At 68.1% G+C, this 111,825-nt stretch carries 108 protein-coding genes and 1 tRNA gene (2 of these 109 only partly in view); 56 read left to right on the forward strand and 53 right to left on the reverse strand.

Annotated features, from left to right (window positions below; translation table 11 throughout):
- The 4 genes in view from OH146_RS10585 to OH146_RS10600 are tightly spaced (at most 28 nt apart) and all read right to left on the reverse strand, a layout consistent with a single transcriptional unit that may run on beyond the window.
- Window positions 1-371: the 5' portion of a histidine phosphatase family protein gene (locus tag OH146_RS10585; RefSeq protein ID WP_265160259.1), read on the reverse strand. The gene continues 304 nt to the left of window position 1, outside the view; 371 of the gene's 675 nt are visible here — the first part of the coding sequence; the start codon lies at window positions 369-371; the stop codon falls past the left edge of the window.
- 25 nt (window positions 372-396) lie between these two features.
- Window positions 397-747, reverse strand: a complete 351-nt coding sequence (locus OH146_RS10590; protein WP_265160261.1) for a tryptophan synthase subunit alpha — start codon at window positions 745-747, stop codon at window positions 397-399.
- Between the two features lie 28 nt (window positions 748-775).
- Entirely contained in the window at window positions 776-1,060 is a 285-nt protein-coding gene (locus OH146_RS10595; protein WP_265160263.1) for a GNAT family N-acetyltransferase, read from the reverse strand.
- A 9-nt stretch (window positions 1,061-1,069) separates the two neighbouring features.
- The gene (locus OH146_RS10600) at window positions 1,070-1,555 is read right to left on the reverse strand and encodes a glutathione peroxidase (RefSeq protein ID WP_265160266.1); all 486 of its coding nucleotides are present in this window, start codon (window positions 1,553-1,555) and stop codon (window positions 1,070-1,072) included.
- A 121-nt stretch (window positions 1,556-1,676) separates the two neighbouring features.
- Between OH146_RS10600 and OH146_RS10605 the strand changes: the two genes are divergently transcribed.
- Both OH146_RS10605 and OH146_RS10610 read left to right on the forward strand, forming a co-directional pair.
- Window positions 1,677-2,852 carry an acyl-CoA dehydrogenase family protein gene (locus OH146_RS10605; protein ID WP_265160268.1) on the forward strand — a complete coding sequence of 392 codons (1,176 nt, stop codon included), beginning with the start codon at window positions 1,677-1,679 and terminating at the stop codon, window positions 2,850-2,852.
- Between the two features lie 12 nt (window positions 2,853-2,864).
- On the forward strand, window positions 2,865-4,076 hold the full coding sequence (locus OH146_RS10610) for a thiolase family protein (RefSeq protein ID WP_265160270.1): 1,212 nt from the start codon (window positions 2,865-2,867) through the stop codon (window positions 4,074-4,076).
- Between the two features lie 47 nt (window positions 4,077-4,123).
- Here the strand turns inward: OH146_RS10610 and OH146_RS10615 are convergent, their stop codons facing one another.
- The 3 genes from OH146_RS10615 to OH146_RS10625 are packed head-to-tail and all read right to left on the reverse strand — an operon-like array spanning window position 4,124 to window position 7,238.
- Window positions 4,124-5,017 carry a LysR family transcriptional regulator gene (locus OH146_RS10615; protein WP_265160273.1) on the reverse strand — a complete coding sequence of 298 codons (894 nt, stop codon included), beginning with the start codon at window positions 5,015-5,017 and terminating at the stop codon, window positions 4,124-4,126.
- 58 nt (window positions 5,018-5,075) lie between these two features.
- Window positions 5,076-6,608, reverse strand: a complete 1,533-nt coding sequence (locus tag OH146_RS10620; protein ID WP_265160275.1) for a carboxylesterase/lipase family protein — start codon at window positions 6,606-6,608, stop codon at window positions 5,076-5,078.
- 33 nt (window positions 6,609-6,641) lie between these two features.
- Window positions 6,642-7,238, reverse strand: coding sequence for a TetR/AcrR family transcriptional regulator (locus OH146_RS10625; RefSeq protein WP_265160277.1), 597 nt, complete (start codon window positions 7,236-7,238; stop codon window positions 6,642-6,644).
- 122 nt (window positions 7,239-7,360) lie between these two features.
- On the opposite strand from OH146_RS10625, the gene OH146_RS10630 reads away from it, so the two are divergent.
- From OH146_RS10630 to OH146_RS10650, 5 genes are all read left to right on the forward strand, one after another.
- Entirely contained in the window at window positions 7,361-9,547 is a 2,187-nt protein-coding gene (locus OH146_RS10630; RefSeq protein WP_265160279.1) for a family 1 glycosylhydrolase, read from the forward strand.
- 174 nt (window positions 9,548-9,721) lie between these two features.
- Complete coding sequence (locus tag OH146_RS10635; RefSeq protein WP_265160281.1) at window positions 9,722-11,251, forward strand: ABC transporter substrate-binding protein; 1,530 nt, start codon at window positions 9,722-9,724, stop codon at window positions 11,249-11,251.
- A 71-nt stretch (window positions 11,252-11,322) separates the two neighbouring features.
- Window positions 11,323-12,264, forward strand: coding sequence for an ABC transporter permease (locus tag OH146_RS10640; RefSeq protein WP_265160283.1), 942 nt, complete (start codon window positions 11,323-11,325; stop codon window positions 12,262-12,264).
- Complete coding sequence (locus OH146_RS10645) at window positions 12,261-14,315, forward strand: dipeptide/oligopeptide/nickel ABC transporter permease/ATP-binding protein (protein WP_265160285.1); 2,055 nt, start codon at window positions 12,261-12,263, stop codon at window positions 14,313-14,315. Before OH146_RS10640 ends, OH146_RS10645 begins: the two co-directional genes overlap by 4 nt.
- A complete protein-coding gene (locus OH146_RS10650) occupies window positions 14,312-15,352 on the forward strand; it encodes an oligopeptide/dipeptide ABC transporter ATP-binding protein (protein WP_265160287.1) in 1,041 nt (346 codons plus the stop codon). Before OH146_RS10645 ends, OH146_RS10650 begins: the two co-directional genes overlap by 4 nt.
- A 78-nt stretch (window positions 15,353-15,430) precedes the next feature.
- Here OH146_RS10650 and OH146_RS10655 read toward each other — a convergent pair whose 3' ends face one another.
- The gene (locus tag OH146_RS10655) at window positions 15,431-16,354 is read right to left on the reverse strand and encodes a LysR family transcriptional regulator (protein ID WP_265160289.1); all 924 of its coding nucleotides are present in this window, start codon (window positions 16,352-16,354) and stop codon (window positions 15,431-15,433) included.
- Window positions 16,355-16,459: 105 nt separating this feature from the next.
- Between OH146_RS10655 and OH146_RS10660 the strand changes: the two genes are divergently transcribed.
- Together OH146_RS10660 and OH146_RS10665 are read left to right on the forward strand one after the other, a co-directional pair.
- On the forward strand, window positions 16,460-17,014 hold the full coding sequence (locus tag OH146_RS10660) for a quercetin 2,3-dioxygenase (protein WP_265160291.1): 555 nt from the start codon (window positions 16,460-16,462) through the stop codon (window positions 17,012-17,014).
- Window positions 17,015-17,017: 3 nt separating this feature from the next.
- On the forward strand, window positions 17,018-17,797 hold the full coding sequence (locus tag OH146_RS10665) for an alpha/beta hydrolase (protein WP_265160294.1): 780 nt from the start codon (window positions 17,018-17,020) through the stop codon (window positions 17,795-17,797).
- 125 nt (window positions 17,798-17,922) lie between these two features.
- Here the strand turns inward: OH146_RS10665 and OH146_RS10670 are convergent, their stop codons facing one another.
- Genes OH146_RS10670 through OH146_RS10690 form a run of 5 tightly spaced genes read right to left on the reverse strand, consistent with a single transcriptional unit; the run spans window position 17,923 to window position 22,147 of the window.
- Window positions 17,923-18,843: a glycoside hydrolase family 43 protein gene (locus tag OH146_RS10670; protein ID WP_265160296.1), complete on the reverse strand. Its 921-nt coding sequence runs from the start codon at window positions 18,841-18,843 to the stop codon at window positions 17,923-17,925.
- Window positions 18,840-19,676, reverse strand: a complete 837-nt coding sequence (locus tag OH146_RS10675) for a fumarylacetoacetate hydrolase family protein (protein WP_265160298.1) — start codon at window positions 19,674-19,676, stop codon at window positions 18,840-18,842. The genes OH146_RS10670 and OH146_RS10675 overlap by 4 nt, the downstream gene beginning before the upstream one ends.
- Window positions 19,673-20,548: a fumarylacetoacetate hydrolase family protein gene (locus OH146_RS10680; RefSeq protein WP_265160299.1), complete on the reverse strand. Its 876-nt coding sequence runs from the start codon at window positions 20,546-20,548 to the stop codon at window positions 19,673-19,675. Before OH146_RS10680 ends, OH146_RS10675 begins: the two co-directional genes overlap by 4 nt.
- Window positions 20,549-20,572: 24 nt before the next feature.
- Window positions 20,573-21,358 (reverse strand): SDR family NAD(P)-dependent oxidoreductase, encoded by a 786-nt coding sequence (locus OH146_RS10685; protein ID WP_265160301.1) that lies wholly within the window; start codon window positions 21,356-21,358, stop codon window positions 20,573-20,575.
- A gap of 21 nt (window positions 21,359-21,379) precedes the next feature.
- Window positions 21,380-22,147, reverse strand: a complete 768-nt coding sequence (locus OH146_RS10690; RefSeq protein ID WP_265160303.1) for an SDR family NAD(P)-dependent oxidoreductase — start codon at window positions 22,145-22,147, stop codon at window positions 21,380-21,382.
- Between the two features lie 89 nt (window positions 22,148-22,236).
- Here OH146_RS10690 and OH146_RS10695 point away from each other — a divergent pair, with 89 nt between their 5' ends.
- Genes OH146_RS10695 through OH146_RS10710 form a run of 4 tightly spaced genes read left to right on the forward strand, consistent with a single transcriptional unit; the run spans window position 22,237 to window position 28,734 of the window.
- Window positions 22,237-23,013 carry an IclR family transcriptional regulator gene (locus tag OH146_RS10695; protein WP_265160306.1) on the forward strand — a complete coding sequence of 259 codons (777 nt, stop codon included), beginning with the start codon at window positions 22,237-22,239 and terminating at the stop codon, window positions 23,011-23,013.
- A complete protein-coding gene (locus OH146_RS10700) occupies window positions 23,010-23,567 on the forward strand; it encodes a carboxymuconolactone decarboxylase family protein (protein ID WP_265160308.1) in 558 nt (185 codons plus the stop codon). The genes OH146_RS10695 and OH146_RS10700 overlap by 4 nt, the downstream gene beginning before the upstream one ends.
- 1 nt (window position 23,568) lies before the next feature.
- Window positions 23,569-25,854, forward strand: a complete 2,286-nt coding sequence (locus OH146_RS10705; protein WP_265160311.1) for a glycoside hydrolase family 78 protein — start codon at window positions 23,569-23,571, stop codon at window positions 25,852-25,854.
- A gap of 57 nt (window positions 25,855-25,911) precedes the next feature.
- Window positions 25,912-28,734: an alpha-L-rhamnosidase gene (locus OH146_RS10710; protein WP_265160314.1), complete on the forward strand. Its 2,823-nt coding sequence runs from the start codon at window positions 25,912-25,914 to the stop codon at window positions 28,732-28,734.
- A 125-nt stretch (window positions 28,735-28,859) separates the two neighbouring features.
- Here the strand turns inward: OH146_RS10710 and OH146_RS10715 are convergent, their stop codons facing one another.
- Window positions 28,860-30,965, reverse strand: coding sequence for a RecQ family ATP-dependent DNA helicase (locus tag OH146_RS10715; protein ID WP_265160318.1), 2,106 nt, complete (start codon window positions 30,963-30,965; stop codon window positions 28,860-28,862).
- Window positions 30,966-31,229: 264 nt separating this feature from the next.
- Here OH146_RS10715 and OH146_RS13995 point away from each other — a divergent pair, with 264 nt between their 5' ends.
- The 4 genes from OH146_RS13995 (at window position 31,230) to OH146_RS10735 (ending at window position 37,053) form a co-directional block, all read left to right on the forward strand.
- The gene (locus OH146_RS13995; protein WP_265160322.1) at window positions 31,230-33,242 is read left to right on the forward strand and encodes a diguanylate cyclase domain-containing protein; all 2,013 of its coding nucleotides are present in this window, start codon (window positions 31,230-31,232) and stop codon (window positions 33,240-33,242) included.
- Between the two features lie 139 nt (window positions 33,243-33,381).
- Window positions 33,382-34,977: a sensor domain-containing diguanylate cyclase gene (locus OH146_RS10725; RefSeq protein ID WP_265160326.1), complete on the forward strand. Its 1,596-nt coding sequence runs from the start codon at window positions 33,382-33,384 to the stop codon at window positions 34,975-34,977.
- 76 nt (window positions 34,978-35,053) lie between these two features.
- A complete protein-coding gene (gene rraA / locus OH146_RS10730) occupies window positions 35,054-35,548 on the forward strand; it encodes a ribonuclease E activity regulator RraA (protein WP_265160328.1) in 495 nt (164 codons plus the stop codon).
- 134 nt (window positions 35,549-35,682) lie between these two features.
- Complete coding sequence (locus tag OH146_RS10735) at window positions 35,683-37,053, forward strand: FAD-binding oxidoreductase (RefSeq protein WP_265160330.1); 1,371 nt, start codon at window positions 35,683-35,685, stop codon at window positions 37,051-37,053.
- On the opposite strand, the gene OH146_RS10740 is transcribed toward OH146_RS10735, so the two are convergent.
- A complete protein-coding gene (locus tag OH146_RS10740) occupies window positions 37,054-37,488 on the reverse strand; it encodes a DUF1330 domain-containing protein (protein WP_265160332.1) in 435 nt (144 codons plus the stop codon). It abuts the gene before it with no gap.
- A gap of 114 nt (window positions 37,489-37,602) precedes the next feature.
- Here OH146_RS10740 and OH146_RS10745 point away from each other — a divergent pair, with 114 nt between their 5' ends.
- Complete coding sequence (locus OH146_RS10745; protein ID WP_265160335.1) at window positions 37,603-38,871, forward strand: M18 family aminopeptidase; 1,269 nt, start codon at window positions 37,603-37,605, stop codon at window positions 38,869-38,871.
- 114 nt (window positions 38,872-38,985) lie between these two features.
- On the opposite strand, the gene OH146_RS10750 is transcribed toward OH146_RS10745, so the two are convergent.
- The 3 genes from OH146_RS10750 to OH146_RS10760 form a co-directional block, all read right to left on the reverse strand.
- A complete protein-coding gene (locus OH146_RS10750) occupies window positions 38,986-39,912 on the reverse strand; it encodes an aldo/keto reductase (RefSeq protein ID WP_308214956.1) in 927 nt (308 codons plus the stop codon).
- Between the two features lie 104 nt (window positions 39,913-40,016).
- Window positions 40,017-40,898: an HNH endonuclease gene (locus OH146_RS14000; RefSeq protein ID WP_265160342.1), complete on the reverse strand. Its 882-nt coding sequence runs from the start codon at window positions 40,896-40,898 to the stop codon at window positions 40,017-40,019.
- Window positions 40,899-41,002: 104 nt separating this feature from the next.
- Window positions 41,003-41,188: a hypothetical protein gene (locus tag OH146_RS10760; protein ID WP_265160344.1), complete on the reverse strand. Its 186-nt coding sequence runs from the start codon at window positions 41,186-41,188 to the stop codon at window positions 41,003-41,005.
- 97 nt (window positions 41,189-41,285) lie between these two features.
- Here OH146_RS10760 and OH146_RS10765 point away from each other — a divergent pair, with 97 nt between their 5' ends.
- Together OH146_RS10765 and OH146_RS10770 are read left to right on the forward strand one after the other, a co-directional pair.
- Window positions 41,286-41,705, forward strand: a complete 420-nt coding sequence (locus tag OH146_RS10765; protein ID WP_265160347.1) for a DUF1761 domain-containing protein — start codon at window positions 41,286-41,288, stop codon at window positions 41,703-41,705.
- Window positions 41,702-41,848 carry a hypothetical protein gene (locus OH146_RS10770; RefSeq protein WP_265160349.1) on the forward strand — a complete coding sequence of 49 codons (147 nt, stop codon included), beginning with the start codon at window positions 41,702-41,704 and terminating at the stop codon, window positions 41,846-41,848. Before OH146_RS10765 ends, OH146_RS10770 begins: the two co-directional genes overlap by 4 nt.
- 119 nt (window positions 41,849-41,967) lie before the next feature.
- On the opposite strand, the gene OH146_RS10775 is transcribed toward OH146_RS10770, so the two are convergent.
- From OH146_RS10775 to OH146_RS10790, 4 genes are all read right to left on the reverse strand, one after another.
- A complete protein-coding gene (locus OH146_RS10775; protein WP_265160352.1) occupies window positions 41,968-42,402 on the reverse strand; it encodes a hypothetical protein in 435 nt (144 codons plus the stop codon).
- 79 nt (window positions 42,403-42,481) lie between these two features.
- Entirely contained in the window at window positions 42,482-43,177 is a 696-nt protein-coding gene (locus tag OH146_RS10780; RefSeq protein ID WP_265160354.1) for a hypothetical protein, read from the reverse strand.
- The gene (locus OH146_RS10785) at window positions 43,174-43,875 is read right to left on the reverse strand and encodes a hypothetical protein (protein ID WP_265160356.1); all 702 of its coding nucleotides are present in this window, start codon (window positions 43,873-43,875) and stop codon (window positions 43,174-43,176) included. The genes OH146_RS10780 and OH146_RS10785 overlap by 4 nt, the downstream gene beginning before the upstream one ends.
- 99 nt (window positions 43,876-43,974) lie before the next feature.
- Entirely contained in the window at window positions 43,975-44,820 is an 846-nt protein-coding gene (locus OH146_RS10790; RefSeq protein ID WP_265160358.1) for an SDR family oxidoreductase, read from the reverse strand.
- A gap of 92 nt (window positions 44,821-44,912) precedes the next feature.
- Between OH146_RS10790 and OH146_RS10795 the strand changes: the two genes are divergently transcribed.
- Window positions 44,913-45,311, forward strand: coding sequence for a four-helix bundle copper-binding protein (locus tag OH146_RS10795; RefSeq protein ID WP_265160361.1), 399 nt, complete (start codon window positions 44,913-44,915; stop codon window positions 45,309-45,311).
- A gap of 49 nt (window positions 45,312-45,360) precedes the next feature.
- A complete protein-coding gene (locus OH146_RS10800; RefSeq protein ID WP_265160364.1) occupies window positions 45,361-46,185 on the forward strand; it encodes a CPBP family glutamic-type intramembrane protease in 825 nt (274 codons plus the stop codon).
- A 33-nt stretch (window positions 46,186-46,218) separates the two neighbouring features.
- Here the strand turns inward: OH146_RS10800 and OH146_RS10805 are convergent, their stop codons facing one another.
- The 5 genes from OH146_RS10805 to OH146_RS10825 all read right to left on the reverse strand — a co-directional run bounded on the left by OH146_RS10805 (window position 46,219) and on the right by OH146_RS10825 (window position 52,368).
- Window positions 46,219-46,392 (reverse strand): hypothetical protein, encoded by a 174-nt coding sequence (locus tag OH146_RS10805; RefSeq protein ID WP_265160366.1) that lies wholly within the window; start codon window positions 46,390-46,392, stop codon window positions 46,219-46,221.
- A gap of 12 nt (window positions 46,393-46,404) precedes the next feature.
- On the reverse strand, window positions 46,405-46,884 hold the full coding sequence (locus OH146_RS10810) for a hypothetical protein (protein ID WP_265160369.1): 480 nt from the start codon (window positions 46,882-46,884) through the stop codon (window positions 46,405-46,407).
- A gap of 79 nt (window positions 46,885-46,963) precedes the next feature.
- Complete coding sequence (locus OH146_RS10815; protein ID WP_265160371.1) at window positions 46,964-48,556, reverse strand: DUF2510 domain-containing protein; 1,593 nt, start codon at window positions 48,554-48,556, stop codon at window positions 46,964-46,966.
- 320 nt (window positions 48,557-48,876) lie between these two features.
- Window positions 48,877-50,868, reverse strand: a complete 1,992-nt coding sequence (locus tag OH146_RS10820) for a right-handed parallel beta-helix repeat-containing protein (protein WP_265160374.1) — start codon at window positions 50,866-50,868, stop codon at window positions 48,877-48,879.
- A 189-nt stretch (window positions 50,869-51,057) separates the two neighbouring features.
- Entirely contained in the window at window positions 51,058-52,368 is a 1,311-nt protein-coding gene (locus OH146_RS10825; protein ID WP_265160377.1) for a coiled-coil domain-containing protein, read from the reverse strand.
- Window positions 52,369-52,541: 173 nt separating this feature from the next.
- On the opposite strand from OH146_RS10825, the gene OH146_RS10830 reads away from it, so the two are divergent.
- Together OH146_RS10830 and OH146_RS10835 are read left to right on the forward strand one after the other, a co-directional pair.
- Window positions 52,542-56,267: a DEAD/DEAH box helicase gene (locus tag OH146_RS10830; RefSeq protein ID WP_265160380.1), complete on the forward strand. Its 3,726-nt coding sequence runs from the start codon at window positions 52,542-52,544 to the stop codon at window positions 56,265-56,267.
- Window positions 56,264-56,566: a hypothetical protein gene (locus OH146_RS10835; RefSeq protein WP_265160383.1), complete on the forward strand. Its 303-nt coding sequence runs from the start codon at window positions 56,264-56,266 to the stop codon at window positions 56,564-56,566. Before OH146_RS10830 ends, OH146_RS10835 begins: the two co-directional genes overlap by 4 nt.
- 272 nt (window positions 56,567-56,838) lie before the next feature.
- Here the strand turns inward: OH146_RS10835 and mscL are convergent, their stop codons facing one another.
- Genes mscL through OH146_RS10850 form a run of 3 tightly spaced genes read right to left on the reverse strand, consistent with a single transcriptional unit; the run spans window position 56,839 to window position 58,220 of the window.
- Window positions 56,839-57,285, reverse strand: coding sequence for a large conductance mechanosensitive channel protein MscL (gene mscL, locus OH146_RS10840; protein WP_265160385.1), 447 nt, complete (start codon window positions 57,283-57,285; stop codon window positions 56,839-56,841).
- Between the two features lie 31 nt (window positions 57,286-57,316).
- On the reverse strand, window positions 57,317-57,610 hold the full coding sequence (locus OH146_RS10845; protein ID WP_265160388.1) for an FmdB family zinc ribbon protein: 294 nt from the start codon (window positions 57,608-57,610) through the stop codon (window positions 57,317-57,319).
- A gap of 19 nt (window positions 57,611-57,629) precedes the next feature.
- Window positions 57,630-58,220: a 5-formyltetrahydrofolate cyclo-ligase gene (locus tag OH146_RS10850; RefSeq protein WP_265160391.1), complete on the reverse strand. Its 591-nt coding sequence runs from the start codon at window positions 58,218-58,220 to the stop codon at window positions 57,630-57,632.
- Window positions 58,221-58,254: 34 nt separating this feature from the next.
- Here OH146_RS10850 and galU point away from each other — a divergent pair, with 34 nt between their 5' ends.
- Both galU and OH146_RS10860 read left to right on the forward strand, forming a co-directional pair.
- On the forward strand, window positions 58,255-59,148 hold the full coding sequence (gene galU / locus OH146_RS10855) for a UTP--glucose-1-phosphate uridylyltransferase GalU (protein ID WP_265160393.1): 894 nt from the start codon (window positions 58,255-58,257) through the stop codon (window positions 59,146-59,148).
- A 3-nt stretch (window positions 59,149-59,151) separates the two neighbouring features.
- Window positions 59,152-59,802: a GNAT family N-acetyltransferase gene (locus OH146_RS10860; RefSeq protein WP_265160395.1), complete on the forward strand. Its 651-nt coding sequence runs from the start codon at window positions 59,152-59,154 to the stop codon at window positions 59,800-59,802.
- 120 nt (window positions 59,803-59,922) lie between these two features.
- On the opposite strand, the gene OH146_RS10865 is transcribed toward OH146_RS10860, so the two are convergent.
- Window positions 59,923-60,654, reverse strand: a complete 732-nt coding sequence (locus OH146_RS10865) for a hypothetical protein (protein ID WP_265160397.1) — start codon at window positions 60,652-60,654, stop codon at window positions 59,923-59,925.
- Window positions 60,655-60,819: 165 nt separating this feature from the next.
- Here OH146_RS10865 and OH146_RS10870 point away from each other — a divergent pair, with 165 nt between their 5' ends.
- On the forward strand, window positions 60,820-61,827 hold the full coding sequence (locus tag OH146_RS10870; protein WP_265160399.1) for a SepX/GlpR family protein: 1,008 nt from the start codon (window positions 60,820-60,822) through the stop codon (window positions 61,825-61,827).
- Between the two features lie 38 nt (window positions 61,828-61,865).
- A tRNA-Ala gene (locus OH146_RS10875) sits at window positions 61,866-61,941 on the forward strand.
- Between the two features lie 50 nt (window positions 61,942-61,991).
- Here the strand turns inward: OH146_RS10875 and sigJ are convergent.
- Window positions 61,992-62,915, reverse strand: a complete 924-nt coding sequence (sigJ, locus tag OH146_RS10880; protein WP_265160402.1) for an RNA polymerase sigma factor SigJ — start codon at window positions 62,913-62,915, stop codon at window positions 61,992-61,994.
- Window positions 62,916-63,041: 126 nt separating this feature from the next.
- On the opposite strand from sigJ, the gene OH146_RS10885 reads away from it, so the two are divergent.
- Window positions 63,042-63,794, forward strand: coding sequence for an SDR family oxidoreductase (locus OH146_RS10885; RefSeq protein ID WP_265160404.1), 753 nt, complete (start codon window positions 63,042-63,044; stop codon window positions 63,792-63,794).
- A 4-nt stretch (window positions 63,795-63,798) separates the two neighbouring features.
- Here OH146_RS10885 and OH146_RS10890 read toward each other — a convergent pair whose 3' ends face one another.
- Window positions 63,799-64,482, reverse strand: a complete 684-nt coding sequence (locus tag OH146_RS10890) for a DNA alkylation repair protein (RefSeq protein WP_265160406.1) — start codon at window positions 64,480-64,482, stop codon at window positions 63,799-63,801.
- A gap of 72 nt (window positions 64,483-64,554) precedes the next feature.
- A complete protein-coding gene (locus OH146_RS10895) occupies window positions 64,555-65,532 on the reverse strand; it encodes a helix-turn-helix transcriptional regulator (RefSeq protein WP_265160407.1) in 978 nt (325 codons plus the stop codon).
- Between the two features lie 61 nt (window positions 65,533-65,593).
- On the opposite strand from OH146_RS10895, the gene OH146_RS10900 reads away from it, so the two are divergent.
- Both OH146_RS10900 and OH146_RS10905 read left to right on the forward strand, forming a co-directional pair.
- Window positions 65,594-66,643: an ABC transporter ATP-binding protein gene (locus tag OH146_RS10900; RefSeq protein ID WP_265160409.1), complete on the forward strand. Its 1,050-nt coding sequence runs from the start codon at window positions 65,594-65,596 to the stop codon at window positions 66,641-66,643.
- Window positions 66,640-67,431 carry an ABC transporter permease gene (locus tag OH146_RS10905; protein ID WP_265160412.1) on the forward strand — a complete coding sequence of 264 codons (792 nt, stop codon included), beginning with the start codon at window positions 66,640-66,642 and terminating at the stop codon, window positions 67,429-67,431. Before OH146_RS10900 ends, OH146_RS10905 begins: the two co-directional genes overlap by 4 nt.
- 97 nt (window positions 67,432-67,528) lie before the next feature.
- Here the strand turns inward: OH146_RS10905 and OH146_RS10910 are convergent, their stop codons facing one another.
- Window positions 67,529-68,764, reverse strand: a complete 1,236-nt coding sequence (locus OH146_RS10910; protein ID WP_265160414.1) for a DUF2254 domain-containing protein — start codon at window positions 68,762-68,764, stop codon at window positions 67,529-67,531.
- 106 nt (window positions 68,765-68,870) lie between these two features.
- A complete protein-coding gene (locus OH146_RS10915; RefSeq protein WP_265160417.1) occupies window positions 68,871-69,704 on the reverse strand; it encodes a formate/nitrite transporter family protein in 834 nt (277 codons plus the stop codon).
- Between the two features lie 277 nt (window positions 69,705-69,981).
- On the opposite strand from OH146_RS10915, the gene OH146_RS10920 reads away from it, so the two are divergent.
- A complete protein-coding gene (locus tag OH146_RS10920; protein ID WP_265160420.1) occupies window positions 69,982-71,097 on the forward strand; it encodes an acyl-CoA dehydrogenase family protein in 1,116 nt (371 codons plus the stop codon).
- Window positions 71,098-71,099: 2 nt separating this feature from the next.
- On the forward strand, window positions 71,100-72,197 hold the full coding sequence (locus tag OH146_RS14005) for an acyl-CoA dehydrogenase family protein (protein WP_265160423.1): 1,098 nt from the start codon (window positions 71,100-71,102) through the stop codon (window positions 72,195-72,197).
- A 56-nt stretch (window positions 72,198-72,253) separates the two neighbouring features.
- Here the strand turns inward: OH146_RS14005 and OH146_RS10930 are convergent, their stop codons facing one another.
- Complete coding sequence (locus tag OH146_RS10930; RefSeq protein ID WP_265160426.1) at window positions 72,254-74,224, reverse strand: sensor domain-containing diguanylate cyclase; 1,971 nt, start codon at window positions 74,222-74,224, stop codon at window positions 72,254-72,256.
- Between the two features lie 135 nt (window positions 74,225-74,359).
- On the opposite strand from OH146_RS10930, the gene OH146_RS10935 reads away from it, so the two are divergent.
- The 5 genes from OH146_RS10935 to OH146_RS10955 all read left to right on the forward strand — a co-directional run bounded on the left by OH146_RS10935 (window position 74,360) and on the right by OH146_RS10955 (window position 78,468).
- Complete coding sequence (locus OH146_RS10935) at window positions 74,360-75,031, forward strand: EAL domain-containing protein (protein ID WP_265160428.1); 672 nt, start codon at window positions 74,360-74,362, stop codon at window positions 75,029-75,031.
- A 36-nt stretch (window positions 75,032-75,067) separates the two neighbouring features.
- Window positions 75,068-75,733, forward strand: coding sequence for a TetR/AcrR family transcriptional regulator (locus tag OH146_RS10940; RefSeq protein ID WP_265160430.1), 666 nt, complete (start codon window positions 75,068-75,070; stop codon window positions 75,731-75,733).
- 28 nt (window positions 75,734-75,761) lie between these two features.
- The gene (locus OH146_RS10945) at window positions 75,762-77,447 is read left to right on the forward strand and encodes an MDR family MFS transporter (protein ID WP_265160432.1); all 1,686 of its coding nucleotides are present in this window, start codon (window positions 75,762-75,764) and stop codon (window positions 77,445-77,447) included.
- Window positions 77,448-77,552: 105 nt separating this feature from the next.
- Window positions 77,553-78,008, forward strand: coding sequence for a DUF4383 domain-containing protein (locus OH146_RS10950; RefSeq protein WP_265160434.1), 456 nt, complete (start codon window positions 77,553-77,555; stop codon window positions 78,006-78,008).
- A 76-nt stretch (window positions 78,009-78,084) separates the two neighbouring features.
- Window positions 78,085-78,468 (forward strand): YchJ family protein, encoded by a 384-nt coding sequence (locus OH146_RS10955; protein WP_265160436.1) that lies wholly within the window; start codon window positions 78,085-78,087, stop codon window positions 78,466-78,468.
- Between the two features lie 4 nt (window positions 78,469-78,472).
- Here the strand turns inward: OH146_RS10955 and OH146_RS10960 are convergent, their stop codons facing one another.
- Window positions 78,473-79,285, reverse strand: coding sequence for a DUF1206 domain-containing protein (locus OH146_RS10960; protein ID WP_265160437.1), 813 nt, complete (start codon window positions 79,283-79,285; stop codon window positions 78,473-78,475).
- Between the two features lie 85 nt (window positions 79,286-79,370).
- On the opposite strand from OH146_RS10960, the gene OH146_RS10965 reads away from it, so the two are divergent.
- From OH146_RS10965 to OH146_RS10975, 3 genes are all read left to right on the forward strand, one after another.
- Entirely contained in the window at window positions 79,371-79,589 is a 219-nt protein-coding gene (locus tag OH146_RS10965; protein WP_265160439.1) for a DUF2188 domain-containing protein, read from the forward strand.
- A gap of 108 nt (window positions 79,590-79,697) precedes the next feature.
- Window positions 79,698-79,865, forward strand: coding sequence for a CsbD family protein (locus OH146_RS10970; RefSeq protein ID WP_265160441.1), 168 nt, complete (start codon window positions 79,698-79,700; stop codon window positions 79,863-79,865).
- Window positions 79,866-79,960: 95 nt separating this feature from the next.
- Window positions 79,961-80,680, forward strand: a complete 720-nt coding sequence (locus OH146_RS10975; RefSeq protein ID WP_265160442.1) for a Pr6Pr family membrane protein — start codon at window positions 79,961-79,963, stop codon at window positions 80,678-80,680.
- Window positions 80,681-80,725: 45 nt separating this feature from the next.
- Here OH146_RS10975 and OH146_RS10980 read toward each other — a convergent pair whose 3' ends face one another.
- Window positions 80,726-81,019 carry an acylphosphatase gene (locus OH146_RS10980; RefSeq protein ID WP_265160444.1) on the reverse strand — a complete coding sequence of 98 codons (294 nt, stop codon included), beginning with the start codon at window positions 81,017-81,019 and terminating at the stop codon, window positions 80,726-80,728.
- 227 nt (window positions 81,020-81,246) lie between these two features.
- Here OH146_RS10980 and OH146_RS10985 point away from each other — a divergent pair, with 227 nt between their 5' ends.
- Together OH146_RS10985 and OH146_RS10990 are read left to right on the forward strand one after the other, a co-directional pair.
- On the forward strand, window positions 81,247-83,937 hold the full coding sequence (locus OH146_RS10985; protein WP_265160446.1) for a lamin tail domain-containing protein: 2,691 nt from the start codon (window positions 81,247-81,249) through the stop codon (window positions 83,935-83,937).
- Window positions 83,938-84,148: 211 nt separating this feature from the next.
- Window positions 84,149-84,649 (forward strand): ASCH domain-containing protein, encoded by a 501-nt coding sequence (locus OH146_RS10990; protein WP_265160448.1) that lies wholly within the window; start codon window positions 84,149-84,151, stop codon window positions 84,647-84,649.
- A 36-nt stretch (window positions 84,650-84,685) separates the two neighbouring features.
- On the opposite strand, the gene aztA is transcribed toward OH146_RS10990, so the two are convergent.
- Entirely contained in the window at window positions 84,686-85,348 is a 663-nt protein-coding gene (gene aztA, locus OH146_RS10995; protein ID WP_265160450.1) for a zinc ABC transporter ATP-binding protein AztA, read from the reverse strand.
- A gap of 55 nt (window positions 85,349-85,403) precedes the next feature.
- Between aztA and aztB the strand changes: the two genes are divergently transcribed.
- The 4 genes from aztB to aztD are packed head-to-tail and all read left to right on the forward strand — an operon-like array spanning window position 85,404 to window position 89,570.
- Entirely contained in the window at window positions 85,404-86,267 is an 864-nt protein-coding gene (gene aztB, locus OH146_RS11000; protein ID WP_265160453.1) for a zinc ABC transporter permease AztB, read from the forward strand.
- Window positions 86,264-87,472 carry an ABC transporter gene (locus tag OH146_RS11005; protein WP_265160457.1) on the forward strand — a complete coding sequence of 403 codons (1,209 nt, stop codon included), beginning with the start codon at window positions 86,264-86,266 and terminating at the stop codon, window positions 87,470-87,472. The genes aztB and OH146_RS11005 overlap by 4 nt, the downstream gene beginning before the upstream one ends.
- Window positions 87,469-88,356 (forward strand): zinc ABC transporter substrate-binding protein AztC, encoded by an 888-nt coding sequence (gene aztC, locus OH146_RS11010; RefSeq protein WP_265160459.1) that lies wholly within the window; start codon window positions 87,469-87,471, stop codon window positions 88,354-88,356. Before OH146_RS11005 ends, aztC begins: the two co-directional genes overlap by 4 nt.
- 26 nt (window positions 88,357-88,382) lie before the next feature.
- Window positions 88,383-89,570 carry a zinc metallochaperone AztD gene (gene aztD / locus OH146_RS11015; RefSeq protein WP_265160462.1) on the forward strand — a complete coding sequence of 396 codons (1,188 nt, stop codon included), beginning with the start codon at window positions 88,383-88,385 and terminating at the stop codon, window positions 89,568-89,570.
- Window positions 89,571-89,649: 79 nt separating this feature from the next.
- Here the strand turns inward: aztD and OH146_RS11020 are convergent, their stop codons facing one another.
- From OH146_RS11020 to OH146_RS11030, 3 genes are all read right to left on the reverse strand, one after another.
- Window positions 89,650-90,210, reverse strand: a complete 561-nt coding sequence (locus OH146_RS11020) for a hypothetical protein (RefSeq protein ID WP_265160464.1) — start codon at window positions 90,208-90,210, stop codon at window positions 89,650-89,652.
- Window positions 90,211-90,321: 111 nt separating this feature from the next.
- Complete coding sequence (locus tag OH146_RS11025) at window positions 90,322-91,176, reverse strand: PKD domain-containing protein (protein WP_265160467.1); 855 nt, start codon at window positions 91,174-91,176, stop codon at window positions 90,322-90,324.
- 29 nt (window positions 91,177-91,205) lie between these two features.
- Window positions 91,206-91,769: a hypothetical protein gene (locus OH146_RS11030; protein ID WP_265160470.1), complete on the reverse strand. Its 564-nt coding sequence runs from the start codon at window positions 91,767-91,769 to the stop codon at window positions 91,206-91,208.
- 97 nt (window positions 91,770-91,866) lie between these two features.
- Between OH146_RS11030 and OH146_RS11035 the strand changes: the two genes are divergently transcribed.
- Window positions 91,867-92,280 (forward strand): hypothetical protein, encoded by a 414-nt coding sequence (locus OH146_RS11035; protein ID WP_265160473.1) that lies wholly within the window; start codon window positions 91,867-91,869, stop codon window positions 92,278-92,280.
- Window positions 92,273-92,689: a cytotoxic translational repressor of toxin-antitoxin stability system gene (locus tag OH146_RS11040; RefSeq protein ID WP_265160475.1), complete on the forward strand. Its 417-nt coding sequence runs from the start codon at window positions 92,273-92,275 to the stop codon at window positions 92,687-92,689. The genes OH146_RS11035 and OH146_RS11040 overlap by 8 nt, the downstream gene beginning before the upstream one ends.
- A 12-nt stretch (window positions 92,690-92,701) precedes the next feature.
- On the opposite strand, the gene OH146_RS11045 is transcribed toward OH146_RS11040, so the two are convergent.
- The 5 genes from OH146_RS11045 to OH146_RS11065 form a co-directional block, all read right to left on the reverse strand.
- Window positions 92,702-92,977, reverse strand: coding sequence for a hypothetical protein (locus OH146_RS11045; RefSeq protein ID WP_265160478.1), 276 nt, complete (start codon window positions 92,975-92,977; stop codon window positions 92,702-92,704).
- Window positions 92,978-93,573: 596 nt separating this feature from the next.
- Window positions 93,574-94,128, reverse strand: a complete 555-nt coding sequence (locus OH146_RS11050) for a hypothetical protein (RefSeq protein ID WP_265160481.1) — start codon at window positions 94,126-94,128, stop codon at window positions 93,574-93,576.
- A 61-nt stretch (window positions 94,129-94,189) separates the two neighbouring features.
- Entirely contained in the window at window positions 94,190-94,894 is a 705-nt protein-coding gene (locus OH146_RS11055; protein ID WP_265160484.1) for a M50 family metallopeptidase, read from the reverse strand.
- Between the two features lie 24 nt (window positions 94,895-94,918).
- Entirely contained in the window at window positions 94,919-95,242 is a 324-nt protein-coding gene (locus OH146_RS11060) for a cupin domain-containing protein (RefSeq protein WP_265160487.1), read from the reverse strand.
- Window positions 95,243-95,277: 35 nt separating this feature from the next.
- Complete coding sequence (locus OH146_RS11065; protein ID WP_265160489.1) at window positions 95,278-97,164, reverse strand: putative Ig domain-containing protein; 1,887 nt, start codon at window positions 97,162-97,164, stop codon at window positions 95,278-95,280.
- 174 nt (window positions 97,165-97,338) lie between these two features.
- On the opposite strand from OH146_RS11065, the gene OH146_RS11070 reads away from it, so the two are divergent.
- Window positions 97,339-98,742, forward strand: a complete 1,404-nt coding sequence (locus tag OH146_RS11070; protein ID WP_265160491.1) for a DUF2130 domain-containing protein — start codon at window positions 97,339-97,341, stop codon at window positions 98,740-98,742.
- A gap of 17 nt (window positions 98,743-98,759) precedes the next feature.
- Here the strand turns inward: OH146_RS11070 and OH146_RS11075 are convergent, their stop codons facing one another.
- The 5 genes from OH146_RS11075 to OH146_RS11095 form a co-directional block, all read right to left on the reverse strand.
- A complete protein-coding gene (locus OH146_RS11075; RefSeq protein ID WP_265160494.1) occupies window positions 98,760-99,146 on the reverse strand; it encodes a type II toxin-antitoxin system VapC family toxin in 387 nt (128 codons plus the stop codon).
- On the reverse strand, window positions 99,143-99,400 hold the full coding sequence (locus OH146_RS11080) for a hypothetical protein (protein WP_265160496.1): 258 nt from the start codon (window positions 99,398-99,400) through the stop codon (window positions 99,143-99,145). Before OH146_RS11080 ends, OH146_RS11075 begins: the two co-directional genes overlap by 4 nt.
- A gap of 40 nt (window positions 99,401-99,440) precedes the next feature.
- Window positions 99,441-99,989 (reverse strand): hypothetical protein, encoded by a 549-nt coding sequence (locus OH146_RS11085; RefSeq protein ID WP_265160499.1) that lies wholly within the window; start codon window positions 99,987-99,989, stop codon window positions 99,441-99,443.
- A 499-nt stretch (window positions 99,990-100,488) separates the two neighbouring features.
- The gene (locus OH146_RS11090) at window positions 100,489-101,106 is read right to left on the reverse strand and encodes a hypothetical protein (protein ID WP_265160501.1); all 618 of its coding nucleotides are present in this window, start codon (window positions 101,104-101,106) and stop codon (window positions 100,489-100,491) included.
- A gap of 233 nt (window positions 101,107-101,339) precedes the next feature.
- Window positions 101,340-103,421, reverse strand: a complete 2,082-nt coding sequence (locus OH146_RS11095; RefSeq protein WP_265160503.1) for a nuclease-related domain-containing DEAD/DEAH box helicase — start codon at window positions 103,419-103,421, stop codon at window positions 101,340-101,342.
- Window positions 103,422-103,659: 238 nt separating this feature from the next.
- Here OH146_RS11095 and zorA point away from each other — a divergent pair, with 238 nt between their 5' ends.
- The 6 genes from zorA to OH146_RS11125 form a co-directional block, all read left to right on the forward strand.
- The gene (gene zorA, locus OH146_RS11100) at window positions 103,660-105,402 is read left to right on the forward strand and encodes an anti-phage ZorAB system protein ZorA (protein WP_265160505.1); all 1,743 of its coding nucleotides are present in this window, start codon (window positions 103,660-103,662) and stop codon (window positions 105,400-105,402) included.
- Between the two features lie 53 nt (window positions 105,403-105,455).
- The gene (locus OH146_RS11105; protein ID WP_265160507.1) at window positions 105,456-106,190 is read left to right on the forward strand and encodes an OmpA/MotB family protein; all 735 of its coding nucleotides are present in this window, start codon (window positions 105,456-105,458) and stop codon (window positions 106,188-106,190) included.
- Window positions 106,187-107,686 (forward strand): EH signature domain-containing protein, encoded by a 1,500-nt coding sequence (locus OH146_RS11110; protein ID WP_265160509.1) that lies wholly within the window; start codon window positions 106,187-106,189, stop codon window positions 107,684-107,686. The genes OH146_RS11105 and OH146_RS11110 overlap by 4 nt, the downstream gene beginning before the upstream one ends.
- A 201-nt stretch (window positions 107,687-107,887) precedes the next feature.
- A complete protein-coding gene (locus OH146_RS11115; protein WP_265160510.1) occupies window positions 107,888-110,710 on the forward strand; it encodes a DEAD/DEAH box helicase in 2,823 nt (940 codons plus the stop codon).
- Window positions 110,711-110,720: 10 nt separating this feature from the next.
- On the forward strand, window positions 110,721-111,668 hold the full coding sequence (locus OH146_RS11120) for a GIY-YIG nuclease family protein (RefSeq protein WP_265160512.1): 948 nt from the start codon (window positions 110,721-110,723) through the stop codon (window positions 111,666-111,668).
- Window positions 111,665-111,825: the 5' end (the start) of a type I restriction-modification system subunit M gene (locus OH146_RS11125; protein ID WP_265160515.1), read on the forward strand. It continues 1,399 nt past the right edge of the window; 161 of the gene's 1,560 nt are visible here — the first part of the coding sequence; it begins with the start codon at window positions 111,665-111,667; its stop codon lies off the right edge, out of view. The genes OH146_RS11120 and OH146_RS11125 overlap by 4 nt, the downstream gene beginning before the upstream one ends.

A 111,825-nucleotide genomic window follows, 5' to 3' on the forward strand; every position in this document is an offset into this window, starting at 1 on the left:
TCGTGCCCCGTCGGCCCGCCCGGCATGCGCGCGTCGAGCTCGCCCACGCCCCACGCGAAGGTCGTCTTGAGGAAGGTGACGATCGAATCCCGGTCGCCGCGCCCCTCCAGATCGCCCGCCTCCACCTCGTGCACCCCGTCGAGCACGGGCACAGCGAGGCCGCGCGCCTCCGCGAGCGGGGCGGCCGTCAGCTGCGTGCGCACCAGGCGCGAGGCATAGAGGGCGTCGAGGGATGCTTCGCCGAGCGCCTGCGGGATGCGCGCCGCCTGCGCGTGCCCCAGCTCCGTCAGGCCGGGGCCGGGGTGAGCCGTGTCGAGGATGCCCAGCACATTGGACGGGGTCTGGCCGTGCCGTATGAGGTGCAGTCGCATGGTGCCGCCAGCCTAGCGATGGCGCCTACGCTGCGCCGCGAGCCTTGAGGGTGCCGTCGGCCTCGAGCATCCGCCACACCGTGCGGGTCAGCCCGGGGTGTTCGAGGGCGATCTGCCGCATGACGCGGTACTCGCGCACGGCCGACGGGGAGCGGCCCTCGTCGGCGTTGATCGCGTCGGCGCGCAGCAGGTAGACGACCATCTCGTCGGTGCTCGGCAGCTCCTCCATGAACACCCACGGGTCCTCGCCCGCGAGCAGGCGCTCCTCGACGACCGTGTCGATCTCCTGCTGGGCCTCCGCGCGCAGGACCTCGAGGCTCGTGCGTCCCCGAGGCATGCGCTCGGGGTGCGCGTGCTCCGGATGCGTGCTGCTCATCGCTTAAGCGTACGCGCGGGCGGTGCGGCTAGCCTGCGAGCAGCCCGGCGCGGTCCGGATGCTCGTCGAACCACTGCGCGACGAACCAGCACATCGGCACGATGCGCTTGCCGCCCTGCCTCTCCACCTCGTCGACCGCGTACTCCGTGACTCGCGCGGCGTATCCCTGCCCTCGGCGGGCCGGGTTGGTGTAGGTGCGGGTGAACGACACGCGTTCGCCGTTCTCGGCGTAGTCGAGCACGCTCACGAGTTCGCCGTCGATGCGAAGCGTGTAGCGGTGAGCATCCGCTTCGTGCGTGAATTTCTCGGACATGGCTCCTCCTCAAGCGGGCAGGTTGGCTTCGATCAGCTCGATGATGGCCGGGTCGTCGGGTTTGGTCGTGGGCCGAAAGCGGTGCACCTCGCCGCTCGGCAGCACGAGGAATTTCTCGAAGTTCCAGATGATCGGCCCCGCGAGCCCGGAGGAGTCCTTGGCCTTGTGCAGTTCGGCGTAGAGCGGATGCTTCTTGCCCCCGTTGACCTTGGTCTTCTCCATCATGGGGAAGGTGACGCCCCACGTCGTCGAGCAGTATTCGGCGATGTCGTCGCCCGACTTGAGCTCCTGCGCGAACTGGTTGCTCGGGAAGCCCAGCACGGTGAAGCCCCGCTCGCCGTAGGTGCGCTGCAACTCCTCGAGCTGCTCGTACTGGGGCGCGAGCCCGCAGCGGGATGCGACGTTGACGACGAGCACGACCTTGTCGGCGTAGGCGGCAAAGGTCTCGGCGCTGCCGTCGAGGCGCGTGAGGGGGATGTCGCTCAGGGTCGCCATGTGCCGAGCATAGGCCCCGCGAGCCGGCGACGTCAGTGCATGCTTTGTGTGCGCATCCGTCTGAATGCGAGCCGAAATGAGTATTGGACTTTACCGAGTCGCCTTGGAAGGCTGGAGACTGATGACGAACGCCGACTACTACCTCTTCGACGACCTGCTCACCGACAGGGCGCGCGAGGTGCGTTCGCGGGTGCGGGCCTTCGTCGACGCCGAGCTGCTGCCCATCATCAACGAGCACTGGGAGCGGGCTTCGTTCCCATTCGAGCTCGTGCCCAAGATCGCCGAGCTGGGCGTGATCGGCACAACCGTGCAGGGCTACGGATGCCCGGGGTTCACGCCCCTCGAGGCCGGCATGGTCGCCATGGAGATGTCGCGTGGCGACGGCAGCATCAACACCTTCCTGGCCGTGCAGTCGGGCCTCGCGATGGGCAGCATCAACATGCTCGGCAGCGAGGAGCAGAAGGAACGCTGGCTGCCCCGGATGTCACGGCTCGAGCTTGTGGGAGCCTTCGGCCTCACCGAGCCGGAGCACGGCTCCGACTCTGTCGCCCTCGAGACGACCGCGCGCCGCGACGGCGACACCTACGTGCTCAACGGTCGCAAGCGCTGGATCGGCAACGCCTCCTTCGCCGACCTGGTGATCCTGTGGGCGCGCGACGAGGCGGACGGCAAGGTCAAGGGTTTCGTCATGGAGAAGGAGGAGGGCGAGCATCCGGCCGGCTACGACGCTACCGTCATCACGGGCAAGATCGGCAAGCGCGCCGTCTGGCAGCCCGACATCGTGCTCACCGACGTGCGCATCCCCGCCGCGAACCTGCTCGCGCACTCGCAGTCGTTCAGCGACGTCACCCGCGTGCTCAACTCGACGCGGGGCGGGGCATCCTGGGAGGCGCTCGGCCACGCGACCGCCGCCTACGAGATCGCGGTCGAGTATGCGGCCGAGCGCGTGCAGTTCGGCAAGCCCATCGCGAGCTTCCAGCTCGTGCAGAACACGCTCGCCAACATGCTCTCCGAGCTCACCGCCATGCAGCTCATGTGCGTGCGGATGGCGCAGCTGCAGGAGCAAGGGCGGCTCACCGGCCCCATGGCTTCCCTCGCCAAGATGCACACCGCCAAGAAGGGGCGGTGGATCTGCCAGGCCGCGCGCGACCTGCTCGGCGGCAACGGGCTCCTCCTCGAGAACCACGTCGCCCGCCATCTCACCGACATGGAGGTCGTGCACACTTATGAGGGCACCGACTCGATCCAGTCGCTCATCGTCGGACGTGACATCACCGGCATCTCCGCATTCAAGTAAGGAACCACTCTCATGACTGAAGCTTTTCTCGTCGGCGGCGCCCGCACTCCCGTCGGACGCTACGGCGGCGCCCTCTCCTCGGTGCGGCCCGATGACCTCGCGGCCCTCGTCGTCAAGGAGGCGGTGACGCGCGCCGGCATCGACCCGGCCGAGGTCGACGAGGTCATCCTCGGCAACGCCAACGGCGCGGGCGAGGAGAACCGCAACGTCGCGCGGATGTCGTGGCTGCTCGCGGGCTTCCCCGACCACGTGCCCGGCATCACGGTCAACCGCCTCTGCGCCTCGGGCCTCAGCGCGATCATCCTCGCCTCCCAGATGATCAAGGCGGGCGACGCCGACATCGTCGTGGCCGGTGGCGTCGAGTCGATGAGCCGTGCGCCCTGGGTCATGGCGAAGCCCGACAAGGCCTTCGCCAAGCCCGGCGACACCTTCGACACCTCGATCGGGTGGCGTTTCGTCAACGAGCGCTTCGCGAAGGGTGACCTTTCGCGCGACGGCAAGATGACGCTCTCGATGCCCGAGACGGCCGAGGAGGTCGCCGAGGTCTACAACGTGAGCCGTGAGGATGCCGACGCCTTCGCCGTCCGCTCGCACGAGCGTGCACTCGCCGCGATCGAGGCGGGCCACTTCGCCGACGAGATCGTGCCCGTCACGATCAAGGGGCGCAAGGGCGACACGGTCGTGGACACGGATGAGGGACCCCGCCCGGGCACGACCGCCGAGGTGCTCGCGGGCCTCCGCCCCGTCGTCAAGCAGGGCGGTGTCGTGACCGCCGGCAACTCGAGCTCGCTCAACGACGGCGCATCCGCCATCATCGTCGCCTCTGAGGCCGCCGTGAAGAAGTACGGCCTCACCCCTCGGGCGCGCATCGTCGCTGGCACCTCGGCGGGGGTCGCGCCATCCGTCATGGGCATCGGCCCGATTCCGGCGACCGAGAAGGTGCTCGCGCGGGCGGGCATGTCGATCGACCAGATCGGCGCCGTCGAGCTCAACGAGGCCTTCGCCACCCAGTCGCTCGCCGTCATGCGCGGTCTCGGCCTCGACGAGTCGATCGTCAACGCGGATGGCGGCGCCATCGCCCTCGGCCACGCACTCGGTTCGAGCGGCTCGCGCCTCGTCGTCACCCTGCTCGGCCGCATGGAACGCGGCGACGTGCAGCACGGGCTCGCCACCATGTGCGTCGGTGTGGGCCAGGGCACCTCGATGATCATCGAGCGGGTGTAGCGCTCCCGCGGGTTGAGTAGGCCCGCCAGGGCCGTATCGACACCTCGCTACACCGGCGTCGGCAGCACCCGCTCCGCCACCTCGAGCACCGCGCGCAGCGCCGCCGAGGGGTTGTCGGGCCGCCAGGCGAGGGCGGCCTGCAGTCGCACCGGATGATCCGAGATGCGCCTGTAGACGACACCCGTCTGCTGCACGTGCTGGCAGGTTGTGAGAGTGAGCGTCACCCCGACTCCCGATGCGACCAGGGCGAGGATCGTGTAGGTGTCCGGCGCCTCCTGGGCGACCCGCGGATGGAAGCCGGCCAGCCCGCAGGCGCGCACCATCGCGTCGTGCAGGCTCGACCCGGAGTTGGCGGGGAACGTCACGAACGGGGCATCCGACAGGTCTGACAGGGCCACCGCGTCGTGACCGGCCAGAGGGTGATCGGCGGGGAGGGCGACGATGAGCTCCTCGGTCATGATGGCGCGCGTGGCGACGCCCGGCTGGTCGGCGGGCAGCCGCACGAAACCGAGGTCGAGGGTGCCGTCGGCGACGCGGCCCAGTGCGACGTTCGCGTAGGTCTGGCCCTCCATGTCGAGACGGATGCCCGGATGTTCGCGCCGCACCGCCTCCGTGATGAGGGGCAGCGACTCGTGGCTCGACGCCCCCGCGAAGCCGATGCGCACGCGCCCTACCTCACCGCGCCCGGCCGCCCGGGCCGCCTCCGTCGCATCGTCGAGGGCATCGAGCACGCGCTGCGCCGGCACCAGGAACGACTCGCCCGCGCTCGTCAGGCGCACCGAGCGGGTGCTCCTCTCGAACAGCTGCACGCCCAGTTCCCGCTCGAGTTGGCGGATCTGCTGGCTCAGCGCCGGCTGCGCCATGTGCAGCCGTTGCGCGGCGCGCCCGAAGTGCAGCTCTTCGGCGACGGCGATGAACGCGGTCAGGTGGCGCAACTCCATGCGACATGTCTACCGGATGCCTCGCGCTCGGGCCCGCCGGAAGTGAACATGCGGCGGCTCAGAGGAAGCCGCGGAAGTCTCCCCACGCCCGCCGGCGCTCGCCGCGCGGATCCGACTCGAGGCGGTCCTCCCTGTCGATGATCCGGGTGACGCGTCGCTCGGCGTCGTACTGGGGCCAGTCGCGGCCGGGACTGCCGGTGCGGGCGAGCGAGGCGACGGCAGCGAGCATCCGGTCTCCGACGGCGGCGTAGGCCCGTCGCCCGCCCAGCAGCGTCATGATGCGCCCCATGCCGGAGCCGAGGTTGCCGAAGAAGGCGGGCATGTCCATGCCGTGGGTCGCGCCCAGGCCGAGCAGTCTCATCATGGGTGTTGCGAAGTCGAGCCGGTACATCCACGTGGGGGAGTGCTCGGAGTGGGCCTCGGCCGACTGCACGCTGGGGAGCCAGAAGACCACGTCGCCGCCGACCTCGATCGCCGCTTTCTTCTTGGGGTAGCTCGGGTAGGCGGCGAGCACACGGTCGCGGGCATCCGCTCCGGTCAGGGAGAACATCGTCTCGATGCGGCTCGGTGTTGTGGGCAGCACGTCGAGGATCCGGTCGAAGAAGGCACCCTCGTTCGCCATCGTGCCGATCACGAGGGGAACCCGCGCCGCCGTGCCGTCGCGGAATGCGTCGATCGCGTGGGTGGGCAGAAAGTCCCCGTCGACGACGGGGGATGATGCGAGCGTGCTGGGATGCGTCGAGGGGGTGATCTTCGTGGTCAGTGTCTCGGTGGCGGCGACGAGATCCTCCCACGGCCGGGTGGCGAGGGCTTCTGCGGCGGCCTCGCGGCTGACACCGAGCGCTTCGACGAGTTCGCCCGCCCAGGTGGCGTGCAACGTGGGCTCGTACATCGACGACGGCGCCGGGCTCATCGCGAATGCCTTGTGGAAGAGGCCGTGTGCCGCCGGAATACACATGAGGGCGATGACGGACATGCCGCCCGCCGATTCGCCGAAGATGGTCACGTTGCCGGGATCGCCACCGAATGCGGCGATGTTGTCACGTACCCATTCGAGGCCGGCCACCTGATCGCGCAGGCCGACATTGCTGTCGAACGGATGCTCGGGGCTGGCGAAGCTCGTGAAGTCGATGAAGCCGAGCGCCCCCACGCGGTAGTTGATCGTGACGAAGATGGCGCCCGTGCGGCGGGTGACGTGGCCGTTGGTGTATCCGGATGCGGAGGCCGCTCCCTGCGTGAACGCACCACCGTAGAACCAGACGAGAACGGGTACGGGTTCTTCGCTGGGGGTCTCGGGGGCCCACACGTTGAGGGTGAGGCAGTCCTCGCTGATGGGGGTGTGCTTGCCTGCCCCCACCTCTTCGATGCCGCGCCGCTGTGGCGGGACGGGGCCGAATGCCGTCGCGTCGCGCACGCCCTGCCAGGGTTCGGCGGGCTGTGGTGCTCGTAGCCGGAGGGGGCCGACGGGTGGCGCGGCGAAGGGGATGCTGCGCCAGGTGCGCACCCCGTTCTCGGCGTCGCCGCGCACTGCGCCACTCCGGGTCGTGATGAGCAGGGGGTCGCCTGCGGTGTGTGTCGTGTCTGGGGTCATTGCGGTACTCCTCCTTGAGTGACGCAGGGGTTGTCAGGGGGTGGATGTCTGCGGGTGGGGCAGCAGGATGCCGGAGGCGAGCAGGTCGAGCACGGTGTCGATGCGGTCGGCGAGTTGCTCTGGGGTGCTGTCGTCGTCGGGATCGAGCACCCAGGAGTTGATGATGGTGCCGGCTCCGCCGGTGACGAAGGCGCCCAGGTCGCGGGCGGGTGCCGTCTCGAGGGCTTTGACGTTCTCGGGCGCGGAGGGGTGAAGCAGTTGCAGGATGCGAAGGTGCAGGGCGTAGGCGCTGCGGCCCGAGAGCATGGCGCGGTAGAAGTCGCGGTGCCGCGCGAAGTGTTCGGTCATGCGCAGGGTGGCGGCGCGGGGGTTCTCGCCGGGTGTGGGCGGCCCGACCTCTGATCGGAGGAGTTCGATGGCGGCGTCGAGCAGCAGCTCTCCGAGGTCGCGGTAGCGCAGGTAGGCCGCTTGGCGGCTGACTCCGGCCGCCTTGGCGATCTCGGTGAGTGAGAGGTCGCTGGTGCCCTGTTCCTGCACGACGTCGACGGCGGCGTGCAGGAGTGCGGCGCGTGTGCGCTCGGCGCGGGGGTCGTCTGTTCGGGCGATCTTTGCATCGCTGCCGCTTCTCATGGCCCCAATAATAGTCACTTGTCAATTAGATGACAATTGTCAATAATCAATGCAACGTATCCACCGGTTTTGCTCCATGAAAGTCACTTTCATTAGGTCGAACCTTTGTGCAGAATGAGCCCATGATCTTCAACGAAGAAGCACGAGAGTTTCCCCAGGGGTTCCTTTGGGGAGCCGCCACGGCCGCCCACCAGAACGAGGGCAACAACGTCCTCAGCTCCGAATGGCATGACGAGAACCGGCCCGGTGCCCCGGTCGAGCTCCGCAGCGGCGACGCGACCGACATGTTCCACCGCTGGCCCGACGACCTCGACCTTCTCGTCTCCCTCGGGCTCGACACCTTTCGATTCAGCCTCGAGTGGTCGCGCATCGAGCCGGCCGAGGGCCACATCTCCCGAGCATCCCTGGCGCACTATCGGGCCATGATCGACGGATGCTTCGCCCGGGGCATCACGCCCGTCGTCACGGTGCTGCACTTCTCCACACCCCAGTGGTTCGCGGAGAAGGGCGGGTGGCTCGCGTCGAGCGCGATCGAGGATTTCGAGCGCTACGTACAGGCGGTCGCGCCCCTGCTGCGCGACGTGCCCTGGGTTGTCACGATCAATGAGCCGAACCTGATGGCATGCATTCCGGTGTTCGGCGAGATGGCGGCGCGCGGCGAGCCGATCAACGGGCTGCCACATCCGGATTCTCGCTATGCCACGGTCGCGATCGCCGCGCACCGCGCCGCCGTCGACATCCTTCGCGCCCACGGCGTCGCCCGCGTGGGCCTGAGCCTCTCGATGCACGAGTTCATCGCCGATGAGGCGGGGGAGCAGCGGATGCTCGAGCACCGCGCCGCGCTCGAAGACCAGTTCCTCGACGCGACGGCGGGTGACGACTTCGTCGGTGTGCAGGCCTACACCTGCATGCGCTTCGGTGCTGAGGGGCTCCTGCCCGTGCCGGCCGATGCGGAGCAGACGAAGATGGGCTGGGAGTTCTGGCCGGGAGCGGTCGTGGCTGCCGTGCGTCATGCGTCCGAGCGCACGGGGCTTGCCGTGCTGGTGACCGAGAACGGCATCGCGACCGACGACGATGGGGCGCGCATCCGGTATCTGGAGGGTGCCCTCTCGGGGCTGCGCTCCCTGCTGGTGGAGGGGGTAGACCTGCGCGGTTACGTGCACTGGACCTTCACCGACAACTTCGAGTGGATGGGCGCGTTCGCGCCGACCTTCGGGTTGGTGGCGGTGGATCGCGAGACCTTCCGCCGTGCGCCGAAGCCGAGCGCGCATCGCCTGGGCGCCATCGCGCGCACGGGTCGTGTGGGGGCCATGCCGGGGGAGGGGGCGCCGCCGCCCTTCCCGCCGCCCGCATTCATGCCGCCGAAGCCCGGCGGGCATCGTGTGCGCCCGCTCGGCGCCACCGTGTGGGAGGGAGTGGACTACTCGCTGCCCGAGGGTTATCGCACGCTCACGATGGATGTGTACGTGCCGGCACCCCGTGCGGAGCCGGTCGCGTGTGTCGTCTGGATCCACGGCGGTGCCTGGCTCTCCGGCGATCGCCGGTACCCGCCTGTCGCCTGGCCGGAGGGCGCGCTCTTCCAGAAGATCGTGGATGCGGGGATGGCGGTCGCGACGATCGACTACCGGCACTCCCGCGAGGCCGCTTTCCCGGCACAGCTGCACGACGCGAAGGCGGCCGTGCGCTACCTTCGCGGCTTCGCGCAGCGCTTCGGGATCGACCCTGAGCGCATCGGGGTGTGGGGTGAGTCGGCGGGCGGCCACCTCGCCTCCCTGCTCGCCCTCGTCGACGACCCTGCGCTGGAGGGTGGCGAGGGACTGACGGGCCCCTCGTCGCATCTCAGTGCGGCAGTGAGCTGGTATGGCGTCGCTGACGTCACGACCATGCCCAAGATGGCCGATTCGCCGCCGTCGTTGCCTCCCGGGGTCGAGTTGCCTCCCGGCGTCGACCTCTCCGAGCCGTTCAGTGCGGAACCCATCGACGTGCTCCTTGCCGATTCACCCCTGCCGGAGGCCGACCGAAGGCGCCTGGTGTCTCCCGTCGCGCATGTGCGCCGTGATGCGCCGCCCTTCCTGCTCGTGCATGGGCAGGCCGACGGCCTGGTGCCCGCGGAGCAGTCGCAGCAGTTGGCGGATGCCCTGCGCGCGGCAGGCGCGGAGGCGGAGCTGACGTTCGTGCCGGGTGCCGACCATGTCTTCATGGGCGCGGATCCTCTGCCCCTCATGGACGAGGCGATCGCCTTTCTCACCGCCCGACTCGCCGCGGCGCCCGCCGGCCCCGATCATGAGGCCGAGCCTAATGACAGGTAGGGACTTCGAACTGGCTTCCGCCACGCGGAGTCACCCACACTGGCAGCACGAAGCTCACAACGGTGTCAGCGTTCTCGAAGTGGTTCCCGCAGGAACCCTCCGGTACCGGCCCGTGGGCAGTCGATGCAGCACCCCGACCACACGCACCATCCACGCAAGTACCAGGAGGCAATCATGAAACGTGTCCGTTCCCGGGCCGGCCGCATCGTCGCGGCCGCCACGGCCGCGACAGTGGCACTCACCCTCGCCGGATGCTCCGGCGACAGCGCCAGCGGAGGCGACCCGTCGAAGCTGACCATCGCAATGGATTCCGACCCTGCGGCGTTCGGCTACGACCCGCTCGAGTACAGCACCCGCCAGCAGGTGTTCTTCGAGGGCTTCTACGAGAGCCTGGCGAAGACGAACCCTGATGGTTCGGTCGCTCCCGGCCTCGCCACCGAGTTCATCTACAACGAAGAGGGGACCGTGCTGACGATGCCTCTCGCCGAGGGCATCGAGTTCGCTGACGGCAGCACCCTCGACGCCGAGCTCGTCAAGGCCAACCTCGATCGTCGCGATGACCCGGAGCTTCCCGCCTACGCGGCCTTCGCCCCGGGCGAGCCGACCGAGATCGTCTCGGTGGATGTCGTCGACGACATGACGGTGTCGCTCACCTTCGGCTCGCCGCAGCAGGGCTTCGAGGCCAACCTCGCCTCGATCGCCGGCATGATCGTCGGAAGCGAGGGCATCGAAGACCCGTCGACACTCGCGCAGGCGCCCGACGGCTCCGGCCCCTTCTCGCTCGCCGACGGCACCGTGAAGGGCAGCGAGTACGTGCTCGAGAAGAAGGAGGAGCACCCCTCGGGCGATGACTACGCCTTCGAGACGATCGTGTTCAAGCCGATCGCCGACCCGCAGGCGCGCACCAACGCGGTGATCTCCGGTCAGGCCGACACGGCGTTCATCCACAACTCCACGGTCGAGCTCGCCCGCAGCAAGGGTCTCGGCATCTCGCAGATCGGCGGCACCGTCGTCTCGCTGCTCGTCTTCGACAAGACGGGGGCGACCAACCAGGCCTTCGCCGACGAGCGGGTGCGGCTGGCGCTGTCACACGCGATCGACCGCGACTCCTTCGTCGAGGCCGTGCACCCCGGTGAGATCCCGGCGGTCAACGCGCTGCCGCAGGAGAACCCCGGCTTCGACGAGTCCATCGACGAGGAGTTCGGTTACGACCCGGAGAAGGCCAAGCAGCTGCTCGCCGACGCGGGTTACGAAGACGGGCTCACGATCCAGATCGTCACCGACCCCAACTCGGTCACCGACTGGGAGGCGCTGCAGCAGTACTTCTCGGCCGTCGGCGTCACGCTCGACGTGAAGGTGGGCTCCTCGAGCGAGGAGATCTTCGGCGCGGTCCGCACGACACCGCTCGGCATGCTCCCGCTGAACTGGGGCAACGCGCCGGGCACCATGTTCGGGGTCATCCTCGGATTCGCCAACCCGCACGGGGCGCAGAACCCCGAGCTGCTGGCCGCCACGCAGGCCGTCGCCGGCAACCCCACGCCGGAGACGCTCGGCGCCCTCAACCGGGAGCTGGTCTCCTCGGGCTGGCTCATCCCCGTCTACGAGCAGGTCACCACCTGGGCGTCGAACGACCACATCGCCTGGGTGACCTTCCCCGGCCAGTTCGACGTGCCACTGCTCTCGTCGTTCAAGCCGGCGACATAGCAGTTCTGCCCGCGCCGGTGCCGGTGGGCCTCGCCCACCGGCATCGGCCGTGAACCACTGAAAGAGCCAGCATGATCCTCTTCGTCATCAAACGCTTCGCCCTCGCCGTCACCACCGTATTCGTGGTGTCGGTGCTCGTGTTTCTCCTCGTGCATGCGGGCGACACCACCCCCGGGGTGGTGGCTGTCGGCATCGGGGGCACCCAGGAGCAGATCGAGGCCTACAACGAGCAGATCGGCTGGTATGACCCGCTCATCGTGCAATACCTCGCCTGGCTCGGCAGTGCCCTGACGGGCGACCTCGGCACCTCCCTCACCAACGGCAGCGACGTGCTCGATGAGATCCTCCGCCGGTTCCCGGTCACCGCCTCACTGGCATTCGGGGCGACCGTCGTGAGTTCTGTGCTCGGGGTCGTGCTCGGCGTCACCGCCGCCGTGCGCAGGGGGCTCGCCGATCGGCTGGTGAGCGTCTTCGCCGGCATGGGGGCGGCCGTTCCCGCCTTCTGGCTCGGCATCGTTCTCGTCTTCGTCTTCGCGGTGCAGTCGTCGCTTCTGCCGGCGACCGGTTATGTGCGCTTCGAGGATTCCCCCTCGGGCTGGTTCAGCTCACTCGTGTTGCCCGTGCTGACACTCGCGATCGGAGGTGCCGCCTTCATCGCCCGCCAGACCCGCGCATCCATGCTCGAGGCGCTCGGGCAGGAGTACATCCGCACCCTGAGGGCCACGGCGATGCCGACCTGGCGCATCCTCTATGTGCACGCCCTGCGTTCCGCCAGCCTGCCCATCGTGGCGTCGATCGCCCTGCAGTTCATCGCCCTCTTCGGCGGCTCCATCATCGTCGAGGTGCTCTTCGCCCTCCCCGGCCTGGGGGTTGCCGTGCAGGGCGCCGTCGGGCAGGCCGACGCTCCCGCCGTGCAGGGCATCGTCGTGGTCGCGACCCTCGTCGTCGTCGTCGTCAACCTGCTTCTCGAACTCACCAACTCGTTCCTCGACCCGAAACTCCGCACCTCATGAGCGACACCGCCGCCTTTCCCACCCGCAGCTCGCAGCGTGCCAGTAGACGACCGCTGCAGGCACCGCAGGCGCTCCGCACGCTCCTCCGGTCACCCCTCGGCATGCTCGGCCTCGCCTGGCTCGTCGTCATCGTCGTCGCATCCCTCACCGCGCCGCTCTGGCTGCCGTACCCGATCGAATACCAGGACTTCTCCGCCGTGCTCGCGGGGCCGTCGGCGGCGCACCTGCTCGGCACCGACGAGCTGGGGCGCGACGTGCTCAGCCGCATCTTCGCGGCGGGTGCCGGGTCGCTCATCACGACCTTCCTCGCCGCCGTCGTGGCGATCGGCGTGGCCCTGCCGCTGGCACTCATCGCCGCAGCATCCAGTGCCCGCATCGAGACGATCATCAACCGGGTGACCGAGATCGCGATGTCGATTCCCGCACTCGTCATCATCATCGCGGTGATCGGCGCCGTCGGCACCAACCTCTATCTGGTCATGACCTGCCTCGGCCTGCTGATCGCCGGCGGCATCTACCGCGTCTTCGTGGGGCAGGCGAAGTCGCTGCAGTCACAGCTCTACGTCGACGCGGCCGAAGTCGACGGCTTGCGGCCTGCCATGGTCAGTATCCGCCACATCCTGCCCAACATGGCGACGACCATCTTCGTGCAGTTCGTGCTGGTCTTCGCGATCGGCCTCATGCTCCAGGCGGGCCTCGCGTTCATCGGCTTCGGCCCCCAGCCACCTGAGCCGAGCTGGGGCGGGCTCATCCAGTCGGCGTCGAAGCAGATCTACGTGCACCCGTGGCTCATGGTGCCGACCGGCCTCGTGCTGGTCTTCACCGTGCTGGGGGCCAACGCGGTCGCCGACACCCTCGCGGGCGGGCAGGGCGCCCCGCCGTCGCAGGTGGCGCTCGGGCCCGAAGCACGCCGCCGTCGGCGGGAGCTCAAGGCGGCTGCCCCGGTCGCGGTCGAGTCGGCACCCGAGGGCATGCTCATCGTCAAGGGCCTCACGATCGGTGTCGACGACGGGCCGGAACTCGTCAGCAGTGTCTCCTTCGAGGTGGCCCCCGGCACGGTGCTGGGGGTGGTCGGAGAATCCGGATGCGGCAAGACCCTCACCGCGCTCTCCCTCGTCGGCCTGCTGCCGCCCGGCGTCAACCCGCGTGAGGGCAGCATCCGCTGGGGTGCGCGCGACCTCGCACGGCTCGACGAGTCCGGTCTCGCCGCGATCCGCGGGCGAGAGATCGGCTTCGTCGGGCAGGAGCCGATGCGGGCCCTCGACCCCATGTTCACGATCGGCTACCAGCTGGCAGGCGCGGTGCGCAGACTTCGCGGTGTCGGCAAGGCGGATGCCCGCGCCGAGGCGGCATCGCTGCTCGGCAAGGTCGGAATCGTCGATGCCGAGCGGGTGCTGCGCTCCTACCCTCACCAGATCTCGGGTGGCATGGCGCAGCGCGTGGCCATCGCCCTCGCCCTCGCGGGCCGGCCGAAGCTGCTCATCGCCGACGAACCGACCACCGCCCTCGACGTGACGGTGCAGGCCGAGATCCTCAGCCTCCTTCGGGGACTTGTCGCCGAGACGGGAATGTCGATGGTCATGGTCACCCACGACTTCGGGGTGGTCGCCGACATCTGCGACGAGGTCGTCGTCATGTATGCGGGCCAGGTCATCGAGTCGGGAACCGTGCACGACGTGCTCGGGGCGGCCGAGCATCCGTACACCACCGCGCTGCTTGCCGCCGACCCGCACGCGGGCCTCGGCGTGGTCGGCCAGGAGCGCCTGGCCTCCATCCCCGGGCAGGTGCCCCAGCCCCGCGACTGGCCCACGGGCTGCCGCTTCGCCGACCGCTGCGCCTTCGCGCAGCCGCAGTGTGTGGTTCCGGTGCCGCTCATCGCGCGAGACAGGGGTGACGGCGGCGTGCGCTGCGTGCGCGTTCACGAACTGCAGCTGGGCCGACTTGATGACCCCGTGCCCCTGGATGCCGCCACGCCCGTCGACGGCGGAGCCGACCCGACGGCGCCCACGACCGCGGCCGCGCCCGCACGCAACGGAAAGGTGCGCTCATGACCGCCGAGACCCTCAACGCCGCCGACGTCTATGCCGGTATCGGAGATGCGCCGCCCCCCGTGCTCGAGATCGAAGACCTCGTCGTGCGCTACGGACGCGGGCGCGCCGCCCTCGCGGCCCCGCCCGCCGTCGACCGCGTCAGCCTGAGCATCCAGCCCGGTGAGACGGTCGGCCTGGTGGGCGAGTCAGGCTCGGGCAAGACCACGATCGGCCGGGCCGTGCTCGGGCTGGAGCGCGTGACATCCGGTTCGATCCGCTTCAACGGGCGCGACGTGACCAACCTGTCGGCCAAGGAACGCCGAGCGCTCGGCGGCGACCTTCGGGCCGTCTTCCAAGACCCCTACTCCTCGCTGAACCCGCGCCTCACGATCGGTTCGTCGCTCGCAGAGCCCCTGCGCATCGCGGGAGTGACGGCAGCGGATGCCGCGGCTCGCGCCGGCGCCATGCTCGAGTCGGTGGGGCTGCCCGCCGACGCCGCAGCTCGCTACCCGCGCCAGTTCTCGGGCGGACAACGTCAGCGCATCGCTGTGGCCCGCGCCCTCATCACGAACCCTTCGCTCGTGATCTGCGACGAACCGGTGAGCGCCCTCGACCTGTCGACGCAGGCGCAGGTGCTCAACCTGCTCGCCGACCTGCGGGCCGAGCGCAAGCTCAGCTACCTGTTCATCGCCCACGACATCGGGGTGGTCGGGTTCCTGGCGCAGCGGGTCGTCGTGCTCTATCGCGGCCAGGTGATGGAATCGGGGCCGGCGGCGAACGTCACGACGGCACCCGTGCATCCGTTCACTCAGGCGTTGACGGCGGCGTCACCCGTGCCGAGACCGGCCGAGCAGGCCGCGCGTCGGGCCGCGCGCGAGGCCTCAGGCGTCAAGACGGCGGGCAACGCCGACTTCGCCGGGGTGGGGTGCCCCTTCGCCGCGCGCTGCCCGCTCGCGACCGAGCTGTGCCGCACCGAGCGCCCCCCGCTGCGCGCCGTCGGTGGTTCCCTCGCCGCGTGTCACTACGCGGAGGAGGCCGCGGCCAGACCCATCGCCTGATGGGCGGCCGCAACGCCTGAGCTCGGCCGGGGGGTCCGGGCTCAGGCGCAACACTCCTGTCGCCGGTTCTCGAGATGCTCAGCGAGAGGGCTCATCCATGGGGTTCGGGTGCTGCTCCACGATCTCCGCGACGATCTCCTCGAACACGTGCACGGCCGCGTTGGCAGGCTCCTCCAGTGAGCACAGCATGACCGTCGTCGGGTCGATGTCCGTGATGGGGATGTATCGCACCGTCTCGCGACGGTAGTGCTTGGCGGCTGAGGCGGCGGCGATGTTCACGCCGACGCCCGCGGAGACCAGCTCCAGGATGCCCTCGAAACTGTCGGCGACGGGACCGCGGCGGGGGTGGGAGCCATCGGGGCGCGGATCGACGAGCCACCAGTCGAGGGTCATGGCGTCGCTGCCCGAGACCCCGATGAAGATCTCCTCGGCCGTCTCGCCGATCGTCACGGAACTCCGCTCGGCGAGCCGGTGCCCGACGGGCACCACGAGCATCCGGCGCTCCGACCACAGGGGCTGAAAGTGCACGCGGTCGTCGTGCGCGATCGGCGCGGGGGCGAAGACGACATCGACCGTGCCGGCGACGAGTTCGTCGCGTGTGTCGAGAAAGCCGAGGCGACGCATCTCGAGACGGATGCCCGGCATCCTCTGCACGGCTGTCGCGAGGATGACGCTCGTGAGGTCGCCTGCACCGGCGGCGACCATGCCGATGCGCAGGATGCTGTCACCGGCCGCCGCCTGCCTGGCGCGCGCCCAGTGCACGATCGCGGTGTGGTTGTCGACGACCCGCCGGGCGAGCGGCACGAGCTCGGAACCGGCTGTCGTGAGGCTTACGCTGCGTGAGGTGCGGTCGAACAGTTCGGCACCGAGGATGCTCTCGAGGCGGCGGATCTGCTGGCTCAGCGACGGGGGCGAGATCGAGAGGCGCGCGGCGGCGTTGCCGAAGTGGAGGGTCTCGGCGAGCACCGAGAAATAGCGCAGGGAATGGAAGGGAATGTCCATACCTCATCTTAGGCCACGACTAACGATGGATAGGAAGGTCGAACTGGCCTCCGCGTGGGTGCAGCCGCGAAGATCAAAGGGTAAAGCTCACAAGGAGGTCAGCTCATGTCCCAGCCCATCGCCGTCTCTGGCGATAGCCAGTCCCTACCGTTCGAGGGCATCCTCCCCGGTCGCCCGACACCGTTCTTCTTGGAGAAGGGCGAGGGCGAGAAGTCGGTCGTCTTCGACACGCTCTTCACGGTCATGCTCACGGGAGACGAGACCGAGAACCACTTCGGCGTCTTCACCTGCGACGGCCCCAAGGGCGACCGCATCCCTCCCCACATCCACCCCGTCACCCACGAGATCTTCTACATCGCCGACGGCGCCGTCACCCTGTGGGTCGACGACCAGAAGGGCTTCGCCGAGAAGCGCCTGCTGCGCGAGGGTGACTTCGGCTTCGTGCCGCGCGGCACCGTGCACGCCTTCCGCATGGATGCGCCGTCGAAGATCTTCGGCGTCGGCTCGGGCGGCTTCGAGCGCTTCTTCCACGGCATCGGCACGCCGACCGACAAGCCGGGCATCCCCGAGGTGCCGTTCATTCCCGCGTTCCCGCAGATGGCGGCGGCGGGGGAGAAGTACGGCACCGTCTTCATGCCGGACTTCCCGCTTCCGGACTGATCCGTGACGTCACACCGTGTGCTCCGCGACCTCGTGTTCGCGGAGCACACCGGTTTTCGGCCGCTCGCGCTCGACCTGCACCTGCCGGAGAGGGAGGGCCGGCATCCCGTCGTCGTCCATCTCCACGGGGGCGGCTGGCGGGTGGGCAGTCGACGTCGGTTCACACCGCTCGTCACGGTGGAGGAGTCGTTCGGCCGCATTGCGCGGGCGGGGTTCGCCGTCGCATCCGTCGACTACCGCCTGAGTGGTGAGGCGCACTTTCCGGCCCAGGTGACGGATGTCGCGGCCGCCCTCGACTGGATCGTCGCCGAGGGCGCGGCCCACGGTCTCGACGCTGAGCGCATTGTGCTCTGGGGAGGCTCTGCGGGCGGCACACTGGCGGCCCTGGCAGCCTTCGAGTCGCGGCATCCGGTTCGTGGCGTCGTCGACTGGTATGGACCCGCCGACCTCATAGCGATGGCGCGGCAGAAGCCTGCCCTGCCGGGGGAGTCCCGCGAGGACCAGTGGCTGGGCCGCCCTGTCGTCGATGACCTCGAGCTGGCGCACGAGGCGAGCCCCGTGCACCGCGTCGCGTCGGCCGCGCCGCCCTTCCATATCGCTCACGGTGCGGAAGACACGGATGTTCCGCCGGAGCAGAGCGGGCTCCTCGCCGAGGCGCTGCGTTGCGCCGGCATCCCGGTCGAGCTGCACTTCGAGCACGGCGCCGGCCACTTCTGGAAGGGTGCGGATGCCGCGCCGCTCTTCGATCGCGCGATCGACTTCGTGCGCCGCGTCACCTTCTGAACGCGCCGCCATCTGCAGGTTCCGGCGGGTGTTTCTCGTTCCGGCGGGTGTAGCTTCACCCGCTTCAGTGAGAAACACCCGCCGAGCGGATGCCGCGGCTCCCACTGTGACGTGGGCGTGAGGCCTCAGACGCGGTACGCGTCGCCGTCTGTGCTGACCGGCACCAGCACAGCACGCTCATGCGGGCTGTCGTTCGGCGCGTGGAACACCAGGTAGTCGCTGCCGTCAGAGGTGTGCAGGATCATGCCGTGGCCGCCGTTGCGCGACCAGAGAGGCTCGGGGGTCTGCGTCCAAGGGCCCCGGATGCCGCCGCTCTCCGACCTGGCCACGCCCATGGCGTAGCCCTCCTCGCCGAAACTCGACCAGAGCATGAGCAGGGTTTCAGAGGGCGTGCGCGTCAGAAAGGGTCCGTCAGTGAAGAGCGGGTCTGTGGCGAGGCGCAGCTCGGCGGGCGGTTCGCCGCCGCCGGGCAACCTCATGGGGCGGGCCCACGGGGCGGCTGACGCCCGGAACAGCAGCTCGGGTTCGCCGACCGCTGCGGTGAGGTCCTCCGAGAGGCGCAGGGCGTACATCTCGCCGTCGGCGATCGCGGGCTCGCCCGCCGCGGTGCCCTCGGCCCCCCGACTGTAGATGAGCCAGGGGGAGTCGTCGTCAACGAAGAAGGTTCCATCCAGGCACGGCACGCCGACGGGGGTGACCGGCCCGTCACTCCACGGGAGAAAGGGGCCGGTCGCAGCATCCGCGACCAGCACCGCGACGCCGCGCACCCGGGTCGTCGAGTCGAGGAAGGTCGCGAACATGAAGAAACGGCCCGCGTGCGCATGCACCTCGGGCGCCCAGAACTGAGAGGTGGACCAGAAACCCTCCGGCGGGCGGAAGGCCGCGATCGGCCCCTCCCACGACTCGAGGTCGCTGCTGGTGTAGCAGTCGAAGCCGGTGGCGGGCCCGCCCCACACGTTCGCATCCGTCGTGCCGAACAGCACGAATCGGCCCGGCTCGGGCTCGATGACGTATGGGTCACGGATGCGAACGTCGGAGAGCCTCATCGGGAGGTGAACTGCGTCGTGAGGGTGCCGATGCCTTCGATCTCGCTCACGAGCACGTCGTCGGCGCGGATGAACCGTTGTGGTGACATCCGGTTGCCGACGCCGCCCGGGGTGCCGGTGAAGATGAGGTCTCCCGGCAGCAGCGGGCACACGGCGGAGAGCCGCGCGATGAGCTCGGGCACGTCGTAGATCATGAGGCTCGTGCGGGATCCTTGCATCTGCTGGCCGCTGAGCGCGCAACCGATCGCGAGGTCGTCGCGGTCGGCGAGGTCATCGGATGTCACGAGCCAGGGTCCCGTCGGACCGAACCCCGGGAACGACTTGCCGAGGCTGAACTGCGGCGAGGTTCCCTGCATCTGCACGAGACGCTCCGACAGGTCCTGCCCGATGGTCACGCCCGCGATGTGGTTCCACGCATCGTCGCGCGAGACCCGGTGGGCCTCCGCGCCGATCGCGACGACCAGCTCAACCTCCCAGTCGACGTTGCCCTCGGGCAGCTCGACCACGTGGTTCGGCCCGACGATGCTCGAGGGGAACTTCGTGAACGTCACGGGCACGGACTCGGGCGGGTAGCCCGCCTCCTCCGCGTGGGCCGTGTAGTTGATGCCGATCGCGAATACCTGGCGCGGCGCGGGGACGGGTGCCCCCAGTTGAGCCTCGTCGAAGGGCTCGCCCGTGGCATCCGTGGTGCGCGCCCATGTCTCGAAGGCGGCCCAATCGGCGAACAGCGACTGTGGATCCGCGTTGAAACGACCCTCGGATGCACGCTCCACATCGACCGCGCGGTCACCCCGGAGGATGACCGCGCGGCCGTTCAGGTTGGCGATTCTCACCAGTCGACCCGCTCGGGCGCGGGCTGGCCCCACGCCTCTTCCCACGACACGACCTTGTTGCGCAGCGTGCCGATGCCGGCGATCTCGGCCTCGACGACGTCGCCCGGCTTCAGGTAGAAGTCAAAGGGGTTCTTCTGGATCGCGGCGACGCCCGAGATGGTGCCGGTCGTGATGATGTCACCGGCCGAGTAGACCTGCGGCGAGTGGTAGGCCACGAGGTGGTTGAAGTGCACGCGCGTCTGGTTGGTGTTGCCCTTCTGGCGCACCTCGCCGTTGACGCGGAGCTCCATCGCGAGGTTGTGCATGTCGGGCACCTCGTCGGCCGTCACGATGTAGGGGCCGATGGGGCAGAAGGTGTCGATGCCCTTGCTGAACGAGAAGACGCCAGACTCCATCTCCTTGCGCTGGATGTCGCGGGCCGTGATGTCGTTGAAGACGGTGAAGCCTGCGATGTAGTCGTTCGCCTCATCGGGGCCGAAGAACTTGCCCGACTTGCCGATGATGATGCCCAGCTCGAGCTCGTAGTCGAGCTCCTTGGTGAGGTGCTCCGGGTAGACGATGTTGTCGTCCGGGCCGATGATGGCGTCGAGGTTCTGGAAGAACACGATGCCCTTGTGTACGGGGTGCGACCAGTCGACGGCCTGCAGCTCGTTGTGGTGGTCGGCGAAGTTGCCCGCTGTGTGGAAGAACTTCTTGGGCTGGATGGGCGCCCGCAGGCGCACATCGCCGAGGGCGAGCCGCTCGCCGGTCTCCTGCACGTCGCCGCCGCGCTCGAAGTACTCGCGGGTCGAGGGCACGTCGAGTTCGATGACGAGCTCCTCTTCGAGCTCGAGGCGTCCGACGCGTCCGTCGTCGAAGGTGATGAGTTTCATTGCATTTCTCCTATCGGGGTGCGCCTAGGCGCCGATCATGTTGAAGCCGCCATCGGCAAGCAGGTAGCCGCCCGTGAGGTGGTTCGCCTCGTCGGTCGCGAGCCACAGCGCCGTGCCGGCGACGAGCTCGGGTGCGGGGATGTTGGCCATGGGGGTCTGGGAGATGAGCTTCTCGCGGCGCCCGCCCTTCCAGTCCTCGCGGTTCTTGAGGGTCTCGGTCTCCATGAAGCCGGGTGCGAAGGTGTTGACGCGCACGGTCGGGGCGAAGGCGTGGGCGTAGGACTTGGTGAGCCCGACGATCGCCGACTTGGCCGCGGCATACTGCGGCGCCCGCGCGCTACCCCGCACGATCACAGTGGAGCCGATCTGGATGATGTTGCCGTGGCCCTGCTCGAGCATCCGGCCACCGAACTCGTGCGTCATGAGCAGCGTGCCCTTGACGTCGACGTCGATCACACGGTCGAGGCTCTCCTGCGTGAGTTCACGCCACGACATCTGCTGGTCGGCGACATCGCCCACGTTGTTGACGAGCACGTCGAGGGTGCCGAACTCGGCGAAGACAGCATCGGCAAGGCCCTTGATGGCCTCCCAGGTGCCGATGTTGGCCTGCACGATGAATGCCTCGCCGCCGATCGAGCGGATGCGCGAGGCCGTGCGCTCGGCGCCCGCCTTCGAGCTGTTGTAGTGCACGGCGACACGGGCACCCTCTTGGGCGGCGCGGAAGGCGATCTCGGCGCCGAAGCCCGTGCCGGCGCCCGTGACGAGCACGGACTTGCCCGCGAAGCGGGGGAAGATCTGGGGTTCTGACATGCGTTTCTCCTTGGGGTGGGCTTAGACGAGGGTGCGGCCGCCGTCGACGTAGAGCACGTGGCCCGTCACGAACGACGACTGCTGAGACGAGAGGAACAGGGCGGGGCCGACGATGTCGCCTGGCACGCCGAGGCGACCGGCGGGCACGAGGCTCTCGAGGTTGGCGCGCACGCCCGGCTTCTCGAGGTAGGCGCTCGTGAGGCCCGTCTCGATATAGCCGGGGGCGATCGTGTTGACGGTCACGCCGCTCTGCGCCCATTCGGCGGCCATGACACGGGCCATCTGGTTGATGCCGCCCTTCGATGCCGCGTAGGGCGCGTGCAGCTTGTGGGCGAGCAATCCGGAGACGGAGGAGAGCATGACGACACGACCGTAGCCTGCCGCTGTCATGTGTCGACCCGCGGCCTGAGCCACCTTGAAGGCGGTCGTGAGGTTGATGTCGATGACTCTCTGCCATTCATCCTCAGTGAAGTCGACGATGGGCCGGCGGTCGTTGATGCCGATGCAGTGGAGCGTGACGTCGAGGCCGCCGAGTTGAGCGACGGCGTGGTCGACGACGCGACGGCCGGCGCCGGGTTCGAGCAGGTCGGCCTGCAGCGTGCGCACGGGAGCGGCGAGCCCTGCGCCGCCGTCGAGGTGGTCGAGGGCGGCGTGGTCGCGGTCGACCACCAGCACCTGCGCGCCCGCGTCGACGTAGCCGCGGATGCACTCGAGGCCGATGCCGCCGGCGCCGATCACGAGCACCCTGGCTCCCTTGAGGCCGAGCCAGTCGGTGGTGTCTGTTGTCACGTGCGCTCCTTTGCCGCTATGCTTTCACTCTATAAAAGCTTGTTTCGTAGAATGAATCCTAACCCGACGAGGAATGGAGGGTCAACGCGATGACTTCAGAGGCGACCAGATATCGCATCGAGTCGCTCGCCAAGGGCCTCACGGTGCTGAGGCTCTTCGACGAGCGGACGCAGGCACTCAAGCTTCGCGAGATCTGCGACCGCACGGGCATCCCCATGCCGACGGCGTTCCGCATCGTCGCGACCCTCGAGGAGGAGGGATTCATCGAGCGGATGCCCGACGGCTCGGTGCGCCCCGGGGTCGCCGTGCTCACACTCGGCTCGGCCGCGTTGCGCGGTTCAGGCCTCGTGCAGGCCAGCGAGCTGACGCTGCGCGAACTGGCGGATGCCACGGGCGAGACGGTCAACCTCGGCGTGCTGCGCGGTGATGAGGTGCTTTACCTCGTGCGGCTACGCAACTCCGACCTCGTGACCGCGAACGTGCAGGTGGGCACGACGCTGCCTGCTGTGCACACCTCGATGGGCAAGGTGCTGCTGTCGGGGCTCGGCAGGGCCGAGCTGGGGCGGCTGCTCGACGGTGTCGACCTGAGTGAGGGCGGCGGGCCGAACGCCCTGCGCTCCCGCGAGTCCCTGGAGCAGCAGCTGCTGAAGATTCGCAGGCTCGGCTACGCCGTGCAGGATCAAGAGCTGGCAGCCGGGCTGCGCTCGGTCTCCGTGCCCGTGGTCGACGCATCGGGGGCTGTCGTCGCCGCCATCAACATCGCCGTCGCGTCGACCCGACACAGCGTTGCAGACCTGGAGAAGGTGCTCCTGCCGCAGGTGCAGCAGGCGGCGGCCCAGATCAGCAGGAGGATCCAGACACAGTGAGCCGCATCCATCGCTTCACTCCCGACGAACTCGAGGGTGACCGCCGGGCCGCCTACGACTCCATCACCGGCGGACCACGTGCACGTGGGCCGCAGCACTTCGCTCTCACGGCCGCAGACGGCTCGCTCAACGGACCCTTCAACGCCATGCTGCTTTCCCCCCGGCTCGGCCTCGCCCTCCAGTCGTTGGGCGCCGCCGTGCGCTACGAGACGGCGCTGAGTCCCCGCGTGCGCGAGATGGCGATCCTGATCGTCGCGGCCCACTGGGACAGCGCCTTCGAGCGGATGGCGCACGAGGCCGTCGGGGCGGCGGCGGGGCTGAGCGAATCAGAGATGTCGGCCATCCGCTCAGGAGGAGCGCCGGATCTCGGCGACGCGGTCGAGCGGGCGAGCGTCGACTTCGCGCGAGCCATCGTGCGCGGAGACGCCAGCGATGCCCAGTGGGATGCTGCGCGGCGAGTGCTCGACGAGGTTGCCCTCTTCGAGCTTGCGACGCTGGTGGGCTACTACGCCGCGCTCGCGCTGCAGCTGCGGGTGTTCCGGGTCGGGGCCTGACATGGGCGAGTGGCGCGCGGAGTGGATCACGCACGACACCGGACCGGCCGGGCCGGGGCGGCGCCCCGTCGTGCACTTTCGGCGACAGTTCGCGGTGAGCCGCGACATCCGCGCAACCCTGCGCATCACGGCGCACGGCATCTATCAGGGGTTCCTCGACGGCGTGCGCATCGGCGACCACGAGCTCGCGCCCGGCTACACGGAGTACGGCTCGCGCCTGCAGGTGCAGGAGTTCGCACTCGACCTCCACGCGGGCGAGCACTGTCTTGCCGTGGAGCTGTCGGATGGCTGGTATCGCGGGCAGGTGGGCCTCTACCGCCACGCTGACCAATGGGGCACCCAGACCGCGTTGCTCGCGCAGCTCGACGGCGACGGGGTCGACGTCGCCACCGACAAGGCCTGGCAGGCCCGCGCTGCCGACCACACCGCCGATCTCATCGCGGGCGAATGCATCGACCTGCGCAGTCTCGACGGCTGGCAGCATCCCGGCTACGACGATTCCGGCTGGGAGCCCGTCGCGGTGGAGCAGCGGGGTTACGAGACCCTTGTGCCACAGGAGGCGCCGCCGGTGCGGCGCATCGAGGAACTCGCACCCCGCAGCATCCGTCGGCTGGGTGACCGGCAGATCATCGACTTCGGCCAGAACGTGGCGGGCTGGACCCGACTGGCGCGGCTCGGCCCACGGGGCACCGAACTCACCCTCACCCATGCGGAGGCGCTCACGCCGGAGGGCGACGTCACGCAGGTGAACCTCGCCCCCGACATCCCGGCGCTCGGCGTGAAGCTGCCCGCCGGCCAGGTCGACACGGTGATCTCGGCAGGGCCCGGCTCCAGCTTCGAGCCCCGTCACAGCACCCGTGGCTTTCGCTACCTCGCGGTCGACGGGCTCGACGACGACCTCGAAGCGCAGGATGTCACGGCCGTCGTCGTGCACAGCGACCTGCCGCGCACCGGCTGGTTCACCTGCAGCGACCCCTCGCTCAACGCGCTGCACGAGGCTGCGGTGTGGAGCTTTCGCGGTAACGCGATCGACATCCCCACCGATTGCCCGGTGCGCGAGCGCGCGGGGTGGACGGGTGACTGGCAGATCTTCGTGCCGACCGCCGCCTACCTCTACGACGTCGCCGACTTCTCCGCCAAGTGGCTGCGTGACCTCGCCGCGGGGCAGTGGCCCGACGGCACGATCGGCAATTTCGCCCCCATGCCGCGGGGTGAGGGGCGGGAGAGCCCGGGTGCGTTCATGAACGGCTCGGCGGGGTGGGGCGATGCCGCCATCATCGTGCCGTGGGAGCTCTATCGCGCCTACGGTGACCCTGCCGTGTTGGAGGAGTCGTGGCCCATGATGCTGCGCTGGATCGGCAGGGTGCGCGAGCTCGCCGAGACGGGCCGCCATGCGAGCCGCACGGGGCCGGTGCAGCCGCACGAGAGGTACCTCTGGGACAGCGGCTTCCATTTCGGCGAGTGGCTCGTGCCCGAGCCGAGCGGCGACTTCGACTTCGGCGAGCTCATGGCCGCAGACAAGGGCGACACTGCCACCGCCTACTACCGGCACTCGACGCGTCTGCTGTCGCAGATCGCGGCGGTGCTGGGGCGGGAGGAGCAGGCGGCGGCCTTCGCGGAGCTCGCGCAGCGCATCCGCTCGGCCTGGCAGCGGGAGTACCTGGTCGACGGCCGCGTGCAGCCCGCGACCCAGGCGAACTGCGTGCGCGCCCTCGCCTTCGACCTGGTGGATGATCCCGCCCCTGTCGTGCAGCAACTCGTCGAGCTGATCGAGGCGGCGGGCGACCACCTCGCGACGGGCTTTCTCGCGACGCCGTACCTGCTGCCCGTTCTCGCGGAGCATGGGCGGGCGGATGTGGCGTTCCGTCTGTTGCAGCAGCGCAGCTGGCCATCGTGGCTCGGCATGATCGAGCAGGGTGCCACGACGATGTGGGAGCGCTGGGAGGGCTACGACGCTTCAGGCATGCCGTTCGAGTCGCACAACCACTACTCCAAGGGGGCCGTGATCTCCTTCCTTCATCGCCATGTTGCGGGTATCCGCCCGGTAGAGCCGGGGTATCGGCGGTTCTCGGTGCAGCCCGTCATGGGCGGTGGCCTCGGGCACGCGGAGGGTCGACTCGTGACGCCTCTGGGTGAGATCGTGTCGGTGTGGGAGCTCAGTGAGAGTCGATTCGAGCTGTCGGTGACCGTGCCCGCGGGGGCGACGGCGGAGGTCGTGCTGCCCGATGGTGGACGGCACGAGGTCGCCGAGGGCCGACACTTCTTCACCGCGAGTCGACAGAACTGAAAACCTTCAATACTCTAGGTTTTCGCGTGAGAACCCTGAACTGAAAGACGAGCAACGATGCCCCAGCCCACCCCGACCCCCCAGTGCGTCGACCTCCGGGCCGAATACGGGCACTCGACGTGTGTCGCCGTCGCCACCCCCCGCCTGAGTTGGAAGACCGTCACCGACGCGCGGGACTGGGTGCAGGCATCCGCCGAGATCGAGATCGAGCAGCAGGCGAGCGCCGCCCGCATCACAGGCCTGAGCGTGACGGTCGACGGTGCCGAATCGGTGTTCGTGGAGTGGCCCTTCGAGCCGCTGACCGCGGGGGAGACGGCGACCCTGCGGGTGCGCACGACCGGCGCCGACGGGGTGGCTTCGACGTGGAGCGAGCCGCTCACCATCACCTCCGGCCTCGTCGACGACTGGGCCGCCCACATGATCGGTGCCGCCGCCGACACCCCCGCACAGCCCGCGCGCCTCCGCCGCGAGTTCGAGGTCAGGGGCGAGGTCGCGCGCGCCACCCTCCACGCGACCGCGCACGGCGCCTATCAGGTCGAGATCGGCGGCGTACCTGTCGACGATCACCTGCTCAAACCCGGCTGGACCGCCTACCAGGAGCGGCTCGTCCTCGAGACGACGGATGTCACCTCCCTCGTCGCCCGAGGCAGCACCGCCATCGGGGTCGAACTGGCGGGTGCGTGGTACACCGAGGAGTACGGCTTCGGGCCGGGCGCCCAGCGGCTGTACGGCGAGCAGCCGGCCGCCGCGGTGCAGCTCGTCATCGAGTATGTCGACGGGGCCTCGGAGACGATCGTGTCGGATGCCTCGTGGCGGGCCAGCACTGCAGGCCCCCTCGTCGCGAGCGGACTCTATGCCGGCGAGACCTACGACGCCCGCCGGGAGCAGCCCGGCTGGTCGTCCGCGGGCTTCGGCGACTCCGACTGGGCGGCAGTGCGCGTCGACGGCGCGTTCCCCACCCCCGAACCGCGCAGCGCCCCGCCCGTGCGGGTCATCCAGGAGCTGCCTGTCGCCGAGGTCATCACCACACCCTCCGGCGCGACCGTGCTCGACTTCGGCCAGAACCTGGTGGGCGGCATCCGCCTGCGTCTCACCGGCACGCCCGGTGACACGGTCACCCTGACGCACGCCGAGGTGCTCGAACACGGCGAGCTCGGCACCCGGCCGCTGCGCCGGGCCGCCCAGCGCGACGAGATCACCCTCGGCGAGGGGGAGCTCGTCTGGCAACCCCGGTTCACCTTCCACGGCTTCCGCTACGTGCAGGTCGATGGGCTCGCGGTCGACCCGGCGGATGTCACGGCCCTCGTCATCCACTCCGACATGCCGCGCACCGGCTGGTTCGAGAGCTCCGACGAGCTCGTCAACCGGCTTCACGAGAACGTGGTGTGGGGAATGCGCGGCAACTTCCTCTCACTGCCGACCGACTGCCCGCAGCGCGACGAGCGGATGGGCTGGACGGGCGACGTGCAGGTCTTCGCGCCCACTGCGAGCTTTCTCTACGACTGCGACGGGTTCCTCGCCTCCTGGTTGCGCGACCTCGAGATCGAGCAGCGGGCCGCCGACGGCGCCGTCACCATGGTGGTGCCCAACGCCCTGCCCTTCTTCAGCGGTGGTGCGGCGGCGTGGGGCGACGCCGCGACGGTAGTGCCCGACACCCTCTTCGCGCGTTTCGGCGACAGGGGCGTGCTGGAGGTGCAGTACGAGAGCATGAAGGCCTGGGTCGACTTCGAGCTGGGGGTCTCGAGCGATCGCCACCTCTGGGAGGGGCAGTTCCAGTTCGGCGACTGGCTCGACCCGGATGCCCCGGCCGATTCCCCGGCGAAGGCGAAGGTCGACTCCGACATCGTCGCGAGCGCGTACCTGTTCCACAGCCTCGGCATCGTCGCGCGCGCGGCATCCGTGCTCGGACGTGGCGATGACGCTGAGCGCTACGCCCGCGAGGCCGCCCTGGTGCGCGCTGCATTCCGCGCGGAGTATGTGACCCCCGCCGGGCGCCTGATGTCTGACGCGCAGACCGCCTACGCGCTTGCGATCATGTTCGGCCTCGCCGACGAGCACGAGCTGCCCGCGATGGGGGCACGCCTCGCGACACTCGTGAGGGAGGCCGGGTACCGCATCGGTACGGGCTTCGTGGGCACACCCCTCGTCGCGCCCGCCCTCACCCTGACGGGGCATGCGGATGCGGCATCCCGACTGCTGCTGCAGACCGAGGACCCCTCGTGGCTCTACCCCGTCACCATGGGGGCGACCACCGTGTGGGAGCGCTGGGACAGCATGCTGCCCGACGGCACCATCAACCCGGGCGAGATGACCTCGTTCAACCACTACGCGCTCGGCTCGGTCGCCGACTGGCTGCACACGGCCATCGCAGGCCTGGCGCCCGCCGCCCCCGGCTATCGGATGCTGCGGCTCGCGCCCACCGTGCTGCCCGGCCTCGATCATGCTCGCGCCGAGCATGAGACACCGTACGGACGCGCTGCCGCGGGGTGGGCTCGCGTCGATGGCTCGATCGAGGTCACCGCCGTCGTGCCGCCGAACACGCGCGCCCAGGTGCTGCTGCCAGGCGGCTCGAGCCACGAGGTCGGTTCGGGCGCGCACTCGTGGACGGTGCCCGCCCCCGCCCCCACTGCAGCGCCCGGCCCCGTGCACCTCGGCACCCCGCTCGCCGACATCGTCGACGACCGCGAGGCCTATGCGGCCGTGGTCGAGGCCATCCGCAGTGTGGCACCGGATGCCGTGCGCGGCTTCACCCACAAGACCGTGTGGGGTGCAGGGCGACCGATCGGCGCAGGGCTCTTTGCGGTGCCGTTCGAGGCGCACGCACCGATCGCTGCGGCGCTCGACGCGGTGACGGCGGCGCGCATCTCGCCGGTCGAGTAGGCCGCGAGGGCGGTAGCGACACCGCGGGTGGGGTTTCGATACGCTCGCTGGCGCTCGCTACTCAACCGGCCGGTGCGCTGGTTGAGTAGGCCCGCCAGGGCCGTATCGAAACCGGCCGGGTGGGGTCACCCGCGCAGCGCGAGCACGAACGGCAGCACCGCGGATGCCCCGGCTCGCCGCAATTCGCGGGCGGCGACCGTGAGAGTCCAGCGGCTGTCGGCGAGGTCGTCGATCAGCAGCACGGGGCGGCCCAGCCCGGCGAGGTCTTGAGCCAGCTGTGGGCCGACCTCGAAGCGGTTCCACACGCCGGCGAGCCGGTAGGCACTGTTGCCGCCGGGTTCGCCGGAGGGGCCGCCGCCGGCGAGAGACAGTGAGCCGAGGTGCGGCAGGCGTCCCGCTGCAGACAGCCCGTCCGCGACCGACGACACCAGCAGCGGCCGGGAGCGCGACGGCACGGTGACAATGGCGGCCGGCCTCTCCTCCCAGCCCCAGTCGGCGAGCACGCGCACACACGCGTCGATGAGGGCGGGGGAGGCCGCGGCATCCGGAGCTCCCGCTGCGAAGATCGCGCGCAGGGTGTTGCCCCAGCCGAGGTCGGTGAGGCGGGCGAGGGCGCGGCCCTCCGACATCCGCTCATCGGGGGCGATGCGTCCCTTGACGGGCAGGCCGAGTCGGTCTGCGCCGGTCGGCCACTGGGCGCGGGGCTCCACAGGAACACCGACGCGGTCGAGGGATGTCGCGGCGCTCGCGGCGGCATCGGCTGCGACCTCCGTGGGGTACCAGGCGCCGGCACAGTTGTCGCAGCGTCCGCACGGCTGGGCGGTGTCGTCGTCGAGGGAGCGCTGTAGGTATTCCATGCGGCAGGTGCCGGTCTGCTCATAGTCGAGCATGTGCTGCTGTTCGGCGACGCGTTCGGCGGCGATGCGCTCGTAGCGCTCGGCGTCGTAGCTCCACGGGGTGCCGGTCGCCACCCAGCCGCCCTGCACACGGCGCACGGCTCCGTCGACGTCGAGCACCTTGAGCAGCAGCTCGAGCGGGGTGCGCCGGATGTTCACCCGCGCCTCGAGCGCGGGAGTGGACGTCGGTGAGTCGGTGGAGAGTGCGGCGATCACCGTCTCGGCGCGCTCCTGCGACGGCATCGATGCGGTGGCGAAGTACTGCCAGATGTCGGGATCTTCTCGGCCGGGAAGCAGCAGCACGTCGGCGTTGTCGGTGGCACGCCCGGCGCGGCCGACCTGCTGGTAGTAGGCGACGGGGGAGGAGGGCGCGCCGAGGTGAAGCACAAAGCCGAGGTCTGGCTTGTCGAAGCCCATGCCGAGGGCGCTGGTGGCCACGAGGGCTTTGACGCCGTTGTTCTTGAGTCGACCCTCGAGTTGCTCGCGCTCGCCCGGGTCGGTCTGGCCGGTGTAGGCGCGCACGTCGTGGCCGGCGTCGCGCAGGAGTCGGGCGGTGTCTTCGGCGGCGGAGACGGTGAGCGCGTAGATGATGCCGGAGCCGGGCAGTGAGCCGAGGTGTGTGAGCAGCCAGGCCAGGCGTGCCTTCGAATCGGGCAGGCGCAGCACGCCGAGTCGGAGGGATGCGCGGGCGAGCGGGCCGCGGATGGTGGCGACCTCCTCGCCCGAGGAGAGCTGCTCCTCCACGTCGGCGACGACGCGGCTGTTGGCGGTCGCCGTTGTCGCCAGCACCGGCACCCCCGGGGGCATCTGGGCGATGAGGTCACGCAGACGGCGGTAGTCGGGCCTGAAGTCGTGGCCCCAATCGCTGATGCAGTGGGCCTCGTCGACCACGAGCATCCCGAGTCGGCGCACCAGGGCGGGCAGCTGTTGTTCGCGGAATGAGGGGTTGTTGAGGCGCTCGGGTGAGACGAGCAGCACGTCGACCTCGTCGCGGTCGAGGGCGGCGAGCACGTCGCCCCACTCGTGCGCGTTGGTGGAGTTCATGGCGACGGCACGCACGCCGGCTCGCTCGGCGGCGGCGATCTGGTCGCGCATGAGGGCGAGCAGCGGTGAGACGAGCACGGTCGGGCCCGCGCCCCGCTGTCGCAGGAGGAGCGTGGCGACGAAGTAGACGGCCGACTTGCCCCACCCGGTGCGTTGCACGACGAGTGCCCGTCGGCGCCCCTCGACGAGGGTGGAGATCGCCTCGTACTGGCCTTCGTGGAACTCCGCGTCGGGGCGGCCGACGAGAGTCCGCAGCACGGTGAGGGCGGAATCGAGGGTCTTGTCGGTCATCACCCCAGCCTGTCATCCACCACTGACGACCGTCGACGTTGTACCCCTACCCCCAATTGGGGAGACAAGTGCGTCTGTCCTCTTTTTGGAGGACTATGCTCGAGACTGCGCCACACGCGCATCCCACCCGTTCCCCCCAATCACGGGCGTGGGAACGCGTGTGGCGTTCCGTGTTCGTGCTGCCCCTGGCGGCGGCCATGGCGCTTGCCCCCAATAGGGGAGACAAAGCGGTCTGTCGTCATTTCGGAGGACTACGCTGCGAACGTGACCCTCCCCCTCCGCACCCGAATGGCACGCGTGCTCCGTGTCGTCGGACCGGTGGCGATCGCGTGTCTTGTCGTGGCATCCGTGTTCAGCGCGGTCGTGTTCGCAGCGCTCGCCGTGGCGACCGAGCGCGAGACAGCGGCCCTCGCGCTCGAACTCGAGACAAGCGCGCAGAGCGCCGTGGAGGTGATGGAGGGGCGACTCGACGGGGCCGTGTCCGACGTGCTGTTCATCGCCCAGGCCCCGGCGACGGTCTCGCTCGGAACCGAGATGACCGCCGAGGCGAAGAGTTCGGCAGCCGAGACCTTTGCCGCCCTCGCCGCAAACGAGAGTGTCTTCGAAGACGTGCGCTACATCGGGCTCGACGACCGTGAAATCGTGCGGGTGGTCTCCGACGACGGCCAGATCAGGCGCATCCCCGAACACGCACTCGACGACCTCTCCGCCTACGACGTCTCGGGTTTCGCCGCCGAGATCGAACCGGGTGAGGTGTTCGTCTCCCCGTTCGAACTCACCAAGGATGACGGGGCGATCGTGCGCCCGCTGCATCCGATCGTTCGCATCGCCACACCCGCGTTCGACGCTCACGGCGACAGGGCGGGCACGGTGATCGTCACCGTCGACGGTGCGATGCTGATCGACCGGTTGCGGCGGTACTTCGACCACGGCCAGCACGTCTACCTGGTCGACGGTGCCGGGCAATGGCTCGTCGGTGAAGGCCCTGACACCTCCTGGACGGCCATCCTCGGCGGGGACGGGCTCGCAGACCAGCACCCCCGGTCGTGGCAGGAGATCAGTGCGACAAGCAGTGGCCGACACCGCGGCGACGAGGGGCTCTACGGGTTCGCGGCGGTGCACCCCGGCCTGGCGATGGAACGACTGGAGGCGGAGCGCCGCGGAGTGAAGGAGCCCCTGGGCGCCGAGAGTGACCGGGTCGAAGCGTGGACGGCGATCGGGTTCGTGCCACAATCCGCGCTCCCGTCGGCCAGCATCACGCGGCATCCGGAGCTCCTTGCCGCCTATCTCGCCGGGCTCGTCATACTGCTCGGAGTGACCGCCCTCATCACCCAGCTGCTGGTCGGACGCCGCGGGCTCCGCCGCTCCGTGCGGCAGGCGGCGACACGACTGGCGGCCATCCGCGACACCCTCGGCGACGGACTCATCGTGGTCGACAGGCAGGGGCGCATCACCGATGCCAACCCGGAGAGTGAGCGGCTGCTCGGGTGGGGTCGCGACGAGATGCTCGGCCGGGGATCACACGAGCTCTTCCACAGCCATCCGGAGCACGCCCTCGCGGCAGAAGACTGCCCCATGCTCGCCGTCGCCACTGCGGGCGCGACCTTCCGCAGTGACGACGAGATCTTCGAGCGCAGGGACGGCAGCGCGCTGCACGTGGGGGTCAGCGCCGCCCCGCTCATCGTCGACGGACAGGCGGAGGGCGCCGTCATCGTCTTCCGCGACATCACCGAGATCCGTGAATACCAGGAGGAGATCCGTCGCCTGGCCTACCGCGACGAACTCACCGGACTGCCCAACCGGCGGGTCTTCGCCGATCGTCTCGACCTGGCGATCGGATCGGCCGACCGCCGCTCGGCGGCCATCGCCGTCATGTTCCTCGACCTCGACGGCTTCAAGGGAGTGAACGACGACTACGGCCATGTGGTCGGCGACGAGTTCCTCAAGCAGATCGCCCGACGCATCAGGGAGAGCCTGCGCGCGAGTGACACCCTCGCTCGTCACGGTGGTGACGAGTTCGTCGTGCTGCTCTCGGAGATCGAGGGCCGCGACGAGGCGGAGGCCGTCGCGCGTCGCATCATCGATGGGCTGCAGGATCCCTTTGTCATCGACGGTTTCACGCTTCGCGCCGCCACCAGCATCGGTGTCGCCATGCGGCTCGACGGCGAATGCGCCGACACCCTCGTGGCCAATGCCGACGCCGCGATGTATGAGGCCAAGGAGATGGGCCCCAACCACTACTGCGTGAGCGGGCGCGCGCCCGTCGGGATGGGCTGATGGGATTCCCACCACTGCTTGGCGCCCCATCGGGCTGCGGGCACCGGTCGGTGGCTGACCTCGTGCGCAGGGTCGCCTCACCTGAGACCCCCGAACTGGGAGACAGATTTGTCTGTCCTCCTCGCTTAGGATCCAATATATGAAGCGCGACACGGTGGACACCGTCGTACCCCGGCCGACCCTCCGTGAGCACGCTTGGCCCTTCCTTCGCACGTGGCTGGCGCTGGGCGTGGCGTTCACGGTTGCGTTCATGGTGGTGCTCACCGGCCAGGCCAGTCGGGCGCAACTTGAACTCGAATCGAGCCGATCCGCCTCCACCACCCTGACGAAGCGCGCCGCCGAGTCGACTCTCGACTTCGCGGCGACCGACCTGCTCGTGCTCGCGGTAGACCTGAACGTCGACAGTCTTGCTGGTGGCACCAGCAACGAGGCGGAGCGACTCAGACTCGCAACGCTGTTCTCTGCCTTTCTGGAGAAGAAGCCAGGCCTTCAGCGCATCGGGGTCGTCACCGCGACCGGGCAGGACATACTGGGAGTCACCGCGGCGGGCGAGGCATCCGGAGCGAACTGGGGCGAGCATCCGAGCTTCGCTGGCACGCGTGATCTCGCTACGGGTGAAGTCTCCGTGACTGTGCTGGGCGCCGAAACCGACGGCAGGGACGGCTCGGCCGTCGTGCGAATCGCGACGCAGGTCGCCAGCGATTCGGAGCAGCCTCCGGGTTACGTCTACATGGACATTGCGGCTATCGCGCTCGCGGGGGGATTTCTCTCCAACATCGGCGACCAACAGCTGGCCTATCTGATCGACGAAAACGGCGACGTGCTTCTGGGAGCACATGCGAGTGAGCGGTGGGGCACATACTTCGGCGCTCCGCAGTCATTCGCTGACGAGCAGCCGCACAGGTGGCGGACTGTCGCGGCGGGGTCGGGCGGTCGTGAGTTCGACAGCGACGGCATGTACGCGTATTCGACCGTGTTTCCCGACCGGATCGCTGAACGGCTGGCCGGCGAGACAGACGACACGCTCGCCTACGAAGAAGAGTCGAAGCAGTGGAAGATCGTGTCGGTCGTGCCCCGGGAGGAGCTGCCCTCAGCGTCACTCCTGCGAGACGCGCCGACCTTCCTGACCTTCGTCAGCGGGCTCCTCGCCATGGCCTCCATCGCTGCCCTCATCGCACACGCCACCGCGGTGCGGCGCGCGCTCCAGCGAAGCATCCGCGAGTTGGCTGAGACTGATTCGCTCACGGGGCTGCCCAACCGGCGTGTGCTCGCCGATCGCCTGGCGCAGGCTCTGACGCTCGCCGATCGCAATGGCAGTCACGCGGCCGTCATGTTCCTCGACCTCGACCGGTTCAAGGATGTCAACGACAGGTACGGGCACGACATCGGAGATCGATTCCTACAGGGAGTCGCGGCACGCCTGGTCGCCTCAGTGCGCAAGGGAGACACCGTCGCTCGCCAGGGCGGCGACGAATTCATCGTCCTGCTGCCCCAGCTCGACGGGGTCGAGGAGGCCGAGAGGGTGGCGCAACGCATCCTCGACGGGCTCGCGGAGCCGATCGATCTCGGCGAGCATCAGCTGAGGGCGGGCACGAGCATCGGAGTCGCCGTGAGAGTCAAGGGCGAGGGTGCCGATGACCTCATTGCCAAGGCGGACGCCGCGATGTACGAGGCGAAGCAGGGCGGACGCAACCAATACCGGCTGAGCGTCGGCGTGAAGAATCCGGTTTCTTAGGAGTCGCCGAAGAAGACGGTGTCGGATGCCGCGGCTCTCGCCCCGCAGGATCCGGCCTCGCACTACCGTGGGCGGCATGACCGAGATCCACGCTGAGGGCTTCACCACCGCCGACCTGTATGACCAGCGGGGGGACGAGCTGCAATCCGTCTCGCTGCAGCTGCTCGACCTGGGAGGGCGGGCGCGTTTCAGTGGCCCCATCCGCACGGTGCGCTGTCACCGCGACAACGGGCTGGTGAAGCAGCTGCTGAACTCGCCGGGCGAAGGCGCCGTGTTGGTGGTCGACGGCGGCGGTTCGCTCGAGTCGGCGCTGATGGGCGACCTGATCGCGTCGGCCGCGGTCGAGAACGGCTGGGCCGGTGTGGTCATCAATGGGGCGATCCGCGATCGCGCGGTCGTGGCCACGCTCGACCTGGGGGTGAAGGCGCTCGGAAGCAACCCGCGCAAGAGCGCCAAGGACGGCGAGGGCGAGGTGGATGCTCCGGTCGAGTTCGGTGGGGTGGAATTCGTGCCGGGCCGCACACTGTGGAGCGACGAAGACGGGATCCTCGTCGAGCATCCCGCTGGGTGAGTAGACCCGCCAGGACTCCGCTGGTTGAGTAGGCCCGCCAGGACTCCGCTGGTTGAGTAGGCCCGCCAGGGCCGTATCGAAACCCGGGCACCCCTACGCTCGCTACTCACCCTGCCCTGCGCGAGGATGGTCAGATGGCTTCTCTCCTCGATGACCTCGCCGAGATCCTCCCCGCCGATCAGCTCCGCACGGGTGATGCGGCTCTCGCCTACGATCGCGATCTCTCCGACGGCACGGGCCATGGTGCGCCCCTCGCGGTCGCGCTGCCGACCTCGACCGAGCAGGTGGCGGCGCTGGTGAAGGCAGCGGGGCGGCACGGAGCGCCGATCGTGCCTCAGGGTGCACGCACCGGTCTCGCGGGCGGCGCCAACGCGGTCGACGGATGCCTCGTGCTCAGCCTCGAGCGCATGACCCGCATCGTCGAGGTCGATGTCGCCGACCAGGTCGCGACCGTCGAGGCGGGGGTGCTGACCTTCGACCTCGCAACGGCGGCCGAGAAGGTCGGACTCTTCTATCCGCCCGACCCCGGATCGTGGCAGACCTCCACCATCGGCGGCAATGTCGCCACCAACGCGGGCGGCATGCGCTGCGTCAAGTACGGCGTCACGCGTGACTTCGTGCGTGGGCTCACCGTCGTGCTGGCCAGCGGCGACGTCGTGCGCACGGGCCGCCGCACCGTCAAGGGCGTCGCGGGCCTCGACCTCACGTCGCTCATCGTCGGCTCGGAGGGCACGCTCGGCATCGTCACCGAGGTGACGGTGGCGCTGCGCCCGCGGCCGGCCGAACCCGTCGGCGTGCTCGCGGCGTTCAGCACCCGCAAGGCGGCGCTCGCCGCGGCCGACCTGATGGTGGCGTCGGAGCGGCGGCCGAGCATCCTCGAGTTCCTCGACCGGGACAGCGTCGCCGCGATCAGCGCCTTCGACCCGAGCGCAGTCCTGCCGGCGGATGCCGAGGCGGTGCTGCTCGTGCAGTCCGACGAGCCGGGCCGCACGACGGGCGACGCCAACGAATACGCGGCCATCTCGACGTTCTGCGGCGCCACGACGGTCGAGATCGGGCGCGACCGGGCCGGCGTCGACGCGCTCATGCAGGCGCGCCGCTCGCTGCACGGTGCCATGCGGGCCGTCTCCGGGGCGAGTCTCAACGAAGACGTCTCGGTGCCGCGCTCCCGCCTCGCCGAGCTTCTCGACGGCATCGACGAGATCGCCGAGCGGATGCGCATGCCGATCGCGACCGCCGGGCACATCGGCGACGGCAATCTGCACCCCATCGTGGCGTTCGACCCGGCGGATGCGACATCCGTCGGTCTGGCCAATGAGACCTACCAGCTCGTGATCGGCCTGGCCGTGTCGCTCGGCGGCACCAGCTCGGGGGAGCACGGCATCGGCACGCTCAAGCGGGCGCACCTTGAGGCGGAACTCGGGCCGGAGCTTCGCGCACTCCAGCGCGCGGTCAAGCACGCCTTCGACCCGGAGGGCCTCCTCAACCCGGGCAAGAAACTGTGACTACGCCACCACGGGGATGAGCCGCGAGTCCTCGAGCGCGGCCTCGCGGTGCACGGCGATCCGTGCATACTCGGGGTCGTTCGCCATCGCCACGAACGCGGCGATCGACGGGTAGCGCACGAACATCACCGTGTGCCAGTCCTCCTCCGCCGGCCCGATGACGGTGCCGTGCGCCGCCCCCATGACGACCACCTCCGCACCGATCCGGGTTAGATACTCGCGCGCATGCTTTCCGTAGAGCGCATACGCCTCCCGCCCGCTCAGCTCGCTCGACTCCGCGTCGTAGTGCGCCTTCTCGCGGAACCTCAGCAGGTTCAGCATGAGGAACGGGGTGTCGTCGGGGATGCTCTCCAGCGCCGATCTGAGCACGTCGGGTCGGATCTCGAGGTGGGCCATGCGGGTCTCCTGCTCGTCGTCGAGTGTGGGTTCGCCCACGCTAGGGGGTGGCGGGTGCGGCATCCGCAAGTCTGTCGTCGCTGCTGCAGTCGACCGCCGCTGGGTGTGAATACGTTGGAGGGATGACCAGCGCCGCCGTGCTTGGATGGAACCATGACGGATGCTGACCGCTACATCGAAGATCTCGCCCGTTTCATCGCGGCCTCGCCGTCGAGCTATCACGCTGCTGCGGAGGCGGGCCGTCTGTTGGAGGCGGCCGGTTTCACCCGGCTCGACGAGTCGGCGGCGTGGCCGAGCAAGGCGGGCAAGCGCTTTGTGATCCGCGACGGTGCGATCGTGGCGTGGGTTCAGCCGGCGGGGGCGACGGCGACGACGCCGTTCCGCATCCTGGGGGCGCACACCGATTCGCCCGGGTTCAAGCTGAAGCCGAACGGCGGCAGCTCCAACCAGGGCTGGAAGCAGGCCTCGGTCGAGGTCTACGGAGGGCCGCTGCTCAACTCGTGGCTCGACCGTGAACTCGAGTTCGCGGGCCGCTTGGTCACCCGCGACGGCCGCGAGCATCTCACCCGCACTGGACCGTTTGCCCGCATCCCGCAGCTGGCGATCCACCTCGACCGCGGCGTCAACGACGGCCTCAAGCTCGACAAGCAGCAGCACGTGCAACCCGTCTACGGCGTCGACACCGACGGCGGCGACATCCTGCAGGTGCTGGCGGATGCCGCGGGCGTGAAGCTCGCCCAGGTGGCCGGTTTCGACATCCTCACGGCCGACAGCAACCCGCCCGCCCGTTTCGGGGCGGGGGAGCGGCTCTTCGCTGCCGGCCGCCTCGACAACCTCAGCTCGGTGTTCGCGGGGCTGCACGCGCTCATCAACGCCAAGCCGGTGAAGGGCCACGTGAGCATGCTCGCGGCGTTCGACCATGAGGAGTTGGGCTCCAACTCGCGATCGGGCGCGTCGGGGCCCATGCTCAACGACATCCTCGCGCGGATCGGCAGCGGGCTGAAGGGCGGGGCGGAGGACCGCCGCCGCGCCTACGCCGAGTCGTGGTGCGTCTCGGCGGATGCGGGCCACGCCGTTCACCCCAACTACGCCGAGCGGCACGACCCCAACAACCGCCCCGTGGCGGGCGGCGGCACGCTCCTCAAGCTGAACGCCAACCAGAAGTACGCCTCGGATGCCCACGGTTCCGCCCTCTGGTCGAGGCTGTCGGATGCCGCGGGCGCAAGTGTGCAGCCGTTCGTGTCGAACAACACGATGCCCTGCGGTTCGACGATCGGCCCGCTCACGGCGACGCGGCTCGGCATCCGCGTGGTCGATGTGGGTGTGCCTCTCCTGTCGATGCACTCGGCGCGCGAGCTGGCGCATGTGGACGACCTGTGGGCGCTGGCACGCACGACGGGCGCGTTCTTCGCGGGACGGTAGCAGCGGCGGGCAGGCCACGCCGACGTTGCGGTGCTTTCTGCACGTTGCGGCTGCAGCGGCGCCAGCAACGCGCAGAAAACACCGCATCGCCGGCGAGCGGCGGGCGAGTGGTGCCTACGCCGACACCTCGTCGAGCCGCGCCACCTGCTCTGCGGTGAGCTCGAGTCGAGCCCCCGCGACGAGGGCGTCCAGTTGCTCGACGGTGCGCGCGCTGGCGATGGGGGCGACCACGGTCGGCTTGCTCCGCACCCACGCGAGTGCGACGGACGCGGGCGCCACGTCGACCTCGGCCGCGACATCCGCCAGCTCGTCGACGATGCGGAACGCCTGCTCGCTGGAGTATCCGCCGAGCGTGTGCGAGCGGTCGACACCATCGAAGTCGGCCGGCTTGCGGTATTTGCCGGTGAGCATGCCGGCGGCGAGCGAGAAGTAGGTGAAGACGCCGAGGCCGTGCTGGGCGGCGAGCGGCGCGAGTTCGCTCTCGAAGGGCTCGCGGGTGAGCAGGTTGTAGTGCGGCTGCAGGGCGATGGGGGCGGCGAGGTTGTTCTTCTCTGCGGTCTCCATCCACTCGGTGATGCGTGCGGCGCTCAGGTTGGAGACGCCGATGGCGAGCACCTTGCCGCTCGTCACGAGCGCGTCGAAGGCGGCCGCGATCTCCTCCATGGGCCGCTCGGACTCGTCGTAGTGCGCGTAGTAGAGGTCGATGTGGTCGGTGCCGAGCCGCTCGAGGGACGCCTCCGCGGCGGCGGTGATGTTGGCGGGGGAGAGACCCTTGTACTCCGGATGCGTCGACACCTTCGTCGCCACCGTCACACTGTCGCGGTTGCCCCGCCGCGCCAACCAGCTGCCGATGATCTGCTCCGACTCCCCGCCGCTGTGCCCGGGAACCCACGCGGAGTACCCGTCGGCCGTGTCGATGTGGTTGCCCCCGGATGCCACGAACGCATCCATCACGGCGTGCGACGTCTCCTCGTCGCTCGTCCACCCGAAGGTGTTGCCGCCGAGGGCGAGGGGGAAGGTGTCAGAGAAGGGATTGCTCATGCCTTCCATTGTGTCGCGGGCACCTCAGCGCGGGTTGAGTGGGCCCGCGCAGGCGGCTGAAGTCAGACTTGCATGAGTGCTTGACGCCGTAGGGCGGCGCAGATTCAGGCGGCGAACTGTTCGAATCGAATGGCGAGGGCGTCAGCCGATGGCAACTCGGACTTCCGGTGCGGCAAGTTGAGTGCCCGTCCGTGCATGTCCTGGAGTCCGTGGCGAAGCATTGGCCCGTCTACTTCATCGAGCAAGTCATTGTCGATGTGTACCCGGTAGTCGGGGGAAATCCCGAGTAAGTTGCGGTCGTACGCGGCGTGATGAATTTTACAGAGCGCCAGCCCATTCGTGACGCTCGCGAAGCCCGTAGCTTCATGATCAGCAATGATGTGCGCAGCATCTAGCAGTTCAAGGTGGCGCAGAGAACAGATCGCACAAGCGTCGCTGTAGGCGTGCATCACTTTGGCTCGAAAAGCGGGCTGGTGAAGTCGGGCCTTGACAGTTCGTTCTGCGTATCGGCGCTGGTCGACCGACATCGTCGCAGGGTCACCGAAGAAGCGCAGCGCCTCGTCCATTGCGATGGTGAAGACTTCTGCAGTTGGATCGTCGGCGACCACGTACACCGGATAGTGGGCCGCATACACTCCTCGGCGGAGTGCTTCGAAGTAAATGAGTGGATCCTGTCCGAAGAGCGCTGCTTTTAACTTGAGATTGTCTGAGGAGCCGTTGCTGCGGTAGTCATACTTGACGAAGGTACTGGTGTCCAAGACATCGTTGTAGGGGCTTTTCAGGCTCGTCATGATGCTCAGCGTCGCGGAGAATGTGGCCGGATTTCGGATGCCGCGGCCCCGGTCGAGCAGCGGCAGTCGGATGCCGTCGTACTCGTAGCTCGACAGCTCTTCGCGCGTGTATTCATACTGCCCGCGGTCCAACTTCTGATCGAGCCATCGGAAGATGTCGTGACGGATTGTGAGCTGCTTCTCTCGGCTATACACGATGCAGTTCTATCAGCAAGCAGCGTCCAGAGCGCTAGCCCCGTTGAGCGAGGCGGTTCTGTCGGACGCCGCGAAGAAGCGAGGCGAGCGGAAAAGCCGATGGTTCAGAACTTGTCGACCGACGACAGCAGGTCATCTGGCCGGTTCTTCTCCATCCAGAGTTGATGATCCCGAAGCGCCCGGGCCACGCCGATGCGAATCACGCCGTACAGCAGGAGCAGCGTCAGTGCCGGCACGACCACCCACACGACGATTGCATAGCTACCCAACATTTCGGCGAACATGTCCATCCTGCAATCGTGGCAGTAGCGCTTGGGCTGCGAAGCCCCCATTTCGCGCGAGGGCGCAACGGAGTAGCATCCGACCCAACCCGAAGAGGAGCACCGCATGGTCCCCGAAATCAACTGGCTCGCCGTCATCGTCGCCACCGTCGCGACGATGATCATCGGCTCCGTCTGGTACATGCCGCAGACGTTCGGCACCTGGTGGGAGAAGGCGGCCCGCGTCGAGCGGAACCGCAACGGGTTCATCGCCATTGCCGTGGGCATCGTGGCGGGGTTCATCACGTCGTGGGTGCTCGCCGGAGCGGCTGCGATCGCGCACGAGTTCTACGGCGGCAGCTTCCTCCAGAATTCGGTCGTGACTGCGATCATCCTGTGGTTCGGCCTCACCGCCGTGCGCCTCGCGACCCACGACGCGTTCGAGAACCGCCCGGCCAAGCTGACCCTCCTCAACGTCGCCCACGAGCTCGTCGTGTTCCTCGCGATTTCGCTGATCATCGGCCTGTTCGGCATCAGCGCAGCATGAGCGACGTGACAGACCCGAACCCGTACAAGCGGATGCCGCAGGCCGGCGATTCCCTCGGGGGCACGCCGGAGCACACCGCCGAGGTGGGAGTCGCCGACGACGGGGTCGTCGACTGGGGCGTCGACGGCGGCGACGGGGACTGACGGGCCCCTCCGCAGTCACAACAGCGCGGTGTTTTCTGCTCAGCGCGCGGATCCAAGGCGCCGCGTTGTGCAGAAAACACCGCAGTGTTGTGGTGGAGGGGTGGGGGGACAGCCTCAGCTCAGCGGCGCGAGAGCCCGCCGTCCGGGTCGGGCTCGCCCTCCGTGGCGACCGTGTCGCCGGCGCCCTCGACGGCCTCGAAGTCGACCTGGTTCTCGTCGTCACTGAAACCCGCGTTCGGCTCGATCAGCCCCGGGCCCTCCTCGCCCGCCGGCGAACCCTCGACCGTCTCACCTGCGACGGCGTCGTTCGTCACCGTCTCCTTCGACTCGCGGGCCGCGTCGATCGGATCGTTCGGCTGCGGGTCGGATGCCGCAGGCTCAACCTCATCCGGAGACCCCTCCTGGCGGCCCCCGTCGACGTTGGGCGTCTCGACGGTTCCCGCCCCTGTAGGGTCGCCCGTTCCCTGCTCGAAGGGGTTGGCGTCGGCGCCGAGATCCGACGGCTCGCCGCCGACGTTGCCTGTGCTGTCGATGTTGGCGTCGTTGCTAGTCATGCCGCACACGTTAGGACGCAGCATCCGCGGCTGCCCAAATGTGGAGCAAAGGCACAGCGTGATCTAGAGGCACAGCCGCTCAGGCCCGGTGCTTCGGCCCGCTCCGCGGAGGCGTCTCGTCGCCGGAGGCGGGAGCGGGTGTCTCGTCAGCGGGACCGGCCGAGGAGACGTCGCCCTGCTCGTCGACGACAGGGTCGCCGAAGCCGGGGTCCATCGCGGGCACGTCTGAGTCGCCGGGCGTGACGGTGTTCTCGACAGGGCGGCCCTCCGCGGAGCCGCTATCCCCGGAGCCGGCAGCGTCGGATGCCTCGTACCGCCGCATCCGCGACTCGCGCGCGTAATCGGCGCCGGCCGTCTCCGCATCCCGGTCGGGGTGGCGTTCGGGGCTGGCGGCGGATGTCTCCGCGGGCTCGGACCCACTGCCGGGCGCTCCCGCATCCTTGGAATCAACCGAGGGGATGTCGGGCGTGATGCCGTAGTAGCGATACAGCTCGGCCTCAGCGTCGGGGCTCAGCGCCTCGTCGGTGTCGATTCTCGGGGCATCCTTGATCGTGTCCTTGTCGTAGGGCAGGTGCAGCACCTCCCGGTCGAAGGTGGCGCGATCGAGCGGCACGAAGGTCTCGTGACGCCCGAAGAGGCCCGTGTGCACGGTCGCCCAGTTTGGCGCGCCCGTGTGCGGTTCGACGAAGACCTGGCCCACGGTGCCGATCTTCTCGTCGTCGGGCCCCACGGCGGGGGCGCCCATGATGCTGCCGACGAGGGTGTTCTCGATCATCGGCCGAGTCCTTCCCGGTCCACGCGGCGGTGGAAGCGCATGCCGGCGATGCCGCCGAGCACCGCGCCGCCGAGCATGGCGAGCGCGAGGATGATGGCGGTGACGATGCTGGCGACCGTGACATCCGCCTCACCGAGCGGCAGGCTCGGAACCGACTGGATGCCCGACAGCAGGTTGAAGGCATCGCCCGTGACGGCGGCGATGATGGCGACGACGACCGCAATGATGAGTGCCCACACGAAGACCATGAGGCCCTGCTTGGCGCCGTCGAAGCGCGCCATGCGCCCGGCGACGTAGCCGCCGCAGTAGTACGCCACGAACATGACGACGATGAGTGTGATGGCGGCGACGAGGGCGACCGTGTCGGCGTTCTCGGCTGCGGCGTCGGCGGCATTGTTGAAGCCGACCTCGAGGCCGAAAAGGGTCAGAAGGCCGGCGGCGAGACCCGTCAGCAGCACACCCGTGCCGACGGCGGCAAGCCAACCGAAGAAGGCCGAGCCGACCTTGATGCCGCCGAAGCGTTCCTCTTCGCGCTCGAGCACCTCCTCACGGAAGGTCGTGCGATTGCCCGCGGGCACCGCGGCGGGGGTGGCGGCGTCGTGCCGTGCCGTCGTCTCTGGGGTCGTGTCGCGGGCCGCTGCGTCGCGGGCGGCCGCATCCCGTGCGGCCTGGTCGTTTCGTTCCTCCGGCGTTGTCATTGTTCGCCCTCCTCAGTGATCCGGCGTTCGTGTGCCTGATGGTTCAGGGTCTACGCCAGGGCACCTGAGTCTTCAAGGGGAGAACGGAGTGATCGTCGCCTACTGCTTCTCCGGTGAGCGCCAGTCGTCGCTGAGGATGTGCGAGCCGCCCTGCGGACCCATCTGCAGCATTCCGCCGTCGACCACGAACGATGCACCGGTGACGTAGGCGGAGTGTTCCGACGCGAGGAACGCGATGACGGATGCCACTTCCCGAGCGTCGCCGGGACGGCCGAGGGGGATCCCCGGCCGCTGCGTGCCCCGCGGGTTCTCGTCCTCCTGCCCCGTCATGGGCGTCGCGATCTCCCCGGGTGCCACCGAGTTGACCGTGATGCCGTGCTGGCCCAGCTCGATTGCGGCGGTCTTGACGAGCCCACCGAGGCCGTGCTTGGCGGCGTCGTAGGCGGAGGAGCCGACGCGGGGCGCGTGCTCGTGCACGCTCGTGGTGGCGATGATGCGCCCGCCGCGGCCGGCAGCTACCATCCGTCTGGCCGCCCTCTGGATGCACACGAATGCGGCGTCGAGGTCGGTCACGACGACCCTGCGCCAGTCGTCGTAGGCCATGTCGAGGAGGGAGACGGCGGCTCCTGTGCCCGCGTTGTTGACGAAGACGTCGACGCCACCCAGCTGCTCGGCGAGGCGGTCGATGACATCCCCGCACCCGGGCACGTCCGTCAGATCGAGGTGCTCGACGACGGCGTGCTGCCCCAGCGAGCGGACTTTCTCCGCCGTGCTCTGCGCTCCGGCCTCGTCGCTGTGCCATGTGATGCCCACGTCGAGGCCTGCCCGGGCGAGGGCGACCGCCGTCGCCTCGCCGATTCCGGAGTCGGATCCCGTGACGATGGCCGTCTTGGGGGCGAAATGCGTTCCGCCGCTGGTGTCTGCGCTGTTGCTGTCTGGGCTCATGCGGCTCACGCTAGGTCGCGGCGGCTGCGCCCGTGCTGGAAATTCCCTCCGCATCCGCCCCAGCAGCGGCCGCGCGTCGTAGCGTGGCGCCCATGACTACCGAGACGATGCTCAAGACACACCCTTCGGCGGGTGCCAACACGGCAGATCTCGCCGCCGTCATCGACGACGTGCTCGCCTGCATGCAGGCGTGCCTCTCCTGTGCGGATGCCTGTCTGCACGAGGACATGGTCGCCGACCTGAGGCAGTGCATCCGCACCGATCAGGACTGCGCCGACATCTGCGAGGCGACCCTGCGCGTGCTGAGCCGACAGGGCAGCACCGACACGAACATCCTCGCCTCACTGCTGTCGGCGTGCGTCGCCGCCTGCGCCGCGTGTGCCGCCGAGTGCGAGAGCCATAGCGACATGCACGAACACTGCCGGGCCTGCGCCGAGGCCTGCCGCCGCTGCGAGTCGAGCTGCCGGCGGATGCTGGAAGACCTCGGCTGACTTCCGGTTCCCGCGAGGGGCGCAACAAAACCCGACCTACGATTGAAGGGTGACATCCCCCGCACCTGCGCGCCTTGAGCGTGCCTTCGCCCCGCTCATCGTCTTCGCCCTCGTCGCGGGGCTGGTCTCTGTCGGCCTCGACATCTGGCAGGACCTGAGCGGCTTCGGCGCCGGTGTCCTCCCCCTCGCGGGTCTCGGCCCGGCGGTCGGCGCGCTGGCGGGATGGGCGGCCGGGCGGGGCACGCTCCGAGACCTCATGCCCGCGCCCGTGGGGCAGCGCCAGGTCGTCGCACACCTCGTGCTGGGGCTTGTGGCATCCGCCGTCTTGGTGGGGCTGCTCTTCGCGGGAGTCGCCCTTGCGGGCGTTGATTGGCCGACCACGGATGCCACCCCCGATGCGATCCCCTTCGGCATCACGATCGGCGGGGTGATCGTGGCGGCGGCGCTCCAGGAGCTCGGAATCCGCGGTTTCGCCCAGCCGATCCTCGAGCTCACGGGAAGCCGACTCTTCGCGACCGTGCTCATCGGGCTCGTGTGGGGCTTCTGGGTCGTGCAACTCTTCCCGATGCAGAACACGGCACTCACGGTGGGCGCTGTCGTGCTCGCGGTGGCGGCATTCGCCGTGCTGCTGGGTTACCTCGGCAATGGTTCTGTCGGCCAGCGCCTCGGCGTCGCGATCCTGGTACACGCGATAGTCGCTTCCGCCCTCACGGTCGTCACGGGCGGAGGCGTCGTGACGCAGCCGGTCGCGCTCGCCTTCCTCGCCGCGAGCGTCGTGACGACGCTTGTCTTCATGGCGATGTTCGTGGTGGCTCAGCGCCGCCGCGCAGCCCGGCGCCTCGCCGCAAACGACGACGCCGCCGCACAGCTCTAGGCTGCACGGCGGCGTAACGGTGGTGCGACGGGGCTAGACGCGACGGTCGCCGTCGTAGGCCTCGTCATCGTCCTCGTCTGCCTCGATGCGCTCGTCGGGGTCGATCGTGGGCGGTGCCGTGATCTCGGGCTCGTCCGTCAACTCCTCCTCGCGCTCATCCTCGAGGTTGGGTTCGTATTCCAGGTTGGGTTCGTTCTCCCGCGCCATCGACGCCTCCTTCTAGGGGGAACCGACCGGATGCTCGGGGCCGAGATCCTCGGGGTCCGACTTACTCGGCTCATCGAGGTCCTGATTGAGGCGACCGGGGGCGGCCGCGAGGATATCCTCGCCGACGGAGTCGTCGTCGGTGTCGCCCGTGGACTCCTCGGCCTGGGGCGCCGTGCCCTCCGTGTAGCCGGGCTTGTCGCTGCCCTCGGCGGGCTGCTCGGGGTGGGGTGTGCGATCCATCATGTCTCCTCCTCCTACGTTGCCCTCTGGAAGGGGGCCTGGCTCCATGTCGTGCGCCGTCGTCACTCGCTGGCCCCGGACGAGTGCTTCCGGGTCGGCGGGCGAACGGGTCACGTGGGGTGGCACCGTGCCGAACTCGGCCAGCCACTGTCTCTCCGTCTCGCTCGGTTCGCCGGTAGCGGTTGAGCCGGGGGAGAGGGCGCCGAGGGGTGCCTCGGCGCGGTTGTGGCGGTCGTGCTCGTGGTTACTCATGCCGCCACGATAGGCTCGCCGGTCGCTCGCGAGGGGGAATACTCAGTGAAGGTTCAGGCCGTTCGGCGCCTGGCGCTTGTCAGTTGCCGACCCAGGCCGCGGCGGTCTCGCGGAGCGGTTCGAGGGCTGTCACGACATAGGCGGGGAGGGCGTCGGGCGCGAGGCCGACCGCAAGCACGATCGCGACGACGACGGCCGCGTTGGCGAACCACCCGATGAGGGGAGCCCATCCCGCACCCACCTCGCGGCGCACGCGAAGCGTGCGGACGATCAGGTACACGGGCGCGGTCAGCATGGCCCAGGCGGCGCGTGCCGGACGGTGGTGCCCGTAGTCGCTCAGCCGCGTCGAGTCCTGCTGCGCCCACAGCACTCCCACCAGCCAGGGGAGCGCGAGCACGCCGAGCGCGGGCAGCGACCACGCGTCGAAGAGCGCGAGCGCCACGAAGGCGGCGAGGGCCCCGAGCCAGGGCGTCACGGTGAGGAGCCAGACCGAGATGGTGCCCCAGTGGCGCGGCGTGAGCTGCTGGCGTTCGGCCGCTCGGGCTCGCCCCACGGTGGACCATTGGGGCGCGACATCCGCCCGCCGTTCGCCGTGGCCGGCCCAGATGTCGTCGTCCTTGTCGTCGGATGCCTCGAAAGGGGCGGGTGCCGGTGCTGGCGCCTGGTTCTCCGCCTTCTCGCGGCGCTGACGGCGCGACATGAGCGTCGACTCGAGCTCGTTGTCGGTTGTGACGGCGGTCGGCGCGGCACCCGGTGTCGTGGCCTGCGCGGCGTGGGCTTGGGCCTGCTGCAGTTCAGCGAGGCGCTGCTCCTCGGCGAGGGCCTGCTGTGCCTGGAACTGCCGGTCCCATTCCAGCCGCGCAGCCTCCTGCCGTGCGAGCTCGGCGCGGTGCGCCTCGTCGGCTGCGCGGGCGGCGTCTTCCTGCTGCTGGCGGGTGGCGAAGGCGAGGTCGGGGTGCACCTCGGCGTGAGGAGGCTGTTGGCGGTGCGGGGTGGTCGAGGTCGCGGCATCCGTCGCGGTCTGGCCGGGGTAGTCGGATGGGGCGAACCCGGATGCTGCGGCGGCGGGTGCCGACGATGTGCGGCGATAACCGGGGGTGGCGTCTGCGCCTCCCGAGCCGGAGACGAGCGAGGTGCCCTTGAGTAGGTCGAGGGCGTCGCCGTACTGGGGCGTGTAGTGGGATGCGGCGGGAGCGCCGGCACCCATGGCGGGCCAGGGGATGGCGGGCTGCGCGTCGACCTCCGCCTCCGTCCGCGCGGGCTCGGTGCGGGCGGCGTAGGCGGGCACCTGTGTCACGAAGGGCTGCGGCGTGGCCTGTGCGGCCACTCCAGAGGCCGGCTGTGCCGTCGTCTGCTGGGAAGCAGGCTGGCGGGCGGCCGTCTGCTGCTGCCCCGTGTGGAGGCTCTCGCCGTTGTGCTGGGCGGCGGGCGCGAATCGCTCCGCGGCGGCCTGGGTCTGGGCGGCAGCGGCCTGGGTGCTCTCGTCGGCGGCGCCGAGGGCGAAGCGCTGTTGCACGCGGGGTGCAGGCGCGGCGGCGGCAGGGGCGGCGCTGCCGGGCAGTGGGGCGACGCTCTCGGTCCATGCTTGACCGTTCCACCACCGGAGGTGTTGGCGCGTCATCGGGTCGACGTACCAGCCTGCCGGGGCGGCGTTGTTGGACGAATCCGTCATTTCAGCACTCCCGCGTTGCGTTCCAGCCTGCCGGCGGCCGCATGGTCTGCCGCCTCCGTAGGGGAGGTATCGGGTTGCCAAAGCTTAGCGCACAGTGTCCTCATTTCGGGGGACATGTCCCCCGTTCCCCGTGGCCACTGTGCCCCGCGTCCCCCTGCCGCTATCCAATACCATCCGCGGGGTGTTTGACCACCCCTCGTGCGGGGCTGGTGCCGCCGACGGTGCCGAATGGATAGACGAACGGCGACTCGCCGGGAGAAGCGGATGCCTCACCCGGCGAGTCGCCGTATCACCGATGTTGCGCGAACCGGCCGCGGAGCCTACTGCAGCACCGAGGCATCCGTGCTGTTGTTCCGGAGCGTCACCGCCACGCCGTCACGCGCATCGATGGAGGCGCGGCCCGTGCTGCCGACCGAGTTGCCCTCGATCGTGACGGTGCGGGGGGAGGAGGTGAGCAGGATGCCGTTGCCGCCGCAGGCGGAGAACGACGAGCCGCGCACCGTGATGGTGCCGCCGCCGACGATCTGCAGGCAGTCGCCGGCCCCACCGAAGCCTTGCACGGTCGTGTCGGCGATTGTGACGCGCTGCGCGCCGCGAATCTGGATGCCGTCGCCGCCCGTGCCGTTGCGCAGGGTCGAACCCTTGACGGTTGTGTCGGACGAGGTGAGGTACATGCCGACGCCCTGCGCCCGCACGCCGTCGAGCACGGTGCCCTTGGCTGCGCTCGTCGTGGCGAGGCCGTTGCGGGTCTCGATGCCCGTCCATGTCACGTAGGGCGTGGCGAGCGTGAGCTTGCCGAAGCGCGTGCTGTCGACGCCTGCGCCGCGCACCGTGACGGGTGCGCTCGCGGTTCCGCCCGCAGCCTGGACCGTGGGGGAGCCGTAGTCGCCCGCGAGGAGCGTGACGGTGTCGCCCGCCTTTGCGCGGCTCATGGCCGTGCTGAGCGTGCAGGGGGCCGCGGCCGTGCAGGTCGTGCCGGTGCCGCGCGGGCCGGCGGTGAGGGTGCCCGTCGTGGGCTGAGGCGTGGGCTGAGGCGCGGGCGCGGGCGCGGTCACGGGAGGCGCGGGAGCCGGAGCCGGAGCCGGAGCGGGAGCAGGCGCGGGAGCGGGAGCCAGAGCAGCGGCTGAGCTGCGCGGCGAGTGGGCGCCCGCGATGCTCGGGGAGACTGCCTCACCGTCGATGTCACGGGCGGCAGGGGTGATGCTGGGGCCGCCCGAAATGGTCGCCTGTGCGGCATCCACCAGGCGCAGGTCGCCCGCGGAGACGTTGACAAAGCCAACGGTGCCCTGGCGGTTGCCCTTGCTGCCGAGCTGTGACGGCTGGGCGCACATGGCGGAGTTCCAGCGCGAGACGACCGTATTGGTCATGGGGCTCTTGCAGTCGTAGAGGAACTCGACGAGGTTGCGGTCGAAGACAAGCCCTGCGGTCGCTGCGATGCGGGTTGCGCCGTTCGTGATCGTGTTGTTGCGGATCACCGTGCCCGTTGCGGTGGGCTCGCGGGCCTCAAGGGTGGCTCCGCCGCGGCATCCGGGCTTCGCGACGATGCAGCCCTGCAGGAAGTTGGACTCGACGACGATTCCCGAGCTGCCCGTGCCGGCGCCGGGGGAGACGATGAAAGCCGAGTTGCTGCAGTTGCGCAGCTTGTTGGCGCGCACCGTGACGTTGTGGCTCTCGAAGACCTGCACGCAGTCGACGTGCGTGTTGTTGCCGGCGACCTCGTTGTAGTCCCGCACGGTGTTGTTCTCGATGAGCACGTCGCGCGCCTCCTTGATCTGGATGGCGTCGATCGCGGTGCCGTTCTCGAAGAGCGAGCCCCGCACCGTCACGTTGCGGGCACGGATGAAGGAGCCGCCGCCGTCGACGTGCACGTTGTCGACCGTGGTGCCGTCGGCACCCCGCTGCACGTAGAGGACTGTCGTGATGCGCTGCCCCGTAAAGGTCACGTGAGGGACGGCGGTCTCGAGCCGGTCGACGGTCACGGAGCCGGACGTCTTCACGGTGATGGGCGCCGACGCGCTGCCGCCGCCCTTGGTGAGGCTCTGCGTGCCGTAGCTGCCCGCGAGCATGGTGACGGTGGCGCCATCGGGCGCGCTGACGACGGCGGTGGCCAGGGTGCAGGGCGCCTGCTGGGTGCAGGCTGCACCGCTGCCGCTAGGGGAGACGTAGAGACTCGAGGCGGATGCCGCTGCCGGGGCTGCCGGCACGATGACGGTGCCCGCGGCGAGCAGGCCGGCGCCGAGTGCGACGGTGGCGCGCAGCAGTCGCGAGCGAAGGCTGAGGGGCGGGTGGGCAGGGCGAATGGGCGTGGACATGCGTGTTCTCTGTGAGTGAGTGAGCGAGGAGAGGGAGGTGGGATGAGAGAAGGCCGTTGGGGCGGCCGAGAACGGTTTGCCGAGATCCGGCAAGGAAAAGCGTAGCAATAACCGTTCGTATACGGCGTAAAACACAGCATCTATACAGAATTGTCTGTATACGGAACGTTCACTATCTCGCGGGTCGAATCACTGCCCCATGTCGTAGCGCGCAAGCGCATCCGCATCGCGCGCGTATGTACCCGCGCTGCGTGCGATATCGAGCGCTGCGACCGGGTCGGCTTCCACCTGTGCGAGCACGAGCAGCCGCTCCGCCTCGGCGAGCCGGGTCCGCGCCTCACGCCCGACGCCGCCCCGCCGCCCCTCGATGAAGTCGTGAGTCACCGAGACCTGACTGCGCGCCGCCACCAGCGCACCCCGCAGCGCCTCCCTCGCCTGCGCGAGCCGCTGCTCCCGGTTCCGCGCACCCGCGAGCGCCGCATCCAACCGCTGATTCGCGTCCCGCAACTGCCCGAGCGCGCCAACAGGGTCGCCCTCGTCGAGCGACGCGAGACACGTCTCCACCTGGGCGACGGCATCGATGATCTCGGCGCCGCTCGCGGCATCCGTCGCGGAATCCCTCAGGGCACGCGCTTCGTCAAGAGACGCGCGGGTCGAGTCGATCAGCGTCTTCAGGGCGTCGCTCGCCTGCGTCAGTTGATCGCGCAGGTTCTCTATCGCGGTGAGCAGGTGGCCAGCCCGCCGCGCGTGATCCTCTCCCGCACGCAGCGCGTCGAGCGCGTGCGTCACCGCGGAACCGGATGTCTCACCCTCCGCACCGACGGAGAGCGCCGCCGTGTCGATCGACTCGCGCGCGTCATGCAGCTCGCCGCTCGCCCGGTCGAGACTGTCGGCGACGCTCGCGAGAGCGGCAGGACTGTAGTCCCGCTGCAGCTCCGCCAGCACCGTCTCGGCCTCGACCTCACGCGCCTCAAGCTCCGCCACGAGCCGGCGCAGGGTCGCGATCGAATCCGGCGCACCCCGCTCGGCCTCCCGCAACTCGTCGAAACGGCCTAGCTCCCCCTCGAGCTCCGTCTGCGCCCCCTCGCAGAGGTGGATGATGCGGGCCACCCACTCCCGCCGCTGCATGAGACTGTCCGGCACGTGGTCGTCGAGGCGCTGCTGCAGTTCGAACGCCTCCGCCAGTCGCTGACGTGCGGCGGACAGGGCGCCCTCGAGCCCTTTCGTGCGCTCCGCCCCGAACTGCGCGATCGCGAAACCGAGCTCGTCGCTCGCATCGTGCACCGCGTCATCCGTGCGCAGCAGCAGGATGCTTGCCCGTTGTGCCTCCGCCGCATCCCGGTCCGGCACCGCCACGGGTGCCCCCGAGCGCAGGGTGTGGAGAGCCGCCCCCGAGTGCCGTCCGCGGCGGAACAACACGGCGAAACCCGTGGCCAGTCCGAGCGCCAAAAGCACCAGGACCGTGACAAGACCGATCACCGCGACATCCGCGACACCCATGGGCTCCACTGTATGGGCGTGCTCTGGATGCTGCCGGTGACGAGCCCCCGCAGCGGACTTCATGTGCCGGCGAACCCGCAGAAACCCGCCCCGCCTACCGGGAATTCGGGGGAGAGACGCTTAAGGTGGGCGCTGTGTGGCCTGCCAACAGACAACCGGAAGACGACGACCTCATGGATGAGGTCGACAATGGCGCTGCCCGCGTGGAACTACAGGTGACCGCGCCGCACGCCCTGAGCCTCGGCGATCCCCGATACTCTGCCGCCAACATCGCCGAGCCCACATGGGCCGGATGGCGCGACCAGCTCGCGACCGTGGGCGGCCCGTCGCCCCTCCTCCACTTCATCGACACCCCCCGCAGCCGCATCGAGCTGAGCACGACGCACCCCGGCGGCCTCGCCCAATTCATCACGGGCCAGAAGACCCTCCTGTCGAGCCTCATCCGCGATGACCTGGCACTGCGTTCCGCCCGCGTCGCGGCCGGGGAGATCGCTTCGAAGGCGCTCGAGCTCTCCACCTCACGCGGCATCGACGCCGTTCACCTCGGCATCGGCATCTGCGAGTGGAATCATGAGGATGTCGGCTATCGCGCGCCCGTGCTGCTGCGCCCCCTCGCGATCCGACGCTACGGCAAAGACTTCGAGATGAAGCTGCTGGGAGCCCCCTTCCTCAACCCGGACCTCGCCCGTGCCCTCGAGGAGCAGCACGGCGTGACCCTCGACGCCGACGCCTTCGTGGCGCTCGCCGAGCAGGATGGCGCCTTCAAGCCCAACACCGTGATCGACCGCCTCCGCGGCCTCACCTCGCACGTGCAGTGGTTCAATGTGCAGCCGCGCCTCGTTGTCTCGACCTTCGCCTCGGTGGGGGAGCGGATGGTGGCGGATGCCTCGCAGCTCGAGCATCCGATCCTCGACGCGCTCGCGGGCAACCCGGGCGCCAAGTGGAGTGTCGGCGAGAGTTTCAGGGCTGTCGAGCCGCAGCATCCGGATGACCGCGCGCCCGAGACCGACACGCTCCTCCTCGACGCCGACGGTGAACAGGAGAGCGTGATCGCGCAGATCGCCGCGGGCAACTCCATCGTCGTCAAGACCCTGCCGGGCACGGGCAGCACGCAGACGATCGTCAACGCGCTCGGTGCCCTCGTGCACCAGAACAAGCGGGTGCTCGTCGTGAGCCCCCGACGCTCCAGCCTCACGGGCATCACACAGCGTCTCGCCGAGATCGGCCTGCCCGGCGTCGCGGTCGCCCCTGCAACCCTGCGGCGCGACCTGGTGCGCGCGATCTCCCGCAACGAGAAGGCGAGCTCGCCCCAGCTGGGCGAGGTCGACGACGCGCTCGTGCGTCTGCGCAAGGTGCTGCTCGACTACCGCGTGGCGATTGCGAGGCGCGATCCCGTCATCGGCATCTCGGTGCTCGACTGCCTCACGGAACTCTCCCGGCTCGCGCTCCTGCCCACGCCGCCCTCCACGACGGCACGGCTCTCGCGCACCTCCGTCGAGCGGCTCATGGAGAACCGCAAGGCAGCAGCGGAAGCAATGGTGCAGGCCGCCCGACTCGGCGAGTTCCGATACGGGCCGGGCGACTCGCCCTGGTATGGCGCCAACTTCGCCACGAGCGAGCAGGCGACCGCCGCCCACATGCTCGCCAAGCGACTCTCGGAAGACGAGGTGCCGCGCCTGCTCGAGCGCGCGACCGACCTCATCAGCTCCACCCACATGCGGCCCTTCGGTTCGATCACGGAGCTCGGTGCGTACCTGCGCCTGCTCACCGATATCCGCGACACCCTCGACAAGTTCCAGCCCGTTGTCTTCGACCGCTCGCTCAGCGAGCTCATCGCGGCAACGGCACCGCGGCGGGATTCCCCCGAGATGTCGGGCGCCAACCGACGTCGTCTCAAGAAGCTTGCGCGGGAATACCTGCGCCCCGGCGTCTCGGTCGGTGACATGCATGAGAGCCTTGTGCGCATCCAGCAGCAGCGACTGCTGTGGCAGCGCTACGTGCCCGCGGGCATCCCCCCGAAGGTGCCGGCCGGCATCTCCTCGGCGCAGGTGCTGCACCAGCAGATCTCGCAGGACCTCGCCTCCCTCGACAAGCCGCTCGGCACCGGCTCGGCCGAGGAGGAACTCGTCAACCTGCCCATCCCCGAGCTGCTCGCCAAGCTCGCGGCGCTCGCCGCGGATTCGGATGCTCTCGCCAACCTCCAGGAGCGTGCTGCCCTGCGCACGACCCTCCACGACCTGCAGCTCGAGCCGCTGCTCGTCGACCTTTCGGAGCGGCACGTGCCCGACTCGCAGGTCGCGGCGGAGCTCGAGCTCGCCTGGTGGAAGTCGGCGCTCGAGTCGATGCTCGAGGGCGATCGCGCCCTGCTCGGCGCCAACACGGGTGTGCTCGACCGGCTCGAGGCGGACTTCCGTCTCGTCGACGAGGCGCACGCGGCGGGCAGCGCCCAGCTGCTCGGTTGGCAGCTCGCCGAGAACTGGAACCTCGCGCTCGTCGACTGGCCAGAGGAGGCGGCCCAGCTCAAGCGCATCCTGCGCAGGGAGCGAGTCACCTCGGAGCAGCTGCAGGATGCCGCTCCGCACCTTTCGCGCACGATCGCGCCCGTCTGGATCGCCTCCCCCTACGAGGTGGATCGCATCACCGACGCGATGCCCTTCGACACCGTGATCCTCGTCGACGCGGGCGCGACGACGCTCGCCGAGACGGTCGGCGCCATCCGTCGCGCCAAGCAGACCGTCGCCTTCGGCGACCCCGTCACGCAGACGCCCTCGCCCTTCCGCATCGGCCTCACGGGGGAGACCCCGCTCGACGCGCAGCGCGAGGAGTCCGACACCGACCTCGACGATGCGCACGCCGACTCGACCCTCGCTCGCCTCGGCACCCTCCTGCCGACCCTCGCGCTCACCCGCAGCTACCGCGCGGGCGGCGAGGACCTCGCGGAGCTCGTCAACCGCCGCTTCTACGCGGGTCGCATCGAGTCGCTGCCCTGGGCGGGCAGCTTCCTCGGCCACGGCAGCCTCCGCCTGGAGCACGTCAAGCACGGCAGCGCGCTGCCCGACGAGGACTCGGGCGCGGTCGAGAGCCCGGATGCCGAGGTCGACCGGGTGGTCGAGCTGGTCATCGAGCATGCCAAGACGCGACCGCACGAGTCCCTCATGGTCATCACGGCGAGCGAGAAGCATGCGGTGCGCGTGCAGCAGGCCGTGCTGGGCGCCCTGCCGGGGCGCAGCGAGCTGAGCGAGTTCGTGCTGAGCGACCGTGCCGAGTCGTTCACGGTCGCGACGATCGAGCAGGCGGTCGCACAGAGCCGCGACCGCGTCATCTTCTCGATCGGCTACGGCCGCACCCCGCACGGTCGCGTGCTGAGCGACTTCGGCTCGCTCGGGCGCCCCGGGGGAGAGCGGCTCCTCGCGGTCGCAATGACGCGCGCCCGCCGCGGCATGGTGATCGTCACCTGCTTCGAGCCGGAGGACATCGACGAGTCGCGCATGGAACGCGGTGCTGTCGCCCTCGCTGAGATCCTGGCCGACGCATCCGCCCGCACGGCCGCCGACTTCGTGCCCGACGACAGCGACCCCATGCTCGTCGACCTCGCCCGGCGCCTCGAGAAGCGCGGCCTGCGGGTCGCGCTTGGGCATCGCGGCAAGCTCGGGCTCGTGACGTCGCATGAGGGCAAGTGCCTCACGATCGAGTCGGACTCGGTCCTCCAGGGCGCGAGCCTGCGCGAGTCCCTGCGCCTGCGGCCAGAGCTCCTGCGCCGCCTGGGCTGGCACTACATGCGCGTGCACTCCTTCGAGCTCTTCAACAACCCGGACGCCGTCGCCGACCGGGTCGTCGCGATGCTGGGCGCCGGCCGAGGCCCCGTCACCGAGCCGATCCCGGTCATCACCTCGGCGTGAGCGGCGAAGCATCCGAGCAGGATGAGGCGACGGATGCCGCGGCGTCCGCAGCGGGTGGTGGCTCTGCTGGGGGCGGTGACTCCGTTGCGGGCGGCGACTCTGTTGCGGGGGCTGGTTCTGCCGCGGGTGGTGGCTCTGCCACAGCATCCGCACCCCCGCCTCGGGCGCGGGTGCGCCGTCGCGTGACGACGGAGCCCGTGCCCGGCTCCGACCCGAAGCCACTGCCGGAACCGCGCCGCCACGCCGAGGGTGAGAACGACGAGCGTCTCAGGCGCGACAAGCCGCCCCACTGGGGCTGAGCATCCCGCCCAGTCACAACGATGCTGTGTTTTCTGCACGATGCGGCATTCCGAGAGTCAGCATCGCGCAAAAAACACCGCATCGTCGGTGCCGGAATGGCGCAGCCGTCGACAGTGCGGTGTTTTCTGCTCAACGCGGTCTTCGCGGAGAACGCGTTGAGCAGAAAACACCGCGCTGATGGTGTCAGGCCAGAGTGGACGTGGCGTCCTGAGCAGAAAACACCGCGCTGATGGTGCCAAGGTGAACGCGGGCCGCCGGTCTCTCCCTGCGGCTACTCCGGCTTCGGCGTCTTCGGCGTGCCCGCGGCATCCTTCGCCAGCAGGTCGCGGATCTGCTGCAGCAGCTCGAGCTCGGTGGGCGGCTCGACTGACTCGGGGGCGCCCGCGGCCTTGCGCGCCTCGGCCCGCTCGCGGAACTTGTTCATGGGGAACACGAACACGAAATACACGACGGCCGCGACCAGCAGGAACTGGATGAGTGCCGCCGCGATGGCCCCGAAGCCGAGCACGGGCTGCTCCTCGGCCCCGCTGACGTTGGGCAACGGCACCTGCCACGCCTTGGCAAGCGACTCTGCGTTGAACAGCGCCCCGATCAGGGGGTTGAAGAGGTTCGTGACGATCGAGTTCACGATCGCGGTGAACGCGGTCCCGATGACGACGGCGACGGCAAGGTCGATGACGTTGCCGCGCATGATGAAGTCTTTGAAGCCCTTGAGCATGCGCTCTCCTCCTGAGGGTCCGCGAATCAGGTCAGGCGGAGGCGGCCGCGGCCGGCGCGGAACCTCCACCCGAGGTCGAGGATGCCTTATCGGAGGAGCTCGCACCAGTGGTGGAACCGGAGCCCGAGGCATCCGCTGCTCCGCCGCTGCGCGAGTCGGTGCGGTAGAAGCCCGAACCGTTGAAGGTCACCCCGATGGAGTTGAAGACCTTGCGCAGGGCCGGCGCGCCGCAGGCGGGGCAGTCGCGGAGGGCGTCGTCGGTGAAGGCCTGGTACTGCTCGAAGCTGTGCTCGCAGGTGGCGCAGCGGTAGGCGTAGGTGGGCATGTGGATGCTCCGGTGTCGGTCAGGTGGACGGCTGGAGTTCGACGATCCCGCTGGGGGTGACGGCGCCGTCGACCGGCCGGTCGTGAACTTCGCCCGGAACCTCGTCGACGAGCTCGCTGTCGAACACCACAGCATAAACCGGCGGACGCTGTTCCATGGAACCGAGCATCCGGTCGTAGTATCCGCGACCCCATCCCATGCGCATGCCGGTGCGGTCGACGGATGCCGCGGGCACGATGATGAGGTCCACCTCGTTGATTGCGATGGGGCCGAGCACCTCGCCGACCGCTTCTGGCACTCCGAACTGTCCTTGCACTTCGCTTTCGCCGTCGCCGACCACCCAGTCGAGCAGACCGTCGTCACGGGAGATCGGCAGCAGCACGCGGATGCCCCGTGTGTGCGCCCAGTCGAGCCAGGGGCGGATGTTGGGTTCGTCGGGGTTAGGCAGGTAGGCGGCGACGTATTTGGCCGCAAGGCGTTCTGTCAGGTGGGTGAGGTGAAGTGTGAACTGCTCGGTAGCGTTCTCGACTTCGCTGCTGGTCATGATGCGACGCCGCTCCCGAAGCTCGGCCCGCATGGCGCGTTTCAGGTTCGGTAACTCGTCCGACATGTAAGCCATCCTAGGGAAAGGTACTGTAAGCCGTATGGCGTCCTCGATCACGAAAGCGGTAATCCCAGCAGCGGGTCTCGGCACTCGATTCCTTCCGGCGACCAAGGCGATGCCGAAGGAGATGCTCCCCGTCGTCGACAAGCCGGCCATTCAATACGTCGTGGAGGAGGCGGTTTCTGCAGGCCTCACCGACGTGCTGATGGTGACGGGGCGCAACAAGAACGCCCTCGAGAATCACTTCGACCACAATCGTGAGTTGGAGGCGACCCTTGAGCAGAAGGGTGACCGTGCCCGCCTCGACAAGGTCAACTACTCCACGACGCTTGCCGACATGCACTATGTGCGTCAGGGAAACCCGCTGGGCCTCGGCCATGCCGTGCTGCGCGCCAAGATGCACGTGGGCAACGAACCCTTCGCGGTGCTTCTCGGCGATGACCTGATCGACGCGCGGGATGTGCTGCTGAGCCGGATGCTCGAGGTGCAGTCGGCGAAGCAGGCGAGCGTCGTCGCCCTCCTCGAGGTCGACCCCTCCCAGACGCACATGTACGGTATTGCGACGGTCGAGCGCACGGCGGACGACGATGTCGTGCGCATCACGGGCATGGTGGAGAAGCCCCCGCCTGGCGAGGCGCCCTCGAACCTGGCCATCATCGGTCGCTACGTGCTCATGCCGGAGATCTTCCGCATCCTGGAGCGCACGGAGCCCGGCAAGGGCGGCGAGATCCAGCTGACGGATGCGCTGCAGACGATGGCGCACGTTGCCGACTCGACGGGCGGCGTCTACGGCGTCGTGTTCCGCGGCCGCCGCTACGACACGGGAGACCGTGCCGACTACATCAAGGCCATCGTGCAGCTCGCGGTCGACCGGGACGACCTCGGGGAGGAACTCCGCCCCTGGCTCAGGGACTTCGTCGGCACTCTGGACTGAGCCGTGCCTGCCTCTCTGCCGACGCTTTCGGAGGGGCCGGTCACGATCCGGCCCATCCGGATGCGCGATGCTCGCGCCTTGGAGCGTGAGTTGCTCGACAACCGCTCCTGGTTGAGCAAGTGGGAGGCGACGAGCCCTTACGGCCCGACGGAGTTCGACTCCAAGGTGAGCATCCGCAATCTGCTCGCGCATGCACGCTCGGGGCAGGGCATTCCCTTCGCAATCGAGGTCGATGGTGAGTTCGCCGGTCAGCTGAATGTTTCCGGCATCACCTATGGCTCGCTTGCGTCGGCGACGCTCGGCTATTGGGTGTCGGAGCGTTTCGCGGGTCGTAACGTGACGCCGACTGCGGTCGCCCTCGCGACGGATCACTGCTTCTTCACTCTGGGGCTGCACCGCATGGAGATCTGCATCCGGCCAGAGAACGCGAAGTCGCTGCGGGTGGTCGAGAAGCTGGGGTTCCGCTATGAGGGGCTGCGGCGCCGGTACATCCACATCGATGGTGACTGGCGTGACCACTTCTGTTTCGCGCTCGTCGTAGAGGAGGTCAAGCAGGGGGTGCTGCGGCGGTGGCGGGACGACCGCGTGCCCGCCCTCAATGCGGAGATCCCGGAGGCGGATTGGCGCGCATCCGGTGTGCGTCGGGGCAGCTGAACCGTCACCTGAGCGCCAGTGCGTCGCCAATCGGTGAGCGACGCACTGGCGCTCACCTGTGCGATGGCGTGGGGAACGCCGGGGTGAGGGGGATCACCTGCACAGGGGCCGCGCCGACCCTTAGAGCCCCACGAACGGGATGGCGAGCGTGAGGCCGCCGGCGACGAGGAACACGATCGTGGCGATCGCGGTGAGCGTGAGCTGCGAGCGAGTGCTCTTGACGACGGCCGCGACACCGAGGAGGAACAGCGACACGGCCATGAGCACAGTGTTGAGCGTGAGCCGGTCGCTGTAGCTGTTGTACTGGTCGCCCTGGGCGATGGCGGCGTCTGCAGCATCCTTCGCTTCTGTGTAGGGGGTGAAGAGGGCCTCGGTGTAGGCGTCGTGGTCGAAGGGGCTCGCGTAGCTCTCGGGGTTGGCGGCGTTCTCGTCGGCAGACCACAGCACGGCCGCGTCGAGGGCTTCGCCGACCGACTGGAAGTACATGGTGTCGAACTTGATGGATGCCGCCTCGGCGATCGAGGGATCCTGCGAGTCCATGTCGATGCTCAGCTGCGTGAGGGTCGCCCACAGTTGCACGTCTTGCACGTACTGCTGGTTGGCCTCCAGGTAGAGGGACTCCGCCTCGGTGCTCGCGGTCTGCCCCTTGGAGTAGGCGGCCGCCATCTGGCTGTCGTAGAGGGCGGCCTGGAACGAGGCGTATGCGGTCACGGTCGACACGAGGCCGAGCAGGATCACGATCACCAGTTCCATCTGACCGAAGAGGTCGGCGAGACGGAACGGACGGCTTGCGGATGCTGCGGCGCTCGCCTGGGGCGTGGCGGCAGGCGTGGCGGGCTCGAGTGACGGCATGCGGGTTCCTCGAAGGCTAGGGTGCGGGCGGCTCATGCTATTGGCTGGGGACTCGGGTGCGGCAGTCCCGCAAGTAGGGGTAGAACCCGTGAAAACGAGGGGAACTAAGAGACACGCCCCCGCCGCTTGGGGCCCTCCGCGACCGCTCGCTCGTACCGTTGCCTCATGGGATTCGAGGGGCTCAGCTCGAGCGTGGTGATCGCGCTCGCCGCCGTGCTGTGGCTCGCCTATCTGGTGCCGACGTGGTTCCGGCGCCGCGAGTACCTCTCGACCGAGCGGAACACTGTGCGACTGCAGCAGACGCTCCGCATCCTCGCGGAGACGGCGGAGATGCCGGAGCAGGTTCGGGTGGAGAATTCGGCCCGCAGCGTCGCCGAACAGGAGAAGGTCATGCACCGGGAGATGCAGCGCACGCGCGCGATCGAGAGGGCGCAGCAGGCGGCGGAGGCGCGCGCCGCCGCGCGCCGGCTCGCCGAGTCGAAGCCGGCGCTTGCCGCCCATGTCGCCCGCACCTCGGCGTCGTCCCGCAGGTTGCGCCGGTCGCGGCTCGTCTCGACCCTCGTGCTGGTGGCCGCGATGGTCGGTGTCGTGGCGGGAGTGGTGCAGGCGGCGGCGGGTGCCGGCGTGGTGCTGCTCGTGGCATCCGTCGTGGTGGGGGCGGGCGCGGTCGTGCTGCTCGGGCAGCTCGCCGCGGTGTCGAAGGCGCGCAAGCAGCTCGCGGCCGAGGTGGAGCAGACGACGAGCGTGTCGACCCCCGTGCAGGACCTGTGGGAGCACCCCGTCGAGAAGCCGCGCGCCTCGACCGGGTGGACGCCGCAGCCGATCCCCAAGCCCCTCTACCTCTCTCGTTCCGAGGCGCCCGCCTCACCGCATGTCAGCTTCGCGGATGCTGCGGCTCGCCTCGCCCGCCCCGCCGATGCCGCCGCCGAGCTCAAGGCGGCGTCTGCGGAGGCCGAGCAGTCGCTGCGTGAGGCGCAGAGCCAGGTGCCGCGGGTCTCGCCGCCGACTGAGCCTGCCGAAACCACGCAGCCGCGGGTCGAGCCTGCCGCCCAGGTCGAGCCTGTCGCGACCAAGCCTGCCCCCTCCCGCTTCGCGAGCATGGGCATCCTCGACGACGCCGACCTGGCCCCCGCCGACATCAATGAGGCGCTGCGTCGTCGCCGCGCGGTATAGGGCTTCCCTGCGAAGGTGTTATCGTAGATACCGCTTGAGGGCCCTTGGCGCAGTTGGTAGCGCGCCTCGTTCGCATCGAGGAGGTCAGGAGTTCGAATCTCCTAGGGTCCACCAGCGTGAAAGCCCGTCGTTCATCGGCGGGCTTTCTTCATGCGGGGAGACCGTCACGCCCCGTCCCGCCAGCCCGTGAGCTTCTCCGGGTTGAGCATGATCCACACGTCGCGGATGAGGCCGTCCTCCACCCGGAAGTTGACGACAGACATCACGGTGTCGCCGTCGCGGAAGACGAAGCCGAGACCGTCGCCCATTCGCTGCTGTTCCATGCTCAGGTGCGCCTGCTTCTCGGCGACCCCGAGGATGAACCGGGCGACCCGGTCGGGGCTTGCGACCACGTTACGGGCGGCGCTCACGACCCCGCCGCCGTCGGAGCGTAGTTCGACCCCGGGCGCGAGCACGCGCATGAGCGCCTGCAGGTCGCCCGTGAGGGTCGCATCCCGGAACGCCTCCACGGCCCGATCGTGTTCGTCGCGAGCGACGACGCTCGATCGGTTCTCCCGCACGTGACGGCGCCCCGTTGCCGCGAGTTGGCGCACTGCGGCGGGGGAGCGTCCCACGATCTCCGCGATCTCTTCGAAGGGCAGCCCGAAAACGTCGTGCAGCACGAACGCGACCCGCTCGGCGGGTGTCATGGCTTCCAGCACGACCAGCAGGGCGGTGCTGACGGTGTCGTCGAGCGTCACCCGGTCGAGCGGGTCACCGAGTGCGGCGGCGGTGACGGATGCCGCGCCCGTGAACAGGTCCGCGGGCACGGGTTCCGGCAGCCACTGGCCCACATACTGCTCCCGACGCTTGCGCGCGGAGCCGAGCACGTCGAGGGCCACGCGGCTCGCCACCCGAGTCAGCCACCCCGCGGGATTGGCGATCGCCTCCCGTTCGGCGTCGTCCAAGCGGTACCAGCGCAGGTAGGTCTCCTGCACGATGTCCTCGGCGTCGGCGAGCGTGCCCGTCATGCGGTAGGCCAGCGACATCAGCCTGCGGCGTTCGACGATCACGTCATCCAGCTCGCCCATCCGTGCTCCCGTCTTCACGACGCCCTGTCGCGCCTCTGCCCACTATGACGAAGAACCGCCCTCAGATGTGAGCCTCACATTCCGCTCGGCTATGTCGTCATCGTGTGTGAAGGGCAGAATCACTGCCCACGAGAAGAGGAAGACATGAGAATCGCAGTCGCGGGTGGGACGGGAACCGTCGGGCGTCACGTCGTCCGAGCCGCCGAAGAGCGCGGGCACGAGGTTGTCGTGCTTTCACGCGCGTCGGGTGCCGACGTCATCACTGGCAAGGGTCTCGAGCGGGCCCTCGCGGGGGTCGACACCGTCATCGACGTCACCAACACGACGACACTCTCGGCGAAGGTCGCGCGGGAGTTCTTTGAGACCGCCACCCGCAACCTTCTGAAGGCCGAGGATGCCGCGGGCGTGGGCCACCACGTCGCCCTCTCGATCGTCGGCATCGACGGCATCGACGCGTCCTACTATGCGGGCAAGCTCGCGCAGGAGCGCGCCGTCGCGGCGGGACGGGTGCCATACACGATCGCGCGGGCGGCGCAGTTCCACGAGTTCGCGGGACAGCTCCTCGGCGGGATGAAGGGCCCTATCGCCCTCATGCCCAAGACGCTCATGCGTCCGGTCGCGGCCCGCGAGGTCGGCGAGCACCTGGTGGCGGTCGCCGAGGCCGGACCGGTCGGCCGGGCGAGGGACCTCGTCGGTCCCCGCGACGAGCGGCTCGCCGATCTGGCGCGCCGCCAACTCGCGCATGACGGCATCCGCAGGGCCGTGCTCGAGGTGCGGCTCCCCGGCCTCTACGGCAAGGGCGCGGCCTCGGGCGTGCTCCGCGGAACGAGCGACGCCATCCAGGGCACGACGACCTTCGATGAGTGGCTGCGCAGCCCCGAGCGGGCGGCGGTGTGAACCGCTACTCGCCCTGTCGCCGCACCATCTCGCCGATCCAGATCGGTGCGTAGGGCGAGGTGCAGTTCGGGGGCGTCGGGTAGTCCTTGAGCACCTCGAGGCGCTCGCCGACCTCGAGGGCGCGGGCGCGCTGCTCCGGGTGGTGGATGCCGATGTAGGCGAGACACGTGTTCATGGCCCACTGCAGGCGCTCCGGGGCATCCTTCATCTCCGCCTCGATCGTGTCCAGCAGTCCGGAGAGGTCGAGCTCCTCCGACTTCTTCTGCACGCGGTCGGAGGTGAGCGCCCAGCCAGCGCTCGCGACGACCGGGTCTGTGTCGTCGAACCAGGCGAGGCACAACTCCTCGGCGTGGGGGCTCTTCTTGACCACATAGTTCACGAGCCAGTCGTGCACCTTCGGGGCGCGCGCCTCCCGCAGCATTCCATCGAGCTCATCACGCTCGAAGGCCTTGGGGCGGCAGATCAGCAGCGCGAGGAGGCGGGCGGCCGTGTCATCCGTCGCCCAGAGTTCGACCGCGAGCTCGTGGTTCGTCTTCAGCCGCTTCGCCACCGCGCGCAGCTTCGTGAGATTGACGCCGTGGTCGTCGCCGTGCCGCTCGTTGACATCGCGCATTCGCGGATCCTCGAGAGAGGCCAGCTCCGCCATCACCTCGTCGACGGATGCCACGGCGCCAGTCATCTGCCCCATCGAGGTCTCCTCCCGCTCGTGTGCACGGCCAGCCTATGACCCTGGGTCACGGGACCACGGTGCCGTGAATCGTCAGGCGCGCGGTGCTGCGTCGAGGGCGCGCAGCATCCGTCCGAGGGTTTCGCGCAATTCACTGCGCGCAGGCTCCGCAAGCTCGACCGTGTATTCGACACCGGCCGGGATCCAGGCCAGCCCGTACATGGTCTCGCGGAAGTCTGCGCCGCCGACGGGCCACCGCGTGTGGGTTGCGTTCTCGGCGACGGCCCCCTGGCCCCACTGGCCAAAATGCTCGCGCATCCGATCGAGGGGCAGCTCCATGACGGCCTGCGCCTCGACGGGCTGGCGCACCCAGGAACGGGCGACGAGGATGAACTCCTCGACCTCCTCGGGGGTGAGCGGCCGAGGCTCGAAGAGCACGCGGGTGTGCTCCACCCGCTCCAGCCGGTCGACGCGGAAGGTGCGCCAGTCCGCCCGCTCGACGTCCCAGGCGAGTAGATACCAGTGGCGGTCGGCGGGGGCGAGGGCGTGCGGTTCGACGCGCCTTTTGGAGACCTCGCCTGCCGCCGAGGTGTAGCTGAAGCGCACGCGCTCGTGGTCACGGCAGGCAAGTGCCAGCTCACCGAGCACCTCGCTCGAGACGGCGGCGCCCGCCGTGAGCCCGCTCGGCTGCACGGCCTCCGCGAGGGCGGCGACGCGTCGGCGCAGGGGGGCCGGGAGCACTCGTTCAAGCTTGGCGAGCGCCGTGACTGTCGTCTCGGGCCCCGCGACAAGGCGCTGGGATGCCGCCACCCGCAGCCCGATCGCCATGGCCACCGCCTCCTCGTCCGTGAGCAGCAGGGGCGGCACGGCGCTTCCCGCCTCCAGGCGGTAGCCGCCCGACGCCCCGGGGCTCGACTCGATGCGGTAGCCGAGCTCGCGCAGGCGTTCCACATCTCGCCGCAGCGTGCGCTCCGTCACGCCCAGTCGGCGCGCGAGCTCCGTGCCGGGCCAGTGACGGTGGGTCTGCAGCAGGTTGAGGAGGGAGAGCGCCCTCGACGTCGTGTCGGACATGCGACAAGATTCGCAGAGATTCAGGACAGCATGTGTCCTCGGTGGTGCTTAGTCTCCTCGCATGACGAACGACACGATGATCGACGCCGAGGGGCTCACCAAGCGCTTCACCGTCAAGAAGAAGACCGTCGAGGCGGTCACCGACCTGAGTTTCACCGTCTCCCGCGGCGAGCTCGTCGCCTTCCTCGGCCCCAACGGCGCCGGCAAGTCGACGAGCCTGCGGATGCTCACAACCCTCGTTCCGCCCAGCTCGGGCCGGGCGCGCGTCGTGGGGCACGACATCCACCGGGAGGCCGCCGCCGTGCGGGCCCGCATCGGCTACGTGGGCCAGCTGACGAGCGGCAGCTTCGCCCAGCGCGTGCGCGATGAACTCATCAGCCAGGGCGCCTTCTACGGCATGCCCGCCTCCGCTGCGAAGGTGCGCGCCGATGAGCTGGTCGAGTCGCTTGACCTGACTCCCTTCGCGACCCGCACGGTGCAGCAACTGTCGGGAGGGCAGAAGCGTCGCCTCGACATCGCCCTCGGGCTCATGCACGCGCCCCCGCTGCTCTTTCTCGACGAGCCGTCGACGGGGCTCGACCCGCAGAGCCGCAGCAACCTGTGGCAGCACATCCTCGACCTGCGGCAGCAGCACGGCACGACCGTCTTCCTCACGACCCACTACCTGGAGGAGGCCGACCGCTACGCCGAGCGGGTCATGGTCATGGACCGCGGCCGTCTCATCGCCGACGACACGGCAGCGAACCTCAAGGCAAAGCTCGCGGGCGACGTCGTCACGCTTGGCTTCGCCTCCGCCGAGGAGGCGGAGCGTGCCGTCGGTGTCGTGCAGGGGCTGACTGATCGTGAGGTGCGACGCGAGGGCGAAGCATCCGTCACCCTTGCCGCACCCGAAGGCGACGCGCTCCTCCCCGCCGCAGTGCGGGCTCTGGATGCTGTGGGCCTCCGTGTCGACCGCGCGACGGCCGTGCCGCCCACCCTCGACGATGTGTTCCTCGCCCTAACGGGCCGCACGCTGCGCGAGGCGCACGAAACAGGGGGCGGCGACGACGAAGAGCAGGCCACCGAGAATCTGACGACCGAGAACCCACAGCCGACAGGAGCCGAGCGATGACCACCACCGAGACCCAGAGCGACCGAGTCGTGCGGCCCACCCCAAGCCGCGACACCTGGAACGTGTTCACACGCGAGCTCAGGCCCGTCGTGCGCGACCCCTTCACCCTCATCTTCAGCCTCGTGCAGCCCCTCGTCTTCCTGGGGCTGTTCGCGCCGCTGCTGATCGGCTCGTCGGGGGCACCGGCATCCGAGACCCTGCAGTGGTTCGTGCCGGGCGTGCTCGTCATGATCGTGCTCTTCGGCACGGGCGCGGTCGGCTCCAACCTGCAGTACGAGATGATGACGGGCTCCCACGAGCGCACCCTTGTTGCTCCGCTCGCGCGCTCCTCCCTGCTGGTGGGGCGGGCGCTCAAGGAGATCGCGCCGATCGTCGTGCAGGCGCTCCTCATCGTGCTGATCGCGTGGCCCTTCGGCTTCACGATCCACTGGGGTGGGCTCGTGCTCGGACTCGCCCTGCTTGCCGTCTTCGGGGTGGGGCTCGGCTCGCTCTCCTACTCGCTCGCCCTCGCGACGAAGGACCGCGAGTGGCTCTTCTGGGGAGTGCAGCAGACCCTCATCTTCCCGCTGCTGATCCTCTCGGGGATGCTGCTGCCGCTCGAGCAGGGACCCGGCTGGATGCGTGCGGTGTCAACGGTCAATCCGGTCAACTGGGTCGTGCAGGCCGAGCGTGCGCTCTTCGCCGGCGACCTCGGGAGCATGACGGTGCTGTGGGGGTGGCTGGCCGCTCTCGCGCTCGCCGCCGTGGGCCTCGCGGTGGGCATCCGCGCGATCCGCCGCAGTAACTGATGCAGGTACGGGCGGGGCGCCCCGCCCGTACCACTCCCCGCGCGTCAGAGCACGCACGTCGTCGTTCGAGGGCCCTCGATGAATAACGTGCGTACTGTCACGCCCGAGCGAGCCGCGCGCGCAGCTCACGGATGCTTGCCGAATGCTCCGGGAGGGCCGCCGTCTGCAGGTCCTCCATCATTCGGGCAAGGCGGGAGAGGATGCGCTGCGAGCCGTCGGCGGTGGCGATCAGCTCATCGAGCACCCGCTTCCCCTCCGTCTCGAGTGTCTGCGGTCGGTAGCTGCCCCGCACGACTCCGTCGCCGTCACGGATGAACGGGCTCGGGGAGGGGGAGGTTGCGAGCAGTCGCAGGATCGTGTGCAACTCGTTGATTGCCTGCTCCGCCGTCGTCGGGTCGTTGATGCCGGGGGAGAGGGCGCGCTCGGCAATGTCGAGCAACTGCCGGATGCCGAAGCCGAAGTCGGCGTGCACCGTGCGCTCGGAAGACAGGCGCACGAAGTTCTCGGTCTTGTCGAGGGCGTCGGTGTCAAGGTGCTTGACCGACACGACGGTGCCGATGCGGCGGTCCTGCACGATGAAGTCGCCCGGGGAGACCTCCAGGTGCACCTGCGCCTCGTGCTCCTTCGCCCACTCGGCGATCGCCGCCGAGTCGATCGCCGTGATGTGGCCGTGCCGCTCGACCGCGAGCAGCGGTGTCGTCGTGAGGCCGCGCCGCGAGACGGGGCGAGGGCGCTCGGATGCGGCATCCGCCCCCTGCTCGGGAACGATCGCGCGCACCTCGGCTCTCGTCTCCGTGCCGATGCGCGAGATGACCTGGGAGGCCTGCACGGCGGTCGTGATCGCGTGGATGAACGCGAGGAACAGCAGCACGGCGGTGACGACGTAGGCGTACGCGAGGGTGACGGATGCCTGGGGCACCTCGCTCGCGCTGCTGCCCTCGCCCTCGATCGAGCGCAGCACGGTGAGGGCGTAGAGGAAGGAGCCAGTGAAGACCCCGAGGGTGGTCTGCACGATGCGGCGCTGGAGGAAGGTGCCGAGGATGCGCGGGGAGAACTGGCTGCTCGCGAGCTGCAGCACGACCATCGTGATGGAGAAGACGAGGCCCGTGACGGAGATCATGGCGGTCGCGACGGTCGAGAGCACGCTCCGTGCCCCGTCGGGGCCGCCCCCGAAGACGTAGGGCACGTGCTCGGCGACGAATGTGTCCGCGATGGGCAGCACCACGCCGATCGCGATCGAACCGAGAGCGATCGTCGCCGGCAGCGCCCAGAACGGCTCCCACAGCCGCCGCCACCAGCCGATGTCGCGCACCTCCGGACTCTTCGACGCCATGGTCGGAAGGCTACGTCGCAGTCCGCCGTGGCGGCAGGGGCGGATGCCGATTAAGCGGAGACGACCCCGCCGTGTGGCGGGGCCGTCTCGCTGGGGTCTAGGTGGATCAGGCCGGGATGCGCGCGACCTCGGGGATCGCACGCCGCGCCTTCATGCGGGCGTGAGTGAGGTAGAGCGGGAGAGCCGTGAACGTGAGACCGCCCACGAGGTTGCCCAGCACGGTCGGGATCTCGTTCCAGATGAGGTAGTCCATGATCGTGAAGTCGCCGCCGAGCAGGAGTCCGGAGGGGAAGAGGAACATGTTGACGATGGAGTGCTCGAAGCCCATGAAGAAGAAGAGCATGATGGGCATCCACATCGCGAGCGCCTTGCCCGGGACATCCTTGGCGATCATCGCCCCGGCGACACCCACCGAGACCATCCAGTTGCACAGCACCCCGCGCACGAAGAGGGTGAGCATGCCCGCAGCTCCATGATCGGCGTAGCCGACCGTGCGGCCCTCGCCGATGTGCCCGATCGCCTGGCCGACCTCGTTCGGTTCGGTGTCGAAGCCGAAGGTGACCACGATCGCCATGAGCACGGCGACCGTGAACGCGCCGATGAAGTTGCCGACGAAGACGAGCCCCCAGTTGCGCAGCACGCCCCCCAGCGTGATGCCTGGCCGCTTCGCCAGCCACGCGAGGGGTGCAAGCACGAAGACGCCTGTCAGCAGGTCGAAGCCCAGCAGGTAGAGCATGATGAAGCCGACGGGGAACAGCAGGGCGCCGATCAGGGGGTTGCCCGTCGTGACGGTCACCGTGATGGCGAATGCCGCCGCGAGGGCGAGGATGGCCCCGCCCATCGCCCCGCGCACGAGGGTGTCGCGGGTGGACAGTAGAACTTTCGATTCGCCGGCCTCGATCATCGCGGTGACAAGGTCGGCGGGCTTCACATATGTCATAGACACGCTCCAGGGGGTGCGGGTGGTTGCCGGCCGGTGTTGCGGGCCATCACCGAGGCTAGGGAGAGCAGGTTTCCCTTCCATGTCGGTCTCCAGCGGCTTTCATTACGTTCCTCGCACAGCGTGCACATGCGTGTGTGAGGTGGTCGTCTTGTTCCCACCGCCAATCGCGCGCGGCCCGTCGGCGAGGGGGACTGGCGGATTCGCGCATCCGCTTCGATAGCGGATGCTGCGGGGCGTAGCCTGCTGCCAACAGTGCCGAGTGCAAGGGAGCCTTATGAGACTGCAGCTGTCGCCCGAGGATCAGGCGTTTCGGGAGGAGATGCGTGAGTTCTTCACGACGCAGGTGCCGGAGCGCATCCGCTCCAAGGTCATCGCCCGTGAGGAGCTGAGCAAGGAGGAGTGGGTCGAGAGCCAGCAGGTCCTCAACGCTGCCGGTCTCGCCGTGCCGGGGTGGCCCGTCGAGTGGGGCGGCAAGGACTGGACTCAGCTGCAGCGCCACATCTGGCACGAGGAGATGCAGCTCGCGGGCGTGCCGCAGCCGCTGGCCTTCAACGCTTCGATGGTCGGCCCCGTCATCGCGAACTTCGGTTCGCAGGAGATCAAGGAGCGCTTCCTCGCCAAGACGGCGAATCTCGACATCTGGTGGGCGCAGGGCTTCAGCGAGCCGGATGCCGGTTCCGACCTCGCCTCGCTGCGCACGACCGCGATCCGCGAGGGCGATGAGTATGTCGTCAACGGCCAGAAGACCTGGACGACGCTGGGGCAGTACGGCGACTGGATCTTCATGCTGGTGCGCACCGACCCCAAGGCGGAGAAGAAGCAGCAGGGCATCAGCTTCCTCCTCATCGACATGACGACGCCGGGAGTGACGGTGCGGCCGATCCAGCTGATCGACGGCGGCTTCGAGGTCAACGAGGTCTTCTTCGAGAACGTGCGCGTGCCCGTCGAGAACCTTGTGGGGGAGGAGAACAAGGGCTGGACCTACGCGAAGTTCCTCCTCGGCAACGAGCGGGTCGGCATCGCCCAGGTCGGCGCGTCCAAGCGCAACCTGGCGACGGCGAAGGAGCGGGCGAAGGAGCGCGGCCTGCTCGAGCGCTACGCGGGCCGCATCGTGGGCCTCGAGAACGAGCTGCTCGCGCTCGAGACGACCGCGCTGCGTGTCGCCGCCCACTCGGACGCGGGCAAGCCGCATCCGGCGTCGAGCGTGCTCAAGATCAAGGGCTCGCAGCTGACGCAGGCCGTCTCTGAGCTACTCATGGACATCGAGGGCCCCGCCGCCCTCACGAGCCGCGATGCGCGGGTCTTCCTCAACAACCGCAAGGTGTCGATCTACGGTGGATCCAACGAGGTCCAGCGCACGATCATCGCCGGCACGATCCTGGGACTGTAGACGTGGACTTCACAATCGATTCCGAACAGCGCGATCTCGTTGCCGCCGTGCGCGGCCTCGTCACCAAGGTGTACGACTCCTCCGAGACCCGTCGCGCCGCCACCAACGCCGAGCCCGGCTTCACCGCCTGGGAGCGGCTCGCCGAGATGGGCGTTCTCAGCCTGCCCTTCGAGGCGACGCCCGCCGAGGTTTCCCTCGTCGCCGAGGAGCTCGGCAAGGTCATCGCCCCCGACCCCTTCGTCGAGTCGATCGTGCTCGCGGGCGGACTCATCGAGGCGGTCGGCAGCGATGAGCAGAAGGAGGAGTATCTCGACGCGATCGCCGGGGGCGAGATCCTCCCCGTCTTCGCGTGGGCGGAGCCGGGCCGCGATTGGGCGGCGGATGCGGCATCCGTGACCTTCTCGGACGGCACCCTCAGCGGCACCAAGGCGTCCGTGATCCACGCTGAGCGCGCCGACCTGTTGGTCGTGTCGGCGGCGACGGATGCTGGCACGGGCTTGTTCCTCGTGACGGAGGGTTACACGGCCGAGACGGAGCGCACGCACGACGGCTCCCGCGCCGCCACGGTCACCTTCGACGGCACCCCCGCTGTGCCGCTGGGGGCGGGCGGCGACGAGTCGGCCGCGATCGCCCGTGCGCTCGACCTCGCCCGCATCGCGTACGGCCATGAGGCGCTCGGTGCCATGCAGGTCGCCCTCGACACGACCGTGGGCTACCTCAAGACGCGCAAGCAGTTCGGGGTGACCCTCAACACCTTCCAGGCGCTGAACTTCCGCGCGGCCGACCTCTACGTCTCGCTCGAGCTCGCCCGCAGCGTCATCACGTGGGCGACCGTGGTCGCGGCCGACGAGAACTCGAGCGATGCGGATATCGCGGCCGCGGCATCCCAGTCGGCGCTTCAGGTGAACCGTGCCGGGCGCCACATCGCGCTCGACGCGATCCAGCTGCACGGCGGCATCGGCATGACGGCGGAGTACTCGGTGGGGCACTACGCGAGCCGCATCATCGCGATCGGCCAGCTTGTGGGTGACGAGGCGTTCCACACGGACCGGCTCGCCGCGACGCTCACCGAGCACGACGTGCTCGACCCCATCGGCTGAGTTCATATGAAGGCGGCCCGTCGAGTATCTCGGCGGGCCGCGTTCATGTCTGCGCGCTACCGCCGCTTCATGTCGGCCTTCGCCTGGTACATGGCGCGGTCGGCGCGGTCGAGCAGGCTGGGCGCGTCGAGCCCGAGTTCGAGGTGGCCGACGCCGATTGCGACGCGCACGTATGTCTCCTCGCCCTGGATGATGAAGGGCTCGTCGAAGGCGTCGCGCACGCGGTCCACGACCGTCGCCTCCTCGCCAAGCCGCGTGTCTTCACACAGCACGACGAACTCGTCGCCCGCAAGGCGCGCGACCGTGTCGCCCTCCCGCACGGCGCCCTCCAGTCGGCGGGCCGTCTCGATGAGCACCTCATCGCCCACCTGATGCCCGAAGCGGTCGTTGATGCCTTTGAAGTCGTTGAGGTCGAGGAAGAGGAGGGCGAAGTGGTGGCCGCGGCTCGCGCGCCCGATCGCTTTGTCGAGGCGGTCGAGCAGCAGGCGCCGGTTGGGCAGTCCCGTGAGGACGTCGACGAGGGCCAGCTGAGCGAGTTCAGCCTGCGCTCGCCGCAGGAGAGTGTCCTCCATCTCGCGTGCAAGGGCCTCTGCAGCGCGCCGGTCACGCCCCGTCCACTGCGTAGATCGGTCGCTGACCTCCTCCACGCGAGGAGCGAGTTCGCCGCTCGCGGGGTCCTCCGCAAACCACGATCTCGTGGAGGTCACGGGCCGACGCACCCAGCACAAGAAGTCGCCTCGCGATCCCACGGAGACGGCGAGCAGGCCGGCCACGCCGGCAGCTGCCGCATACAGGCGCGGATGCATCCGCCGCACGTGATCCGTCATGAGCGCGCCGTGCCGACTGAGGGTCTGCAGCCATGGCCGCACGGTGTCGCGAATGGCCTCGACCTCGACCGCATCGAGATTGCCGAGGACCTCGAATTCATCGCCGATCTGAATGACCGCCCCGTCCGCCTTCACGAGTTCGAGGATCTCGTGCGACCCATTGTCAGAGGCGACGAGCGAGGAGGCGATGCGCGCGGTGTCGATCCGGTTTACGATGCCGCGCTGCAGTGCGAGCGTCTCCTCTTGACGGCGGACCTCCGCCGTGCGGGCGAGGGTGTCGATACGCGCATGCACCGTGCGGGTGTACATCTCGATGCCGGCGCGAGTGAGCGCATCGACCCGACGGTGCTCGTGGGAGTGCGCGCCGATTGCGTAGGTGCGCCCGTCGATGCTCGCGAGGTTGAGGATGAGGCTCGACTGCCCCATTGCCCGTGAGATGACGCCCTGCGGGCCCTGGTCGCGACGGAGTGGGGAGAGCGTGAGATCCCAGGGTCGGCCCTGCGGATCGGTACGGGGCACGATGAGGCTGGGGTGCGTCGCGTCGATGCTGAATGATCGCACGGGCGTGAATTGCAGTCGCTCATTGGTGGTGCCGGCGGGAGGGGGAAAGTGCAGGTTCAGAAAGCTGGGGCATTCGTCAGCGAGTGACTCGGCGATGACTTCGGCGTGCCCATCGTCGTGGAACGTGACCACCATGGTGCGTTCGAAGTCGATGAGTCGACGGATGTTCTCACACGCTTCGTCCCACAGCTCGGCGGGGTCGTCGACGTAGTCGAGGCGTTCCGTGGAGGTTGCGAGCCACAGGCTGAGGTCGGTGCCCGGCGCTGCGCTTTCCGGCACGGGCTCCAGGTGCACCATCGGCTGCTTGAACCGGAAGGTGAGGGTGATGAACCACTCGACGCCTCGAAAGTCTCGCCCGCGAATCGGCCCGAGGCGCTCCACGCCCCGTCGCACTCGGCGCTGGCGCGGCCAGTCGACGAACTCGCGCATGGGCCGACCGAGCATTTCTTCGGGACGGAGACCCCAAAAGTTCTCGCAGGAGTCGGAGACTGAGGCGACCACGGCATCCGGGTACTTCGAGGTCGCGCACAGCACAATGCCGCTGGGATGCACAAGCCCCGAGGAGTCCGTGACGATCGCGGCAGGCTCCAGATCGGCGGCGAACTCCCGGTCGCCAAAGGTGTCAGACGTTGATGTCAACGACGGCCCCCTTGCCTGCTCTGTGTCATCCACATGCCGCCTCAGATATGTGGCCGGAACGTTCCGTTGTATGGTCAGGGTAGCAGGAGGGCCGCCCCGCAAGCACGGCGGTGCCGTGTCGAGAGAGGCCCCACGATGATCAGACACGAAGTGCTCTTCCAACCGATCGTGCGGCTGGCCGACTGGGAGATCGTCGGCTTTGAGGCACTCGCGCGGTTCGACGACGGACGCTCCCCGCTCGCCCACCTCCACGATGCTCGCTCCGATGGTTCCCTCGTGGAACTCGAGCTGAGGCTCATCGAGACGGCTCTCGCGAGCTGTGCGAGCCTCCCGAAGCACCTCATGACCACCGTCAACGCGAGCGTCGAGACGATGCTGGATCCCCGTCTCGCTGAGATGCTGGCTCGCGATACCTCCCGTGAGTGGGGCGTCGAACTCTCCGAGATGTCGGCCGTGACCGTGTATGAGGGCCTGCGGCAGGTGGTCAGCAATCTCGGGCTTGTGCTCCTGATCGATGATGCCGGGTCGCGCCACTCGGATGTCGACCGCGTGAGCAAGTCGTCGCCGGCCGTCGTCAAGGTCGATAAGGGAGTGCTGCAGCGGGCGACGGATGCGGTGCCAGACACCCGTGCTCTGCGCGAGTACCGGGCCGCGGCCACGGCGGCGGGTGCCCTCGCGCTCGCGGAGGGCGTTGAGACGCCCACGCAGCGGCGCCTCTTGATCGACTTCGGCTACGACCTGGGGCAGGGCTATCTCTTCGGCCACCCGGCCCCCGTCGAGGACTGGGTGGCCCGCCTCCCGCAGTGATTGCACTCTTGGATGTAAGGTGCAAGAATGCACTGTATGGTCGAGAGTGCACGTGACGCGATGACGGATGCCGCGGAGACCCGCACTCCGACGGCAAGCGAGTCGCGGCGCGCCCGTACGCGGCGCGAGATCACCGAGTACGCCCGCCGTCTCACGGCACGCTCCGGGCTGCAGGGCTTCACGGTCGAGGACCTCTGCGAGCACGCAGGCATCTCCCGTCGCACCTTCTTCAATTACTTTCCGGGCAAGGAGCAGGCCGTCATCGGCGAGCACAGCGACAGCGTCGACGAGGACGCCGTGGCCACCTTCCTCGCGGGGCGTCCCGAGGGCACCGTCGGCATCTCGCCGACACTCCTCGATGACTTGCTGGCCTTCGCGATCGCACACTTCCAGACCATCGGACTCACGCCCGAAGAGGCAAGCGCCTTCTTCGCGGCGGCACACCGGGAACCCCGCCTCATCGAGCAGCTCATGCGGCGCGGCGAAGAGCATCACCGTTACATGACGATGCTCGTCGGCACGCGCGAAGGGCTCGTGGCGGAGCATCCGGTGCCCCACATGGCGGTCACCCTCGTGGACGCGCTCGTGCATTCCGCCGTGCGGCAGTTCTTCGCCGAGGGCAACACGCGCACGCTCCCCGAGATCCTTCAGGCGCGTCTTGACGTCGCGAAGGAGATCTTCTCGGCCTCGGCCTCCTCCTGACCCCACCGCTTTCAGCACAAGGACGACCATGACACTGCCCACTGCTCCCGTGCCCGCGCAGGCGGCCCCCATCCTGCTCACGCAGCGCCGCATCTGGATCATCTTCAGCGCGCTCATCGCAGGCATGATGCTCGCCAGCCTTGACCAGACGATCGTCTCCACCGCCATGCCGACCATCGTCGGGCAGCTCGGCGGGGTCGAGCACCAGGCATGGATCACGACCGCGTATCTCCTCGCGACAACCATCGTCATGCCCGTCTACGGCAAGTTCGGCGACGTGCTCGGGCGGAGGAGCCTTTTCCTCATCGCGATCGGGATTTTTACGCTCGCCTCCATCGGCTGTGCGCTGTCGGGCGACTTCTGGATCTTCGTGGCGTTCCGCGCCCTCCAGGGCGTCGGCGGCGGAGGACTCATGATCCTCTCGCAGGCGATCATCGCTGACATCGTGCCAGCGAGCGAGCGCGGCAAATACCTTGGCCCGCTCGGTGCAATCTTCGGCATCTCGGCGGTCGCCGGGCCGCTGCTCGGCGGTTTCTTTGTCGATCACCTCACGTGGCACTGGGCCTTCTACATCAACATCCCGATCGGCATCGGCGCCTTCCTGATCGCATGGCTCGCCCTCCGCCTGCCGAGCAAGCGCGCCGAGAAGAAGATTGACATTCTGGGCGTCGTTACCCTCTCGATCGCCACGACCTGCCTCATCTTCTTCAGCGAGTTCGGCGGCAATGCCGACCACGGCTGGGGCGCGTCCGAGACGTGGGTGTGGGGTGCAGGGATGGTCCTCGCTGCGCTTGCGTTCGTCTGGGTCGAGTACAAGGCGGTGGACCCCATCATTCCGCTGTCGTTCTTCAGGAACCCGATTTTCGTCAACGCGACCGCGATCGGCCTCACCCTCGGGCTCGGAATGTTCGCGGCGATCGCCTTCGTTCCGACCTTCCTGCAGATGGCCTCCGGCACATCGGCTGCGGCCTCGGGCCTGCTCATGCTCCCGATGATGGTTGGAGTCATGGGAACCTCGATCTTCTCGGGGCTCGCAATCACGAAGACGGGAAAGTACAAGGTCTATCCCATCGTGGGCACGATGGTGACGATCCTCGCGATGCTGCTCTTCACGGGCCTCACGGCAGACACCCCCATCTGGCTCATCTGCGTGTACCTGTTCCTCTTCGGTGCGGGGCTCGGTCTCATCATGCAGGTCGTCGTGCTCGTTGTGCAGAACGCCGTACCGGCGGGCGACATCGGCTCGGCCACGAGCACCAACAACTACTTCCGGGAGGTGGGGGCCGCACTCGGCGTCGCCGTCTTCGGAGCGCTCTTCACCAACAGGCTCTCGGAGAACCTCACGGCAGTGTTCACGGGGGCCGGTGCAGACTCTGCCGAGGCGGGAGCCGCGGCATCCACGCTCGACCCGCAGACGCTCCACGAGCTGCCCGAGGCGGTGCGCGACGGCATTGTCACCGCCTACGCGGACTCTCTCGCGCCCGTCTTCTGGTACCTCATCCCCTTCCTTGTGATCGCCTTCGTGCTCGCGCTCTTCCTCAAGCAGATCCCGCTCTCCGACACGGCCGGCATGGTGGCACGCGGCGAGGCCATCGGCGGCGAGGAGGCTGAGCGCATGGAGGCGGAGCGACGCACGCACATCGCTGTGTCCGACGATGAGCGCCCTGTCGTCTTGGACAGCTCGAAGGATGCCGAACCAACCGAGGAGCGATGAGACGCACCTCATGAACCTGTGAGTTCGCTCAGCAGTGACGCGCGTGGCCGCGGCGCGGCATACGGTCAGCCTTGACCACGCAGGGCGAACGAAAGGACGACTGTCATGAGCGCCACCACCACGCGAGCGTTTGCACAAACCCCCGTTCAGAAGGGTTCGCTGATCGTCGGAATCGTGTTCCTTCTTGTCGGCATTCTGGGCTTCATCCCCGGGATCACGACGAACTTCGACACGATCCAGTTCGCGGGCCACGAGTCTGAGGCGATGCTGCTCGGCATCTTCCAGGTGTCGATCCTGCACAACATCGTGCACCTGCTCTTCGGAGTGCTCGGCATCGCCCTCGCACGGAGCATCTCGGGCTCGAAGGCCTACCTGGTCTGGGGTGGTGTCATCTACCTGGTGCTGTGGCTCTACGGCCTCTTCTTCAGCGGTGACACTGCGGCCAACTTCGTTCCGCTCAACAACGCGGACAACTGGCTGCACCTGTTCCTCGGCATCGGCATGATCGCCCTGGGTCTTCTGCTCCCGCGCCTCGACGACACCGCGAGGACGCACCGCTAAACGCCACAGAGACGACGTCACGCACCCTCCCGCATTCGGGGAGGGTGCGTGTGTCGTTTAAGGGGAGGATGTCGGGATGGAACACGTGCGCTGCCCCTGCCTGAGTGGTGAGCCGTATGACGGATGCTGCGGCCCCTACCATCGCGGCGAAGCATCCGCCCCCACGGCCGAGCGCCTCATGCGCTCACGCTTCAGCGCCTTCGCGGTCGGTGACGCGGAGTACCTGCTCGCGACGTGGCATCCGTCGACGCGGCCCGCGTCGCTCGACCTCGACGAGCGTCTGCGGTGGTATCGCCTCGACATCCACGCGACGCAGGCGGGCGGTCTCGCGGATGACACGGGCGTGGTCGAGTTCACCGCCTACTACAAGCCGAGGCCGGGGGCGGATGTCGCGGCGGGCGAGCAGCACGAGGTGAGCGAGTTCGAACGCGCCGGAGGACGCTGGTACTTCGTGGAGTAGGCGCTTAGCGGCGGATGTACACGCCGCGCGCCGCCAGATACACGCCGTGCAGCATGAAGCCGCCGGCCACCGCGTAGAGGAAGCCGGGACCGGTCGGCAGCTCCGCAAGCCAGCGGATGGCGCCGTCGAGGCCCGAGGTCCAGCTCGAGTCGGTGAAGAGGGCCCCGCCCGCGAAGAGTGCCCCCACGACGAGGAGGGCGAGCCCCTTCATGGTGTGCCCCACGATGCCGACGACGACGATAGCGCCGCCGAGAGCGCTGTGCGGCGGCTGGATGTCCTCCAGAAAGTTGCGGCTCAGGCCCCGGAACACGAATGCGACCCCCACCGCGCCCACCACGATGCCGAGCGCGGCGAGCACGAAGACGCCGCCCGGGAAGTCGATGAGCATGCTGCTGACGGTGCGGGCTGACTCCGCAGCATCCGGTCGCCCGCCGATCGCGAAGGCGAGGCAGGCGAGCCCGACGGCGGCGAAACCGACCGCCTTCGCGTGATTGCGCAGCCAGCGAGGAAAGACCTTCGACTGATCGGGGCGGACCGTGCGCGAGCCCGTCCACTGCCAGAGCCCCAGCCCGATGAGACAGACGGTCGCCAGCCACAACAGGATGCTGCCGCCCGGGGTCTCCGCGAGGGCCTGGAGTGCGCCCGTCTGATCGGCATTGCCCGAGAAGCCGCGAACGACCGAGATCGCGAGAACCCCGATGAGCGCGTGCACGAGCCCGCTCGCGACGAGGCCGGCGCGGGCCAACCAGCGCACGGGACGGCTATGACTGGCCTCCCGCATGCGCTCCCGCGTGCCGCGGTCGCCGTCACTCGTCATTCCCCCTTGTTATCACTGAAACGACGCCTGTCAGTTCACTGGATGCGGGCGCGAGGCTGCGAAGGCGGGACTACCTTCTGGGGGCATGAGCGAGGAATTGAAGGACGGCGACATCGAGACGGTGTCGAACCGCGGACAGTGGATCAACCGGGTGATCGGCAGCGCCGAGCTCTCGGAGAGTTTCTCCAGCAAGGAGGAGGCGGTCGATGCGGGCCGCAGCCTCGCGCAGCAGCTCGGCGCCCGGCACGTCGTCTCCGACGAGGAGCCGACCGGGGCGATCACCGATCAGGACCCCTCTGCCTGACCGCCGGCGGGGTTGCGCCTGTGAGTCGGGTGGACGGCCCTTGCGGCGTTGCGCAGCGGGGGTAGCGTCACAGGCATCCATTGCCGATAGGAAAGGACGGTGCTCACCATGAGCGACAAGTTCGAGAACAAGGCAGAGGAATTCGGCGGCAAGGCCAAGGAGGCCACCGGTAAGGCGACCGACGACGAGAGTCTTGAAGCCGAAGGTAAGACGGACCAGACGAAGGCCAACCTCAAGCAGGCTGGCGAGAACGTGAAGGACGCCTTCACCAACTAGGTCCTCAAGACGCAGTCCCAAGGACTGTCGATGCAGGCGGCGGCGCTACGGCGTCGCCGCCGTCGTCTCTGTTCCCGACCCCGTAGGCTCTCGCCATGAGTGACGAGACGACCGGCACTGTTGCCGGGGGAACTACGGTGGGGCGCAGCATCCGTCTCGCCGCTTTCGTGTGGCGGGTCGTGCTGCTCATCGTGTGTGGCTACGGGCTGTACCTCAACACGGGACTCGACGACGGCGCACTCGACCTGCAGTCGTTCAGCTACTACACGATCCTCTCCAACCTTTTCGTGTTGCTCGCCTACCTCTGGGTGACGGGCCGCACCGCGCTCGCGCTCGGGCCGGACCGCCGGGAGCTGCCCGTGCTGGCGCCCGTGCTCTCCGGCATGGTGCTCGTGGCGATCACCATCACGGGGCTCGTCTACAACTTCGTGCTCGTGCCGCGGGATGTCGCGCTCGGCACCTTCGACGGCGGCGACCTCGCCGACCTGCTCGTGCACACCTGGGTGCCGCTGCTGACGGTCGGCGAGTGGCTGCTCTTCGCCCGCAAGGGCCGCTTCCGCTGGTGGTACTCGGCCGTGTGGCTCGTGACGCCGGCCGCCTACGCGATCTTCGCCTTCATCCGCGCCGAGGTCGGGCCCGTGCTGAAGGGGGTCTCAAGCCGCTACCCCTACTTCTTCCTCGACGCCGACGAGTTCGGCTGGAGCACTGTGCTCGTGAACGTGCTCTGGCTGCTCGTCGGCTTCCTGGCCCTCGGCCTGATCGTCGTCGCGGTCGACCGGATGCTCGGGGTCGCCGCCCGGCACCTGCGACGCTGAGCTCTTGCGCTGCTGAGCTTTTTGTGCCGCTGAGCGCCGCGCTCGTCAGCGGATCGTGAAGCTGCCGCTCTCGATCGGCTCGAGTTCCTCGACATCGACGCGGTCGACGCGGGCGAACTGGGAGCCGCGCTGCAGGAACTCGATCATGTCCTCGACCTGTGCGTGCGTGCCCTCGACCTCGGCGAGCACAGTGCCGTCGTTCTGATTCTTGACCCAGCCGGTCGCGCCGATCTCGGTCGCGTGCTCGGCCGTCGCCCAGCGGAAGCCCACGCCCTGCACGACCCCGTGCACCACGGCGCGGATGCGGCGGTCGGTCGAACGGGAGGCTCCAGCATCCATGGTCCCCATCATGCCGTGTCGACGCCGAGTTGCCCAGATGGGCGGTCACGGAGCCCTTGAGAAGCTACGAAGTGGGCAACTCGGTGACCAGTCGGGGGTCGCGGACGATGACGCGCTGGCGCGGCGGCCTGAGTGTTCATCCACGGTTCACCTGGGGTTGACGGGGCACCAGCACACTTCGAGCGGCAGCCGTTCGCGCTGCAACCCGACGCCCGAAAGGTTCTCCCATGCGCCCTTCCCCGTCCCTCGCCGCCTCGGCCGCGGCGGTACTCGCCTCCGCGCTGCTCGCGCCCCCGCTGCTGGCGTCGGTGCCGGCATCCGCAGCCCCTCTCACCGGCCTCGTTATCAACGAGGTCGAGTCGAGCGGTGGCACGCCCGGCGACTGGGTCGAGCTGTTCAATACAGGCAGCGAGCCCGTGGATGTCTCGGGCTGGGTGTTCAAGGACGCGGACGACGACCACAGCTACGCGATCCCGGCGGGTACGTCGCTTGCCGCGGGCGCATTCCTCGTGCTGGAGGAGGCGGACTTCGGCTTCGGGCTGGGCGGTGGCGACTCGGCGCGCCTCTTCCTGGCGGACGGCGTGACGGTGGCGGACTCCTTCACGTGGGAATCGCACGCCGCGACCAGCTACGGCCGCACCGCCGAGGGCACCTTCGCGCTGACGGCGGAGTCGACGAAGGGCGCCCCGAACCTGTTCCCGCACCCGGCCGCGGCCGTGCGCATCAACGAGGTCGAGTCGAGCGGTGGCACACCCGGCGACTGGGTCGAGCTGCTCAACACGGGCTCGGGGCCGGCGGATGTCTCGGGGCTCGTGTTCAGGGATGCGGATGACACGCACGCCTACACGATCCCGGCGGGCACCACGATTCCCGCGGGCGGCTTCTTCATGCTCGAGGAGGCGGACTTCGGCTTCGGGCTGGGGGGCGCCGACTCGGCGCGCCTCTTCCTGGAGGACGGCGTGACGGTGCTCGACTCCTACGAGTGGACCGCCCACGCCGCGACGACCTACGGCCGCAACCCCGACGGGCTGGGCGCGTTCGACACCACACTCGAGCCGACGAAGGCCGCCGCCAACGCATTCGCGCCGGCCGAGGCATCCGCTGTTCGCATCAACGAGATCGAGTCCAACGGCGGCACGCCCGGCGACTGGATCGAGCTCATCAACACGGGCAGCGAGCCCGCGGATGTCTCGGGCTGGGTCGTCAAGGACAACGACGACACGCACGTCGCCACGATTCCTGCGGGCACCATCATCGCTCCGGGCGGGTTCTTCATCGTGGAGGAGGAGCTGCTCGGCTTCGGGCTCGGCACGAACGACTCGGTGCGCATCTTCGCCGCCGATGGCGTGACGATCGTGGACGAGCACACCTGGAGTGGCCACTCGGTGACGACGCTGGGGCGCTGCCCCGACGGTTCGGGTGAGTTCATCGTGACGGGTGGCGAGACCAAGGCGGCGCTCAACGCGTGCGACGGTCCGGTCGACCCGGGCGAGGACATCGAGACCTCGCCGTGGCCGGGCGGCGCGGCCGTCACGACGGCCGACGCCGCGGGCACCTTCGGCGAGGACCTCAGCGGTCTCGTGCGCGAGGCGGACGGTTCCGAGCGGGGAGTGCTGTGGGCCGTGCAGAACGGCGACGGGCTCCTCTACAAGCTCGCCTGGGATGGCACGGCATGGACCGCCGACCGCACCTTCACGCTCGCCTACCTCGACGGTGCCGGCACGGTCGACGCCGAGGGGGTCACGGTGACACCCGTCGGTTCGGCAGGCGGGGTGTACGTGGCATCCGAGCGCAACAATGACGGCGGCGGCAGCCGTCCGTCGATCCTCCGCTACGAGGTGGGGGCACTCGCCGGGGCGACGCTCACGGCGACCGACGAGTGGAACCTCGTCACCGACCTGCCCGTGCTTGCGGCGAACTCGGGGCTCGAGGGCATCGCCTACGTTCCGGATGCCGCGCTGGTCGCGGGCGGCCTCATCGACCAGTCGACGGGCGGCGCCTACGACCCCGCCGATTACCCGGGCCACGGCGGAGGTCTCTTCTTCGTCGGTGTTGAGGGCAACGGCATGATCTACGCCTACGCGCTGGGGGCGGATGGCGCTTTCGATCGCGTCGCCGCCTTCGAGAGCGGCTTCCCCGGTGTCATGGAGCTGGTCTACGACGCGGCATCCGGTGACCTCTGGGCGCTGTGCGACGAGGTGTGCGAGGGACGCATGGCGGTGCTCTCGCTCGACGCCGGGGCCTTCGCGGTCGAGACGGTGTACGAGCGCCCCGCGGGCATGGCGAACCTGGCGAACGAGGGCTTCGCGGTCGCGGCCGCGTGCGTCGACGGGGTGCGGGCGGCGTTCTGGGCGGATGACGCCGGCACCGACGGGCACGCACTGCGCGAGGGTACTGTCGCGTGCGGGTCCACGGGAGGCGGCGGCGGTGACGGTGGCACGGGCGGTGACGGTGGCACGGGCGGCGGCTCGGGCGGCGACGGCGGCTCTGGTGGTGGCGCGACTCCGGCGCCGGCCTCTGAGGAGGAGCTGACGGAGGAGACCCGCGGTTCGGTGTCGGCTCCGGATGCAGCGCGGCCCGGCCAGCTCATCACCGTGACGGTGGGCCTCGTGCACGCGGGTCGCACGGTCGACGTGTGGCTGCACTCCGACCCGGTCCACCTGGGCACGCACACCGTCTCGGCGGCGGGCACGGTCGCGGTGACGATCCCCGCCGGTGCTTCGGCCGGCATCCACCGCCTCGTTGTGCTGGCGGCGGACGGCACGGTCATCGGCTGGACCGAGATCCGGGTGACCGCGACGGGACTGCAGGTGACGGGCGCCGACTCGTCGGGCCTGGGCCTCGCGGGCCTCGCGCTCGTGGGCCTCGGTCTCGGGGCCGTGATGCTGCGGCGGCGCCTCAGCGCGACCGCCGTGTAAGGCTCGTCGACGGCGGGTCGGGGGGCCCGCCGCCGACGATACGGAAGTGCCATCGGCGCAGTGCAAGGCGCCGATGGCACTCGCCTTTTCGGCTCGCATCGTCTCGGCGCGTATCTTTTCGGCCGGTAGCACTCCGTCACAGGGGTGGCGTCGAGAGCGCGAACGACGCAGGATGGTGTGTCGCAGCATCCGCCAATCCCTGGAGTTCCTCATGACGTCACCCCTGCCCGAGCCCGACATGGTCGCGGCCGCGGCGATGTGGCAGGCGTACCGTGACGAGGTGCCCGGCCCCGACGGCGAGCATCCGACGGTCGAGTACTTCGGGGACTCGGCCGAGCTTGCCGACGAGTTGCTCGCCCTCGTGCTTGAGGGGCAGAAGCGGGCGACCGCGACGCTCTTCGCTGAGTTCGAGGCCGACGGCCAACCGGTGCCGCAGATCGGCGGGCACTGGATCGCGTGCGACGGGAGGGGCACCCCCGTCGCGGTGCTGCGGTCGACCGAGCTGCGGCTCGGCACCCTTGAGAGTGTCGACGATGCCTTCGCTTACGACGAGGGTGAGGGCGATCGCACGCGGGAGAGTTGGGTGCGGAGCCACACGCGCTACTGGCAGCGTGGGGCGGAGGCCCGCGGCATCCGCTGGTCGGAGCAGGAGAGCGAGATCGTGTTCGAGCGGTTCACGGTCGTGTGGCCGCCGGAGCACCGCACGCCCTGAGGCTCGTGGTCGCGAACCGACTCTGAGGAGCGCGGGCTAGAGGCGGCGGCCGTCGGCGAGGGTGATGATCGTGGATGCTCGTGCCGCAGCATCCGGGTCGTGCGTCGCCTGCACAACCGTCGCCCCGCGGGCGAGTTCCGCACCGATCGCGCGGTCGATGAGCACCAGCGCGCTCGCGTCGACGCCCGCCGCGGGTTCGTCGAGCAGAAGCAGGTCGGCCTGCTGGGCGAGGCCCTGGGCGACGAGAGTGCGCTGGCGTTGACCGCCCGAGAGCTCGTGCAGGGAGCGGGAGGCGAGCGGCGTCAAATCGAGGGCACACAGGCTTCGCTCGATGATCTCGTGATCGCTGCGGCGTAGTCGACCGAGGCTGCCGCGGTCGCGCCAGCGGCCCATCGCGACGGTATCGAGCACCGTGAGCGGCAGGTGGGCGGAGACGGCGCTGCGCTGCAGGACGAAGGCGACGGAGGTGCCGGGGCGGCGATTGAGGGTCCCGTGACTGAGGGGGTGGGTGCCCGCGAGCACGCCGAGCAGGGTGGATTTGCCCGAGCCGTTGGGGCCGACGAGGGCGGTCAGTCGCCCTGCCACGAGGTCGAGGTCGACACGGTCGAGGGCGATGTGCTCGTCGTGCATGGCGGTCGCGCCGTGCAGGCTGAGCAGGAGTTCGGGGGCGAGTGAGGGGATCGGGGCGGAGAGAAACACTCACGCATCATATCGAAATGACAACCATTATCAATTAGGTGTATGGTCGTCGCTCGTGACCTTCCTCCTCGACCCCTTCACGACGGGCTTCATGCTCCGCGCCCTCGTCGGCGGCGTGCTCGTCGCAACGCTGTGCGCGGTCGTCGGCACCTGGGTCGTCATCCGCGGAATGGCCTTCCTCGGCGAAGCCATGGCCCACGGTGTGCTGCCCGGCGTGGCACTCGCGGCGTTGCTTGGCCTGCCGCCCCTCCTCGGCGCCGCCGTCAGCGCGAGCGTCATGACCGCGAGCATCAGCGTCGCCTCACGCCGCGAGCGTATTTCTCAAGACACCGCCATCGGGCTCCTCTTCGTCGCGATGCTGAGCCTCGGGGTCATCGTCGTCTCCCGCTCCCGCAGCTTCGCTACCGACCTCACTGCCATCCTCTTCGGCGACGTGCTCGCGATCTCCTGGAGCGACATCGGGTTCCTCCTGCTGGCGCTGGCCGTCGCCCTGGGGATCAGCGTCGCCTTCCACCGCCCCTTCGTGGCGATGAGCTTCGACCCGGCGGTCGCGCACACCATGCGGCTGCGACCGCGGCTCGCGCACCTCGTGCTCGTGGGGCTCGTCACCCTCGTTGTCGTCGCCTCCTATCAGGCGGTCGGCAGCCTCCTCGTTGTCGGTCTGCTCCTCGGCCCGGCCGTCGCGGCCGGGCACTGGATGCGCCGCATCCCCAACGTGATGGCGCTCGCGGTCGTCTTTGGGATGGCCGCCGTGCTGGGCGGACTGCTCGTCTCCTGGCATGCCGCGACCGCCGCGGGCGCAAGCATCGCCGCCTGCTCGATCCTCCTCGCCCTGCTCTCGGGCGTCACCCGCTCGGCCGTCACCGCCCTCCGCAAGACCGTCGCGCCTGAACCACAGAAGGAGTCAGTTCTCACGTGAAACTCTCCGCCCTTGTTCCTCTCGTCGGTGTAGCCCTTCTCACTGTTGTTCTCGTCGGCGGCTGCGCCGCGACCGAGCCCACCCCCGCCGCGCCCGGCGGCACGGGCGACGGCCACGGCCACATCGAAGGCGCTACCGAGATGCCCGAACCCCAGCTGCGGCTCGTGACCCTGGACTCAGCGGGCTCGCTCACTGCCTTCGACCCGGCGACCGAGGCATCCGTCAGCCTCACGGATGTCGCGGGCGCCGAGCTGCTCACGAGCGACGGTCGCTACGCCTTCGCCGCCGCGGATGCTCGGCTCACGATCGTCGACACGGGCACGTGGACGGTGCCGCACGGCGACCACTCGCACTACTACCTGGCCGAGCCGCGCGTGGTCGGCATGATCGACGGGGGCGCGGGGGCCGGGCTCGGGCGCGCGGCATCGAACGCGGCGCTGACGGCGGTGTTCTTCCCCGGGTCGGGGGAGACGGTCGTGCTCGACGGCGAGGCGCTCGGCGAGGGGGAGATCGAGGAGCTCGCCCGCATCGAGGGCGAGCCGCACGAGGGCGCCGCCGTGCCGCTCGGCGAGCAGGTGCTCGTGAGCAGCCCCGATGCCGTGCAGGTCTACAGCGCCGCGGGAGACGCGCTCGGTGACGAGCAGCGCTGCGAGGACATGCGCGGCTCTGGGATCACCAGTGTGGGCGTCGTCTTCGGGTGCGCCGACGGCGCCCTGCTCACGGTCGAGGGGGAGGATGGTGTCGAGTTCGAACGCATCCCGTACCCTGCCGGGGCCACGCCTGCCGAGTCGTTCGCGAACCGTCCCGGGCGCCCCGACCTGGCGGCACCGGCAGGCCGCTCCGGCGCGTGGTTGCTCGACACCCGCGAGCGCGAGTGGACCCTCATCCGCACCGAGCAGCCGCTGCTGCGTGCCGTTGCGGTCGGCGACTCTGACGGACGGGTGGTCGCGATCGACGCGCTCGGCCGGATCGTCGTCCTGACTCACGAGGGTGTGCAAGCCACGAGCGAGCCGCTGCTCGCGGCCGACCTGGTGGGGGCGGAGCTGCCGGCCGGCGTCGTGCTCGAGGTCGACGCATCCCGGGCCTATGTGAACTCGCCCTCTGCCGGGCTGGTGCACGAGATCGACTACGTCGACAACGCGCGGCTCGCCCGGTCGCTCGATGTGGAGGGCGATGCATCCGCCCTCGTGGAGGTGGCCCGATGAGGCGCGCTCTCACGCTGCTGACCCTCGCTGTGCTGGGGCTGACCGGATGCTCGGCCGCGGGCGTCGCCGACGAGCGGCCACTGATCGTGGCCACGACGAACATCCTCGGCGATGTCGTGGGTGAGCTGGTGGGCGACCGTGCGGAGGTGTTCACCCTCATGCCGCCCAACGCCGACCCGCACTCCTTCGACGTTTCGCCGGCCGATGCCGCCAGAATGCGCGATGCCGAGCTGATCGTCGCGAATGGTCTCGGGCTGGAGGAGGGGCTGCAGCATCATGTGGAGGCCGCCGCGGCTGACGGCGTCGAGGTGATCGAGGCGGGGGACCTGATCGAAGTACTCGCCTACGCGGAGGGCGGCTCGGCGGGCACGGCCGATCCGCACTTCTGGACCGACCCGGCGCGCATGCTCGACGTCGTCGACGGCCTGGAGGGGCCCCTCAGCGAGATCGCAGGCACGCTCGACTCCGGCTACCGCGCCGAGTTGGTGGCCCTCGACGCAGAACTCGAGGAGCAGTTCGCGGCGATCCCCGCCGAGCGTCGCGCGCTCGTCACCAACCACCACGTCTTCGGATACCTGGCGGAGCGCTTCGACTTCCGCGTGATCGGCGCGGTCGTGCCGAGCGGTACGACCCTCGCCGCGCCGAGCGCCTCGGACTTTTCGGGGCTTGTGAGCGCGATCGATGAGGCGGGCGTGCCGACAATTTTCGCCGACTCCTCGCAGCCCGACCGGCTTGTGCAGGTGCTTGCGGAGGAGGCCGACCGTGACGTGCGTGTCGTCGCCCTCTACACGGAGTCGCTCACGGAACCCGGCGGGGGAGCCGCCACCTATCTCGAAATGATGCGCGTCAACGCTCACCTCATCACCACCGGTCTGTCGTCGTGACGGGCCACCTTCCTGAAAGGAACACCATGAAGATCACATCGATGCGGCTTCTCGCGTCTGTCGCGCTCGCCACGGGCGCGACCTTGAGCCTCGCCGCGTGCGCGGGCGGCACCGAGGGCGCCGACTCCGCCGAGGGGGCGACGGATGCGGCATCCGCTGGTTCGCGCGTCGCCCTGACCTATGACGGCGGCCTGTTCGTGCTCGACGGCGACACTCTCGAGCTGCTGGCCGACATCGAGTTGGACGGTTTCAACCGGCTGAACTCCTCGGGCGATGGTCGGCACGTGCTCGTGTCGACGGCGGAGGGCTTCCAGGTGCTCGACACGGCGGAGCCCGAGCTCACCGACCTTGTCTTCGATGCGCCCACGCCGGGGCATGTCGTGCGGCACGCCGAGAGGACGATCCTCTTCTCGGACGGCACGGGCGACACGATCATTTTCGACACGGACGCCCTGCTCGATGCGGACGGCGAGTTGCCCGAGACGGAGGTGGTCGGCGCCCCCGACGCACATCACGGTGTCTCGATCGAGTTGGAGGACGGCACCCTGCTGACGACCATCGGCGACTCCGAGTCGCGCACGGGCGTGCGCGTGCTCGACGCTAACCGTGAGGAGATCGCCCGCAGCGAGGAGTGCCCCTCGGTGCACGGTGAGGGCACGGCGGCCAACGAGGTCGTGGTGTTTGGTTGCAGTGACGGCGTGCTCGTCTACGACGGCAAGTTCACGAAGATCACCGCCCCCGACGCCTACGGCCGCACGGGCAACGCCTACGTGACGGAGACCTCGCCCATCATGGTGGGCGACTACAACGCCGACCCGGATGCCGAGGGCTACGAACTCACGGCGGTCACGCTCGTCGACACCGTCGCCAAGTCGGCGGAGGTGATCAACCTGCCCTCCGGTGTTGCGTACACGTGGCGCGGCGTGGCCCGCACGGCCGACGACAACGCCCTCATCCTCGGCACGGACGGCGCCCTCCACGTGCTTGATGTCGAGACCGGCGAGATCACCGAGTCGTTCCCTGTGATCGACGCGTGGAAGGGTCCGGTGGAGTGGCAGCACGCGCACCCCGCCCTCGTGGTGGTGGGTGACATCGCGTATGTCACCGACCCGGCGACGAACTCGATCCATGCGGTGGATGCCGCGACGGGCGAGGTCCTCGAAACGGGCGAGCTCCCCGCCACCCCCAACGAGATCGCGGTCGTCACGGGCTGACGGCTGTTGCGCTGAGCGGGGCGGCATCCTTCGGGGTGCCGCCCCGTTGCGCTTGACGGGTGTCAATGGCCGGGCCATCTCAGCACCGCGGTTCGGCCGATTCTGACCAGAAGGTGACCTTGAGTTGATCGAATGTCTCCTTCTCGGTAACGAGGAAGGTCACCTCAGTGAATGCCACGGATACGTTCTCTCGTGCAGGCCGGGTGAGGCCATCGGTGTCGATGTAGCGAGCATCCGAGTAGTCGACGCAGGTGGAGATCGTCAGGTAGAGCTCGCCCTGCGAGTGAAGGAGACTCTCGAAGCGCGTGCCGTTCGCGCTGTAGACGGGCACCATCGTGATGCCAGCCCTCGAGTATTCCTCCGCGAGGGCGACCTCTTCGCGAAACGTGTCTTGCGTGGTAACGCGAGCGAGGGCTTCCGTTTGTGTGCCTCCTGACTCGTAGGTCTCGGCAACTGCTTCCCAGTACTCCAACAGGGCGACGTCAGCGCTGGCGGCGATGGCGCCTGAGTCGAAGACGACAGGGGTGGGCTGCGCGTCGGGTTCAGTTGCTTTGACGGGGGCGGGCGTGGCGGGAGCGCAGGCAGTGAGCGTGAGGGCGGCAAGGAGGCATAGTGCGAGGGAGGCACGAAGCCGGGGCATGCCTGCGAGTCAAGCGCGCCTCAGCCCCGACGAGACGCCGGTGCGGGAAAGATGTGCACTCTCCAGCGACGCGGTCGGCTGTGGAGGAGCGGCTCAGCCGGCGATGGGCGGCTAGCAGCCGGGGCCGGTGGGGTCTTGCTGGCAGGTTTTGTCGACGAGGACGGTGTTGATGGTGACGACATCGATGGGGAAGGGGGCGGATGCGATGGCGAGGGTTCCGGGGACGTCCCACCAGGTGCCGTCGGCGGTGTAGGCGGCGCGGACACTGTAGTGGGTGATGAGGGTGACCTCGTAGGTGCCCTTTTCGGTGTACCGGTGGCTGGTGGGGGTGGGGTCGAACTCTGCGAGGCCGAGCTCGGCCCAGGTGTTGCCGGGGGTGCGGGTCATTTGTGTGGTGCCGTCGCCGTAGTGCCATTCGTAGGCGATGGGGGTGAACTCGGCGGATGCGGGTTGCCCGAGGAGGGTGCCGGTGCGGATGTGGGTGGCGGCGTCGGCGATGAAGTTGCTGTGGGCGTTGCGCAGGGCGAACGTGCCGGGTTCGAAGGAGGGGGTGCCTGCGGCGGGGGCGAAGGAGACGAAGTCGGAGATCGTGACGGGTGCGGTAGGGTCGCGGTCGCCGTCGGGGGTGGACCAGCATTCGCCCTGGATGAAGACGTTGCCGGGGCAAGGGTCGTGGGGGAGCCAGACGACCGGTTCGGGGGCAGCGAACTTGCGGGCAGGGGCGCCCGGGGTGACATTGGGAACTGGGCCAGTTCCTGGGGCAGTGACTACCTCTGCGCCGAAGAAGTGGACGAAACCATTGTCGAGGGTGGTCTTGACGCTAGTGGCTCCGAGGAACTCGTCGAAGCCGCCGCCATTGTCCTCAGCTGCGGCTGCGGCTGCGGCTGCTGCGGCTGCTGCAGCTGCAGCGGCGGCTGCAGCGGCGGCTGCTGCCTCTTCCTCCGACTGAGTTTGCGCTGGCGACATCCCAAATGCTGATACTGAGAGGAGCACCGCTATGAGCAGGAACGCTCGGGCCATGACTCGATTCCTCTCATCTTCAAGGTCGTCAAGTCTTCAGACTCCGCGTTGGAGAGCTCCACTCTGAATGCAGCCCGCTCATCTACTTGGCTCAGATCTACCTCCTGCCCATGGGCGTCCACGACAGAGCGCTCCGAGTAGTCCATACAGACGTTGATGGCGACCAGCAGGGAGTCGGCTTCGCCGTAGCTCGATTCGTACTGTGCTGAGTCGAACCGAATATCTCCTACCTGCCGCTGGCCGGCATCCGCATACTTCTCTATGGAAACGGCAGCCTCGTCCGCGGCCGCCTGAAGAGACACCGACAGGAGTTCCTCGCGATCGATCACCCCGGTTTGCCGAGCTTCGTTGACAACTTCGAGATAGGCAGAGAGCGCTGCCGTTGCTGCCTCAAATGCTTCATCATCTGACTCGAACGCCTCCAACTGCGAGGCCGACGGCTTGGGTGAGGGCGATGTGGGCGCTTCAGGAGCGGACGAGCATCCGCTGAGCAGGAGCGCCAGCGCGGCGAGCGGGGCGAGGGCGGAGGGGCGCAGCATCCGCTCAGCGTATGGCGGCGCACCAACTCGAAGCCAACGTTATCCACAGCGCGACGTACGCCTTGTACATGACGTACGCCAGACGTATGCTCGGTGCATGAGCTTGGCGACCGACTATCCCTCAGCTGTCTCGGCGCGTGCCGACTTCAAGTCGGTGCTGGATGCGGCGAGCCGTGGTCGGGCTGTGACGATCTCCCGTGCCGACCGCCGCTTCGCGGTTGTCGATGCGGTCGATCTGCAACAGACCCTCGCCAGCACGATGGCTGCGAACACGCAGGTTGCATTTGAGGATGGCGTCTGGGTGGGGGCGATCCCTGGTCTTCCGATTGCGGCTGAGGGGCGAGATCTGGACGATCTCGTGGCCGAGTTGGTTCAGGCGCTGCGCGAGTACGCAGAGGATTGGGATGCGCGGCTCCACACCTTCCGCAATCACAGCCACAATCGTGCCCTCGTTCAACTGGTGCACCTCTCCACCGACGAGCAGTTGGCACAGTGGCTCTCGGGTGAGTAAGCACCCGGCGGCGACCCGCGCCGATCACCGCAAGTTCTGCTCGGTGGAGGGATGGCAGGTGGTGCGTGACGCGGTCGGCCGCGAGGCGCGACACCACGTGACCTTGGAGCTCGAAACCTCGGATGGGCGGGTGCTCCGCACGCGCATCTCGCGCCCCGTCGGGCCCGACACCTACGGCGCCTCACTGTGGCGTCACATTTTGCGTGACCAACTGGATGTCACTGCCGACGAGTTTTGGCGCTGCGTCAACGACGGCATCGTTCCCGAGCGCTCTGCGGATTCGACTCCTGTGCCGGTGAAGCCGCTCCCGCTGAGCCTCGTGAAAGCTCTGCTCGCCGCAGGCGTATCGCCCGCCGAGCTGGAGGGACTCACGGCGGCAGAGGCGAAAGCGCTGCTCAAAGGCAAGTAGTTCTCGGGGCGGCTAGCAGCCGGGGCCGGTGGGGTCTTGCTGGCAGGTTTTGTCGACGAGGACGGTGTTGATGGTGACGACATCGATGGGAAAGGGGGCGGATGCGATGGCGAGGGTTCCGGGGACGTCCCACCAGGTGCCGTCGGCGGTGTAGGCGGCGCGAACGGTGTAGTGGGTGATGAGGGTGACCTCGTAGGTGCCCTTTTCGGTGTACCGGTGGCTGGTGGGGGTGGGGTCGAACTCTGCGAGGCCGAGCTCGGCCCAGGTGTTGCCGGGGGTGCGGGTCATTTGTGTGGTGCCGTCGCCGTAGTGCCATTCGTAGGCGATGGGGGTGAACTCGGCGGATGCGGGTTGCCCGAGGAGGGTGCCGGTGCGGATGTGGGTGGTGGCGTCGGCGATGAAGTTGCTGTGGGCGTTGCGCAGGGCGAAGGTGCCGGGTTCGAAGGAGGGGGTGCCTGCGGCGGGGGCGAAGGAGACGAAGTCGGAGATTGTGACGGGTGCGGTAGGGTCGCGGTCGCCGCCCGTGGACCAGCATTCGCCCTGGATGAAGACGTTGCCGGGGCAAGGGTCGTGGGGGAGCCAGACGACCGGTTCCGGGACTGTGAACGCGATTGACCGTGGCCCTGGGGCGAACGGAACCGGGGGTGCTTGATCGCCAGGATCTGTTGCCCTGATGGTCGCCTTGCCGTCCTGCAGCGTGGTACTCCAGTTGAGATGCTTCGGCGGCGGAGGCGAGGTGTCAGATGGAGGTGTTGACTGTGGCGGGGTGTCAGATGGAGGTGTTGGCGGTGGCGGGGTGTCAGATGGAGGTGTTGGGGGAGGAGGCGGAAGTGGTGCGGTGGAAGCAGTAGCAGCGAGCAGAACGGCCAAAGCCAGCGACGCCCTCAACATGGTGATTCCGGCCACGGTTCGCTGGTGACAAGCTGCAGCTTTGTGTCCCCCGCAGTCGGGGCGGCAACGAGCGTGACCTGGTGCAGGAAGCGGGGCTCTGGGGTTTCACGCTGAGCTTCTTGCCCTGCTGCGTTGAAAGCTCGCACTCCCGAATAGTCCACGCAGGTTGTGACGATCAGATGGGTTAGGCCGCCCGAGTTATACATCTGTTGGAATCGGGTGCCGTCGGTCATGTACTCGCCGACCTGAGTGAACTTTCCGCGCTGGAAGATTTCAACGCCCACTTGCTCGGACGCCATGCGCTCGTCCGTCACGAGCGGTCGAAGCAATTCGAGCTTCTCCCCGCCGGACTGGTACACCTCGTTGGTCGCAGCCCAGTACTCCTTAATGAGGGCGTCGGCTGCGGCGACTGCTTCCTCCTCCGAGGCGAAGGGAGACGAGGCCGACGGCTCGGGCGAGGGCGCCGCGGGCGCTTCAGGTGCGGACGAGCATCCGGTGAGCAGGAGCGCCAGCGCGGCGAGCGGGGCGAGGGCGGAGGGGCGCAGCATCCGCTCAGCGTATGGCGGCAGCGGGAAGACTCGCGGGAATTATCCACAGAGGTCGGCCCCGCTAGAGGTAGACGTCGTACGCCCACACGGCCCCCGCCCAGCACCCGCCGATGACGACTGCGAAGAGCAGCAACCACACGGGCGACGGCACGCCGGTGCGGCGGTAGAGGAGGTAAGCGTCGGAGGTCGCGAGTTGGCCCCGGTGGCGGGTGTGCACCGCGATGACGCTGCCGAGCCCGCGCACCGAGCCGACGAGCAGTGCGATGCCGAGCACCAGCAGGGCATACGTCTGCACGTCGGGTGGCGCGAGGAACCACAGCGCGGCGCTCACCGCGATGGAGGTGAGCACAACGAGGACGCCGAAGAGGTTCCGGATGACAAGCAGCGTCAACACCAGGATGACCCCGCCCGCGAAGAGTGCAATCGACGGGTACCCGGCGAACACCGCCCACAGCTGGCCCGCGCCCACGATCGCCGGGGCCGGGTAGCCCATGAGCCCGCTGATGACGGCGCGCCCCGTGCCGACGCTGAGCGCCTCACCCGAATGATTGCGGCGGATCCGGATGCCGCGCACCACCCGCCCTGTGAGCATCGCCGCGACGGCATGGCCGAGTTCATGGACGAGGGTCGTGAAGAGCCCGAAGATCTGCCAGCTGGCGCGCGGGATGCTGATGAGCGCGGCGACCGCGACGATCACGAGCATCGCCCACGGGGAGAGCTGAAGGGGCTCGGCGCGGGTGAAAAGGGTCGACCAGTCGAAGTCCACGGGTAGTGTCGCAGCGAGAGGGCGTCAGCCGATGAGGGTCAGCATGAGCCGCGAGTTGGCAACCGCCTCAACCTCATGCCGCACACCAGCCGAGAACCGCACGATCGTGCCCGGCGTCAGGGTCATCGTGGTGCCTTCGCTCACCACCCGCAGCTCGCCGTCGAGCGCTTGCATGATGAGCGTCTTCGGTGCCGCATGGTCCTTCATGACGTGCCCAGCCTCGAAGGCGAGCACGATCACCCGCACGTCCTCGGACTTCAGCACCGTGTGGTGCCCCAGTTTTCCGGATTCGATTGGCGCGGCGGCAAGAAGGTCGCTCACGACGGTCACTGCGGATGCTTCGCTCATAGTTTCAGCGTAGGTGGTGCCACCGAGCGAGGCGCCTAAGCCCGCGACATCCGCCGCGACATCCGCGCCAGTCCCAGCCCGACGAGCAGCAGCGCGAGCGCCCCGCCCGTGAGGACCCCCGCCTCGCTCGGCCCCGTGGCCGGGAGGACGGCGGCGGGCACGAGTGCGTCGGGCGCGAGCACGGTGACCGACATCGAGTCGGTGTGCACGGTGCCGTCGGGCAGGGTGTAGGTGACGACGAGGTGGTGCTGCCCGGGCGGCACATTCGCGGGCGGGCTCACGGCGAGCGCGAAGCCTCCGGATGCTCCCACCACCGTGCTGCCGAGGAGCACGGGTGTCGAGTGCAGTTCCACCTTGACGATCGTTCCGACGGGGAGAGGTTTCGGCTCGGGTTGGTTCTTCAGGAGTTCCTTCCGCTGCTCCGCCGCGGCCGCGATCTTGTCGGCGACCTCCTGCGCCTTCGCGGCAGCATCCGCCTGGGCCTTTGCCTTACGTTCCTGCTGCTGCGCCTGCGCCTGCTCCTGCTTGGCCTGGATCGCCTGCAGCACCTGGTTCTGCAGCTCGGCCTGCCGCGCCTCGAGTTCCTTCTGCTTTTGGAGTTCGCGCTGTCGCGCAGCCTCCTGCATGGCCGCAAGCGCTTGCTGCCGCTGCTGCTCGGCCTCAGTCTGGGCGGCCTTGCGCATGTTCTCTAGCTCCTGCGCGAGGGTGGCATTCTCGGTGCCGAGCACAAGCTGCGGCGACTTCGGAGTCGTCGGGGCGCTGTCGGCGTCGAGCACACCGCCGGGCGGGGTGAGCATGAACATGGGCATACCGGTTGTCGGGTCCACGCCGATGTTGAGATCCATGGGACCAGAGGGCCGACTCTTCTCCGCGAGCTCGTCGAGGGCATCCTCCGGCGAGGTTCCCCGGTTCACGAAGGTGTTCAGGTCAACGCCGAGCCCCAACGTGGGCGTCACGAGCCCGCCGAAGGTGGGCGTGGTGACCTTCGAGGCGAGCACCTCGAGGCTGACCTCAAGGGTGACGGTGCCACGGGCATCCGTTGCCGTGATCTGCAAGCTTCGTGAGGGTGCCGCAGCGGATGCTGTGCCGCTGATTGTGCCGCGGGTGCTGTTGAAGACGAGGCCGTTGGGGAGGGTGCCGTGCAGCTCGTAGCTCACGTCGCCGCTCGCACCGTTCGCCGGGAAGGAGTAGGTGACCGCCTTGCCCGCAAGCGGGGTGAGCTGGGTCGGCCCCGAGAGCGACAGCACCCGCACGGTGACAGGCAGTTCGGTGCCGTACTGCTGCGGGCTGCCGGGCATCTGGAAGTCGATTGTGAGGCTGTGCGACCCGTTCGCGACATCGCCGGGCAGCGCGGTGATGATGCTGAAGCGTCCCTCGTCGTCGGTGTCGGCGGCGCCGAGCTCCTCGCCGTCGAAGGAGGCGGTCGCGACCGTGCCGAGGGGGAGGCCCCCGGCACCGCGCAGCTCGAACTCGACGCCGCGCGGCAGGTCGCTGAGGTCGAGCGGCTCGCCCGTGGCATCCAGCGCGGTGACCTGCAGTGCGCTGGCCGGCAGCACCTCGAACGAGGCCTCGTAGGGTGCGCTGCCGGTGTCGGCGGTCGCGTAGAGGTAGGCGGCGCCCTGGTAGGTGGAGGTGGGCGTGCCGACGTAGCTGGCGGTCGCCTGGTCGAAGGTCACCCCGGGCGGAAGTTCGGCGCAGTCACCGCGCCAGGTGACGGGCCCGTTCGCGTCGGTCGTAAACGGGGCCGGCGCGAGCGCTGTGCCGACGAAGCCGTACAACGAGTTCGGGCCATTCACCTCGAGCTGCCCGGTGACCCCCGTGCATTCCTCGTCGAGGGCGGATGCCGCGGCCGGGGTCGCGAGCGCCGTGAATGCCAGCACGGCGGAAAGCAGGAGCGCGAGGCGGGCGGGGGTGCGGGTCACGTGTTTCCTCCGTCGGGGTGGACTCGGCGAGCGTCGGAACAGACAAAGTATCAATATATCGGGCGGTCGCGAGGGGGCGGCATGCCCCGTTGTGGGGGTATCCGTGGGGGTGCTTTCGGTGGATGGCGGTGCTGGCGCTTAGCCTGTCGGGGAGCCACGCGAGGGGGAACGAACATGAGCACGCACGAGATCAAGTGCCCGGGCTGCGGTCAGGCCTTCACGATCGACGAGTCGAGCTACGCGGACATCGCCAAGCAGGTGCGCGACAAGGAGTTCACGGCGCAGTTGCACGAGCGTCTGGCGCTCGCCGAGCAGGAGAAGAAGGCCGCGCTGGAGCTGGCTGAGGCGAAGGCTTCCGGAGCGCTGGCGGATGCTGCGGCGGCGAGTGCGGCGGAGGTTCAGGAGCTCAAGGCGCAGCTCGAAGCATCCGAAGTCTCGCAGAAGATGGCGGTGACGGAGGCGCTCGCTCTCGTCGAGAAGCAGCGCGACGCGCTAGCGAACGAGCTCGAGCAGGCACGGGCGGAGCGCACGGCGGCGGAGGAGCTGGCGGCGGCCCGGCTCGCGGCCGAACTGCAGAAGACGGCGTCGGAGAAGGATGCCGAGATCGAGAAGCTGAAGTCGCAGCTGTCGTCGGTCGAGGTCGCCAAGAAGCTGGAACTCACCGAGGCGCTCACCGGGGTCGAGCGGGAACGCGACGAGCTGCGCAGCGGTCTCGAGAAGGTGCAGCTGGAGAAGCAGCTCGAGGCGACGTCGCTCAAGGAGCGCTTCGAGATCCAGATCAAGGACCGCGATGACGCGATCGAGCGGCTGCGGGACATGAAGGCGAAGCTCTCGACCAAGATGGTGGGCGAGACGCTGGAGCAGCACTGCGAGATCGAGTTCAACCGCATCCGGGCGACGGCGTTCCCGCGGGCGTACTTCGAGAAGGACAACGACGCGCGCAGCGGCAGCAAGGGCGACTTCATCTTCAGGGACACGGATGCCGCGGGCACCGAGATCGTGTCGATCATGTTCGAGATGAAGAACGAGGCGGACGCGACGGCCTCGAAGAAGAAGAACGAGGACTTTCTCAAGGAGCTCGACAAGGACAGGAACGAGAAGGGCTGCGAATACGCGATCCTCGTCTCGCTGCTGGAGCCGGAGAGCGAGCTCTACAACACCGGCATCGTCGATGTCTCGCACCGCTACCCGAAGATGTTCGTCATCCGCCCGCAGTTCTTCATCCAGATGATCACGCTGCTGCGCAACGCCGCGATGAGCTCGCTCGAGTACAAGACGGAGCTGGAGGCGGTGAAGGCGCAGAACGTCGACATCACGAAGTTTGAGGAGCAGATCAGCGAGTTCCGGCACGCCTTCGGGCGCAACTACCGCCTCGCGTCCGACGGCTTCACGGAGGCGGTGCACCGCATCGACGAGGCCATCAAGGACCTGCAGAAGGTCAAGGATGCGCTGCACAAGTCGGCGAACAACCTGCGCCTGGCCAACGACAAGGCCGAGGATCTCAGTATCAAGAAGCTGACGCGGGGGAACCCGACGATGGCGGCGAAGTTTGCTGAGCTGGAGGGGGCTTCGGACTAGTTCAGCCCCGGAAAGCGTCAGTCACGCAGCACGGCAACGCCCAGCTCGGCCGCGGCGCGCGCCAGCTGATCGTCGAAGGTCGCGAGGGGGCCGGGCTGTTGTGTCGCGACCGTGAGCACGCAGCAGTCGGGCATTTTGAGTCCTGTGTCGGCTCGGAGTTCGGCGAGGGTCAGTGGCTCGTCTTCGCTTGGCGCGTGGGTGCGGACCCCCATGACGCGTAGGTCGGCGAGCAGGCGGGCTGCTCGTCCGATTCGCACGGCCCCGACGAGGACTTCGGCGAGGGTGAGCGGATGCATCGCGAATCCGTCAGCGGCGTGACTCTCGATCATCCGGACGGCGCGCTCGTGGTGCGGGTCGCTCGCATCGAGGAACGCGATGACGACGCTCGCGTCGAGCACGATCATGCGGGCCAGTCGGCGCGGAGACCGTCCAGATACCCAGGTCCGTAAGCACCCGTGTACGCCCCGCGCACTCGGCGCATGGCCGCTGCCCGGTCTGGGTGCCGAGGGCTGTCGGCGAGTGCGTCGCCTCCGGCGAGGATGGTCCGCACGATCAGTCGGGATCTCGGCTCGTCCGGCCAGAGCTTGGCCGCCTCATCCAGCGCGCGGGCGACATCGTCCGTCTCTGTGACCTGATAGCGGCGCCGGGCGGTAGGCATGCGGCGAGTGTACCACTCTGGAGATAGGTGGTACACCGATCTACCCAGCTCCATCGGGCTCGCGGTTAGCTGCAGCAGCGCGTCGTTCGCGGAGAAGCTCTTCGTGTTGCGTGCAGGCCAGGCAGGCGCACGGGTAATCGTGCGGCCCGGGCAAGACGGCCGCCCGGGGGAGGTGCTCCATTCCGATGTAATCGCGGTAGCTGTAGCGAGGGCCGCGTGAGTACAGATCCCGGCCGTTTGAGAGGTAGTTGTTGAGGAGTTTGTACTCGACGAGCTCCGGCGCGAGAGCGAGGCTTTCGTGCTGGTGCTCAAGTACACAACTGAGGTCGACTGGCAGGTCCGTGTCCAGTCGCGCGAACGCATAGTAGGCGACCTCACCGAGCTCGCTGTTGCTCAGCATGTCGGCGATGCGAGGGATGCACTCCTCGACTGATTGCATATGGCGCGTACTCACCTTCCTCATGTCGAGCTGCCGAAGATTCTTGTCCATGGTGATGACCCACATCCCCATTCGTCTTCGGTCGCGGCCCCGCCGAAAGAGCTTGGGAGCGAACAGCTGCAAGAGGTCGTATCCCGCTTCGATGATCATGCGGCGAGCGTAGGGATCCCGAGAACGGGCGTGCCGGGGGCGGGCCAGGTCCGTGCAGAAGCTTTCAATGAGGAAGGTGTGGAGGAGCGCTGGCCATGGTGACGTCATTAAGCGCGGTGTGCTGGTCTCGCATGCGCGCCAGTCCCCTATTCCGACGGGGCTACTAGTCGTGATCCCGCAAGCGACGTGCAGCTTCGTCCTGAATCGCTTGTTGCCCCTCGGGGGTGTGAAACAGGGTGTACTCGATCATTGCGTTGATTCTCTGAGCCCAGGTGCTCCGAGCCGAGTTCGAGCCCGCGATGAGAAACAATGCGAGGAGGACGCCGGCGACACCTCAACCAATGGCTCCAGGAGTCAGGAGCCCCGCAAATAATGACACGCCAAGAAGGCAACCCGCTCCGAAGCGAAGCAGGCCGAAGTTCTCAAACCGCTGCTTCTGCCGTTGTACTCCCTTTCAATATCCACTGCGTGACCTTTCGCGTTCATTGGCTTTTCGTGCTTACTGCCAGATTTCTAGCGCGGCTGGGTCCCACATCTCCATTTGCGCGACACCTTCGTAGAGGTAGATCTCGCCCGTCCCGCAGAGAGTCACACCATGCTCAATCGGCTGGAGATAGATGTCCCAAAAGATGATGGTGAATCGTCCGGCGGAGGGGTAGTCCTGCCCGATATTAAGGAATGTGCCATCGCCGGTCTCGCGTGCGCTCATGAGCGGGCCGCATACGCGCTGCACCGTTCCCGAATGCTCCCGTGCACTGTTCCACCCGAGGCCGCCGTCGGGCCACTCGGGGCCGACAGCGATGTCGGTTCCGCCGAAGCTGCATTGTCCGTCTTGCTCGAGCAGCCTGACCGCTTCGGACCTAACCCGGTAGTTGAGCAACTCCTCGCAGGAGTCGATTCTGAATGCGCCGTCTGTCGAGTTGGAGAGGTAGTCGACGGCAATCTCGTACTCATTCGAACAGTGGTCCGTCAGCGCCTGCAGAGTGGAGTCAATGTCACCGGTGCCAGAGCGTTCGTATGCAATGGCGGATGCCAGTAGCTGCGAGCAGCTAGGAGCTGAGTAAGCCGAATCCGCGTAGGAAGCGCGCGTGCACGCAGTCGTCGATGCAATAAGCACCAACGCGATGGTTGACGCAACTGCGAGCTTTGGGGCCTTCATCGTGTGTCCATTTCCCAATAGTTGGGCGTCGCCTTGTCGCATTCGCCTGCTGCTCGCGAGTCCAGGACTCAGCATCACAGCGCTGCACGAGCCTGACTCAAGTTTCCCAACTAGGGAGGTGGGACGATGCCCCCAGAACGGGCGGGTGTGCGGCTCATTCGGCCTTCAGGGTGGGAGTAGTTCCGCCGAACTCAGCAGCTCCCCAACCACAACCGATCCCGAGCCCGCGTCGCCGCCACATAGCGCTCCCGGTAGGCACGCGACATCCGCTCGTCGTCGGGGTTGACCGTGTCGGGCAGGCGGGGCGTCCATGGCAGCAGCACCGCCTTGAACTCGAGGCCCTTCGCCCGCTTGATCGTGCCGACCTTGACCTTGTGCACGGTGGTGCCGTCGTAGTCCTCGAGGTTGATGCAGTCGAGGTCTGCCGCCTTCACCATCGCCATGACCTTCTTGACCTGCCAGTTGGTGTCGCACAGCACCGCAATGTCCCCGAGGGAGTAGCCCTCGTGCGCCGCGGCCTGGCGCACCCGGCGGACGAGAGCGGCATCGTGTTCGGCAGGCGTGGCGAAGTGGTCGAAGATCGGCGGCGTGCCCTCGCGGCGGAGGCCTGCCAGCTCCGGGGAGTCGTCAGTCGCGGCATCCGGTGCTGGCGCAGCCGTGTCGTCGATGTCGACGTAGCCGGTCGCCGCGATGGTCCTGTTGGCGAAGTCGAGGATCGCGACCGTGTTGCGATAGTTGACGCTGAGCACGACGCCGCGTCCGGCGAGGGAGATGCCCGCCTCGCTGAGCACGTAGCCGCCCGGGTAGATGCTCTGCTGGCCGTCGCCGATGAGGGTGAAGGCGTCGGTGGCGTCGCCGACGAGGGAGTGCAGCATCCGGATCATGGCGAGCGAAAGGTCCTGCGCCTCGTCGACGATGACGGCGCTGTAGCCCTCGAGCGGCTGCTGCTGCAGGGACCGCTCGGCGAGCAGGATGATGTCGTTGAAGTCGTGGATGCCCGCCGCGCGCAGCCCGTCTTCGTAGGCGCGGTAGAGGGCCCAGACGGCGCGGCGGTCGTCCATGTTGAGGCGGATGCTGCGGCCAGGGCGCGCACATTCGGCGTACGCCTCAAACGTGGTGAAGCCGCGGCCCTTGATGACCGAGTCGACCTCTTCGCGCCAGTACTCGTCGTCGCGGCTGCCAGCGCGGGCGGCGAGGCGCTCCGTGTGCTCGGCGGGGAGGCTCTTCCACGTGGTGTTCCAGACTTTCGAGGCCTCACGACCGCTCAGGTTGTGACGGATGCCGCGCTGCCGCAGCACATCGAGTGCCCACTTGTGGACGCTCACGAACTCGACCCGCTCAACGACGGAAGGGTCGAGCCGCTTGAGAAGGTTCGCCATGACGGCGGGCAGCGTCTTGACGAAGGTCGTGAACAGCACCTTGCCCTCGGGGTGCATGCGGGCGAGGTAGGCGGCGCGGTGCAGGCCGACGACGGTCTTGCCCGTCCCCGCGGAACCCCGGATGCGGGCCGGCCCGTTGAACGTGCGGCGCACGAGCTTCGCCTGGCTGGGGTGGAGGAACGTCATCCACCCCTCGATCTCCTCGGCGAGCTGGGCGAGCGTGAGCGCCTCGAGCACTTCGGCCTCCGTGAGGAGGGCGCCGTCTTCGAACAGCTCGTCGGAAATCTCGTCGACCAACTCGTCGACCGCGGGCTCGGCGATGACGGTCGGGATGCTCTCGATTTGCGGCCCGACGTAGGCGGGGAAGTACTGAATCGCGACCGCCAGTACGCGCTCGACCTCGCCGATGCTGAGACGGTTGCCGCGCTTGGCGAAGTGGCGATGGATGTCGTCAGCCCCGACCACCTCGACGGGCCCGACTTCACCGATCTGCTTGCTATGTCCGTGCATCGCAAGCACCGAGCGAACTTCGCCAGGCGCTAAACCGACCTCCGCGAAGGCGGACTCGGCGTCGTTGGCGACGTCGGCGAGGCGAAGGACGTCGTCCGTGACATCCGCGTCTCCCCGGAACATGCTGCCGCCGGCGATCGTGAAGTCGTTCCAGTGCTTGGAATCGACGATCCACACGCCGGACGGGCCGACGACGATGAGGTCGAGCTGGGCTGACTTGGAGCCGGGCCACTTGCGGTCGGCGAGGAGGTGGTAGCCGTGCGCGAGGAGCGGGGCGAGCCGGTGGGCGAGTTTGCGTTCGGCGATCGCGGCGGCGGCGTAGCGGGCCGCCTCAGCTCTGGCGCTCGCCGCCTCACTCTCGAAACTCGCGCTGAGTGCGCTCAACGCCTGCGCGCGTTGCGCTGCTGATCCCCCGGCCGCCATGTGATCCCCCGATCGACGATGTGAGAGTCATTGTTGCAGGTGCGGACCCGATTTCGGGGGCCGGCGGTCTCGGGGCGGCTCGATTTATCCCCAGAGCGGGGGGTTCTCTTTCGCTGTCGGTATACCACGTCGGTGGTGGCCCCTAGAGTTGCAAAGCGCTCGCAATCAATGGGCGGGTACGCCTTCCGGGGGGAACGATATGGAGTCCGAAGAACGAGGCATCTGGGATGCGCTTGGCTTGCTCTGGCCAGACTTTAGCGCGTTGGGCAGGGGAGAGCCCGCCGGTCTGAGCGCGCTCTTCATCATCCTCCTCCTCGTGATCGCTGGTGCGTTCGCGTTCCAGCTGGTGCGTTATGTGCGCCGTGCGCACAACAGGATCGTGGCGGTCCGTTCGCTGACGAGTGATCTGACGACGGACGTGCTGGTGATGAAGCGGGAGAGTGTTCGCGCGCGCTCCGAAGCCGAGACATTCAACCCGGAGGCGCGCGACATTTGGCGAGAGTTCGATGAAACCCTCGTTGAGTCACCGGATGGCAAAGCGCTCTGGAACACTCTGGACGCCGAACAGTTCTTCAATACACATTCACTCGCGCCGGAACTCGTCCATAACCGGCTACTGACCGTCGTGCCCGCTCTTCTAACCGCCATCGGCGTGCTCGGCACGTTTATCGGTCTCGCCACCGGCCTCAACGGTCTTGAGCTCAGCACGGACTCGAGCGTTGAGGAGCTGAAGTACGGCATCGATGTGCTGATCGCAGGGGCCGCGGTGGCGTTCATGACGTCGGTGTGGGGTGTTGCCTTGAGCCTGATTGCCAACTTCTTTGAGAAGGACTGGGAACGCAGGATCGGTCGCAGAATCTCTGCCCTGCAGCGGGACATCGACAAGCTCTACAAGAGACATGCACCTGAGCAGTCGCTCGTGTCCATCATGGAGACGAGTGGCGAATCGGCGACCGCATTGCAAGAACTCCACGAACGGATCGGCAATCAGCTTCAAGAAGCGGTGCAGGGATTGTCGGAGGACCTGCAGACGGCTCTGGTGAGTGCCATTGAGACTGCCATGAAGCCTGCGATGTCTTCGCTCGTAGAACACACCTCCGAGCAGTCAAGCGCGGTCTTTGAATCGCTCGTTGAACGGTTCTCCGAGGGCTTCCGTCGCATCGGCGACACGCAGGCAGAGCGAATGGATGCCGCTTCCGACAGCATCACTTCGGCAGTGAGTTCGTTGTCGAACGAAGTCACCACCGCGATGTCTACTGTGAACGCGAACACCGAAGCGCAGCAGGCGATGCTGTCGGCGGCGTCAGCTCAGTTCCAGGAGAACCTTGGTGAACTTATGCGGCTAGGGGCAGAGCACCGCGAGTCGACCGACGCTGCCCTTGTTGACATGCTGGCGAAGATCAATGCGCTTGCGAGTGGCGTCTCGCAGTCGAGCGATCGCATGGCAAACGCCGCACTTGACCTACGTCAAGCCTCTGAGCGGATCCAGTCGGCAAGCGAGGCTTTGGAAGACAAGTTCAGCGCCTCCGTATCGAAGGTTGAAGTGCTGGCGCAGCAGCAAGAGAGTGCTGCAAGCATGTTCTGGGAGTACTCGGAGAAGTTGGGCGCACTTCAAGCTTCGATGGCAGAGGCAGCGTCGAACCTGCACGGTGCAGCGGAGCTCTCGGGTCAGGGTTTCAAAGAGCTAACAACCCATCAGGAGGCCTTCCTCGCGAGTCTTCGCGGCGACTTTGAACAGACGACCGCGACTCTCCGCACGGAGCTGAGTGGCTTGCAAGAACAGATGCAGCAGTGGCTTCGTGACTACAGCGCGGAGGTGTCGACGCAGGTCCATGAGCGTATGGATAAGTGGAACGAGCACAGCAGCGCGTATGCGGGTGAAATGCTCAAGGCCGCTCGGGCTCTATCGGCAGCGGTCGAGGACCTGGTGCCGCAGCCGTGAAGCTCAGTCGACGCAACCGGGGGCGGAAGGCTGACGAGGACAATCCGTACTGGATGTCCTTTTCTGACCTGATGTCGGCGTTGCTTCTCGTGTTCATCCTCGCTGTTGTCGTCCTAGTGCTTCAGCTCATGCAGAAGCAAGACGAGCTCGAAGGGCAGCGTGAGGCGTTCGCCGATCAACAGACAGAATTCACAAATCAGATCGGCACTCTTCAAGAGGCCGAGTTGGTGAGGGAACAAATCCTCAGCGAGATTCAGGCGGAGCTTGCTGGCCACGGAATCGCGGTGCGCATCAGCGAGAACAACACCGTGCTTAGCATCCCGAGTGAGCTTCTTGGATTCGATTCCGGAGCCTACGTAATCAAGCCGGAGTACCAGCACGTTGCCACGACGATCGGCTCGGTCATCGCCAGCGTGGTCTCAAAGGATGATCGCAGCCGGTATCTCGACACCGTATTCGTTGAGGGGCACACTGATATCGAGGCATTCAACGGGCTCGACGGCATGGGGAACTGGGGGCTTTCCACCTTCAGGGCAATCTCCCTTTGGCAGCACTGGGGGGCGGCGCTCCCCGCTGGCTCGAACCCTGCACTGCTGGTAGCTAGTGACGGTCGGTCTCTCTTCTCGGTGTCAGGCTATGGCGAGACTCGACCCGCCACCGCGACTCAAGCCACAGAAGCGGAGCGCGCGCTCAACCGCCGCATCGATATTCGCTTCACCATCGTTCGGCCGTCCGCGCAGGACCTCATCGACATTCAGGAACAGTTCGAGGGAAGCCTCGAACGATGACCCTCAGGTTGCCTCCTCGACCGGTCGTCCGGGACTGGCCAGCTGACACGATCGAGAGCTGGCAAGCACTCTCCCTCTCCGCTCGTGGTGTCACGAGAAGGGCAGGAACAGGGCGCCGATTTGAGGAGCACCTGGCTGAGCTGCGGCGTCTGATTGACGCGGGCAGTCACGTTGCGCTGCTGGAGGCCGTGTCCGATCGTTCCAAGCTACGGGCACTTGCGACGATCTGGCTCGAGGATGCAGACCGCGCGGAGCGCTCGGTCTCCATCGAAATACTGCAGCGCATGGTCGAGCTGCACAGCATGAAGTTTTCGCTGCTCACGACGTATGTGTTGGTGCACGCCTACCTGAAGTACTTCGACAGGATGGACGACTGGGCGGGCGGAGTCCGCGCCGCTTTCGCAGATGTTCTGGGCGCGGCGGTCGCCCATCAGTCCTCTGCGGGGCGAGGCGATGACGACACTGTTGCTGAGCTTCTGGCACACCCGGAGTTCTACTTCGGTGTAGACGGGCCGGGCCGACTGGCGGAGGCACTTCACTCGCAAGGCGCCAGTCTCCCGCTGTACTTCCGGCGGGCTGGGTTGCTCGGTAGCGACAATGGCAGATTCGGCGAGCTGGTTCGCTACGCCCTCTACATCGTGCAGATTCGAGAGGCTGACCCAGACGAGGACCACGATTTCTTGCGGGAGATCGCGCACCCGGATGTCATCAACGCTCCGGGCAGCGCGGGCCAGCGGTTTGGTCATGACCTATTGATCGAGCTGCTGCGCCGCACCGAGGCCGCGCCAGGTGCCGCTTGGCTTGAGACAGTTCTCGATATCGCCGGTGACCCCCGCATGCGCGCCACGGCACGCTATCTGCAGTGGTGGAATGCGATCCCGGACGACTTGCGAGCCCGCGCTGTCCGATGGCTGAGTGCTCAAGATCTCAAACTCTTCCTCTTGGCAGTGGAAGCCTTCGGTGTCGAAGGTGACATCGACGCGTTGAACCGTCTCTTCCCTTCGCGAAAGAGGTTCTTGCAGGGCCTGTATGACAGCGGGTTCGTGCGGGAGACAAGGTTGATTCTTGGCGACGAGGCTCGAGACTTCGTGCGCCAGCGAGTTGGAAAGGAACTGCGGGCGTCGCTCTCCATCTTGGAGGGGCCGAACAGCTCGGAGACGGCCATCATCTACATGGATTGCGGAACCTTTCACATCGTCGAGGGTTCTCACAACTTCAAGATCTGGACATATTTGGGCGAACCAGACGACGCCTTCGTCAATCGTGCTCGAATGCGATTCTCGCGTCGCGACCTGATTACGACGATTCCGCAGCGGCACCGGGAGCGCTTCGGCTGGAACAGCGTCCAAGACAAAGCACATCAGGGATTTTGGCAGAGGGACCCGATCTATTTCCTGGCGGCGAACAACATCCCGCTACCTCTGGAGGCCGTGCTCGACAGGGCCGACTACGACGCCCTGAAGTACAAATTTGGACTTCCGAGAGTGAGGCTTTGAGTGGCTGGTCAGCAACGATCACTGGTCTCGATGCTTCCTTGGAAGCGAAAGCGAGCCACCGGGGAGGCCCCGATAGCACCGGGGTTCGCACTTGTGCCAGATAGCGCTGGCCTCAATTTCGTTGCGGATACTGACGCGTTCAGTCAACTTCGTCGGGGCGAAGGGGATGCACGAGGTCAAGAGCAGTTCATTGTTTTGCGGATGCTGGCGGAGATGGATGCGGCTCGGGAGCTTCCGAATGGCTTCGAGATTGCCAGCCACGATGTTGCGCGCCTTGGCGACGACGAAGCGGATGTTCTGGGGCTTCCTCCTATCTACCGGGGCAGCTTCGACACGGCCGTCAAGGGGCACACCAACTCGTCGAGCTTTCGCTTTGAGCTGAGGACCCGCGTAGGCCTTCACCCTGAGCAGTGGAAACGAATCGGTCCACTACTAGAAGTGGGAGAGAAGCGGTTTCGCCTCACACCACCGCTCCTTCGAGCATTCGAAGCCGTTGAGACGCACGCGGGGCTACAGACGCAAGATAGAACTGAGAATGCGAACGCTCTGCTCATCGCGCGGCTTCATGAAGCACGAGATGAAGCTAACAGGCGAGGCGAACCATTCGGCATTCAGTTGCATCACTTCGACAGCTGGACAACCGCCGTGCCAGACGAGGTTTCCCTAAGTCTTGAACAGCGTCCCGATGGATCCCTCAAGGTGAGCCCCAACCTGAATGTCGGTGTTGAACCCTCGGCGGTGGTGTCTCGGCTCCATCAGATCGATCCTCAGGCGGACCAGGGTGTGCTTCGCGTTGGCAAGACGTTAGTCGTACTCGATGAAAAGCGCACTGCAGCAGTGCGTGATGTCATGCAGAACCGGCGCATCCCAGCGAGTCAGGTGAAGAAGTTCCTCGAAGCCCCCAGCGCATTCTTTGACGCGAGTCTCGTCAATCTCGAACTCGGCTTCGCAGAGTGGGTAAAGGGAGTGGGGGAGTTCGTCCCGGGGTCCTATGACGACGCGAAGATGTCGAGGGTTTCCTGGTTCGATTCCGACGACTTTGTCGCTCATGCCGCCGCAGTGTTGGGTCAGGTCGCCACGCTTGAGGAGCTTGACACTGTTGTCTTGGCGATCGAGTCGGCGTGGGAAAACGACCATTCAGTCGCCACCGTAGGCGAGACGCTCGTCGATGTCGGAGACCGCGAGCAGACGGCTGCTGCGATAGAAGAGGCTCGGCAGCGCGTTAGCGCCGCAGTCGAGACAACGACGCCGGGCGAGGTTCCTCTCGAGGAGGAGAAGCGCACCGTCTCTGTCCTGGTCGAGGAGGCATCGGAGTCGGCGACAGCGCTCACTACGGCGGCAGCTGGTGCAAAGCTGGCGAGGGACGTTGACTATGTTTCGCTCAAGCGATCCCCGTTCCCGCATCAGCGCGAAGGAATCGAATGGATGGCTCGCCTTATGCAGGCCTCCCTCGCTCCGGCCTCGAGTCTGCCGCGCTTGCAAGGAGCCCTGCTCGCCGACGACATGGGCCTCGGCAAGACGTTTATGACCCTTGTCGCCCTGCGGGAGTTCCTGGTCCACCAGGCTCAACTGGGGGAGCCGGATCGCCCGACGCTTGCGGTGCTCCCGTTGTCGCTCTTGGAGAACTGGGAGGCGGAGATCGGAGAGACGTTCCAGGAGAGTCCATTCAAGGATGTGGTGGTCCTGCAGTCGGACCGAGACTTGCGGCGCTTCAGAATCGCCGGGGCCGGTCGAGAGACCGTGGCGAAGACATCACAGTTTGGCGATGAGGGGATGCTGCGCGAGGACGCCATCAGATTCTCGCTTCGCATCGGGGCGGAATATGGCCCTGATCGCCTCGACATGCCGGGCAGGCTAGTGCTCACGACGTATGACACTGCCCGTGACTACCAGTTGTCGATGAGCCAAATCGACTGGGGGGTCGTGGTCTTCGACGAGGCGCAGAACATCAAGGTTCCGGACGCGCTGAAGACTCGAGCGGCGAAGGCGCTGAAGGCGCGCTTCAAGCTGCTCGCCACAGGAACTCCGATTGAGAATTCTCTTCGTGATCTCTGGTGCCTCATGGACACGGCGCAGCCGGGCCTGCTCGGGCGATGGGACGAGTTCCGCGAGCGATGGAGCGTGGGCGGAGACGACGACGGACTATCCGAAATTGAGTTTGAGGCTCTCGCTCTGCAGCTGCGCGACCATATCGGCACCTTTATGTTGCGACGGACGAAGGCGGATCACCTCACAGATCTCCCGAGCAAGACCATCTACTCGGGAGTAGAAGCGGCGCAAGACGACGGTGACGGCGTGGTGTTCGACCAGAGCCTCGCAATCCGGATGCCTCAGATTCAGCAGGCCGCGTACGACGACCGTCTCAACGGCTACCGGAGCGCGCCAAACCCCGGGCGAGAAGCCGCGCTGGCGGCACTTCAAGACCTCCGTGCCATCTCGCTGCATCCCAAGCTCAACGATCCCGCCGCTGGGGAGTTCTCGGAATCTGCCCGACTGCTCGGGGCCTTCGCCGTGCTCGACAGAGTGCGCGACGCAGGTGAGAAGGTGATCGTCTTTGTGATCGATCGCCGCATGCAGCGGAAGGTGGCGCTGTGGCTTGAACAGCGCTATGGGATCGCAGTCTCAGTCGTCAATGGCGAGACGAAGGCCGTGTCGACCCGCGGCGGAGACACTCGGCGGAGCATCATCAGGGAGTTCGAGGCAGCAGCGGGCTTCAACGTCATCGTGATGTCCCCACTCGCGGTGGGCGTCGGGCTCACGGTCGTGGGCGCGAACCACGCTGTGCTGTTGGAACGGCATTGGAACCCTGCGAAGGAAGCTCAAGCAATCGACCGGATCTACCGAATCGGACAGAAGCGACCGGTCCACGTCTATGTGCCGGTGGCGCTGCATCCCGCAATCGACTCCTTCGACCTGCACCTCGACTCACTGCTGCGGCAGAAGACTCGCGTGAAAGACGCGGTCATCGTGCCGGAAGCAGTGCGCGAGGGTGAGATGCTCAAGGGCATGGGGCTGCTGACGTGAGGGGTGGAGCATGAGTCAGGGAAAGCAGGTCCTGCTGTACCTCGTCGATGGTCGACCGGGCGGCCTTCGCACGGCTGAGATCGCAAACTGGACCGGGCACGTCCTTGCGGGCGAGCGATCCGATCTGAGTCGGATCATTGCACGCGACGAATCCAAGCGGACGGGGGTTTATCTCCTGCTGGGGGACCAGTCAGCCGGCGCCACCCAGGGGAGGCCTCGGGTATATGTCGGGGAGAGCGACGATGTTGCGTCTCGCCTTCGCCAGCATCACGACAAGAAGGACTGGTGGGACCGAGTCGTAGTTGTGACATCTCAGGCTCAAGCGCAGCAGCTCACCAAGTCACAGGTGCGTTTTCTCGAATCTGAACTCATTGCTCGTGCCAAGCTCACCGGCCGCGCTGACGTCGAGAACGGCACCGACCCTGGCTTTGCGAGGCTTTCGGAGGCCGAGCTTTCGAACATGAGCTATTTCCTCGAGCAGCTGCATGTCCTTCTGCCGACAATCGGCGTGGATGTCTTCAGACGCGGAGCGACCTCGCCGACGGAGGCGCCCGCCGGCGAACCACCCGCGCAGGATGAATCGCCCGTCTTCATTGTTCGCGGGCGCAAGCGGGGAATTGAAGCGCGGGCACGATTCGTTGACGGCGAGTTCATCGTTCTCGCCGGTTCAATGGGTGCGAGTGCGATTTCAGAGAGCGCGAAGTACAGCGAGAGCACCGCCCGCGCGTACGCGAATTACAGGGCGATTCATTCCTCCTTGGTCGAGCAAGGCATGCTGGTCGTGGAGAGAGATATCGCTCGGTTCGTGAAGGATGTACCTTTCTCGTCCCCTTCGACGGCCGGGGCAATTGTCCTGGGCCGTTCCTGCAACGGTCGCACATCGTGGACTACAGAAACAGGCCTCTCTTTTGGAGCTTGGGAAGGCCGAGACATCATCAGCGTGGGAGTAGAAGAATGACAAGCGAAGAGCAGCGCGCGAATCTGCACAAAACCATCTGGCGCATTGCCAACGACCTTCGCGGCAGCATCGACGGCTGGGACTTCAAGTCCTACGTGCTCGGGATGTTGTTCTATCGCTTCATCTCGGAGAACCTCACCGCCTACCTCAATGAGGG

Source organism: Homoserinimonas sedimenticola (assembly GCF_026094475.1).
GTDB lineage: Bacteria > Actinomycetota > Actinomycetes > Actinomycetales > Microbacteriaceae > Homoserinimonas > Homoserinimonas sedimenticola.

What these genes read in the sequence shown, in the direction of transcription:
- OH146_RS10590 (WP_265160261.1), bottom strand. Translation starts at nt 747, where the DNA reads ATGAGCAGCACGCATCCGGAGCACGCGCACCCCGAGCGCATGCCTCGG.
- OH146_RS10595 (WP_265160263.1), bottom strand. Translation starts at nt 1,060, where the DNA reads ATGTCCGAGAAATTCACGCACGAAGCGGATGCTCACCGCTACACGCTT.
- OH146_RS10600 (WP_265160266.1), bottom strand. Translation starts at nt 1,555, where the DNA reads ATGGCGACCCTGAGCGACATCCCCCTCACGCGCCTCGACGGCAGCGCC.
- OH146_RS10605 (WP_265160268.1), top strand. Translation starts at nt 1,677, where the DNA reads ATGACGAACGCCGACTACTACCTCTTCGACGACCTGCTCACCGACAGG.
- OH146_RS10610 (WP_265160270.1), top strand. Translation starts at nt 2,865, where the DNA reads ATGACTGAAGCTTTTCTCGTCGGCGGCGCCCGCACTCCCGTCGGACGC.
- OH146_RS10615 (WP_265160273.1), bottom strand. Translation starts at nt 5,017, where the DNA reads ATGGAGTTGCGCCACCTGACCGCGTTCATCGCCGTCGCCGAAGAGCTG.
- OH146_RS10620 (WP_265160275.1), bottom strand. Translation starts at nt 6,608, where the DNA reads ATGACCCCAGACACGACACACACCGCAGGCGACCCCCTGCTCATCACG.
- OH146_RS10625 (WP_265160277.1), bottom strand. Translation starts at nt 7,238, where the DNA reads ATGAGAAGCGGCAGCGATGCAAAGATCGCCCGAACAGACGACCCCCGC.
- OH146_RS10630 (WP_265160279.1), top strand. Translation starts at nt 7,361, where the DNA reads ATGATCTTCAACGAAGAAGCACGAGAGTTTCCCCAGGGGTTCCTTTGG.
- OH146_RS10635 (WP_265160281.1), top strand. Translation starts at nt 9,722, where the DNA reads ATGAAACGTGTCCGTTCCCGGGCCGGCCGCATCGTCGCGGCCGCCACG.
- OH146_RS10640 (WP_265160283.1), top strand. Translation starts at nt 11,323, where the DNA reads ATGATCCTCTTCGTCATCAAACGCTTCGCCCTCGCCGTCACCACCGTA.
- OH146_RS10645 (WP_265160285.1), top strand. Translation starts at nt 12,261, where the DNA reads ATGAGCGACACCGCCGCCTTTCCCACCCGCAGCTCGCAGCGTGCCAGT.
- OH146_RS10650 (WP_265160287.1), top strand. Translation starts at nt 14,312, where the DNA reads ATGACCGCCGAGACCCTCAACGCCGCCGACGTCTATGCCGGTATCGGA.
- OH146_RS10655 (WP_265160289.1), bottom strand. Translation starts at nt 16,354, where the DNA reads ATGGACATTCCCTTCCATTCCCTGCGCTATTTCTCGGTGCTCGCCGAG.
- OH146_RS10660 (WP_265160291.1), top strand. Translation starts at nt 16,460, where the DNA reads ATGTCCCAGCCCATCGCCGTCTCTGGCGATAGCCAGTCCCTACCGTTC.
- OH146_RS10670 (WP_265160296.1), bottom strand. Translation starts at nt 18,843, where the DNA reads ATGAGGCTCTCCGACGTTCGCATCCGTGACCCATACGTCATCGAGCCC.
- OH146_RS10680 (WP_265160299.1), bottom strand. Translation starts at nt 20,548, where the DNA reads ATGAAACTCATCACCTTCGACGACGGACGCGTCGGACGCCTCGAGCTC.
- OH146_RS10685 (WP_265160301.1), bottom strand. Translation starts at nt 21,358, where the DNA reads ATGTCAGAACCCCAGATCTTCCCCCGCTTCGCGGGCAAGTCCGTGCTC.
- OH146_RS10695 (WP_265160306.1), top strand. Translation starts at nt 22,237, where the DNA reads ATGACTTCAGAGGCGACCAGATATCGCATCGAGTCGCTCGCCAAGGGC.
- OH146_RS10705 (WP_265160311.1), top strand. Translation starts at nt 23,569, where the DNA reads ATGGGCGAGTGGCGCGCGGAGTGGATCACGCACGACACCGGACCGGCC.
- OH146_RS10710 (WP_265160314.1), top strand. Translation starts at nt 25,912, where the DNA reads ATGCCCCAGCCCACCCCGACCCCCCAGTGCGTCGACCTCCGGGCCGAA.
- OH146_RS10715 (WP_265160318.1), bottom strand. Translation starts at nt 30,965, where the DNA reads ATGACCGACAAGACCCTCGATTCCGCCCTCACCGTGCTGCGGACTCTC.
- OH146_RS10725 (WP_265160326.1), top strand. Translation starts at nt 33,382, where the DNA reads ATGAAGCGCGACACGGTGGACACCGTCGTACCCCGGCCGACCCTCCGT.
- rraA (WP_265160328.1), top strand. Translation starts at nt 35,054, where the DNA reads ATGACCGAGATCCACGCTGAGGGCTTCACCACCGCCGACCTGTATGAC.
- OH146_RS10735 (WP_265160330.1), top strand. Translation starts at nt 35,683, where the DNA reads ATGGCTTCTCTCCTCGATGACCTCGCCGAGATCCTCCCCGCCGATCAG.
- OH146_RS10745 (WP_265160335.1), top strand. Translation starts at nt 37,603, where the DNA reads ATGACGGATGCTGACCGCTACATCGAAGATCTCGCCCGTTTCATCGCG.
- OH146_RS10750 (WP_308214956.1), bottom strand. Translation starts at nt 39,912, where the DNA reads ATGAGCAATCCCTTCTCTGACACCTTCCCCCTCGCCCTCGGCGGCAAC.
- OH146_RS10760 (WP_265160344.1), bottom strand. Translation starts at nt 41,188, where the DNA reads ATGGACATGTTCGCCGAAATGTTGGGTAGCTATGCAATCGTCGTGTGG.
- OH146_RS10765 (WP_265160347.1), top strand. Translation starts at nt 41,286, where the DNA reads ATGGTCCCCGAAATCAACTGGCTCGCCGTCATCGTCGCCACCGTCGCG.
- OH146_RS10770 (WP_265160349.1), top strand. Translation starts at nt 41,702, where the DNA reads ATGAGCGACGTGACAGACCCGAACCCGTACAAGCGGATGCCGCAGGCC.
- OH146_RS10775 (WP_265160352.1), bottom strand. Translation starts at nt 42,402, where the DNA reads ATGACTAGCAACGACGCCAACATCGACAGCACAGGCAACGTCGGCGGC.
- OH146_RS10780 (WP_265160354.1), bottom strand. Translation starts at nt 43,177, where the DNA reads ATGATCGAGAACACCCTCGTCGGCAGCATCATGGGCGCCCCCGCCGTG.
- OH146_RS10785 (WP_265160356.1), bottom strand. Translation starts at nt 43,875, where the DNA reads ATGACAACGCCGGAGGAACGAAACGACCAGGCCGCACGGGATGCGGCC.
- OH146_RS10790 (WP_265160358.1), bottom strand. Translation starts at nt 44,820, where the DNA reads ATGAGCCCAGACAGCAACAGCGCAGACACCAGCGGCGGAACGCATTTC.
- OH146_RS10795 (WP_265160361.1), top strand. Translation starts at nt 44,913, where the DNA reads ATGACTACCGAGACGATGCTCAAGACACACCCTTCGGCGGGTGCCAAC.
- OH146_RS10805 (WP_265160366.1), bottom strand. Translation starts at nt 46,392, where the DNA reads ATGGCGCGGGAGAACGAACCCAACCTGGAATACGAACCCAACCTCGAG.
- OH146_RS10810 (WP_265160369.1), bottom strand. Translation starts at nt 46,884, where the DNA reads ATGAGTAACCACGAGCACGACCGCCACAACCGCGCCGAGGCACCCCTC.
- OH146_RS10815 (WP_265160371.1), bottom strand. Translation starts at nt 48,556, where the DNA reads ATGACGGATTCGTCCAACAACGCCGCCCCGGCAGGCTGGTACGTCGAC.
- OH146_RS10820 (WP_265160374.1), bottom strand. Translation starts at nt 50,868, where the DNA reads ATGTCCACGCCCATTCGCCCTGCCCACCCGCCCCTCAGCCTTCGCTCG.
- OH146_RS10825 (WP_265160377.1), bottom strand. Translation starts at nt 52,368, where the DNA reads ATGGGTGTCGCGGATGTCGCGGTGATCGGTCTTGTCACGGTCCTGGTG.
- OH146_RS10830 (WP_265160380.1), top strand. Translation starts at nt 52,542, where the DNA reads ATGGATGAGGTCGACAATGGCGCTGCCCGCGTGGAACTACAGGTGACC.
- mscL (WP_265160385.1), bottom strand. Translation starts at nt 57,285, where the DNA reads ATGCTCAAGGGCTTCAAAGACTTCATCATGCGCGGCAACGTCATCGAC.
- OH146_RS10845 (WP_265160388.1), bottom strand. Translation starts at nt 57,610, where the DNA reads ATGCCCACCTACGCCTACCGCTGCGCCACCTGCGAGCACAGCTTCGAG.
- OH146_RS10850 (WP_265160391.1), bottom strand. Translation starts at nt 58,220, where the DNA reads ATGTCGGACGAGTTACCGAACCTGAAACGCGCCATGCGGGCCGAGCTT.
- galU (WP_265160393.1), top strand. Translation starts at nt 58,255, where the DNA reads ATGGCGTCCTCGATCACGAAAGCGGTAATCCCAGCAGCGGGTCTCGGC.
- OH146_RS10865 (WP_265160397.1), bottom strand. Translation starts at nt 60,654, where the DNA reads ATGCCGTCACTCGAGCCCGCCACGCCTGCCGCCACGCCCCAGGCGAGC.
- OH146_RS10870 (WP_265160399.1), top strand. Translation starts at nt 60,820, where the DNA reads ATGGGATTCGAGGGGCTCAGCTCGAGCGTGGTGATCGCGCTCGCCGCC.
- OH146_RS10885 (WP_265160404.1), top strand. Translation starts at nt 63,042, where the DNA reads ATGAGAATCGCAGTCGCGGGTGGGACGGGAACCGTCGGGCGTCACGTC.
- OH146_RS10890 (WP_265160406.1), bottom strand. Translation starts at nt 64,482, where the DNA reads ATGGGGCAGATGACTGGCGCCGTGGCATCCGTCGACGAGGTGATGGCG.
- OH146_RS10895 (WP_265160407.1), bottom strand. Translation starts at nt 65,532, where the DNA reads ATGTCCGACACGACGTCGAGGGCGCTCTCCCTCCTCAACCTGCTGCAG.
- OH146_RS10900 (WP_265160409.1), top strand. Translation starts at nt 65,594, where the DNA reads ATGACGAACGACACGATGATCGACGCCGAGGGGCTCACCAAGCGCTTC.
- OH146_RS10905 (WP_265160412.1), top strand. Translation starts at nt 66,640, where the DNA reads ATGACCACCACCGAGACCCAGAGCGACCGAGTCGTGCGGCCCACCCCA.
- OH146_RS10910 (WP_265160414.1), bottom strand. Translation starts at nt 68,764, where the DNA reads ATGGCGTCGAAGAGTCCGGAGGTGCGCGACATCGGCTGGTGGCGGCGG.
- OH146_RS10915 (WP_265160417.1), bottom strand. Translation starts at nt 69,704, where the DNA reads ATGACATATGTGAAGCCCGCCGACCTTGTCACCGCGATGATCGAGGCC.
- OH146_RS10920 (WP_265160420.1), top strand. Translation starts at nt 69,982, where the DNA reads ATGAGACTGCAGCTGTCGCCCGAGGATCAGGCGTTTCGGGAGGAGATG.
- OH146_RS10935 (WP_265160428.1), top strand. Translation starts at nt 74,360, where the DNA reads ATGATCAGACACGAAGTGCTCTTCCAACCGATCGTGCGGCTGGCCGAC.
- OH146_RS10940 (WP_265160430.1), top strand. Translation starts at nt 75,068, where the DNA reads ATGGTCGAGAGTGCACGTGACGCGATGACGGATGCCGCGGAGACCCGC.
- OH146_RS10945 (WP_265160432.1), top strand. Translation starts at nt 75,762, where the DNA reads ATGACACTGCCCACTGCTCCCGTGCCCGCGCAGGCGGCCCCCATCCTG.
- OH146_RS10950 (WP_265160434.1), top strand. Translation starts at nt 77,553, where the DNA reads ATGAGCGCCACCACCACGCGAGCGTTTGCACAAACCCCCGTTCAGAAG.
- OH146_RS10955 (WP_265160436.1), top strand. Translation starts at nt 78,085, where the DNA reads ATGGAACACGTGCGCTGCCCCTGCCTGAGTGGTGAGCCGTATGACGGA.
- OH146_RS10960 (WP_265160437.1), bottom strand. Translation starts at nt 79,285, where the DNA reads ATGACGAGTGACGGCGACCGCGGCACGCGGGAGCGCATGCGGGAGGCC.
- OH146_RS10965 (WP_265160439.1), top strand. Translation starts at nt 79,371, where the DNA reads ATGAGCGAGGAATTGAAGGACGGCGACATCGAGACGGTGTCGAACCGC.
- OH146_RS10970 (WP_265160441.1), top strand. Translation starts at nt 79,698, where the DNA reads ATGAGCGACAAGTTCGAGAACAAGGCAGAGGAATTCGGCGGCAAGGCC.
- OH146_RS10975 (WP_265160442.1), top strand. Translation starts at nt 79,961, where the DNA reads ATGAGTGACGAGACGACCGGCACTGTTGCCGGGGGAACTACGGTGGGG.
- OH146_RS10980 (WP_265160444.1), bottom strand. Translation starts at nt 81,019, where the DNA reads ATGGATGCTGGAGCCTCCCGTTCGACCGACCGCCGCATCCGCGCCGTG.
- OH146_RS10985 (WP_265160446.1), top strand. Translation starts at nt 81,247, where the DNA reads ATGCGCCCTTCCCCGTCCCTCGCCGCCTCGGCCGCGGCGGTACTCGCC.
- OH146_RS10990 (WP_265160448.1), top strand. Translation starts at nt 84,149, where the DNA reads ATGACGTCACCCCTGCCCGAGCCCGACATGGTCGCGGCCGCGGCGATG.
- aztC (WP_265160459.1), top strand. Translation starts at nt 87,469, where the DNA reads ATGAGGCGCGCTCTCACGCTGCTGACCCTCGCTGTGCTGGGGCTGACC.
- aztD (WP_265160462.1), top strand. Translation starts at nt 88,383, where the DNA reads ATGAAGATCACATCGATGCGGCTTCTCGCGTCTGTCGCGCTCGCCACG.
- OH146_RS11020 (WP_265160464.1), bottom strand. Translation starts at nt 90,210, where the DNA reads ATGCCCCGGCTTCGTGCCTCCCTCGCACTATGCCTCCTTGCCGCCCTC.
- OH146_RS11025 (WP_265160467.1), bottom strand. Translation starts at nt 91,176, where the DNA reads ATGTCGCCAGCGCAAACTCAGTCGGAGGAAGAGGCAGCAGCCGCCGCT.
- OH146_RS11030 (WP_265160470.1), bottom strand. Translation starts at nt 91,769, where the DNA reads ATGCTGCGCCCCTCCGCCCTCGCCCCGCTCGCCGCGCTGGCGCTCCTG.
- OH146_RS11035 (WP_265160473.1), top strand. Translation starts at nt 91,867, where the DNA reads ATGAGCTTGGCGACCGACTATCCCTCAGCTGTCTCGGCGCGTGCCGAC.
- OH146_RS11045 (WP_265160478.1), bottom strand. Translation starts at nt 92,977, where the DNA reads ATGACCCGCACCCCCGGCAACACCTGGGCCGAGCTCGGCCTCGCAGAG.
- OH146_RS11050 (WP_265160481.1), bottom strand. Translation starts at nt 94,128, where the DNA reads ATGCTGCGCCCCTCCGCCCTCGCCCCGCTCGCCGCGCTGGCGCTCCTG.
- OH146_RS11060 (WP_265160487.1), bottom strand. Translation starts at nt 95,242, where the DNA reads ATGAGCGAAGCATCCGCAGTGACCGTCGTGAGCGACCTTCTTGCCGCC.
- OH146_RS11070 (WP_265160491.1), top strand. Translation starts at nt 97,339, where the DNA reads ATGAGCACGCACGAGATCAAGTGCCCGGGCTGCGGTCAGGCCTTCACG.
- OH146_RS11075 (WP_265160494.1), bottom strand. Translation starts at nt 99,146, where the DNA reads ATGATCGTGCTCGACGCGAGCGTCGTCATCGCGTTCCTCGATGCGAGC.
- OH146_RS11080 (WP_265160496.1), bottom strand. Translation starts at nt 99,400, where the DNA reads ATGCCTACCGCCCGGCGCCGCTATCAGGTCACAGAGACGGACGATGTC.
- OH146_RS11085 (WP_265160499.1), bottom strand. Translation starts at nt 99,989, where the DNA reads ATGATCATCGAAGCGGGATACGACCTCTTGCAGCTGTTCGCTCCCAAG.
- zorA (WP_265160505.1), top strand. Translation starts at nt 103,660, where the DNA reads ATGGAGTCCGAAGAACGAGGCATCTGGGATGCGCTTGGCTTGCTCTGG.
- OH146_RS11105 (WP_265160507.1), top strand. Translation starts at nt 105,456, where the DNA reads ATGTCCTTTTCTGACCTGATGTCGGCGTTGCTTCTCGTGTTCATCCTC.
- OH146_RS11110 (WP_265160509.1), top strand. Translation starts at nt 106,187, where the DNA reads ATGACCCTCAGGTTGCCTCCTCGACCGGTCGTCCGGGACTGGCCAGCT.
- OH146_RS11115 (WP_265160510.1), top strand. Translation starts at nt 107,888, where the DNA reads ATGCTGGCGGAGATGGATGCGGCTCGGGAGCTTCCGAATGGCTTCGAG.
- OH146_RS11120 (WP_265160512.1), top strand. Translation starts at nt 110,721, where the DNA reads ATGAGTCAGGGAAAGCAGGTCCTGCTGTACCTCGTCGATGGTCGACCG.